General features: G+C 55.8%; 118 protein-coding genes and 3 pseudogenes (2 of these 121 running past the window's edge). 73 read left to right on the forward strand and 48 right to left on the reverse strand.

Features of this window, described 5'->3' with window-relative positions; genetic code table 11:
- On the reverse strand, positions 1-867 hold the 5' portion of the coding sequence (locus V9K95_RS14770) for an alpha/beta fold hydrolase (RefSeq protein WP_336441230.1). 54 nt of this gene lie to the left of the window's left edge; only the first 867 of its 921 coding nucleotides appear in the window; its start codon is at positions 865-867; the stop codon falls past the left edge of the window.
- Between the two features lie 279 nt (positions 868-1146).
- Here V9K95_RS14770 and traI point away from each other — a divergent pair, with 279 nt between their 5' ends.
- The 12 genes from traI (at position 1147) to trbI (ending at position 11390) form a co-directional block, all read left to right on the forward strand.
- Positions 1147-1764 (forward strand): acyl-homoserine-lactone synthase TraI, encoded by a 618-nt coding sequence (gene traI / locus V9K95_RS14775; RefSeq protein WP_336441229.1) that lies wholly within the window; start codon positions 1147-1149, stop codon positions 1762-1764.
- 15 nt (positions 1765-1779) lie between these two features.
- A complete protein-coding gene (trbB, locus tag V9K95_RS14780) occupies positions 1780-2748 on the forward strand; it encodes a P-type conjugative transfer ATPase TrbB (protein ID WP_336441228.1) in 969 nt (322 codons plus the stop codon).
- The gene (locus tag V9K95_RS14785) at positions 2738-3121 is read left to right on the forward strand and encodes a TrbC/VirB2 family protein (RefSeq protein WP_336441227.1); all 384 of its coding nucleotides are present in this window, start codon (positions 2738-2740) and stop codon (positions 3119-3121) included. The genes trbB and V9K95_RS14785 overlap by 11 nt, the downstream gene beginning before the upstream one ends.
- Positions 3114-3413, forward strand: a complete 300-nt coding sequence (locus tag V9K95_RS14790) for a conjugal transfer protein TrbD (protein ID WP_336441226.1) — start codon at positions 3114-3116, stop codon at positions 3411-3413. The genes V9K95_RS14785 and V9K95_RS14790 overlap by 8 nt, the downstream gene beginning before the upstream one ends.
- Positions 3414-3422: 9 nt before the next feature.
- Positions 3423-5876: a conjugal transfer protein TrbE gene (locus tag V9K95_RS14795; RefSeq protein ID WP_336441225.1), complete on the forward strand. Its 2454-nt coding sequence runs from the start codon at positions 3423-3425 to the stop codon at positions 5874-5876.
- Between the two features lie 22 nt (positions 5877-5898).
- Positions 5899-6660: a P-type conjugative transfer protein TrbJ gene (gene trbJ, locus V9K95_RS14800; protein WP_336441224.1), complete on the forward strand. Its 762-nt coding sequence runs from the start codon at positions 5899-5901 to the stop codon at positions 6658-6660.
- Complete coding sequence (gene trbK / locus V9K95_RS14805; protein ID WP_336441223.1) at positions 6657-6857, forward strand: entry exclusion protein TrbK; 201 nt, start codon at positions 6657-6659, stop codon at positions 6855-6857. Before trbJ ends, trbK begins: the two co-directional genes overlap by 4 nt.
- Positions 6851-8050 (forward strand): P-type conjugative transfer protein TrbL, encoded by a 1200-nt coding sequence (trbL, locus tag V9K95_RS14810; RefSeq protein ID WP_336441222.1) that lies wholly within the window; start codon positions 6851-6853, stop codon positions 8048-8050. Before trbK ends, trbL begins: the two co-directional genes overlap by 7 nt.
- Positions 8051-8090: 40 nt before the next feature.
- Positions 8091-8753: a conjugal transfer protein TrbF gene (locus V9K95_RS14815; RefSeq protein ID WP_336441221.1), complete on the forward strand. Its 663-nt coding sequence runs from the start codon at positions 8091-8093 to the stop codon at positions 8751-8753.
- A 77-nt stretch (positions 8754-8830) separates the two neighbouring features.
- Positions 8831-9610 carry a P-type conjugative transfer protein TrbG gene (gene trbG, locus V9K95_RS14820; RefSeq protein WP_442958572.1) on the forward strand — a complete coding sequence of 260 codons (780 nt, stop codon included), beginning with the start codon at positions 8831-8833 and terminating at the stop codon, positions 9608-9610.
- The gene (trbH, locus tag V9K95_RS14825; protein ID WP_336441219.1) at positions 9610-10065 is read left to right on the forward strand and encodes a conjugal transfer protein TrbH; all 456 of its coding nucleotides are present in this window, start codon (positions 9610-9612) and stop codon (positions 10063-10065) included. The genes trbG and trbH overlap by 1 nt, the downstream gene beginning before the upstream one ends.
- 11 nt (positions 10066-10076) lie before the next feature.
- The gene (trbI, locus tag V9K95_RS14830; protein WP_336441218.1) at positions 10077-11390 is read left to right on the forward strand and encodes an IncP-type conjugal transfer protein TrbI; all 1314 of its coding nucleotides are present in this window, start codon (positions 10077-10079) and stop codon (positions 11388-11390) included.
- A 382-nt stretch (positions 11391-11772) separates the two neighbouring features.
- Here trbI and V9K95_RS14835 read toward each other — a convergent pair whose 3' ends face one another.
- The 3 genes from V9K95_RS14835 to V9K95_RS14845 all read right to left on the reverse strand — a co-directional run bounded on the left by V9K95_RS14835 (position 11773) and on the right by V9K95_RS14845 (position 13130).
- Entirely contained in the window at positions 11773-12171 is a 399-nt protein-coding gene (locus tag V9K95_RS14835; RefSeq protein ID WP_336441217.1) for a type II toxin-antitoxin system VapC family toxin, read from the reverse strand.
- On the reverse strand, positions 12168-12419 hold the full coding sequence (locus V9K95_RS14840; RefSeq protein ID WP_307277940.1) for an AbrB/MazE/SpoVT family DNA-binding domain-containing protein: 252 nt from the start codon (positions 12417-12419) through the stop codon (positions 12168-12170). Before V9K95_RS14840 ends, V9K95_RS14835 begins: the two co-directional genes overlap by 4 nt.
- A gap of 504 nt (positions 12420-12923) precedes the next feature.
- On the reverse strand, positions 12924-13130 hold the full coding sequence (locus tag V9K95_RS14845; protein ID WP_336441216.1) for a hypothetical protein: 207 nt from the start codon (positions 13128-13130) through the stop codon (positions 12924-12926).
- Between V9K95_RS14845 and V9K95_RS14850 the strand changes: the two genes are divergently transcribed.
- Positions 13120-13431, forward strand: coding sequence for a DUF736 domain-containing protein (locus tag V9K95_RS14850; protein WP_307277941.1), 312 nt, complete (start codon positions 13120-13122; stop codon positions 13429-13431). The two genes, V9K95_RS14845 and V9K95_RS14850, sit on opposite strands and share 11 nt — an antisense overlap.
- Positions 13432-13851: 420 nt before the next feature.
- On the opposite strand, the gene traG is transcribed toward V9K95_RS14850, so the two are convergent.
- From traG to traC, 3 genes are read right to left on the reverse strand one after another with little or no spacing between them, the layout of a single operon-like run.
- Positions 13852-15765, reverse strand: a complete 1914-nt coding sequence (gene traG, locus V9K95_RS14855; RefSeq protein ID WP_336441215.1) for a Ti-type conjugative transfer system protein TraG — start codon at positions 15763-15765, stop codon at positions 13852-13854.
- Positions 15752-15967, reverse strand: a complete 216-nt coding sequence (gene traD / locus V9K95_RS14860; RefSeq protein ID WP_336441214.1) for a type IV conjugative transfer system coupling protein TraD — start codon at positions 15965-15967, stop codon at positions 15752-15754. The genes traG and traD overlap by 14 nt, the downstream gene beginning before the upstream one ends.
- 4 nt (positions 15968-15971) lie before the next feature.
- Positions 15972-16265, reverse strand: a complete 294-nt coding sequence (gene traC / locus V9K95_RS14865) for a conjugal transfer protein TraC (protein ID WP_336441213.1) — start codon at positions 16263-16265, stop codon at positions 15972-15974.
- A gap of 271 nt (positions 16266-16536) precedes the next feature.
- Here traC and traA point away from each other — a divergent pair, with 271 nt between their 5' ends.
- From traA to V9K95_RS14905, 8 genes are all read left to right on the forward strand, one after another.
- On the forward strand, positions 16537-19836 hold the full coding sequence (gene traA, locus V9K95_RS14870) for a Ti-type conjugative transfer relaxase TraA (protein WP_336441212.1): 3300 nt from the start codon (positions 16537-16539) through the stop codon (positions 19834-19836).
- On the forward strand, positions 19833-20363 hold the full coding sequence (gene traF / locus V9K95_RS14875; RefSeq protein ID WP_336441211.1) for a conjugative transfer signal peptidase TraF: 531 nt from the start codon (positions 19833-19835) through the stop codon (positions 20361-20363). The genes traA and traF overlap by 4 nt, the downstream gene beginning before the upstream one ends.
- 28 nt (positions 20364-20391) lie before the next feature.
- Entirely contained in the window at positions 20392-21519 is a 1128-nt protein-coding gene (locus tag V9K95_RS14880) for a conjugal transfer protein TraB (RefSeq protein ID WP_336441210.1), read from the forward strand.
- A 17-nt stretch (positions 21520-21536) separates the two neighbouring features.
- Positions 21537-22145, forward strand: coding sequence for a TraH family protein (locus tag V9K95_RS14885; protein ID WP_336441209.1), 609 nt, complete (start codon positions 21537-21539; stop codon positions 22143-22145).
- A gap of 190 nt (positions 22146-22335) precedes the next feature.
- On the forward strand, positions 22336-23001 hold the full coding sequence (locus V9K95_RS14890) for a helix-turn-helix transcriptional regulator (RefSeq protein WP_336441208.1): 666 nt from the start codon (positions 22336-22338) through the stop codon (positions 22999-23001).
- A 217-nt stretch (positions 23002-23218) separates the two neighbouring features.
- On the forward strand, positions 23219-24268 hold the full coding sequence (locus tag V9K95_RS14895) for a class I SAM-dependent methyltransferase (protein ID WP_336441207.1): 1050 nt from the start codon (positions 23219-23221) through the stop codon (positions 24266-24268).
- Positions 24269-24299: 31 nt separating this feature from the next.
- Positions 24300-25700 carry a hypothetical protein gene (locus V9K95_RS14900; RefSeq protein WP_336441320.1) on the forward strand — a complete coding sequence of 467 codons (1401 nt, stop codon included), beginning with the start codon at positions 24300-24302 and terminating at the stop codon, positions 25698-25700.
- A 93-nt stretch (positions 25701-25793) separates the two neighbouring features.
- Positions 25794-26327, forward strand: a complete 534-nt coding sequence (locus V9K95_RS14905) for a GNAT family N-acetyltransferase (RefSeq protein ID WP_336441206.1) — start codon at positions 25794-25796, stop codon at positions 26325-26327.
- Positions 26328-26502: 175 nt separating this feature from the next.
- Here V9K95_RS14905 and V9K95_RS14910 read toward each other — a convergent pair whose 3' ends face one another.
- Positions 26503-26733, reverse strand: coding sequence for a hypothetical protein (locus V9K95_RS14910; RefSeq protein WP_336441205.1), 231 nt, complete (start codon positions 26731-26733; stop codon positions 26503-26505).
- Between the two features lie 606 nt (positions 26734-27339).
- On the opposite strand from V9K95_RS14910, the gene V9K95_RS23720 reads away from it, so the two are divergent.
- Together V9K95_RS23720 and V9K95_RS14915 are read left to right on the forward strand one after the other, a co-directional pair.
- Positions 27340-27687, forward strand: coding sequence for a glycoside hydrolase family protein (locus V9K95_RS23720; RefSeq protein WP_442958563.1), 348 nt, complete (start codon positions 27340-27342; stop codon positions 27685-27687).
- Positions 27633-27782 (forward strand): hypothetical protein, encoded by a 150-nt coding sequence (locus V9K95_RS14915; RefSeq protein WP_336441204.1) that lies wholly within the window; start codon positions 27633-27635, stop codon positions 27780-27782. The genes V9K95_RS23720 and V9K95_RS14915 overlap by 55 nt, the downstream gene beginning before the upstream one ends.
- A 295-nt stretch (positions 27783-28077) precedes the next feature.
- Here the strand turns inward: V9K95_RS14915 and V9K95_RS14920 are convergent, their stop codons facing one another.
- The 4 genes from V9K95_RS14920 to V9K95_RS14935 all read right to left on the reverse strand — a co-directional run bounded on the left by V9K95_RS14920 (position 28078) and on the right by V9K95_RS14935 (position 30927).
- Positions 28078-28353 carry a hypothetical protein gene (locus V9K95_RS14920; RefSeq protein ID WP_307277970.1) on the reverse strand — a complete coding sequence of 92 codons (276 nt, stop codon included), beginning with the start codon at positions 28351-28353 and terminating at the stop codon, positions 28078-28080.
- A gap of 167 nt (positions 28354-28520) precedes the next feature.
- A complete protein-coding gene (locus V9K95_RS14925; protein WP_307277973.1) occupies positions 28521-28730 on the reverse strand; it encodes a cold-shock protein in 210 nt (69 codons plus the stop codon).
- 502 nt (positions 28731-29232) lie between these two features.
- Positions 29233-29793, reverse strand: a complete 561-nt coding sequence (locus V9K95_RS14930; RefSeq protein ID WP_336441203.1) for a hypothetical protein — start codon at positions 29791-29793, stop codon at positions 29233-29235.
- Positions 29794-30738: 945 nt separating this feature from the next.
- The gene (locus V9K95_RS14935; RefSeq protein ID WP_336441202.1) at positions 30739-30927 is read right to left on the reverse strand and encodes a hypothetical protein; all 189 of its coding nucleotides are present in this window, start codon (positions 30925-30927) and stop codon (positions 30739-30741) included.
- A gap of 584 nt (positions 30928-31511) precedes the next feature.
- Between V9K95_RS14935 and V9K95_RS14940 the strand changes: the two genes are divergently transcribed.
- The 5 genes from V9K95_RS14940 (at position 31512) to V9K95_RS14960 (ending at position 34346) form a co-directional block, all read left to right on the forward strand.
- Positions 31512-31988: an Hsp20 family protein gene (locus V9K95_RS14940; RefSeq protein WP_336441201.1), complete on the forward strand. Its 477-nt coding sequence runs from the start codon at positions 31512-31514 to the stop codon at positions 31986-31988.
- Positions 31989-32046: 58 nt separating this feature from the next.
- Entirely contained in the window at positions 32047-32343 is a 297-nt protein-coding gene (locus V9K95_RS14945) for a DUF982 domain-containing protein (RefSeq protein WP_336441200.1), read from the forward strand.
- A 666-nt stretch (positions 32344-33009) separates the two neighbouring features.
- Positions 33010-33498 carry a hypothetical protein gene (locus V9K95_RS14950; protein WP_336441199.1) on the forward strand — a complete coding sequence of 163 codons (489 nt, stop codon included), beginning with the start codon at positions 33010-33012 and terminating at the stop codon, positions 33496-33498.
- 182 nt (positions 33499-33680) lie between these two features.
- Positions 33681-34031: a hypothetical protein gene (locus tag V9K95_RS14955; RefSeq protein WP_337345108.1), complete on the forward strand. Its 351-nt coding sequence runs from the start codon at positions 33681-33683 to the stop codon at positions 34029-34031.
- Positions 34032-34118: 87 nt separating this feature from the next.
- On the forward strand, positions 34119-34346 hold the full coding sequence (locus tag V9K95_RS14960; protein WP_336441198.1) for a hypothetical protein: 228 nt from the start codon (positions 34119-34121) through the stop codon (positions 34344-34346).
- On the opposite strand, the gene V9K95_RS14965 is transcribed toward V9K95_RS14960, so the two are convergent.
- The 7 genes from V9K95_RS14965 to V9K95_RS14995 form a co-directional block, all read right to left on the reverse strand.
- Positions 34343-34657, reverse strand: coding sequence for a DUF982 domain-containing protein (locus tag V9K95_RS14965; RefSeq protein ID WP_336441197.1), 315 nt, complete (start codon positions 34655-34657; stop codon positions 34343-34345). The genes V9K95_RS14960 and V9K95_RS14965 overlap by 4 nt on opposite strands.
- Before the next feature lie 40 nt (positions 34658-34697).
- Positions 34698-35273, reverse strand: coding sequence for a hypothetical protein (locus V9K95_RS14970; protein ID WP_336441196.1), 576 nt, complete (start codon positions 35271-35273; stop codon positions 34698-34700).
- Positions 35274-35677: 404 nt separating this feature from the next.
- Positions 35678-36130, reverse strand: coding sequence for a DUF7832 domain-containing protein (locus V9K95_RS14975; protein WP_336441195.1), 453 nt, complete (start codon positions 36128-36130; stop codon positions 35678-35680).
- A 60-nt stretch (positions 36131-36190) separates the two neighbouring features.
- The gene (locus V9K95_RS14980; protein ID WP_336441194.1) at positions 36191-36544 is read right to left on the reverse strand and encodes a hypothetical protein; all 354 of its coding nucleotides are present in this window, start codon (positions 36542-36544) and stop codon (positions 36191-36193) included.
- 11 nt (positions 36545-36555) lie between these two features.
- The gene (locus V9K95_RS14985; RefSeq protein ID WP_336441193.1) at positions 36556-37230 is read right to left on the reverse strand and encodes an SOS response-associated peptidase; all 675 of its coding nucleotides are present in this window, start codon (positions 37228-37230) and stop codon (positions 36556-36558) included.
- 334 nt (positions 37231-37564) lie between these two features.
- Positions 37565-37891 (reverse strand): hypothetical protein, encoded by a 327-nt coding sequence (locus tag V9K95_RS14990; protein WP_336441192.1) that lies wholly within the window; start codon positions 37889-37891, stop codon positions 37565-37567.
- 1 nt (position 37892) lies between these two features.
- A complete protein-coding gene (locus V9K95_RS14995) occupies positions 37893-38084 on the reverse strand; it encodes a hypothetical protein (protein WP_336441191.1) in 192 nt (63 codons plus the stop codon).
- Between the two features lie 137 nt (positions 38085-38221).
- On the opposite strand from V9K95_RS14995, the gene V9K95_RS15000 reads away from it, so the two are divergent.
- A complete protein-coding gene (locus V9K95_RS15000) occupies positions 38222-39553 on the forward strand; it encodes a YaaC family protein (protein WP_336441190.1) in 1332 nt (443 codons plus the stop codon).
- 165 nt (positions 39554-39718) lie between these two features.
- Here V9K95_RS15000 and V9K95_RS15005 read toward each other — a convergent pair whose 3' ends face one another.
- Together V9K95_RS15005 and V9K95_RS15010 are read right to left on the reverse strand one after the other, a co-directional pair.
- Entirely contained in the window at positions 39719-40495 is a 777-nt protein-coding gene (locus V9K95_RS15005) for a hypothetical protein (protein ID WP_336441189.1), read from the reverse strand.
- Between the two features lie 488 nt (positions 40496-40983).
- A complete protein-coding gene (locus V9K95_RS15010) occupies positions 40984-41235 on the reverse strand; it encodes a helix-turn-helix transcriptional regulator (RefSeq protein ID WP_336441319.1) in 252 nt (83 codons plus the stop codon).
- 123 nt (positions 41236-41358) lie between these two features.
- Here V9K95_RS15010 and V9K95_RS15015 point away from each other — a divergent pair, with 123 nt between their 5' ends.
- The 7 genes from V9K95_RS15015 (at position 41359) to pepT (ending at position 50324) form a co-directional block, all read left to right on the forward strand.
- Positions 41359-41937, forward strand: coding sequence for a hypothetical protein (locus V9K95_RS15015; RefSeq protein ID WP_336441188.1), 579 nt, complete (start codon positions 41359-41361; stop codon positions 41935-41937).
- Positions 41938-42229: 292 nt separating this feature from the next.
- Positions 42230-43861 (forward strand): ABC transporter substrate-binding protein, encoded by a 1632-nt coding sequence (locus V9K95_RS15020; protein ID WP_336441187.1) that lies wholly within the window; start codon positions 42230-42232, stop codon positions 43859-43861.
- Between the two features lie 6 nt (positions 43862-43867).
- Entirely contained in the window at positions 43868-44845 is a 978-nt protein-coding gene (locus V9K95_RS15025; protein WP_336441186.1) for an ABC transporter permease, read from the forward strand.
- Between the two features lie 12 nt (positions 44846-44857).
- Complete coding sequence (locus V9K95_RS15030; RefSeq protein ID WP_336441185.1) at positions 44858-45733, forward strand: ABC transporter permease; 876 nt, start codon at positions 44858-44860, stop codon at positions 45731-45733.
- The gene (locus V9K95_RS15035; RefSeq protein ID WP_336441184.1) at positions 45730-47550 is read left to right on the forward strand and encodes an ABC transporter ATP-binding protein; all 1821 of its coding nucleotides are present in this window, start codon (positions 45730-45732) and stop codon (positions 47548-47550) included. The genes V9K95_RS15030 and V9K95_RS15035 overlap by 4 nt, the downstream gene beginning before the upstream one ends.
- A gap of 80 nt (positions 47551-47630) precedes the next feature.
- The gene (locus V9K95_RS15040; RefSeq protein ID WP_336441183.1) at positions 47631-48866 is read left to right on the forward strand and encodes a CapA family protein; all 1236 of its coding nucleotides are present in this window, start codon (positions 47631-47633) and stop codon (positions 48864-48866) included.
- Between the two features lie 162 nt (positions 48867-49028).
- A complete protein-coding gene (gene pepT, locus V9K95_RS15045) occupies positions 49029-50324 on the forward strand; it encodes a peptidase T (protein WP_336441182.1) in 1296 nt (431 codons plus the stop codon).
- 52 nt (positions 50325-50376) lie between these two features.
- On the opposite strand, the gene V9K95_RS15050 is transcribed toward pepT, so the two are convergent.
- Entirely contained in the window at positions 50377-50643 is a 267-nt protein-coding gene (locus V9K95_RS15050; RefSeq protein WP_336441181.1) for a helix-turn-helix domain-containing protein, read from the reverse strand.
- Positions 50644-50940: 297 nt separating this feature from the next.
- Here V9K95_RS15050 and V9K95_RS15055 point away from each other — a divergent pair, with 297 nt between their 5' ends.
- Entirely contained in the window at positions 50941-51357 is a 417-nt protein-coding gene (locus V9K95_RS15055; protein ID WP_336441180.1) for a transcriptional repressor TraM, read from the forward strand.
- Here the strand turns inward: V9K95_RS15055 and V9K95_RS15060 are convergent.
- The gene (locus V9K95_RS15060) at positions 51305-52021 is read right to left on the reverse strand and encodes an autoinducer binding domain-containing protein (RefSeq protein WP_336441179.1); all 717 of its coding nucleotides are present in this window, start codon (positions 52019-52021) and stop codon (positions 51305-51307) included. The genes V9K95_RS15055 and V9K95_RS15060 overlap by 53 nt on opposite strands.
- Before the next feature lie 655 nt (positions 52022-52676).
- Between V9K95_RS15060 and V9K95_RS15065 the strand changes: the two genes are divergently transcribed.
- From V9K95_RS15065 to V9K95_RS15095, 7 genes are all read left to right on the forward strand, one after another.
- Positions 52677-53429 carry a FadR/GntR family transcriptional regulator gene (locus V9K95_RS15065; RefSeq protein WP_307279000.1) on the forward strand — a complete coding sequence of 251 codons (753 nt, stop codon included), beginning with the start codon at positions 52677-52679 and terminating at the stop codon, positions 53427-53429.
- Positions 53430-53488: 59 nt separating this feature from the next.
- Positions 53489-54394, forward strand: coding sequence for a 5-dehydro-4-deoxyglucarate dehydratase (kdgD, locus tag V9K95_RS15070; protein WP_336441178.1), 906 nt, complete (start codon positions 53489-53491; stop codon positions 54392-54394).
- Between the two features lie 73 nt (positions 54395-54467).
- The gene (locus tag V9K95_RS15075) at positions 54468-55976 is read left to right on the forward strand and encodes an ABC transporter substrate-binding protein (RefSeq protein ID WP_336441177.1); all 1509 of its coding nucleotides are present in this window, start codon (positions 54468-54470) and stop codon (positions 55974-55976) included.
- 78 nt (positions 55977-56054) lie between these two features.
- Complete coding sequence (locus V9K95_RS15080) at positions 56055-56969, forward strand: ABC transporter permease (protein ID WP_336441318.1); 915 nt, start codon at positions 56055-56057, stop codon at positions 56967-56969.
- Positions 56970-56994: 25 nt separating this feature from the next.
- The gene (locus tag V9K95_RS15085; RefSeq protein ID WP_442958571.1) at positions 56995-57897 is read left to right on the forward strand and encodes an ABC transporter permease; all 903 of its coding nucleotides are present in this window, start codon (positions 56995-56997) and stop codon (positions 57895-57897) included.
- Positions 57894-59561, forward strand: a complete 1668-nt coding sequence (locus V9K95_RS15090; protein WP_336441175.1) for an ABC transporter ATP-binding protein — start codon at positions 57894-57896, stop codon at positions 59559-59561. Before V9K95_RS15085 ends, V9K95_RS15090 begins: the two co-directional genes overlap by 4 nt.
- Positions 59562-59719: 158 nt before the next feature.
- Entirely contained in the window at positions 59720-60019 is a 300-nt protein-coding gene (locus tag V9K95_RS15095) for an I78 family peptidase inhibitor (protein ID WP_336441174.1), read from the forward strand.
- Positions 60020-60506: 487 nt separating this feature from the next.
- Here V9K95_RS15095 and V9K95_RS15100 read toward each other — a convergent pair whose 3' ends face one another.
- Positions 60507-61397: a LysR family transcriptional regulator gene (locus tag V9K95_RS15100; protein ID WP_336441173.1), complete on the reverse strand. Its 891-nt coding sequence runs from the start codon at positions 61395-61397 to the stop codon at positions 60507-60509.
- 105 nt (positions 61398-61502) lie between these two features.
- Between V9K95_RS15100 and V9K95_RS15105 the strand changes: the two genes are divergently transcribed.
- Positions 61503-62171, forward strand: coding sequence for an NAD(P)-dependent oxidoreductase (locus V9K95_RS15105; RefSeq protein WP_336441172.1), 669 nt, complete (start codon positions 61503-61505; stop codon positions 62169-62171).
- A gap of 456 nt (positions 62172-62627) precedes the next feature.
- Here V9K95_RS15105 and V9K95_RS15110 read toward each other — a convergent pair whose 3' ends face one another.
- Positions 62628-62870 carry a hypothetical protein gene (locus tag V9K95_RS15110; protein ID WP_307278109.1) on the reverse strand — a complete coding sequence of 81 codons (243 nt, stop codon included), beginning with the start codon at positions 62868-62870 and terminating at the stop codon, positions 62628-62630.
- A gap of 445 nt (positions 62871-63315) precedes the next feature.
- On the opposite strand from V9K95_RS15110, the gene V9K95_RS15115 reads away from it, so the two are divergent.
- Complete coding sequence (locus tag V9K95_RS15115; RefSeq protein WP_336441171.1) at positions 63316-63786, forward strand: hypothetical protein; 471 nt, start codon at positions 63316-63318, stop codon at positions 63784-63786.
- A 111-nt stretch (positions 63787-63897) separates the two neighbouring features.
- Here V9K95_RS15115 and V9K95_RS15120 read toward each other — a convergent pair whose 3' ends face one another.
- Positions 63898-64110, reverse strand: a complete 213-nt coding sequence (locus tag V9K95_RS15120) for a hypothetical protein (protein ID WP_336441170.1) — start codon at positions 64108-64110, stop codon at positions 63898-63900.
- Positions 64111-64164: 54 nt separating this feature from the next.
- On the reverse strand, positions 64165-64851 hold the full coding sequence (locus V9K95_RS15125) for a hypothetical protein (protein ID WP_336441169.1): 687 nt from the start codon (positions 64849-64851) through the stop codon (positions 64165-64167).
- 278 nt (positions 64852-65129) lie between these two features.
- On the opposite strand from V9K95_RS15125, the gene V9K95_RS15130 reads away from it, so the two are divergent.
- Positions 65130-65363, forward strand: coding sequence for a hypothetical protein (locus V9K95_RS15130; protein ID WP_336441168.1), 234 nt, complete (start codon positions 65130-65132; stop codon positions 65361-65363).
- A 57-nt stretch (positions 65364-65420) separates the two neighbouring features.
- Here the strand turns inward: V9K95_RS15130 and V9K95_RS15135 are convergent, their stop codons facing one another.
- On the reverse strand, positions 65421-66188 hold the full coding sequence (locus tag V9K95_RS15135; protein ID WP_336441167.1) for a helix-turn-helix domain-containing protein: 768 nt from the start codon (positions 66186-66188) through the stop codon (positions 65421-65423).
- Between the two features lie 181 nt (positions 66189-66369).
- Between V9K95_RS15135 and V9K95_RS15140 the strand changes: the two genes are divergently transcribed.
- Together V9K95_RS15140 and V9K95_RS15145 are read left to right on the forward strand one after the other, a co-directional pair.
- Entirely contained in the window at positions 66370-68625 is a 2256-nt protein-coding gene (locus V9K95_RS15140) for a marine proteobacterial sortase target protein (protein ID WP_336441166.1), read from the forward strand.
- Entirely contained in the window at positions 68622-69233 is a 612-nt protein-coding gene (locus V9K95_RS15145) for a class GN sortase (protein WP_336441165.1), read from the forward strand. The genes V9K95_RS15140 and V9K95_RS15145 overlap by 4 nt, the downstream gene beginning before the upstream one ends.
- Before the next feature lie 475 nt (positions 69234-69708).
- Here V9K95_RS15145 and V9K95_RS15150 read toward each other — a convergent pair whose 3' ends face one another.
- Both V9K95_RS15150 and V9K95_RS15155 read right to left on the reverse strand, forming a co-directional pair.
- Positions 69709-70182: an SRPBCC family protein gene (locus V9K95_RS15150; RefSeq protein WP_336441164.1), complete on the reverse strand. Its 474-nt coding sequence runs from the start codon at positions 70180-70182 to the stop codon at positions 69709-69711.
- Between the two features lie 37 nt (positions 70183-70219).
- Positions 70220-71089 (reverse strand): SDR family oxidoreductase, encoded by an 870-nt coding sequence (locus tag V9K95_RS15155; protein ID WP_336441163.1) that lies wholly within the window; start codon positions 71087-71089, stop codon positions 70220-70222.
- Positions 71090-71194: 105 nt separating this feature from the next.
- Between V9K95_RS15155 and V9K95_RS15160 the strand changes: the two are divergent.
- Positions 71195-71488 (forward strand): annotated as a pseudogene (locus V9K95_RS15160) (LysR family transcriptional regulator); the annotation flags it as partial.
- 44 nt (positions 71489-71532) lie between these two features.
- Here V9K95_RS15160 and V9K95_RS15165 read toward each other — a convergent pair.
- Positions 71533-71976, reverse strand: a pseudogene (locus V9K95_RS15165) (AAC(3)-I family aminoglycoside N-acetyltransferase); the annotation flags it as partial.
- 649 nt (positions 71977-72625) lie between these two features.
- Between V9K95_RS15165 and V9K95_RS23725 the strand changes: the two are divergent.
- On the forward strand, positions 72626-72946 hold the full coding sequence (locus tag V9K95_RS23725) for a GCG_CRPN prefix-to-repeats domain-containing protein (protein WP_442958562.1): 321 nt from the start codon (positions 72626-72628) through the stop codon (positions 72944-72946).
- A 51-nt stretch (positions 72947-72997) separates the two neighbouring features.
- On the opposite strand, the gene V9K95_RS15170 is transcribed toward V9K95_RS23725, so the two are convergent.
- The gene (locus tag V9K95_RS15170) at positions 72998-73285 is read right to left on the reverse strand and encodes a hypothetical protein (RefSeq protein ID WP_336441161.1); all 288 of its coding nucleotides are present in this window, start codon (positions 73283-73285) and stop codon (positions 72998-73000) included.
- A gap of 792 nt (positions 73286-74077) precedes the next feature.
- Here V9K95_RS15170 and V9K95_RS15175 point away from each other — a divergent pair.
- From V9K95_RS15175 to V9K95_RS15185, 4 genes are all read left to right on the forward strand, one after another.
- Complete coding sequence (locus tag V9K95_RS15175; RefSeq protein ID WP_336441160.1) at positions 74078-74260, forward strand: hypothetical protein; 183 nt, start codon at positions 74078-74080, stop codon at positions 74258-74260.
- 410 nt (positions 74261-74670) lie between these two features.
- The gene (locus V9K95_RS23730; protein WP_440809915.1) at positions 74671-74907 is read left to right on the forward strand and encodes a tetratricopeptide repeat protein; all 237 of its coding nucleotides are present in this window, start codon (positions 74671-74673) and stop codon (positions 74905-74907) included.
- 172 nt (positions 74908-75079) lie between these two features.
- Positions 75080-75871 carry an exodeoxyribonuclease III gene (xth, locus tag V9K95_RS15180; RefSeq protein ID WP_336441159.1) on the forward strand — a complete coding sequence of 264 codons (792 nt, stop codon included), beginning with the start codon at positions 75080-75082 and terminating at the stop codon, positions 75869-75871.
- Positions 75872-76732: 861 nt separating this feature from the next.
- Positions 76733-77863, forward strand: a complete 1131-nt coding sequence (locus V9K95_RS15185; RefSeq protein ID WP_336441158.1) for an RHE_PE00001 family protein — start codon at positions 76733-76735, stop codon at positions 77861-77863.
- 216 nt (positions 77864-78079) lie between these two features.
- Here V9K95_RS15185 and V9K95_RS15190 read toward each other — a convergent pair whose 3' ends face one another.
- Positions 78080-78292: a hypothetical protein gene (locus V9K95_RS15190; RefSeq protein WP_336441157.1), complete on the reverse strand. Its 213-nt coding sequence runs from the start codon at positions 78290-78292 to the stop codon at positions 78080-78082.
- A 13-nt stretch (positions 78293-78305) separates the two neighbouring features.
- On the opposite strand from V9K95_RS15190, the gene V9K95_RS15195 reads away from it, so the two are divergent.
- The gene (locus V9K95_RS15195; RefSeq protein WP_336441156.1) at positions 78306-78581 is read left to right on the forward strand and encodes a hypothetical protein; all 276 of its coding nucleotides are present in this window, start codon (positions 78306-78308) and stop codon (positions 78579-78581) included.
- A gap of 27 nt (positions 78582-78608) precedes the next feature.
- The gene (locus V9K95_RS15200; RefSeq protein WP_336441155.1) at positions 78609-78962 is read left to right on the forward strand and encodes a hypothetical protein; all 354 of its coding nucleotides are present in this window, start codon (positions 78609-78611) and stop codon (positions 78960-78962) included.
- A 2-nt stretch (positions 78963-78964) separates the two neighbouring features.
- Here V9K95_RS15200 and V9K95_RS15205 read toward each other — a convergent pair whose 3' ends face one another.
- The 12 genes from V9K95_RS15205 to V9K95_RS15260 form a co-directional block, all read right to left on the reverse strand.
- The gene (locus tag V9K95_RS15205; RefSeq protein WP_336441154.1) at positions 78965-79195 is read right to left on the reverse strand and encodes a hypothetical protein; all 231 of its coding nucleotides are present in this window, start codon (positions 79193-79195) and stop codon (positions 78965-78967) included.
- Positions 79196-79210: 15 nt separating this feature from the next.
- Positions 79211-80350, reverse strand: a complete 1140-nt coding sequence (locus V9K95_RS15210; protein ID WP_336441153.1) for a UvrD-helicase domain-containing protein — start codon at positions 80348-80350, stop codon at positions 79211-79213.
- Entirely contained in the window at positions 80347-81978 is a 1632-nt protein-coding gene (locus V9K95_RS15215; RefSeq protein WP_336441152.1) for an ATP-dependent nuclease, read from the reverse strand. The genes V9K95_RS15210 and V9K95_RS15215 overlap by 4 nt, the downstream gene beginning before the upstream one ends.
- 252 nt (positions 81979-82230) lie before the next feature.
- The gene (locus tag V9K95_RS15220; RefSeq protein ID WP_336441151.1) at positions 82231-83970 is read right to left on the reverse strand and encodes a nuclease-related domain-containing DEAD/DEAH box helicase; all 1740 of its coding nucleotides are present in this window, start codon (positions 83968-83970) and stop codon (positions 82231-82233) included.
- A complete protein-coding gene (locus V9K95_RS15225; RefSeq protein WP_336441150.1) occupies positions 83958-85847 on the reverse strand; it encodes a DUF1998 domain-containing protein in 1890 nt (629 codons plus the stop codon). Before V9K95_RS15225 ends, V9K95_RS15220 begins: the two co-directional genes overlap by 13 nt.
- A gap of 2 nt (positions 85848-85849) precedes the next feature.
- Positions 85850-89113 carry a helicase gene (locus tag V9K95_RS15230; RefSeq protein WP_336441149.1) on the reverse strand — a complete coding sequence of 1088 codons (3264 nt, stop codon included), beginning with the start codon at positions 89111-89113 and terminating at the stop codon, positions 85850-85852.
- Entirely contained in the window at positions 89053-91227 is a 2175-nt protein-coding gene (locus tag V9K95_RS15235; RefSeq protein WP_336441148.1) for a UvrD-helicase domain-containing protein, read from the reverse strand. Before V9K95_RS15235 ends, V9K95_RS15230 begins: the two co-directional genes overlap by 61 nt.
- Positions 91228-91496: 269 nt before the next feature.
- Positions 91497-91949, reverse strand: a complete 453-nt coding sequence (locus tag V9K95_RS15240; protein ID WP_336441147.1) for a very short patch repair endonuclease — start codon at positions 91947-91949, stop codon at positions 91497-91499.
- Complete coding sequence (locus tag V9K95_RS15245; protein ID WP_336441146.1) at positions 91949-93616, reverse strand: DUF2357 domain-containing protein; 1668 nt, start codon at positions 93614-93616, stop codon at positions 91949-91951. The genes V9K95_RS15240 and V9K95_RS15245 overlap by 1 nt, the downstream gene beginning before the upstream one ends.
- Before the next feature lie 4 nt (positions 93617-93620).
- Positions 93621-95318: an McrB family protein gene (locus V9K95_RS15250; RefSeq protein WP_336441145.1), complete on the reverse strand. Its 1698-nt coding sequence runs from the start codon at positions 95316-95318 to the stop codon at positions 93621-93623.
- Positions 95287-96786: a DNA cytosine methyltransferase gene (locus tag V9K95_RS15255; protein ID WP_336441144.1), complete on the reverse strand. Its 1500-nt coding sequence runs from the start codon at positions 96784-96786 to the stop codon at positions 95287-95289. The genes V9K95_RS15250 and V9K95_RS15255 overlap by 32 nt, the downstream gene beginning before the upstream one ends.
- Complete coding sequence (locus V9K95_RS15260) at positions 96783-96989, reverse strand: CopG family transcriptional regulator (protein ID WP_337345109.1); 207 nt, start codon at positions 96987-96989, stop codon at positions 96783-96785. Before V9K95_RS15260 ends, V9K95_RS15255 begins: the two co-directional genes overlap by 4 nt.
- Positions 96990-97549: 560 nt before the next feature.
- On the opposite strand from V9K95_RS15260, the gene V9K95_RS15265 reads away from it, so the two are divergent.
- The 6 genes from V9K95_RS15265 (at position 97550) to V9K95_RS15290 (ending at position 101670) form a co-directional block, all read left to right on the forward strand.
- A complete protein-coding gene (locus tag V9K95_RS15265) occupies positions 97550-98479 on the forward strand; it encodes a hypothetical protein (RefSeq protein ID WP_336441143.1) in 930 nt (309 codons plus the stop codon).
- Entirely contained in the window at positions 98466-99785 is a 1320-nt protein-coding gene (locus V9K95_RS15270; RefSeq protein ID WP_336441142.1) for a hypothetical protein, read from the forward strand. Before V9K95_RS15265 ends, V9K95_RS15270 begins: the two co-directional genes overlap by 14 nt.
- A 96-nt stretch (positions 99786-99881) precedes the next feature.
- Entirely contained in the window at positions 99882-100196 is a 315-nt protein-coding gene (locus V9K95_RS15275; RefSeq protein WP_336441141.1) for a hypothetical protein, read from the forward strand.
- Complete coding sequence (locus tag V9K95_RS15280) at positions 100193-100453, forward strand: hypothetical protein (RefSeq protein ID WP_336441140.1); 261 nt, start codon at positions 100193-100195, stop codon at positions 100451-100453. Before V9K95_RS15275 ends, V9K95_RS15280 begins: the two co-directional genes overlap by 4 nt.
- A 214-nt stretch (positions 100454-100667) precedes the next feature.
- Complete coding sequence (locus V9K95_RS15285) at positions 100668-101174, forward strand: hypothetical protein (RefSeq protein ID WP_336441139.1); 507 nt, start codon at positions 100668-100670, stop codon at positions 101172-101174.
- Positions 101152-101670: a hypothetical protein gene (locus V9K95_RS15290; RefSeq protein WP_336441138.1), complete on the forward strand. Its 519-nt coding sequence runs from the start codon at positions 101152-101154 to the stop codon at positions 101668-101670. Before V9K95_RS15285 ends, V9K95_RS15290 begins: the two co-directional genes overlap by 23 nt.
- Positions 101671-102352: 682 nt before the next feature.
- Here V9K95_RS15290 and V9K95_RS15295 read toward each other — a convergent pair.
- Positions 102353-103129, reverse strand: a complete 777-nt coding sequence (locus V9K95_RS15295) for an alpha/beta fold hydrolase (RefSeq protein ID WP_267227780.1) — start codon at positions 103127-103129, stop codon at positions 102353-102355.
- Between the two features lie 158 nt (positions 103130-103287).
- On the opposite strand from V9K95_RS15295, the gene V9K95_RS15300 reads away from it, so the two are divergent.
- From V9K95_RS15300 to V9K95_RS15310, 3 genes and pseudogenes are all read left to right on the forward strand, one after another.
- Positions 103288-103860, forward strand: a complete 573-nt coding sequence (locus V9K95_RS15300; protein ID WP_267227779.1) for a sigma-70 family RNA polymerase sigma factor — start codon at positions 103288-103290, stop codon at positions 103858-103860.
- Positions 103853-104509 carry a DUF1109 domain-containing protein gene (locus V9K95_RS15305; RefSeq protein WP_336441137.1) on the forward strand — a complete coding sequence of 219 codons (657 nt, stop codon included), beginning with the start codon at positions 103853-103855 and terminating at the stop codon, positions 104507-104509. The genes V9K95_RS15300 and V9K95_RS15305 overlap by 8 nt, the downstream gene beginning before the upstream one ends.
- Before the next feature lie 363 nt (positions 104510-104872).
- Positions 104873-105678 (forward strand): annotated as a pseudogene (locus V9K95_RS15310) (alpha/beta hydrolase).
- 44 nt (positions 105679-105722) lie between these two features.
- Here the strand turns inward: V9K95_RS15310 and V9K95_RS15315 are convergent.
- Positions 105723-106532 (reverse strand): SDR family NAD(P)-dependent oxidoreductase, encoded by an 810-nt coding sequence (locus V9K95_RS15315; protein WP_267227776.1) that lies wholly within the window; start codon positions 106530-106532, stop codon positions 105723-105725.
- A 46-nt stretch (positions 106533-106578) separates the two neighbouring features.
- On the opposite strand from V9K95_RS15315, the gene V9K95_RS15320 reads away from it, so the two are divergent.
- The 5 genes from V9K95_RS15320 (at position 106579) to V9K95_RS15340 (ending at position 110905) form a co-directional block, all read left to right on the forward strand.
- Positions 106579-106959: a winged helix-turn-helix transcriptional regulator gene (locus tag V9K95_RS15320; protein WP_267227775.1), complete on the forward strand. Its 381-nt coding sequence runs from the start codon at positions 106579-106581 to the stop codon at positions 106957-106959.
- 158 nt (positions 106960-107117) lie between these two features.
- Positions 107118-107651 carry a TetR/AcrR family transcriptional regulator gene (locus V9K95_RS15325; protein ID WP_323748361.1) on the forward strand — a complete coding sequence of 178 codons (534 nt, stop codon included), beginning with the start codon at positions 107118-107120 and terminating at the stop codon, positions 107649-107651.
- 80 nt (positions 107652-107731) lie between these two features.
- Positions 107732-109150, forward strand: coding sequence for an MFS transporter (locus V9K95_RS15330; protein ID WP_336441136.1), 1419 nt, complete (start codon positions 107732-107734; stop codon positions 109148-109150).
- 128 nt (positions 109151-109278) lie between these two features.
- Positions 109279-110034 carry an SDR family oxidoreductase gene (locus tag V9K95_RS15335; RefSeq protein WP_267227772.1) on the forward strand — a complete coding sequence of 252 codons (756 nt, stop codon included), beginning with the start codon at positions 109279-109281 and terminating at the stop codon, positions 110032-110034.
- Between the two features lie 181 nt (positions 110035-110215).
- On the forward strand, positions 110216-110905 hold the full coding sequence (locus tag V9K95_RS15340; RefSeq protein WP_267227771.1) for an aspartate/glutamate racemase family protein: 690 nt from the start codon (positions 110216-110218) through the stop codon (positions 110903-110905).
- Positions 110906-110975: 70 nt separating this feature from the next.
- Here the strand turns inward: V9K95_RS15340 and V9K95_RS15345 are convergent, their stop codons facing one another.
- Positions 110976-111902: an AraC family transcriptional regulator N-terminal domain-containing protein gene (locus V9K95_RS15345; RefSeq protein WP_442958570.1), complete on the reverse strand. Its 927-nt coding sequence runs from the start codon at positions 111900-111902 to the stop codon at positions 110976-110978.
- A 76-nt stretch (positions 111903-111978) separates the two neighbouring features.
- Here V9K95_RS15345 and V9K95_RS15350 point away from each other — a divergent pair, with 76 nt between their 5' ends.
- Positions 111979-112806, forward strand: coding sequence for an oxidoreductase (locus V9K95_RS15350; RefSeq protein WP_336441134.1), 828 nt, complete (start codon positions 111979-111981; stop codon positions 112804-112806).
- 55 nt (positions 112807-112861) lie between these two features.
- Positions 112862-112936: the beginning of a TetR/AcrR family transcriptional regulator gene (locus V9K95_RS15355; RefSeq protein WP_336441133.1), read on the forward strand. It continues 516 nt past the right edge of the window; 75 of the gene's 591 nt are visible here — the first part of the coding sequence; the start codon lies at positions 112862-112864; the stop codon falls past the right edge of the window.

The raw sequence follows: 112936 nt of genomic DNA on the forward strand, positions 1-112936 counted from the left end.
ATCCAGGAATGGCATGACTGCCTCCGGCAACTCGGGCGCAAAGAAGATATCGTAATGGGTGCGGTTGGGAATGATAGCGAGCCGGTTTTGTGACATGGTTTCACGCATCCAGCCGGCATCCCTGAGCCCGCCGCCAAGCAATTGGTAAAACTTGATTTCATGTTCGGGCCTGTACATGTCACTGTCGGCAAACACCAGCATTACCGGCATTTTCAATTTGGCAACGTCCTTGGAATAATCATACGGTTTGCGCATGAAATCGCCCATCGCGCCGATGAGGCGTGGAAAGTCCGCCGGCTTCGGGGCCACCGCGGCGTAGCTCTTGTACATTGGTGTATCCTTCATCATGTCGGCCATGTCCGCATTCGTCGCCTGCATCTTGATCATCTCAGGATAGAACCCGTCCTGCGCATAGCCCGCCGAGACCAGAGCAAGGCGGCTGACGACTTCCGGATGCTGTACGGCAAGCCGGAACGCCACGCCGCCCCCGAACGAATAGCCAAGGACGTCTGCCTGGTCGTGTCCGAGTGATTTAAGGATAGTTGCCATATCATCACCCATCGCCTCAAGGCTGATCGGGCGGGCTCCAAGCCCGGTGCGGCCATGTCCCTGAAGATCGACACCAATGACCTGCCGGCCTCTGGTGAGCCGCTCCATGATCGGTTTGAACATGTCGATCGAGCCAAGTCCGCCATGAAGGAGAAGCAGCGGCTTGCCTGCGCCCTCACCGTGAACTTCATAGTAATAGTTGATACCGTCCGCTTGGATATGCCCGCTTTTTGCGGACACAGCCGTCGCTGCATGGACTGCAGATGTGACGCCCAGTGCCAGTGCTGCCACTGCAAACAGGCTCGACAGGATTTTCATGTTCGTCTCCTCGGATTGTTTCAGTTGATGTTGTGAAGACGAACCACGACCCTGAAATCCTACATACCTTTCGGCAATGATCGAAAAAAAGTGTAATCGGCAAGCACGTGCCTGCCTGTGGCTTTGGCCGAAATGCGCATTGTCGCCGGTGCTGCTGGCTCAACCAATGCCGCAATCCCTTCGAACTGATGGCCGGCAGGACTGTAGAATTCTACACTCGAACAGATCTGAAATTCATGGTCGCTTGCCTCCGTTGCCAAACAAAGGAGGTCGTAAAGGATGTTAGCGCTTGCAATACAGGACGCCCGGGACCTGAATTCACGGCGACTCGTCAACGAACTCTTCAAGCTGAGAGCACGTGTTTTTTCGGGACGGCTCGCTTGGAATGTCAACGTTCGTGATCGGCGCGAGACCGACGCCTATGATCTGCTTGACCCTACATATATCCTCGTCATTTCAGATGACGGAATTCTGGCTGGCTGCGCCAGATTGCTTCCCGCAACCGGGCCAACAATGTTGGCGGATATTTTTAAAAAGCTCCTTGCAGCCGGGCGACTGGCGGCTCATCCGGCGATGGTGGAGAGCTCGCGGTTCTGCGTTGATACCTCCCTTGTGCGAAGCAGGACAGCGGGCACGTTGCACGAGGCAACCCTTACCCTGTTTGCAGGCATTATCGAATGGTCGATGGCAAATGGATTTAAAGAGGTCGTCACTGCAACCGACGTCAGATTTGAAAGAATCCTGAAGCGGGCGGGCTGGCCGATGCGTCGCCTCGGCGGGCCGTGCAGGATCGGAGATACGATCGCGGTCGCAGGTTCTCTTGCCGCCGACGCTGCAAGCTTTGACCGGATCCGCCCGGCTGCATATCGCTCGGCAATTGTGGCCAATAGCGAGTAGAATATGGGGGCTGTCATGAACCGGTTGCGCTCCCATCCGCGCCTTATCCGCAAGCTTGAGGAAGCCCTTGGCGACCATCTGTGTGCCGCACTTGGCGATGCAAACGTTGTTGAGATAATGCTCAACCCCGATGGCAAGCTCTTTATCGAACGATTGGGGAACGGCATGACGCCGGCTGGCGAAATGCCACCTTCCACAGCCGAGATCATCATTGGAAGCATCGCACATGCGCTGCAATCGGAAGTTGACCAGAACCGTCCCATCATTTCCGGCGAACTGCCGATTGGCGGGCACAGGTTTGAAGGATTGCTGCCTCCGGTCGTTGCCCGGCCCTCCTTCACGATCCGGCGCCGGACGTCGCGCCTCATCAGGCTCGAGGACTATGTCAGATCAATGGTGATGACGGAACGCCATGCTTCCGCCATCCGCCATGCTATTTCCTCTCGCCTCAACATCGTGATTTCGGGAGGCACCGGATCGGGAAAGACAACTCTTGCCAATGCGGTTCTTGCCGAGATCGTCGAAATCGCTCCGGATGACAGGATTGTCATTCTTGAAGACACGGCGGAGATCCAGTGTGCTGCCGAAAACGCTATTGCCCTGCACACAAGTGACAGGATCGATATGGCGCGACTTCTCAAGAGCACCATGCGCCTGCGCCCGGACCGCATCGTTGTCGGCGAGGTCCGTGACGGTGCGGCCCTCACTCTGCTCAAAGCCTGGAATACGGGGCACCCGGGAGGCGTTACCACAATCCACTCCAATACGGCCCTGTCGGCTTTGCGTCGTCTTGAACAATTGACCGCCGAAATCAGCCCGCAACCCATGCGCGAAGTGATCGGTGAAGCCGTCGATCTGGTGATCTCAATCGAACGTACGCCCAAAGGGCGGCGCATTCTCGACATGGTCCGCGTCGAAGGCTTTACCGGCACTCAATATGAAACCCAAAATCCCCAGATCCAGGAGGAACGTCATGTCGCGTGATTATCGTGTGTTTCTATTCGCCGGAACTTTCGCGGCTGCAATGAGCATTTTTGTTATAGGACCTGTATTTGCCTCTTCCGGTGGAGGCGGGTTGCCATGGGAATCCCCGCTCCAGCAGATCCAGCAATCCATCACCGGACCCGTCGCCGGATTCATCGCGCTGGCTGCGGTCGCCATTGCAGGTGGAATGCTGATCTTTGGCGGTGAACTTAACGACTTCGCACGCAGGCTTTGCTATATCGCCCTTGTCGGAGGTGTCCTTCTCGGCGCGACACAGATTGTCGCCCTGTTCGGTTCGACAGGCGCATCGATCGGCCGGATGGAGGCGCCCGATCAGAAAGCCCTTCCGCAAGGGGAGAAGTCCCATGGCTGAAGTCGGCTCCGGGCTTGAAAGGTCGCCGATCCACCGGGCGCTCTCTCGTCCGAACCTTCTGATGGGAGCCGACCGCGAGCTCGTTCTCCTCACGGCGCTTGCGACGGTGATCCTGATTTTCGTTGTTCTGACGTGGTATGCGGCCCTGTTCGGCGTCGCGTTCTGGCTGATCGCCGTGGGCGCACTGCGGATGATGGCAAAAGCCGATCCCTTAATGCGCAAGGTCTATCTCCGCCACATCGGATACAATGTCCATTACCGGCCGACGTCGACGCCCTGGCACCGACATTGAGGAGCAATGATGGTCGCTCTTTCTCGCTTCCGCCACGCCGGCTCTTCCTTTGCGGACCTTGTTCCTTATGCCGGGCTCGTCGCCAACGGCGTTATTCTGCTCAAGGATGGCTCGCTGATGGCCGGCTGGTATTTCGCCGGACCCGATAGCGAAAGCTCTACGGACGTCGAGCGCAATGACATATCGCGCCAGATCAATGTCATCCTTTCACGCCTGGGTTCGGGCTGGATGATCCAGGTCGAGGCTGTGCGGGTTCCGGCAACCGATTATCCAGGAGACCGGGACTGTTTCTTCCCCGATGCGGTGACCCGCGCGATTGACGCCGAACGTCGTGCGCATTTTGAACGGGAAAGCGGTCACTTCGAAAGCCAGCACGCGCTGATCCTGACATGGCGCCCGCCCGAGCCCCGAAGTTCCGGTCTGACACGCTATCTCTATGCCGATCGTGACACCCGGTCTGCCTCCTACGCCGATCAGGCGTTGGAGGCATTTCAGACCTCGATCCGCGAAATAGAACAATACCTCTCCATCACGATGTCGATCAGGCGGATGGTGACGCAGGAAGTCGGAGAACCACGAGGGAATGTGGTGAAATATGATGAGCTTTTCCAGTTCATCCGCTTTTGCATTACAGGGGAGAACCATCCTGTGCGGTTGCCTGCTGTCCCTATGTATCTCGACTGGTTGGTGACAGCCGAGCTGCAACACGGCATGACACCCATGGTGGATAACCGGTTTGCGGGCGTCGTTGCGATCGATGGTCTGCCGGCAGAAAGCTGGCCAGGCATCCTGAACGCGCTCGACCTCATGCCGCTGACCTATCGCTGGTCTTCCCGATTCATTTTTCTCGATGCCGAAGAGGCCAAGGCAAAACTTGAGCGCACGCGTAAAAAATGGCAGCAGAAGGTTCGCCCATTCTTTGATCAGCTTTTCCAGACACAAAGCAGAGCCGTCGACCGGGATGCGATGCTCATGGTGGCCGAGGCCGAGGACGCAATTGCACAAGCCTCATCCCAGCTTGTAACCTATGGCTATTATACGCCGGTGATCATTCTGTTTGATAAGGACAGTGTCCAGCTCAAAGACAAATGCGAAGCGGTCCGCCGGTTGATTCAGGGGGAAGGGTTCGGAGCGCGCATCGAAACCCTCAATGCGACCGATGCCTTCCTCGGCAGTCTGCCCGGCAACTGGTATGCCAATATCCGCGAACCGCTGATCAACACGCGCAATCTCGCAGATCTCATCCCGCTCAATCAGGTTTGGTCCGGCAGGCCCGTTGCTCCATGCCCATTTTATCCGGCCGGATCCCCGCCATTGATGCAGGTGGCAAGCGGCTCGACGCCGTTCCGGTTTAATCTTCACGTCGATGACGTCGGCCATACGCTCGTTTTTGGGCCGACCGGATCGGGCAAGTCCACGCTGTTGGCTCTGATTGCCTCGCAGTTTCGCCGCTACAAGGACGCTCAGCTCTTTGCATTCGACAAGGGGCGTTCCATGTTGCCATTGACGCTTGCAGTCGGTGGTGACCACTACGAGATTGGCGCAGAGCCGCAAGCGGCGAGAAGCGAGCTTGCTTTCTGTCCGTTGTCCGAGCTCTCGACGGACACGGACCGTGCATGGGCGAGCGAGTGGATCGAGATGCTGGTGACACTGCAGGATGTCCCCATCACTCCCGACTATCGCAACGCCATCTCCCGGCAGATCCAACTGATGGCGCAATCGCGTGGCCGGTCGCTTTCCGACTTCGTCTCCGGTGTGCAGATGCGCGAGATCAAGGACGCATTGCACCACTACACGGTCGACGGTCCGATGGGGCAACTTCTTGACGCGGAAGCGGACGGATTGTCACTGGGTGCTTTTCAGTGTTTTGAGGTTGAGGAATTGATGAATATGGGCGAGCGCAATCTTGTACCGGTCCTGACCTACCTGTTTCGCCGCATTGAGAAACGGCTGACGGGCGAGCCAAGCCTCATTGTCCTTGATGAGGCTTGGCTGATGCTTGGCCATCCGGTCTTCCGGGACAAGATCAGGGAGTGGCTGAAAGTCTTGCGCAAGGCCAATTGTGCGGTGATCCTCGCAACCCAGTCGATCTCGGACGCCGATCGTTCTGGCATCATCGATGTGCTGAAAGAAAGCTGTCCGACCAAGATTTGTCTTCCAAACGGAGCGGCGAGAGAGCCCGGAACACGCGAATTCTACGAAAGGATTGGCTTTAATGATCGCCAGATCGCCATTGTCGCCTCCGCCGTGCCGAAGCGGGAATATTATGTAATCAGTCCCGAAGGGCGCCGGTTATTCGACATGGCTCTTGGACCTCTGGCGCTTTCGTTTGTAGGCGCATCCGGCAAGGAAGATATCAAGCATATCCGTGCCCTTTATGCCGAACATGCGGCCGACTGGCCGCTCCATTGGATCAAGCAGAGGGGGATTGCCGATGCAGCATTGGTGTTACCGAAAGCTTAGGAGAAACCTTTTCGCGACCGCCATGGCCGTGGCAGTGCTTGCGCCGGTCACGTCCGGATTCGCGCGCGCTGGCGGTGTCACCGGACAGGCTACAGAATGGACCCAGCTGGCCAATAATGCGGAGCTGATCAGCCTCGTCGGCAAGTCGGCCGAGCAGGTGAACAATCAGATTACCCAGATCAATCAGCTTGCAGAGCAAATCCAGAACCAGCTCAACATCTACAGGAATCTTTTGCAAAACACCGCCCAGCTGCCGGATCATATATGGGGCCAGGTTGAAAATGATCTGGGCAAGCTTCAAAGCGTTGTCGCGCAGGGGCAGGGCATCGCCTTTTCCATGGGCAATGTCGACGATGTCCTGAAGCAGCGCTTCGCGAGCTTCGCCGACATGAAAAGTAACCTGCCGGACAGCGCGAGCTTTTCCTCGACCTATCAGGACTGGTCAAACGCCAATCGTGACACGATCCTCGGCACACTGAAGGCTGCAAATCTCACCGTTGAGCAGTTTAACAGCGAGGAGAGCACAATGTCATCATTGCGCTCAATGTCCCAAAGCGCTGATGGGCAGATGAAAGCACTGCAGGTCGGCCATCAGATCGCTGCCCAGCAGGTCGCGCAAATGCAAAAGCTGCGCGGGCTGGTTTCACAGCAGATGACCATGATGGGCACGTGGTTTCGATCCGAACAGGCACAAAAGGATCTTGCCCAGGCCCGACGGGAAAAATTCTTCAACGCACCGATCAATGACATCCGCGGCGGCCAGACAATGGAGCCGCGCTGGTGAGCCCGCGCATCCTCGTTATCCTCGTGCTGGCGTGTGTCATCGTTTTCGGAATGGTGTTTCAACCCGACGCGATGACTGAGCCACCGGCGATGATTTCGGAACCGACTGCTGCACAGCGCGAATACCGCGAGCGCTTTTTCGGTGGCGATCCGGACCGTGATGTGCGCGGCGGCCAGGAGATGAAGTCAGGATGGTAGTTTTACGCGCTTCCCGCGCTCAGGAGACAGCGTTCTTCGTCGTCGCGATTTTGCTGTTTGCGAGTGCGCCAGCGCTTGCACAACAGGGTGCGGTGCTGACCACGCTGGAGAACCAGGTCGTGAGTGCCGCCAAGGGATGGGAGACAACGATCATGAATGCAGCGCGCTCCCTGTTCTGGATTCTCGCCGGTATCGAAATCGGCATTGCCGCTATCTGGCTGGCGGTCAGTGCCGCCGCGCTCGATTCATGGTTTGCCGAACTGGTGCGCCGGATCATGTTCATTGGCCTCTTCGCCTTTATCCTCGACGGTGGCTCGGCATTCGCCAAGGCCGTAGTCGACAGCCTGTACCAGATCGGCGCCGGTGGTGGCTCTCCGTCGCCCGCCAATATTTTCGACGCCGGAATCCGCGTTGCGTCGAAGATGTCCGAGCAGGCCAAGTTCGGTCTGTTCGAGGACAATGCGCTGGCCATCGCTGCGGTTTTCGCGATGGTTGTGGTTGTCGTTTCATTTTCCCTGATCGCAGCCATCTTCATTGCCGTCATGGTAGAGATGTATGTCGGGCTCCTGGCAGGAATGATCATGCTCGGGCTTGGCGGCTCCTCCTACACCAAGGATTTCGCCATCCGATACCTGGTTTATGCCTTCTCGGTCGGCATGAAACTGATGGCGTTGGTGATGATCGCCAAGATCGGCTCCGAGACCCTGCTCGGACTGGCTGAGGCGCCAACCGCAACCACCGACCAATTTATTACCACGCTCGCCATCGCCGGCATATCGGTCGTCGTGTTCGTAATTGCGATGTATGTCCCTCCTATCATGCAGGGCGTGGTGCAGGGTGTGTCCGTGACGGGCGGCATGGAGACGATCCGGCACGGCTCGCAGGCGTCGGGTTTTGCCGTCGGTGCGACGGTGGGCGCGACTTCCATGGCCATGGGAGGAGCGAGAATCGGTGCAGCGGCGTATGCCGATGCCCGGTCGACGGGCTCGTCAGTGGCAGGAGCGGCGCTGAAAGGAATGGCAAGCGGGTTCGAGGCAACTGGAGGCGCACTCGCCTCGGCAGCCCGCGATCAGGCGATGGGCGGACGCGGCACCTATGGCACCTCAACGCTCGGGCTTGCCAACGCCAAGCTCGAGGAAGCCAGAAAGTCATCCCTGGCGTCCAAAGACTCATCCGGAAATAAGGGACGCTGATATGAGACGATCGACTGCCCGAAACACGGCGTGGGGGGTGATGGCACCGGGTGAGACCGCAGAAAACCCCTATATGGCCGCACGGCTGGAATGGAATGAGCGCTACGGCTCCTATATCCACGCGGCAAGGACATGGCGGATCGTCGGCATTGCCGGCATGCTGATGGCGGTAATCGGCTTCAGCTATGGGCTTTTCCAAAGCACCCAGGTGAAGCTCGTCCCCTACATCGTCGAGGTCGACAAGCTCGGAACCGCCGCAAGTGCCGGCTTCCCGCAGCAGATCGAATATGCCGACCCGCGTGTGGTGCGGGCCACGCTCGGCGGTTTCGTTTCAAATTTTCGCTCGGTGACTCCCGATGCGATTGTACAAAAGCACTATATCGACCGCACCTATGCGCTGCTCAGAACTTCGGACCCCGCGACCGAGAAGGTGAACAACTGGTTTCGCGGCAATTCTCCCTTTGAAAAGGCCAGGAACGCCACCATAGCGGTTGAAGTCACCAACATCGTAGCGCTGTCAAAACAGTCTTACCAGGTCGACTGGACCGAATATGAACGCGACCGGAAGGGCAAGGAAACTGCGGTTCGGCGGTTTCGAGGCATTGCCACAGTCACCCTCAATCCACCACAAGATGAACGCATCATCCGGCTCAATCCGCTAGGTCTTTACCTGCGTGACTTCGACTGGACGGCGCAGCTGTAAAAGGTATGAAACCAGACATGAACGTCAGCGCAATCTCCGCCAGGGCCGTCCTGATTGCATCCATCACCCTCCTTGTCATGACCACATTCCTTCCGGTCGCTCTGGCTCAGAGCATGAGCGCAAATGAAGCGAAAGGTACAAACATATCCGGCCAATGGCGGGGAAGCCGCGGACTTGTCACGAAAGGGGCGGATGGCAAGGTCATCTTTCTTTTCGGGGAGGTGCAACCATCCGTCGTCTGTTCACCATTGCAGGTGTGCGACATCGAACTTCAGGCCGGCGAGGTGGTCCGTGACGTCCTTGTCGGCGACACAGTGCGCTGGAAGGTTGAACCCGCCACCTCCGGTGCAGCCGGTGGACAGGCGATTCATCTGATCGTTAAACCCTCCGAGCCTGGCCTGATCACGTCCATGGTGGTGACAACATCGCGGCGAACCTATCACATTCAGCTCAAATCGCATGCAAGGCAGTATATGGCACGTGTGGGTTTCGAATATCCCGAAGACGTTTCGGCGAAAGTTTCCGACATCAATGCACAGCTGGAAACCGGCACGATTTCCGGCGCCGGTTTGCCTCCAGAACAATTGAATTTCGGCTATTCGCTTTCCGGAACAGCAAGCTGGCGCCCGGTGCGCGTCTACGGTGACGGATCGAAAACCTATATCCAGTTCCCAAAATCCGTATCAGCCAAGGATGCACCGGTTCTGTTCGTCGTGTCGGGGGGCCAGAACCGCATTGTCAACTACCGCATGAAAGGCGATATGATGATGGTCGACTACAATATTGACCGTGCCGTACTTGTCTCCGGCGTCGGCTGGAAGCAGGAAAAGATCACCATCAAGCGGGGAGGGCGGTGATGCGATTGCATTCACCTGTTCGCGCCATGATGGTTGCCGGGTTTCTTGCCTTTGTTCTTTCAGGGTGTGCATCGGTTGCACCAACGGGATTGATGGCCGGCACCGCGCTGCCTGAAATCTCCGATACTGCCGCAGGCGCGATCGCCGGCGACATGGTCAGTCGTCTTGCCGAACAGGTGGGACCCCGGACCGCTGCCGTTGCCTTGAATCAGGATGATACGCCGTTCGGACGGGCGCTTGAGGCAGCGCTCAAGGGCTGGGGCTATGCGGTTGTCGCCGACCAGAAGACCGGGGATAGAACAAAACTCATCTCGCTTGCCTATGCGGTGGAGCCGTTCGAGGGACAGATGCTTGCACGGCTATCAACGGCGAGCCTGAAGATCAGCCGCGTTTACAGCATAACAAGCGTAGGCGCGACGCCGACAAGCCCGCTTTCGGTTATGCAGAGCAGCTAGGTAGGAGCGTCATGGTGCAATCGCTGCAGCTTGGAGGAACGCAAAACAGCAACCAGGCCACCAGCATGCGGCGCGTCAATCGCCTGCCTGTATTCGTCCTGATTTGTCTGGTTGTCGTTTTTCTCGTCATCATATTCTTTGGTCTTGCGCAACGTGGGCTTTATCCTGGTGACGAACCAGGCATTGATCAGTCTGCGGGACACCCGGCCTCTAGCTATGCCGATCAGTTGAAACAGGGTGTGGCCGACGGCATCATTGGCGAGCCTCAGCCGCCCCCAAACTTCCAGCCCTCTCCCGTGGACACGAAGCCGGACGCATCCGCCAATCCGTTCGGGATGCAGACAAACCATACGGGCGAATACCAAAAGCGGGATAGCGGCCTGGAAGAGGATGAGATGTGGCGGGCACGTCTTCAACGCGAGCAGGACGAACAATATCTGCGCGAACGGCAACGTCAACGCATGGCGCGTCTGCAAGCGAATGCAGCAGCCCATGATGCCCCTCTTGCCCTTGACCCTGGCAAGTTTGCAAGCAGGCCGGGCGATGCGACGGACATGCCCAATACACTCAAATCTTCATACTCCGCATCTCAAGCTTCCGGCTCGGACCTTTATGCCGCAGCGCTGAGAAATGGTCTTGCTGGTCAAAATTTTGACCAGAACGGCCAGGCATCCAAGCAAGACTTCTTCAATTCGGACATCAGGGAACTCGGATATTTGCCGCACCGGGTCGTCCCGCAGCAATCGCCCCATGAACTCAAGCGCGGGTCGGTCATTCCTGCAACGCTGATCAATGGCATTAACAGCGATCTGCCCGGCCGGATCATTGCACAGGTCAGCCAGAACATCTATGACAGCGCAACCGGCCATCGCCTCCTGATCCCGCAAGGAGCCAAGCTGTTTGGCCGGTATGACAGCAAGATCGCGTTCGGGCAAAGACGAGTTCTTGCTATCTGGACGGATATCATTTTCCCGAACGGCTCGACGCTTCAGATAGGCGCCATGGCTGCTGCCGATGTGCAAGGGTATGGCGGCTTCAAGGACAAGGTGAACAACCACTATTTGAGGACGTTTGGTTCGGCTGCCCTCATCGCGATGATCGGAACCGGAATCGACATGGCCATGCCGGAAAGCTCTACGCGTGCGACACAGGATACCGCATCCGACGCAGCCAGGCGAAACTTTGCAGAATCCTTCGGACGTGTCGCCGAGCGCACGATCAACCGAAATCTCGACGTCCAGCCGACGTTGGAAATTCGCCCGGGCTATCAGTTCAACGTCGTTGTCGATCAGGACATGGTTTTCCCGGCGGCATATGGAAAATAGCGTGTCTGATATTTACGAAGCGGGAAACTAATCGACGCGCACGATCACTTCGGTTGGTTGGCGATGAGGTAGCGCTCGGCTTAGCGATGTCAATGACTGTCGGCTACAATGATGAGGAGTGGGGAACAACGTGCATATTCGATCAATGAGTTAGCCCGATAATTCCAGGTTTCAGCCACGTTGCTGGCCAAAACATGCGATTATTGCTACATATCAGGGCCACCTGCGGGCTATTGGCAGAAACTTGCGTTTGGAAAGACGCCGGTAAGAGGCTCTCGACAATCTCCGGCAGACGAAAGGTCACTATCTTACAATGACAAGGGAAACCCAGACAGCCGGGTGCCAAGTTCTGCGACCGTCGTGCTAATAATGCGAGGCGCTGTCAGGACAGGAGCTGCGCCACCTGTCCTTGATCTGTCAGCAGTTCAACTGCCTGTTTATCGAACGACATAAAGGTTTCGCCGCCCAACCAATTGCCCTCATATGCCATGATACCATCCGCGAAATCACCACCAGCTTCGAGAATGGCGAGTCCGGCCTCAACAGCAGGACGATTCATCACAACATTTCCAGCATCCAGCAAATCACGGATCGTCAGGGCTACATCTTCCTTCGGGAGCTTCGCTCCGCGCCGTAGTATCCAAACCAGCTCACACAGGCACGGCAAGGCTACCGCGATAAGGGAAGCCTCTTTGAGAAGATTGCTGGCGGCACGGCCTTGCTTTGCGTCGTCCTGTAAAACAGCGCGCGCGAGTATATTTGTATCAACTGAGATTTTCATTCTTCACCCGCCCAACCAGAGGCGGCAATCTCGTTCATTTCGTCAATCGTCATCGGCTTTCTGACCTTGCCCGCATGCCGACTGATGAAACTATCAATTGTGCCTTTCGGCCGCGCCGCTTTCACCCGAAGCTCACCGCCCGGCAGTTTGTCCAATTCTATCCGTTCGCCGGGCCTAATGCCGAGATGTTGCAGTAAATCCCGCTTTAGCGTGACCTGTCCTTTCATTGTAACCCCTAGTGAAGTCACGACTCTCTCCTTTTTGCTCAGTAGGTCACGTACAGTAATGCAAATTCTCATTACTTGCAAGTGGCATTGTTTAGATGGGTGCAAAGCAATCGCGAGGGCTCAAGAAGGCCTAGCGGCCTTTACGCCATCAGGAAATTCCCCACAGGGACGAATGATTGCTGCGGCAAAGATAAATGGTTGACGGTAGGCCCATCTGATCATGTACACTCGAATGCCAGGTCTTGGTCTGACCATGCCGACTCCATATCTGTCTCCCCCCGTCTGCGCTCATTGGAAGTCCATGTGACCTCGTTCGCTTGCGTCTCTTTTTTGATTGCCAGGCCGGGGCAGGCTGCTTCCGATAACCGGCGGCGACATTGGTGCGGGTCACCGCCATGCCATTTCGCTCGACGTAATCTGGTGACGAGGGACATGCGTCCAGGGTTCCTTCCATTGCAGTCCAGGCCACGTCCTTCGCGGGCTCGATGGGGCATGTCTGATCGGAGACCGGCTTCGCCTCGACCGTTATCCGCAACGGCCATCCGCAGCTTTCTTCCCCTGCGAACTGCGTTCGCATTCCTCGCGAAACAACAAAGCTGCTTCCTGCCGTCCTCCACTGCGTTTCAGCCCCTGCGGGGTGCGGTCCGATCGTCGCCGATCTTTGCGACAGCCATCGAGGCCGCGATGGGCGCGGCCCGAAACAAGCGAAAGGAACAAGACAATGGCTACCATCGGCACCTTCACCTCCACCGAAAACGGCTTTACCGGCTCGGTCCGTACCCTCGCACTAAACGTCAGGGCCCGCATTGCCCGCATTGACAACCCCTCCGACAAGGGCCCGCACTACCGCATCTATGCCGGCAATGTTGAGCTCGGTGCGGCATGGCAGAAGCGCTCCAACGAGAGCGAGCGCGACTACCTCTCGGTCAAACTGGACGACCCGAGCTTTCCCGCTCCAATCTACGCCACTCTGACTGAGGTGGACGGTGAGGCAGCCCTGCACCTCATCTGGTCCCGTCCAAACCGGGATTGAAGCCATCGGTCCAGGGGCTCTGCCAGCGAAGGCGGGGCTCCACCCGGGGTTGCCAGGAAGCACACGGGCATGTGGGCCTGGCATTCGCGCCGGACGCGAGCGATCCGGTCGCAGCGCAATCAATGCCCGGACGGAAACAGGACGGTTTTTACTAACGTCCGGAATTGCACACACGCCTCAGTCACGACTTCCACACGGTGGTAATGCTTGAGGAAATGGCTCGCGCAACCCAACCGGTTGAATGGCAGGGCAAAGCCACGCCCGGTTACTTGTCGCGGTGATCACGATAGCTGCTTTCCTTGTTTAGGCTGGGCGATTGCTCGACCCATCTGCGGATTTTCCAGGGTCGATATCATCCAACGCCTTTTCGCGCCGATCATCCCGTTCCGAAACGAACACAATAGGTTCGTCGCATCGATACTATGTTCTGTAAAAATGGCTTTTTCCGACGACCGATTTCATATCACTGCGCCGGAACCAGATCGCGCGACCGCATCGCAGCGGTGGGTTGCCCGCTGTAAACACGATCTGCTCGTCAGACCGCATTTGCATGATTTCATGCGGCAGGATCAGGCGGCGGACCGAGAGCTGTTTGGATCGCGAGCGTGATGATCCCTGCATCCCGGAGGAACGGTTTGTCTGGTCAACCTCGACCGTGGTATCGCCGCAACGCCTGGAAAGATACTCTGCTGTTTCCGGATCGTTGATCGCCGCAAACGAGATCCAGGAAGCGGACTCGAACCATTTCGAAGTCGCGTCGCGGCCGCCATAGGCCTCACGCATCTGTCCCAGTGATTGGAAGATCAAGATCAAGGTGATGCCGTATTTGCGTCCGGCATCGCGCGCGGTTTCAAGGATGCGCAGATAACCGAGGCGGGCTGCTTCATCAAGCAGGAAGAGTGCTCGGCCGGTCAACTCGCCCTTGCGGTTGTAGACCGCGTTCAAAAACGAGCCGATCACCACCCGGGCAAGCCCGGGATGCGCCTCGAGCACCTTGAGGTCCAGCGTGATGAAGATGTCTGTCTCGCCTGCGGCAATGTCATCGGTCGAAAATGCATTTCCAGATACGAGGGCGGCATAGTTCGGATAGCTGAGCCAGTGTGTCTCCTTGACTGCATTGGCATAGACGCCGCTGAATGTTTCCGGTGTCATGGCGATGAACGGAGCTACATTTTCCTTCACAAAATCCGAATCCGACTGGTCATGAATGCGCGCGAGCCGCTCCCGAAGTTTCGGTTCGGGTTCGGACAGGTTGACGCGGACCTGTCTCAGACTCTGGTCCATCACCTGCAGGTTTCCGGACAGGCAGACGTCGGCGATGAGGGCAATGAGGAGTTGCATCGCGGATGCGCGAAAGAAATCATCACGGGCGGATTCCTGCCGCGCACTGTCTGTCATCACCCAGGTCGCGACGGCAACGATATCCTCTTCTTTCGAATTGCCAAAGCGGCCAATCCAATCGAGCGCGTTGAACCCTGTTTCAGGATTTCCCGGATCAAGCACGATGACATTCCGGCCCGCCTTGCGCCGGTGCTCGACCACCATCGGCGCGACCTCGCCTGACGGATCGAGCACAACGAGACCGCCTCCCCATTTAAGTGCTGTGGGAACGGTGACGGATGTCGTCTTGAACCCTCCCGATCCCGCAAAAACCACGCCATGCGTTGAACCGAATGTGGCATCGAAACAGAGCATCGGCGCCTTGCCACCAGTCCCCCAGGTCTGCGGCGCGTCGGCCCTGAACGCAATATCTGTGACGCTGTCGCGGTCAACGCGGTAACGTTCGCCGACAACAATGCCGCCCGTTTGTGGAAACAGCTTTGCCGCCTGTTTCATGCTCATCCATTGGCTCTCGCCATGGATTGCACGCTTGCCCCTGATGCGGCGCGGCGCGGGTCTGACAAAAGCGGCATTGCCTATCAGCGCAACTCGCAACGCAAATATACCCGCAAGCAGCGTAACGCATGCGCCGATCATGATCGCCGCATCCGCATAGACGAGGACCGATTGACCCTTTGGCACATTATCGGACAGTTCGACCAGGCGGACACTTTCGCGGATCGCAGCAATGACAACCGTCAAGAAACTTGCGCCTGTAACACTCCATCCGGCAGCCTTGATGTTCGCTGCGCCATTGGCGGCAAACAAGGTGAGGGTTCCGATGACGCCAGCCGTAACGTAAGGCACGGCAAGGCCAATACGGCCGAGTATCATGCGCGCCTGATCGGATTTTCCAAATGCGGCCAGCCAATGTTCGATGCCCGCCATTGCGAACATTGACGCTATCATCAGGGATGCGGGCATTGCTGTCAGCAGCAGCCTACGCATTGTCATGGCCGAACGCCTGCGCGCCGATTGCTGTCAGGCGGTCGCGCTCTTTTTCATCGTCAGCAAGACGAATGCCAGCGTCGATCAGAAGACCAAGCAGGAGTGCGCGTTTCTCATAACGCAATCCTGCCTTCACGATCAGGCCCCCGAGTTCGATTTTCTCACGGGTGTCCTGTCTGCGAGCCTCGGATGTCGTCAACCGTTTCATCCGCTCAAGCCTCGCCAGCGCTGTTTTTAATCGCGTCAGACGCGAGCGGCAACGAACCGCTTGCAGCGCTCGATCCCGCCAGTTTTTTCCCTTCGGCCGAGCCGTTCCGGTCCGGGCGAAACCGGGCGGCGAGCTCTTCGAAGGCTCTCAGTAGTTCCGTTTCGTCAATCGCAATATCACCGATCCCTGCCTTGAGTGCGAGGCGGCCGATGCGTTCAGCCTCACGCGTCTCGGCCTGTCGCAACTGGTCCTGAAGGAGGGCGATTTCTTGCCTGATCTTCGCGGATGGTTTCTTCATTGCGGGTCTTCCTTTCAAGATTGCTGCGGAAATTCCTTTTGGGGTTACAAGCTGCTCTCGGCTTGCAAGGATTGCGCAGACAAGCGCAACGCGCATCCCCGTTTATTCTACAGTCGGCAAGGCCGGCACTTTGGTAGATCATCCCCTCCGTTCCAAAGGAGTGGTCCAAGGGCGCAGTAATACGTCGCTGTCGCGACCCTTTGCTGACATGGCCCGGTCAGCCGCTTCCGGACGAACATGATGTCTGTTTTGTCGTCGGAGAAGGTTTGCCTTGGCTATCACCCATTTCACACCCCAGCTGATCGGACGCAGTTCCGGCCGCAGCGCTCTACTGTCGGCCGCCTATCGTCACTGTGCGAAGATGACCTATGAGAGAGAGGCGCGGACGGTCGATTATTCCAACAAGCGCCATCTTGCCCATGAGGAGTTTCTGCTGCCACCCGGTGCGCCTGATTGGGCAAGAGCGCTGGTTGCTGATCGTTCGGTTGCCGCAGCGGCAGAAGCCTTCTGGAACCGGGTCGAAGCTTTCGAGAAGCGCGAGGATGCCCAGTTCGCCAAGGAGTTCATCATCGCGCTGCCGGTGGAGTTGTCGAAGGACGATAACATTGCACTGATGCGCCAGTTCGTGTTCGAACAGGTCCTGTCTCGCGGGCAGATTGCCGACTGGGTCTATCATGACGATCCCGGCAATCCGCACGTTCACCTGATGACGACGCTCAGACCTTTGACCAAGGACGGTTTCGGCGCCAAGAAGATTGCCGTCATCGGTGAGGATGGCCAGCCCGTACGCACAAAACAGGGAAAGATCCGGTACCGGCTTTGGGCCGGTGAAAAGGAGGAGTTCCTGCAGCAGCGAAGTCGCTGGCTTGATCTTCAAAACGAGCATCTGGCGCTGCGTGGTTTCGAATTGCGTGTCGACGGGCGCTCTTATGCCGAACGGGGCATTGAGCTTGTTCCGACCACTCATATCGGCGTTGCGGCCAAGGCAATCCAGCGCAAGGCGCAAACACAGGGATGGCAGCCATCGCTGGAAAGGATCGACCTTCACAATGCATCAAGAAAAGAAAACGCCGCCCGGATCATGCAGCGACCACAGATCGTTGTTGATCTCCTTTCCGATGAAAAGAGCGTCTTTGACGAGCGCGACATTGCAAAGGTCCTGCACCGCTATATTGACGATCCGGTCACCTTCCGCAACGTCATGGCGGCCATTCTTGACAGCACAGAATTGCTCCGCATCGACCGCGATGCCATCGACATTGCCACCGGCGCGCGGATCGCTGCCCGCTATACGACGCGCCAGCTGATCCGGCTGGAAGCGGCAATGGCAAAGCGTGCGATGTGGCTGAGCGAACAAGACAGCCAAGGTGTGCAGGCACAGGATCTTCAAGCGGTCTTGGCGCGCCATCATCGCCTTTCGTCCGAGCAGAGAACGGCGATCGAACATGTCACCGGCGGTGCGCGGATTGCCGCTGTGGTTGGCCGTGCCGGTGCCGGCAAGACCACGATGATGAAAGCTGCCCGCGAAGCCTGGGAAGCCGCCGGTTACCGCGTCGTTGGCGGAGCGCTCGCCGGCAAGGCGGCCGAGGGGCTGGAGAAAGAAGCCGGTATAAAAAGCCGGACTTTGGCGTCATGGCAATTGCGCTGGCGCGAGGGTCGCGGCGCGCTTGATGAACGAAGCGTCTTCGTGCTTGACGAGGCTGGCATGGTGGCATCGAGACAAATGGCCCTCTTTCTTGAAGCGGTGGTCAGGTCCGGCGCCAAACTTGTGCTCGTCGGCGATCCTGAACAGCTCCAGCCGATTGAAGCCGGTGCATCGTTCAGGGCGATCGCCAACCGCATTGGTTACGCGGAGCTCGAGACCATTTATCGGCAACATGAAGACTGGATGCGTACGGCCTCGCTCGCTCTTGCCCGAGGCCGTGTCGCGGAAGCTGTCCATACCTACGAGGGCAAGGGGCGCCTCATCGGCGAAAGTCTGAAAGAGGGTGCCGTGGCGCGGCTCATTGCCGACTGGAATGAAGACTATGATCCGGAAAAGACCACTTTGATCCTCGCCCATCTTCGCCGTGACGTGCGCCAGCTGAACGAGCTCGCCCGCGACAAGCTCGTCGAGCGCAGGATTGTTGGAAAAGGACACGCCTTTGCGACCGGGGAGGGTGTCCGCCACTTCGATATTGGTGACCAGATCGTGTTCCTGAAAAATGACAGCGGGCTCGGTGTCAAGAACGGCATGATCGGCCGTGTCGTTGAGGCGGCACCCGGCCGCATCGTTGCCGGGATCGGAAAGGGGAATGAGCGACGGCAGGTCACGATCGAGCAGCGTCACTACACCATGGTCGACCATGGTTACGCGACGACAATTCACAAGTCTCAAGGGTTGACCGTCGACCGCGTCAAGATACTCGCCTCTCTCTCCCTTGACCGTCACCTCACCTATGTTGCCATGACCCGCCACCGCGAGGATATGGCACTTTATTACGGCACGCTTTCCTTTGCAAAAGCCGGCGGTCTGGTCCCGCTCCTTTCGCGCCGTGCGGGCAAGGAGACGACGCTCGACTACGAACGCCATGAGCTCTACCGGCAGGCGCTGCGCTTTGCCGACAATCGCGGCCTGCAGATTGTCCGTGTTGCCCGCACCTTGCTTCGTGATCACCTCGAATGGACGCTGCGCCAGACACGCAAGGTTGCCGAGCTTGCCCGGCGTCTGCGCAGTGTCGGCGAAAAACTCGGCCTTGTTGAAATCAGCAATACCCCTGCCAGAAAGGAGATCAGGCCCATGCTCGCCGGCATTCCCTTCAATCCTTCTGCCCTGGAGGAAACAGTCGAGCATAGGCTTCTCGCCGATCCCGCCGTCAGGAAACAATGGGACGATGTGTCCGACCGTTTCCGCTATGTCTTTGCCGATCCCGAAACCGCTTTCCGAGCAATGGACTTTCATGCGGTTCTGACCGACGACAAGGTTGCAAGTCAGATGCTCGAGCGCCTTGTCGCTGCTCCCGCCTCCATCGGGCGGCTTGCCGGCAAGACCGGCCTGTTTGCCTCAAGCCTGGACAAACAGGCGCGGCGCGTCGCCGAAGCCAATGTGCCGGCGCTCAAGCGCAGCATTGAAAAATACCTTGATCTCCGTCAGGCGGCGCAGGAGCGGATAGGCAAGCAAGAACAGGCGCTGCGCCAACGCCAATCGATCGACATTCCGGCACTCTCGCCGGCGGCGCACCTTGTGCTCGAACGGCTTGGCGACGCTATCGACCGCAATGATCTGCCGACAGCCTTCGGCCATGCGATCAGCAACCCCGCGATCAAGGCGGAGATCGACATCTTCGGCAAGGCCGTGGCGGAACGGTTCGGCGAGCAAACCCTGTTGATGATTGCAGCGCGCCATGCCTCAGGCAGCCTCTTCGACAAGGCCGCAGAGGGGCTTGCTCCGGCAGAACGCGAGAAGCTTGTAAAAGCATGGCCGCTCATGCGCACCGCCCGCCAGCTTGCCGCCCATGAGCGCACCGCAGAAACGCTGAAAATGATCGAAAGCCTTCGTCAAGCCCAACAGCAGCAGGTGTTGAAGCAATGAGACGGGCGAGCGCCATCGTTACCCTCACCGGCACCGCCCTCGGCTTCCTGGCGGCGGTCGGCATCGCCTGGTTTTGTGAATTTCGGTTCAACCTGACCCCCAGCGAGCCACTCGGATTGTGGCGTATCATCCTGTTGAACCGGCCGGCTAGGAACGGCGACCTGGTCTTCGTTTGCCCGCCTGAGAGCGCATTGTTCCACAAGGCGCTCGAGCGCGGCTATCTCAGGCGCGGACTTTGCCGCGGAGGCCACGCGCCACTGATCAAGAGTGTGGTCGCAACATCGGGCCAGCATATCAAGATCGACACGCACGTTACTGTTGATGGCACTCCTGTGACCAGTTCGGCCGTGCGAAAAAGCGATGGCAATGGCCGTCCGGTCAGTCCCTTTTCAGGCGGTGTCGTTCCACCCGGGTTCATCTTCCTCCACTCACCCTTTGCGAGCTCCTATGATTCACGATATTTTGGGCCGGTTCCGGTCAGTGGCGTGCTTGGTCTTGCTCGGCCGGTCCTTGTCTATAATCCCTGATCGGCAGCACGGCCCCATCCTTGTTACGATGTCAATCACCATCGGAACGGGCGGCTGGAGCGGCTATGTGCTTGCGCTTCCGGCAGTCCTCCTCTTTCCGGCGCTTTGGGCGCATGCGCGATCGCGCTGGATCGCAGCCCTCGTGTCGGCGGGATATTTTCTGGCAGCCACCCGGGGCCTGCCGCAGGGTGTTGCCAATTTCTATGCCACTGATCTGTGGCCTGGATTTCTGCTCTGGATCGGAGCCTCGCTGTCTTTTGTTGCCGTGCATGCTGCACTGTGGACCAGGCATCCAGGAAGAGGAAGGGCGGTGCGGTATTTGATAGCGGCCACGTTGATGGCCGTACCACCCTTGGGGATTGCCGGCTGGGCTCATCCGGTAACTGCCGCGGGCATGGTGTTGCCAGGCTGGGGGTGGTGGGGCCTGGCGATCACTACAGCTGGCCTCGCCATCATGACAACGCGGTGGTGGCCGCACGCCGCTCTTGTATTCGCAGGGTTTTGGCTCTGGTCCGCTGCGACGTGGACACCGGCAGATCAAGCCGCAGGCTGGAAGGGGATTGATCTGCGAGAGGGCAAATCGCTCGGCCGCGATATCGCGCTTGGCCAGCACCGGGAGCTGATCGCATTGGTTCACGTCGCAGCAGGTCATGGCGCTCGCGTTGTCGTGTTGCCTGAGAGCGCACTCGGCTTTTGGACTCCGACCGTCCAAAGACTCTGGCAGGACGGGCTGCGCGGGTCAAAAATCACAGTGTTGGCAGGTGCCGCGGTCGTCGACAAGGCAGGCTACGACAATGTTCTGGTCGCGGTTTCGGATAATGAGGCAGAGATTGTGTACCGCGAACGCATGCCGGTACCGGTTTCAATGTGGCAGCCATGGCTTGGCTGGATGGGGCGGCCCGGCGGCGCCCGCGCTCACTTCTTTGCCAATCCGGTCGCGCAGTTCCAGAACAGGAAAATAGCGCCTCTCGTCTGCTACGAGCAGCTCATCGTCTGGCCCATCATACAGTCGATGCTGCACGTGCCCGACCTTATTGTGGCAACCGGAAATGTCTGGTGGACCTCTGGCACCTCAATCGCTGCCATCCAGCGAACCAGTGCAAGTGCCTGGGCGCGGCTGTTCGCCATTCCCATCGTCGCCGCATTCAACATGTAGAAGGAGGAATTATCGCAATGCTCGACGCAGCCCTTATTCAGCAATGTGCTGATCCGTCGCTTGAAACCTCGCTCGTCCAGCATTTTGTCGCGCGGGCGGGCTCTTCCGATCCGCTTGCCGTGACCGTCCGCTCCGGAAACCGCGTCATTCTCGTTGAAAAACCCGCCACTCCTGATGAGGCAGTGGAACTGATCCGCCGGAACGTTGCCCGCAATATTGTGCGCGTCGGAATTACCCAATATCCGGCGGGTCTTGGCATCGTTGAGGCTGCCCAGATCAAACCCGACCTGGTCGACAGCTGTGCGAATATCCGCATGGGGACGGCTTTGTTTGCCAAGGTCTATCGCATCGTCCTGAAATGGTACGGCGCTCCGGCGAACGAAGCGTTTGAGGATGCCATCATCGCATGGCAGACCGGCTATTTCGAAGGGAATGCGGTTTTTAGAGCGGCCGATCCGGGCGGCAAGGGGCCTGTCCTGCCGGTACAAGAACAGACGGCTGCGGCACCGGAAAAGGATGAAAATGAGCGGCCGCAGCATGAGGCCCGCCCGGGCACAGGGGCCGAAGGCGACCCGAACAGGGCGGCATTGCGCGTCGATCTCTCCGCAATTGGTGGCATCAAATGATGTGCATCCGGTCAGGTTCCGGCGCACCGCGTTTCGTCAACAAGAAATATCTCATCGCCTGCGCCGGATCCTCGACTGGATGGAAACCTGCAATTTCAGTGCACTGTAGAGGAGCATGATGGAAAATCACCAACCGTCGCCGTTGCCATGGTCGTTGGCTGTGTTGCAAAAAGTGGGCAGCAAAAGGGATATGGATCTAGCCCTTGCCAAAATAAGGGACCGTTTCCGGTTTGCTCACCTGACCTTCCTCGTGGTCCGCTCCGCAAACCGGACAGACAGCTACCCCTTCTGTTCCACGACCTATCCAGAGGAATGGACCTCCCTTTATCTGCGCAACAACTATTTCGAGATCGATCCGGTGATCGAGCTCAGCCGCACAGGTTTTCTCATGCTCGATTGGTCAAAGCTTGACCGGCGCTCCTCGGGGGTGAGGGACTTTTTTGCTCAGGCCAATGCATTCAATATCGGAAGGCATGGTGCTACCCTCCCGATCAGAGGACCGGGCGGCGAACGCTCTCTCTTTTCCGCCACATCCAACCTGCCGAGGCTCGAATGGCGGCAATTGGGTATCGCGAGCAATCACAACATCCAGATTCTGTCCCACTACCTGCACGAGAAAGTGCTTTCCCTGACGGAGCTGCGGGAAAGCAGCAACTACCGGACGCTCTCCAGACGCGAGCAGGAGTGTCTTCAACTTCTGGCGCAAGGTCTCGTCCCCAAACGCATTGCTCCCAGATTGCATATTTCGGAAAGTGCCGTGCGCCTTTATCTTGGTTCCGCCAGACGCAAACTCAATGCCGCGACGATCTATCAGGCTATCGGAAGGGCAAGCTTTCTTGAGCTAATCCGGACCTGACCGCCTCTGCATGTGGTCTCTCCCGAATGCCTCCGGCGTGTTTTTTCCAACTGCAATCCGCTCGTCAATCTGTCGAAATCAACAGGTTGCGCTGACGCTTCTCATCCATCAGTTCTACCCGATCACGGATAGCCGCAGGAACCCCTGTAGCGGGCCGGTTTCCAAAGCCTGGACTGGAGCGGCACCTGTCGTTTGGCATGATAGCGAGGATTACGCCATGGTGGACACAAGGACGATAGATGTCTGGCGGAGGGCTCCGCGCATCAATTCGTTTGCCGCCTTCTTTGAAAGAACCGCAAGCGGACTGGACGGGGCTCCGGACCTGGGCAAGCCGGAGCCTGCGATGGACCTGCTTTCGTTCGATCTCGACTGCATGTTATTCTGGGACACGCATCGGCGTTTGTGGGGGCATTTCGACAGCCATTATTTTGCAAGCATTCCCTTTCGCCTGGAAGAGGAATGCCGCCTGGGCGCGGCGATCCTCTTGTTTGGCCAGACGGTATGGGCGCGAAGTGGCCGGCCGGCCACGATCTATACTCTGGGGGCAGGCGCCGGCACACTTGCAAGGGCATTGGCAAAGCTCGGGGACGGGCGTCTGAAAACGCTCAACTGCAGTCCAACAACGGGAAACCGGGTCTGTTTTTTTGCGCAAAGAGGCAGCGACGATGCTCACTTTTACCATGGACCATTCTTCCAATTGGACGATGAACGTTACGAGACAGATCAAACGCTTGAACCGTTCAGGGACGGATATGATGTGTTGCTGGAAGATACGACCTTTCAGATGTATGGCCCGGACCGGGACAACCAGACAGCTTTCATAGCGCCTAGGGTAAAGCCGGGCGGCGTCCTGGTGCAGGTGCAGAAACTGAACCAACCTAACCTTCAGGTCTATCTTGAGCGGGAACGTCAGAAAGACAGGGAGTTCAAGTCGAGGTTTTTTTCTACGGAGCAGATAACGGAAAAGAAGCGCGCTGTTCTGGATACGATGAAAGATCTCCAGGTTGATCTCGAGCGAACACAATCGGCACTTCAACAGCATTTCCGCTACGCCGTCGTCACGTGGAACAGTGGAAATTTCTACACCATCGTCTCCTCCAATTGCCTGGGATCGGTCCGTGATTTCGTCACATCAATGGTAAAGCCGGCGCTGCCGTCAGAGTTTTGCTACGAACAATTGCCGCGCATTTTCGTAAATGATGAAAATGATCCGTTACCCTCGGACTGGACATGGCGCGCACCCTGGCCGATCGGCGGTGAAATGTGAACGGCAGTTTCTCAAGCAAAGGTAGATGGAAATGAGCAGAGAGCTGCGAGATTCGGGTTTCGATAACGCTGTAGAGGAGGTCAGAAGAGCATTGTCTTTTCTTCTGCCCGATCTTGACGGGTTCTGGAGGCGTTCGCTCAAGGATTATGCCTGTGCAGTTTATGACAAAGGTGCCCGCGGCCAATGTCAAGTTCGCGACGAGGCAATGATCAGGCTGCAAAAGTTTGTCGCGCGCATCGCGACAAGGTCAGGAGCCAGTCTAGCCGATGCAGAGCGCGCAAGTGGGCAAATTGCGGCTTTGCCGATCATACAAAGCGGTCCTCACTGTCATTTGCTGATCGAGACGGATGCCTTCTATACGCACCTGTTCAGCGCACTCGGCCTGGTGGCCCACCATTGCTCATGGCATATCTGCTACAGTTCTTCGACGGTGAAGTTCGTAGAAAAATCCAAAAAGGGCCCCGGATGGCTTTCGCTCGGCAGCGAGGCGGTAAATATTTTCGGTCTGTCGCGAAGCCGGATGGATCCTTTCAGTATTTGCGGCTTCAACGGGCGCTATCGATTTACCCTGTCCGGGCAAAAGGGTGAGCCAGCAAATGCTGCTGTCGCTAAGCTTAAAGTTATTTTGCCGGACCGAGACTTTCCGTCAGCAGCCGAGGCGATCAAAGCTGCCAATCAGATTCTGTGGCGCAGATCATTTCCTGCGTCCCTCGGATTGTTGCAATTCGACGATATCGACGTTGCGGACCTCGTGGCGGAACATTTTGAGGATAAAGCATCCTGGCTGTCGGCCAGTTTTGCCGGCGCCGGTCTCTTCGCGAAAAACATACTAGGCGTGTCAAGGCAGCTCAATGTAGGACCATGGGCGGGATGGGTGCGTCAAACAACGGATTTTTTCTGGGGCCTGGAGGGCGGCAGGATATATCCCCTGCGTTTGAACGACGGATTCCTCTCGGGCGGATCCGATACGAGCTTGAAGATAAGGTTTGAACCCGAAAGCATTGCAATCTCATTGCGCCAACGCAAACTGGTGCCCAATCTCCTGGTGACGTTTCTGGTGACGTCCATTCTTCCCGGGGTTCGTGTCCTCGGGGGCTGCCGGCAGGTCATATATTATCCCCTCATGCGCTATCTTGTTGCCACCGCACTCGCGGCTTCAGATGATCGCGATCTGCTTGACGCAATGCGTGCTGACGAGCGTCCGGGCATGTGGGGACACCGCGTCTTGAGGCCACAGGACGGCTGCCCCTTTCTGGAGATCGAGGAAAGCGGCGATGCGTTGGAGGTGGCTGCAAGATATGGCGGCAGACCGCTTGAAGGGGCCTGCGGTAACCTTGCCAGTTTTACCGATGATCCCCTTTGGGCAGAATTGTCCACGCATATCCGCCGGCGTGCAATTCATCCTGCTTCCCCGGAGTGGCAATGGGCATAGTTCTCATGGGTTCCGGCGCGAATGCGACTGGAGGACTCTCGAACACCGTCGCTGACCCGTACCGAAAGGAACCTTCATTTATGGGAGTTGTCCATGGATACAACGGAAATATTGATCAGACGGATTTTCCCTGATGAGATCGAGGTCTTCCGGCGCATCCGCCTCGAAGCCCTTCGTTCCGAACCGGCTTCATTTGCAAGCCGCTTCGAGGATTGGGTCGCACTTTCCCATGAAGAATGGCGTCAACGACTGCATGATCCCGTCTTTGTCGTTTTCAACGCGGACGAACCTGTCGGTATCATGGGTTTATTGCGCCAGCGCCCTGCAAAAATGGCTCATCGCGCCACGCTCGTCATGGTGTATGTGCGGGCAAGTTTCCGCGGTACAGATTTGGCCGTATCGCTTCTGGACGTGGTCATCGATTTTGCAAAAGGAGAGGGGATCTGCCAGCTTGAACTCGCAGTCAGCGCAGAAAATTCCGCGGCGTTGCGCTTCTACAATCGCTACGGATTTATTGAGGTTGGCCGGATTCCCGGCGGGCTGCTGGATCGTGACAGGGAAGTTGATGAGGTCCTTATGGTGCGGCGGTTGAGAGCTGTACAGCCGTGCAACGCTGAGACAGTTTGAAGTGTGTGGTTATCGTGAACGCTGCTGCAGTACTCCCTCGCGTTGCAGATTTAGTGGAGCTGGCAAGCACTGGTGGAAGCACAATCAGTTCGAAATGGCTTGGAGACGGTGTCCGAAGGTCGGGCGGGTAACATGGCAGGATGATATCGGTGCTGAAGGGATAACGGTAGGCGGCTTACAAGCCTCGGAACCGGAATTGTCCTCGAGGAGCGTCAATCGCGATCCGGTACTGTTTGCCCGATGGTACTTCCAGCGTGGTCGATCCCTCCAGTAATGCGGCAGCCAACACTTGGGGCTCGCCGTCAAGATCGCCTTTCGGGAGTGTCTGACCGTTGATGACCTCGAACTGCAACGTCGCGTGAACTTCGTGCCTCGCACCGTCTGCCAAAATTAAAATGTAAGGCATTCCAGGTTTTCCTTTAGGTGGACCCGAGACGCTCTGTTGCAGAAGTCTATCGGGACCGCGTCGAGTGCCCCCGGCAAGAGCGAAACCGGTTCAGCACCAAGGCTGGGCAATTAAGTTCGTCACAAATGACGCTCGAAAGGCGTGGCTAAGCACCATAGGTCACAACGCGCAGGATTGAATTTAGCTACACCGTACCCCAAGCGAGGCCTGATCCCTATGGGACACTTCGGAGTGGCGGCATCAGGCCTCTAGCCGACTTACGATCAGCATTACCAACAATAGCACTTTTCAAAGTTGACCACTACTAACACGATAGCCCGGTGCATGTTCAACCGAACAATGCCGGCCCAGAGCAATCGACACCGCAGCCATAATTACGATGGCCAGAAGATAGGGCCACGTTCGACTGAGATAAGGTTTGTCTTCCGGATCCATGTTCTGTGATCTCTGGGCTGACCATTTCTGCATCACTACATCTGATTCAGCAATAATCAAATTGTTCCTATTCAACTCAGGACATCACCATGAAAACCAATCGGCGGGCGGGAGGCTATTGCTGCGCGTGAAGAAAATGTACTGACCGCATACGTGGCAGTCTGACCATAGGTGTGGGCCATACTTCAGCCGCAGGCCGCCGATCGTCAAGGCGAGTATGAAAATAACCGCTGCCGAGTCCGATGCGTACTTTTCCGCGAACTGGCAATTTTCGAATCCTTTGTGCTAAACGCCGTCAAGCTCGGTATGAACCAGAATGAGCTTGACGTTCTGGTATCGCTTGCCTTCAACATTGGCAGCGGGACATTCTCAAATTTCCACATTGATAAAAAGCTCAATGCGGGAGATCGTGTCGCGCAGCCGATCAGTCCCTTGTCTGGTGCGAGGCAGGCGGGAAGTCCTCAATGGGCTCGTCACCCGCCGAGCAGCGGATCGCAAGCTGTTCCTCACGCTGGGTAGCCGACAAGCCGCCAGCAACTCCGGAGCCTGAAGCACATGCCTCGCTGCGGGTGGCGCTTGTCGCGATCTTCAACGCTGTTTTCAACAAAGCATAATCATGGACATCGCTCTTTTATTCCGATCAGTGAGCGGAAATTATGCAACAGTCGATGCGGGAGGCTAATATAATACATCCATCAAAGAAGGCGATCCCTTGCAGGTATTGCAGAACGCCGACAGGGATGGCAAATGGTTTGAAGTAGCGGTCATATCAGGCTCTGAGGCGGCCTTTACTGTGAAACTTGCAGATAATATTCAAGAGGTGGTGCCTTGGAATTCAGGACATAATCAGGAATCTGGAGGAGTGCGAGACGAAACATTTCCGTATACGCAGGCCAATGATGGATTAACCTATGCACGATCAAACGTGAAAGAAGTCAACAAGGTCGTAACGAAATTGCTGGCTTTTTCTTTCACAAGTGTTTCCGTCCATTGATCGGATCCCCGAAGCATCAAGCCGCTGTAGATGCTGTCCACCGCAGCTTCTTCAATACGTTTGATATGGGATTTGAAGACGGCTTCATCGCCGGTTTTGTAGATATCACGCACGACCATCCGCAAAATCTCCTGCATGGCAATTTGCCAAGCCGTGTTGATCGCCTGCAATTCATTCGCTGGATCTGGCATCGAAAGCTCCGTTGGGCTTAACTGTTTCTGGAATTGCCAGAAGCCTCTTGGCCCCGTTATAAATGCTTTGAAAATAAAAAAGGCCAGACACATGCCTGACCTTCCCATTTAGTTTGCTTTCAACAGTGCCGGTACATCCGTGGTCAAAGGAAAGCAGGTACCAATTTTTAGATCGCCTGTAGATTGCAAGCTGACATTTTGCCGGACTTGTTGTCGCGTTCAAGGTCATATCCGACCTTCTGGCCCTCAACGATCTCACGCAGACCTGCGCGTTCGACAGCGGAAATATGGACAAACGCGTCCGTGCCCCCATTGTCTGGTTGGATGAAGCCGAAGCCTTTAGTGGAATTAAACCATTTAACTGTGCCAGTGGTCATAACGAACCCTTTCATAGCAATTATAGATACCGCAATGCAAAAAAGCACTGTGGATGATGATTTCGATTTTGAAGGGGAAGTTCGTCCAGGGCACGTTGCCATCGTGCAATAACAAAAGTCTGACAAGCAATATCGACAATAGACAAATACGCCCAGAGTCTGGCAATGTCAAATTAACTTTCTCTTCTATCCTCAACTTGAAAAGCTGTGGCTTGCGACCGCTCGCATAACCGAACCCGGTAGCCAGCGCTGCATGACGGAGATTGTGACTCAGCCATTTGGTGGGTCACTATTCCCTTGAAGGGTCTGTCCTGCATGAATTGTTGGACCGGCCTGTTTATCGGTTCCTAATCAACCCGGTCTATCTGACCGTCATGTCTAAACGCGCCAGCGTTCTTGTGTTGACCGCGATACCAGTTGATTTCGCAACGCTCCGCAAGCCCACAGGGCGGCCGGGTGCGACCGCGTTGTGGGTTCTCATGCTGATAACTTCGTTCCTTCGTCATAACAACCGGGCGATGAGCCCCAGCTCACGTGCTTCATCCGAGCTCAGGTAGTAATTTTCCTTGGCTCGCTCATAAAGGGTCTCGGCATCGATCAGACTGCCTTTGGCCAAGTCCTCGAAGCCTTCCCATTCAAGCCGGTGCGCCGTTTCAAGAAGCGCTACCTGCTCTTTGGCAATTTGTATCATTGCACGCATTGGACCGTCGAAGTTCACGGATTTTGTTATACGGCGTTCATGGACCAGGAAGGTTGTATCTTTGGTTGCAAAACGATTAGGGGCAGGGAAAGCACCCATAATAGTCATTCCCGCTGAGTACACGATCGTTTTCCCAATAAAGTAGGCGGCCCTTCCGGAGTCGCGTATGAAGAGCGATATTTCGAGAGCGATACGACGAGCGATGTCGGCATCCCCACCTTCCGTCATTACTTCGAGAACCAGATCTTCATTTGTGAGGCGAATTTGTGCGAGGGCATTGAGTACATCCCACAAGGTACCGCTTGAAATATTGCCAGCTATGCGAATGTTAGGTTGATAGAGCAGGGTAGTGTCCGCGAGCATAATGTTTGTCCTATAGTGGTCAGGGCAACACAGAACACGTCATTTTTGTATAAGTTCCCAAAACTCATATTGCTCACGCAACACGCGGCGTGAATTCAAAGTTATGAGTTTGTGACTGAGCAATCATACCCAACCAAAAGCAGCCGGTTCGACGATGAAGAATTTACGCAATATTGAACTGGCATTGCGTCATGCTTTAAAACGCTTTGGTCGCGATCCAGCCAATCATCCTCGTACGCGAGAGAGGGCATTTATTGCCGATCTTTTTGGTCGGGGTCACCGTGATTTTGAACTACGAGAAAGGCCTGGCTAAAAAGATTGAAGTGGCGCGTCTCCTGAAATCGAGGGTGTCACAACAAACTCTACTTGAAGCCTGTCTCAGTACACAATCGCCAGGTTCTATCTCGGCGAAATTAGAAATTCACCTTGCGCGCGGTAAGGACATTCGTCGCGAGATCGTGACCGTAGAGACGTGGATGATTTGGACAAATCGCTAACCGCTCCATTTATGAGGACATGTTGGTCGGGATGAACACGGGAGGCTAAGGTCCATAGAAGTTCAAGGGCCTGATACTGATGAGCGACTGGTTCCAGGTGCGGCGATAGGTAGTGTGAGTAGAGATACTCTTAAGCGTTTGATGATTCGTCGCACGATTAAGCAACATCTCGATAAGGAAATTCGGTTCGCTGCAGTCAAACATCATCCCACACATTGGTATTTGCTGCTCATTGGCATTGGTTAAAAGCCTTTCCCATTATGTAGAACAACGTTTGGAACAAGGGGCTAATACAAGCATTAAGTCTGGGGTGACTTTTCTACGGTTGCCCGCTTGATAGCAGTCTGTTGGTTTGCCGACTGTCGAAAGCCCCACAGACGAACTGGAGAAAGCTGGACGTTTGGCCATGGCATGATGCCGTGCTCCAAGATAATTCAGCCTCCAAGTATCAGGAAACAGCTAGCAATGAGGCGACCGCTGCTGCGCCGATCAATGCAATTTGAGCAAATTTCTCGGCAACCGCTTTTTGTCCTGCGTTGTGCTGCGTGTCGCCGAAAATTACGATACATGTTGCCGCCAAACCGCTCACTGCCGTTAGTAAAATAGTGGCGAAAAAAACGAGATTGAGAGAAATCATTGTAACCTCCAGTTGATCATTACGACCATTATCGCTCAGTTCTGGGAGGCGTGGATAAGTTTTAGATTATTTGGAAATATCCTGTTTCGGGCATTGTTGACGCAGTTTGGTTCGGCGGCCTCGGCGGAGATGGCCAGAGAGAACGAAAGGCATAGCCGAACTGATTGGCCGTTGACCGGGTTTCAGAAATGGATCCGAAGTGGCAAAATAAATGAAGGGTTCACCTTCGGTTTGGTTGTTACATCGGCCGCGACAGCAGCGTTAAACGGTATCAATATTAGCGTTGAAATGTACGCGATTTGCTTGAACGCTTTGAAGTTCATCTGCTGAGCCCCAAGATGGCAATCATGCCCGCGAATGAATTACTATTCTACATTTCCGCGATTATGCCCTCGTGTGCAACTCTGCGTTAAAATTGTATAAAAAAGGCCAATCGAGTAGTTCCCGAATTTTTTTCCTGAATCCTTGAATTCAATTTGGCCAAAACTAAATCATTTTGCGTCGATCGCATAAGTAGGATCGACACCGCTGGAGGCCTCAACTTCGGCGTCTCAGCGTCATGTTGCTTCAAGGAGGATATGGCAATGACAGCAAATTCTAATTTCGCTCCACTGTTCCGGTCCAGTGTTGGTTTTGACCGGGTGTTCAATCTCCTGGAGAACGCTCAGCGTGCACGGTCGGTCAGCGACTGGCCTCCGTATGATATCGCGAAGACCGGTGAAGATACGTACAGGATCACAGTCGCTGTCGCAGGCTTCTCACAAGACGATCTGGATCTGACGTATCAATCCAATCTCCTCACGATCATCGGGAAGAAAGAAGAGGCGCAACAGTCTGAGTATCTTCACCGAGGCATTGCCGGGCGACCGTTTGAGCACAGGTTCGAGCTCGCCGATCACGTGCGTGTGGTAGGCGCGGGGCTTGAGAATGGTCTGCTTTCAATTGAATTGATCCGAGAGGTCCCGGAAGCCATGAAACCACGCAAGATTTCAATTGGCACGGAAAAAACCGTCTCGGTATCGAAGGAGTTAGAAAAGCCCAAACATCAAGAAGCGGCCTAGCATAAGCAACCGGGGAGGGCGCTAAGAGCCTTCCCCTCATATAAAGGGAACAACTGTCATGATGGAGAAGTATTTCACGAGGCCCGTTTCCATCCTTGTTGGCCTCGGCGTGCCGACAGATATCCACTCTGTTATGGAAGCATACCAGCTGTTGAATGACTGGCCAGCCCATGGCCCGGATACTACGCATAGCCTTGCTTTGAATGCTTGCAAAGGCGTGCTGACAGGTACGATTGAAGCGGAAACAGCTCGTGGACTATTTATAGCTTTCGCGAAAAAGCACGACTTACTCGCACCTGAGATTGGCCCCGTGTTAGGCCATCGGCACGGCGGAGGAAATCTGCGCGTCCTGTAATTGTGCAGCCCGGTGTCCATTGTAGATGCCGGGCTTTCTTTGGTCTGTTCATTTGCAACCATCCCTGCACATTGGTGCGCTTGCGGCAGTCTTCGGACCTCTGATTATTCTCTAATAAAATCCGCAAGCTGCACAATGCTTTCCCGTTCCAAGGAGACCCAAACAGTCGTGTCTCCGCCGGATACCTTCAGAACATGATATGTAGTGCCATCCTTTCTCTGGCGGAGTTGGCAGTCAAGAAATCCTTCACCCAGTGAGGTATCGATCGCCAACTGCTTGATAATCGGATCGCTAACGAGCCCTTTAATAAGTGCAGCAGATTTCGTGATTCTCGAAAACATCATCACACTCCAGTCAACCTTGTTATAGCGAGAGATTATCATGAGATGGACCAAAGGCGAGCCAGAGCCAGAACACCTGACACAATAGGCGTGGTGCACAAAGACCATGGCCCGATCCTCGCAACATGGCAGCCCCATCGTGGCGCCTTCATCGGAGTTAAGCCAACCGGCGATACACCATTATCAAGGTTGCGCCACTCCAACCGGCGGCAACCATTGTTTATCACAAGATGTTTGTAAGTCGTGACTGCAATCCAACGTCTAATAGATTTGTTTAATGTTCTGTTTTAGGCTCACAAAGTCATGAACCGGAGATCGACACCGCATGCGCAGTTCTCTACTTTGCACGTTGTGCAGTCTCTTTTTGACCGTGGAAAGTGCCTTCGCGTTGCCAAAAACTCTGACCGCGACACAACTGGTTGATATTTGCAGTTCATCAACAGTTTCAGACGCGGCGGCAAAAGGTGACCAATTAAGTTGGCAAAGAATGAGCGATGCGGATTTCAATGAATGGCGCACCGGCTTTCTTGCTTACAACGGCGGGTCAGTCGATATCGTTGGATGGCACCACGGACAAGGCGAGCACGTCGTGAGTTTGTCGTTCTGGATTGCGCAGGGGCCCAACAGCCACAAGGCATGCAACTACAGTCCGGGCAGTGATGCCGGTTTGTTGGGTGGGTTGACAGAAATTTTGGGCGCACCGGAGACGGTTGAGGGAATGGCTGGAAACGCTTATTGGAAAACAGAGCTGATGGAAGTGTACTATACACAGGTTGGGGCAAGTACATTGGTAAACATTAGCTATAAAAAATAGCAGAGATTTAGCGATGATCGCGGCATGCTGCTATTGAAAGCTATTCGTGAGGGTTAGTCTCTGCCCCGGTAAATGAATAAGCCAAGGGTAATCAGGCCCAGCACTGCAACAACATAAATCAAGACTTCATCGGTCAAACAATCTCTCCCGTCCGGACAATCGGACAGGTTAGCATAAAAAGAATGGACATGGTCAATCGCCCGTCAATCCTGCCAGTTATCTCCAGCCAAAATAATTCCAGACAACTCGGTCAGGTGCTTCGAAGTTTTCTACTGTGTAATCCTACAGTGCTAACCAACGTAAATATTTTTCGGAACCATACGCCGTTAATTTGGTTCGTTGCCAAACACATGAGCTTGGCAATGAATGATAAAAAGCCCAACAACCACAGGATCTTGGAAAATCTCAGCAGAGATTCGCAACCACCCGCTTTGAAGAAGCCTGCAGACGGAAGTAATCCGCCCATTGCGACGAACGGGAGATTTGCAGAACTGTTGCGAAGGCTTGACGAGGCGGAAGACGAACAGCGTTGATGTGACATGCCCTAAAGGAACCGATCTTCGTGCGCGGGAACTCATTCGCTTAGTCCGCATTGAGTCGGTTTGGTAGGAGTGAGTGCCATGAGTATCGCATCCCCTCGATATAATTACGAAGATGAAACGCAGCGCGAAGCCGAATGCCGCGAGGCAATTAAAGATCGGTTTCTCGACAAGGTTTCTTCGAAAGATTTGTACGCTATCCACCAAGAAGCCATCAAAGCTGGTTGGGGCTTGCCGGAGGTGCAGAGGGCTATTGATGCGCTCGTGCTGGAAAAGGCAAAGGAGTCTGGGGAGGACTTGCCCTGCTAAGCCCTGCGCCGCGCAGGTTTTCGCTTTCCCCAACGTTCCAGCTTGCCAGTTGATACCGGACGGCCTGCCGCCTCGACGTAAATGTCGGCTTCCTTCGCAGCTTCAATGAAAGCCATGCGAGCAACGCCAGGTGACAGCTTGCCATCGTAGCATTCCAGCAGCGCATGCTTGGCGATATCGAGCCTTTCAGTATCCGTGCCCGGCCATTCATTCACAATGAACTCTGCCGCCTGCATTATGGAGGTGATTACCTTCATCTTGCCGAGCTGGCGGGTCGTTACGGTTACTTCTTTGAAGGGTTTATCTTCCATGAGTCGGTGAACGACTCTTGCCGCAAATCGGTTCCAGCGCTCAATCGTCAGTCTCCGGCAAAAGTGGGGGCTTCGGAGGAGCAGAGAGGTTTCGATCGTAGGTAAACCGTTCAATGATGGTTGTGCCCGGCTTCCATTTGGAAAGTGTCTCGTCATCCGCAACACGCGTAAATCGTCTCGTTGCCTCAAAAACGAGGCCAGTTTCAGGGGTGACGTAAAATACTACTTTTGCTTCTCGTGGGCCGCGCCTCCAGTTTGCATTATAAACGTCAACCGTTCGTCCTTCGATGGTTTTGCTGTCCAATTTGGTGCATGATTCAAAAACGGTAAGCGATACATCTAAAGGGACGCGGGGACGTTCCAGCCATATTCCATCACCAAGCTGCCAGTATATGAGCCCATCCTGAAATCGTTCATCCATTAGAAACTTCGACTTTGTTTCGCCTGGCTCTATTTCAGAAAAGGTCACCTGATACCGCCCGGAATTTCGCGTGTTTTCGTAGATAGAAGTCAGTGCGCTGCAATCTGCTTCCGTTGCCTTAGCTTCATTGAATGCAACGAAATGAACCAACAATGCGCCAGAACACCAAACAATCGCCTCAAGTTTCTTTATCAAAAGCTTTCCCCTTATGCTCGCCACAGTACCAACTGATTCCGTAGCGCCCCGAGAAACCAAAGCTGCCCCATTGCTTGCAGTCTTTATGATCGCACCAATGCACGAACAACCCGGCAGGTGCGGACTCCATGTGTGCTGGGTATTCAGGATTGGGCGAGGGCGGTATTTCAGACATCAGAACTTTTTCGATAAGATAGGGTCATATTCCAAGGCAAGTATGACCATGACCAACAGGATTATTCCGACGCAAATTATCCCAAGTTGATAGTAGCCGTTCGGCCAAACCACCTTGGACTCTTGAGATTTATCAGCCCACACCGCCTCAATCTCTTCGTTTTGCTTTTCAGACATCGGGTTTCTTCATTAATTTCGACATATGTATTTTGACCGACTCGGCCAAGGTTTCATGATGGCTTCTTAATCCAAGCCAAACTCACAATGTGCTTGATAGTCTTTGTCCTGCGCCAAATTGAAAAGCGTCTTTTTATAACCGGCGCGAGCTTATCATAGGTATCCCAAGTATCAGGTACCTTGTACATTATGTCTGAGGAAAACGTATTCCCATAATCGGTAAAGTAGGTGTAGGGAGCCTCATAATAGTGTGCTGCAAACTCATTGCCCTCGACAGTCAAATCCTCGTCTATAAACTTCTCATCGCAAGCCGAAATAAACCAATTCCCGGGCGTTATTGTGCGAGTCGTAAGAGCTAAAAGTTCCTCATCGGTATGGATTCCACTTCCTAATCCATTGAGCGTTGCCCAAGCAACAAACATGCCGATGTGCGTTGATGCGGCTGAGGGAGCCAAGGTTAAGGGAAATTCTCCTCCATAATGCCATGAAGCGTCATCGTACTTCATTAGAAATCCATTCGACTACACGCTCCGGAAAAGGCCCGCTTCCCTCGGAAACTACGACAATCATGTGCCATCGCCCTCAAATGCTGTCTCGTTGTAAGCGGGTTCGTTTGCAGCCGCATTAGTATAGAGAACGTGCAACTCACCCTCGGTTTCGTCTGGCACACCCGTGAAAATGTAAATCTCGCCCAGATCAGGATGATTGGCCCGGACAGCCTCAAAAGGAAACTCGGTAGAATCGGCAGATTCCGCGATGGTGATATTCTCTACGATTTCCTCGCCGTTCGAGGCGACATCGAATGAACCTGGCAGTTCCTCGACGTCTGTCATGTTCGCTTCGACTTCTGCCATATAGTCTTCATCGAAATAGCTCTCGAGGCTGTAGGTTTTCCCGCGAAATCTGACTTTCCAAGGCATGACGATCCCTCCTAAAGCAAAAGCGGCTCTTCTTCGATCTTCTTTGGCGGCGCTAGAACAACCAAATCGTTGTCGGGTAGGGGGCGCTGTAGCTGCAGCGCTTCCTCGGCCGGCGCATTCATCCAGATATCAAGCTCTTCGCGGGTCCTGAGAATGACGGGCATTGCCTTAGGATGTATGGGCTTCACAAGCTCATTGGCGTCAGTGGTCAGGAATGCGAAGATATCAGCCTGAACAGGGCCTTCCTTCTTCTTTCGCATACTGAACCAAGGCGTCCAGATGCCAGCAAACCAGAATAGAGGTTGCTCTTCATTGAGGGCAAACCAGTACAGCGGCAGTTTTTTCGTGACCGGATCGCGCACCTGACCATATTCGGAAAAGCTCGTTGCTGGTACGATGCAGCGGCTTTCTGGCCCCAGCCATCGCCTCCAGTGCGGAGACTTCACATTGCGGATATTGGTAACACCATAATCGACTTCGCCCTTGATAAAGGCCGGAGGCGTTGGCATTCCCCAACGCAGCATTGATACCTCCAGCTCGCCGCTTTCATCCTGGCGCGCGACCGGCGCTGGATAGTCCGGATAAATGTCGATGTTGAAATCTGTGATGTTTGTCCGGTTTCCAATCCCATTGAAGAGATTGCGGACCGCATCGAAGCCAGTCGATATTTTATAGAGGTTGCACATACCTGACTTCGCCCCCGTTTGCTTTGCCGGCCGATGGAATTTCAAACTCCACTCGGCCGCTTTTTCTCGATGATAGTTAAACTGTGCATGGGCGCAAGCTGAGCATTAATCCCGCAGTTTGTTCTTGGTGCCGAACATATTGTGTTCCTTATTTCTGCAGCTCCAGACCTGACAGCTCAGCTTCTTCGTCAGCGAGTTTATGCGAACATGCGCGCCGTATTTCCACTGAAGCGAGTCCCGATCCAAACGGCCTATCTGGCCACATTTGTAGCAATAGGCGTAAAGATCGTCCCAAGGTTCGAGGTCACAGAACCGCGTCGTTTCGCGGATGCCTCTAAGTTGTCTTTTCGATATCATAACCCACCAGCATGCGCGTATAGCGCGGCACCCAAGTGCCTTTCCGGCGCTGTTCAGGGGGTATCCACTCCCCCTCAAATGCCTTTAAAAAACACTCGGCATTTCGCTCCTCTGCAAACATATAGATGCTGTAGCGCTCGGGATGTATGTAAATACTCTGATTCAGGCGATACCGGCCAAGCAGTATTGAAAGGAAGTCGACCCTGTCAAAATGCAGCTTCACCTCATCACAATGCAACGCGACCTGAAAAGGATATTCCTTGTCGATCAAAGTGGGTGGCGGTTCGTCTCTGCTTCTAGCCATCTCAATGCCTCGACAGCTTTGGCTTCCAGCCACGGGCATAGCCAAAACCCATTGCAAGCGAAGCATATTCAAGTTCCTTGATCAGGAAGCTGCGCTCGTCCATCAGTTTGGCAATCACTGCCTGTACGTCACCGTCGTGCTCGGCTATAAGTTGCTCGACCTCATCGTCGTGCATCAATTCGGGTTCGTTCATGGCTTTCCCTTTCCTTGAGACAAGCCTGTCCGCTCCCCATGCCAGACAGAGTTTCAGTTCTAAATTGTGTTTTGGAGCAGCCGCAATCTGCTGGGATGTTCCTAAAATGTTCTCATATGACGAAAGAGTCAACACACTTGTGGGCACGATCCCGCCTGAGTTCAACTTTAGTGTTTTTTGTAGCGCGTTATTGTGCGGAGGAAATTGAAACGTTCTTTGTTTTAACAAGGCTTTCTATCGGCCTGTCACGCGGGAGATTTAAGTGGGCTTGCAACGGATCAAGTTTAGAGGAATGGTGCGGCTGTAAGTGGGGGAGCGAATTGGTACACGGTGTAGTCGTCATAAATGGATATTCAGCGCACGACTACGTATGGCGCGGTTTAAGGCAATATCATGATACTGAAGCACTTCTACCTCGCCTCATGCATCACCATAATCTATCTGCCAAACACACTGAGAACGCGAAAAAACAGCTTGAACAACTCTCGTTTTGTCTCACGCAAGCTCAAGAGTTCACCCAGTCAGCCAGATCAACTGGGCCAGCTACAAAATCTCTGCAGGCTTACTATGCCCTGACCGCGCTCGCGAACGTCGAGATTCTTTGGAAGGGCAGTGGAGACGATTGCATTGGCCGCAGGAACGGACGATACAATCGTCATGGATTGCACATTCAAACCGGAAAAGGTCTGGGAGGCGTCACGGTGGTGCCTCAGATTGGTGAAACCGGTGAGGTCGAAGGGTTGTTCGGCCTTTGGAGAAGCAAAAGTCATCACACGCCCCACTACGGCGAAGATAAATACATCTCTGAGACCGGAGCTGCAGAACATTCTATAAGGGTGCTTTCCGGAATTACGCCGCTTTCTGATATCCAATTTCCCAAGAGCGGATTTTCGTTGCTCGACTGCTTTAAACATGTACCTGAAATGTGGGAAATACTGCCGACAATCGGTGAGCAATCACCGATGCTTCGTGCCGAAGTGCAGAACATTCGGCAATTCGATAAAAGTGACAAGTTAGTTTCGATTGAATTGCGAACAACTATTCATCCCTGTGATGATGAACTCTATGAAAAAATGATCGAGCAATTTCAATTCACGCCAAATTCTGTGTCGGATGTTAATTATGTAAAGCTGAGGTCGGGCGGGGCCATACAACAAAGAATGAACACAAGAGACTATTTGCTAAATGCGCCAAGGCTGCCGGATCAGGCTCCCGAAGCGGTTATATTCAGGAAGAATTTATTGTTTTTGGTTGGAGAGGGCAAAGTACTCAATGAATTCGGCTATTATTACGTTGGCCTTTATTTATTGGGTATGGTCACTCGATATCACCCTCAACTCTGGATCTCCGAGTTGAAAAGGAATACCTCACTGTCTCAGCTAGCGGATCAGTTCGTTGATATAGCATTAGTGCGAATGGCACTGCTGGTTTTGTCCCAACTTGATTGTCAGTTGATCGTATATGAATAGTAGGAAATTAGCCTATTATTTGTGCCACAGTCTGCTCCACATTAGTGCGAGGAAACCTCCGAGTTATCCAGTAAATTCGGGGCTTTACCCTATACGGTGAAGCGACCCGTCCGTACCATCAACCAGCTAACGATTACGGTGGTCATCGAGTTATATAAGCCAAGACTATTTCGATGGAACGCCTGTCTTCCAGTATTTGCGACCTTGATCGCGTAGATTTCTGCCCACACGAGTGAGGCAATAGGTCCCCAAACGTTGTAGCGCGAAATACGCCAACGTGAACACTACTGCAGAGCCTGCAAGTACACCGGTCAACCGGGCCATCTGTAGTTCAGGAAAGTTCCTAGTTTCCCCGGATGATGTCTCATAAAGAGTTGGCACGATGTAAAACATGGCGAATGCGACAAAGCAGCCAGCCAATATCCATAATAGCTGTAATTTATCGTGACTTCGCGTCCACGAATATGGTGAAACAAGACCGAGGCTCTTGAATTTCAGTAGGTTAAAATCGTCGAAAGCTGTCGGCCGAAACCAGCCGGACGGAGTTTCGAGCAGCAATTTTGCCTGCAAACGGTTGAGTTGTTTCAGAGTGATTATCATTTCTTCCGCATATACGTCATTGCGGTAAATACCGGCCAATGTAGCCTGCCACAAAGATGCTAAATCATCTTCTTGATCTGGGTCAACGGTCTGCGCCTGTTCCGCCCATTCGACGAGCAGGGCTGCCTGTCTCTCAGTTGGAGAAGGATTTGGGTCTTTCAAATGTTCAATCTCTCGCACTTTGTCCAAATGCGTTCGTGCATTTTGGGCGCGGCTTGCTTCCCGTCCGTCAACCCATGCCTGCGTTTTCTTTCCCAAAAATAGTCCGAGTGTTTTTGCGGATGGTCCAAGGAGATCGCTTATTGGTTTGCTGTTTGCCACCGCCACTGCCGACGTGATCATATTTTCGCTTCCCTCATCGTCAGATGCTTCAGATCGCTTTTCGTTTTTTGCTGGTATGCTTGTGCCTGGCATGCCCGCCCCCCCCTAACCACCTAGTATTACTGTTATGAGCGAATCCCGCCAGAACGCAACTAGGAGTAGGTCCGGGACGAGCGAGGTGTGGCAGCGCGCCAGCTAAGTCATTGATTTGTGTTGATGAAAATTCCTGCCACACCTTATGGCAAGTAACTGAGATCCCTAACGAAATCCCTTCCGGGGGAGGCCTCCATTTTGTAACCGAGCCGTCCGAATGTGTAGGTGTCATGCCATCTCCCGTATCATTAAGGCACCTAAACTAGATAAAGGCGAGCAGCTTGCGATGTTGTTGCTAATCGGCGGATGGGGCCTCGCATAGAAAATTAGCGATTGCCTGTGACATTAGCTACCGTTTCAAGCTAGCTGCAGTCACATTGGTTCTCGTTGAGCGGATCGCTCCATTGTAAAACGGCTTACGATTGGTCATTGTTCTTGAAGCGCACGCCAGCGCCTCCACCATTTTCCGGGATAAATTCAATTCCAGCATTTTCAAGGGCAATCTGAATCAGTTTTAGGTTTGCTGTCGTAATTGAGGGCAATCCATCGTCCTCTTCTGCACGTCGTATCGTAGAGACACCTACACTAGCTGAATCTGCTAGTCTTTTAGCGGTCCATCGAACTAAAGCTCTTGCCGCACGGATTTGCGCTCCCGTTATTTTTCTCATGATTGTCATTTTCTGGTTGAACTTTTCTAGTTCATATGGCACTTAAACACTCATAACGGCTGCACCCAGTGTTCGAGCACTGGATGCAGCCTAACCACTACCAAGCTGTAAGGAGCTCGGATCATGGCTGATTCCGACAATAGCAGAACTTTGCCTCCGGTCACGCGGAGAGATTTCCATTCGGTGCTGGCGGCGTCTTTACCCACATATCCGCACCTTGCTGCCGGGATTACCGCACCGGCAGAGGCTTGCGATGACGATCCGGCGGTCATGACGTGGCGCGAATGGTGCGCTGCACGGCTGGACGCAAGTAAATCGTGCCGGCGCCAGCAGAAGCTTGAAGCGAAACTCATCTCAATGGCCGGCTCGCCGCAGAGTGCAGTCGATGCCTGGAAGGCTAGCGATGAGAAGCTAGGGTACAGCAGAGCCCTCGACCGGGAGCGGAAGGCATTTATCGCCGAGAACAGAGTTGCAGAAATCCTGTGGTACACACCGGCCCAAACAATCATGGGCGCAACTGCCAAGTTGCACGCCATCGTCGACAAGTGGCAGCCTGATGCTGCCTGCGACGAATATCCCTGGCCGCAAATCCGCGCTGTCATTGCCGACCTTTTGAAGATCGACGCGCAAATGTCGCTTCAGAGAAACGGGCGTGATCAGGTGTCGCCGCCGGGAAGGCGAAGGGTGGCCGGGGGTGGTTAGCATGTCCCCCGCGGCCGGCAACGGTCACTCCGTCCGGCGGAGCGAAACGTATGGGTTTCTTCATCGTCATAGCCCTTTCAACCCGGTCAATGCGGGCGCCTTCTTCAGTTTTCGAATGACGCATTGTCCGTCTTCACAAAGGGAGTGATTCCGTACTGAAGCGTATTCATCTACAGAGAATACTCTTCAAAAATATCAAAGCAACGGCCCGGTATCGCGCCGACATGTGGTGGAAGCCCTTCCGCCGCAGTGGGCCAACTGCGTTCAGAATCTAAAAAAGAGGGAACTTATAATGAAATCAGGAAACCCGTTTCGTTCATGTCTTTTGTCGGCCCTGCTGATTGTGATCCTGTCGTTGATCAGTTTTTCCGGGGCGGCACGGGCACAGGAAGGACTTCGGATCGCGACATCGTACAAGTTGATGACGCTTGATCCGCATTACGCCAACCTCAACGAGAATACCTCGCTGCTCTCCCATATTTACGAGCGGCTTGTCTATCAGGACGAGCATCTTGACCTGAAGCCTGGCCTTGCCGTTTCCTGGCGTGCGACGTCCGAAACGCGGTGGCAGTTCAAGCTGCGGGACAATGTGCGCTTTCATGACGGATCGCCGTTTACGGCGGACGATGTCGTGTACACGATCGAACGCATCCGGGACTTTGTGAAGTCGCCGAGTGGCGGCTTTCGCTCCTATGTCAGCGCAATCAAGTCGGTGTCAGTGCCCGATCCCCTGACTGTCGTCATCGATACCAACGGCAGCGTTCCCAACCTGCCGCTGTCATTTTCTTCCATCTTCATCATGCACCGGCCGGGGCAGGGGTTTCAGACGACGGAGGAACTCAATGCCGGCGGCGCTTCCTCAGGCGCGGGCGCTCCCGTCGGTACGGGCGCACCCGTCGGCACGGGGCCATACAGGTTCGCAAGCTGGAGTTCCGGGGAGATGCTCAAGCTTGACAGAAACAATGACTACTGGGGCGACAGGCCTGTCTGGCCAGAAGTCACGTTCAGGATTATTGAAAGCCCCGCTGCCCGGGTTGCTGCCCTGACCACCGGCGATGTTGATGTTGCCGACGCCATTCCGGCCCGCGATGTGGCATCCTTGAAACAGCGCGGCGCCAGAATTGCGAGCGTCGGTGCAGCCCGCATCAATTTCCTCCAGTTCGATGTGGAAAGAAACACACTCCCCGGCGTGACAGGCAAAACGGGAGTTGAGATACCCAATCCCTTCAGGAAACCCTTGGTGCGGCGTGCGCTTGCCATGGCGACGGACCGGGGTGTTCTGGTTGACAAGATTCTTGCCGGTTACGGCACCGCTGCAGCACAGGTTTTTCCGAACGGGCTTCCCGGCACCTCCGCCAATCTGAAGCCCGAAGCTCCAGATTATGACAAGGCCAAAGCCCTTTTGGCTGAAGCCGGCTTTCCCGACGGTTTCAGCGTTGTTCTGGCAGGTCCGGCGGGCCGTTATCCGGGTGACGGCGAGAGCATCCAGGCAATCGCCCAAAGCTGGGCCCGTATCGGGGTGGCCGTCCGGCCCGCTGCCTCTCCCTTTTCTGTTTTCAATACCAAGCGTGCCGCCGGCGATTATGGGCTCTGGTATGGTGGCACCTCCGGCGAGGCGGTCGATGTCATCCTTCACGCACTCCTTGCATCACCAAGTCCGCAGACCGGCAGCGGTGCCTTGAATTTCGGGCATTATCGTAACCCGGCTTTTGACCAGATGCTGGCAAAGGCGCAAAGCACTCCGGAAGGCCCCGCGCGCAACAAGGCCCTTGCCGAGGCGACGGATCTGGTGATGGCCGACCAACCCATCATCCCGCTCTATCACTTCCACCATATTGTCGGTTACGGCAAGCGGGTTGCCTCCTATGCGATGCATCCCCGCGGCTGGACGACCGCCATGCAGACATCTGCCGTGACGGAGTAAGCGATCATGGCCCTCATTTCAGCTGCCCTGGGAAGGTTGTCGCAAGCCATCCTTCTTCTCTTCGCCATGTCGTTGATCGGCTTCCTTGGCATTCACAGTGTCGGCAACCCGGTCTTCAACATCGTCAACATCGAAACGGCGACGCCCGAGGATATCCGCAATGCCACGATCGCGCTTGGACTGGATCAACCGATCTGGCACCAATACGGCGTGTTCATCGGCAATGTGGTACGGGGGAATTTCGGGACCTCGTATATCTATCATATGCCGGCCTTCGCACTTGTCATCAGCAAGCTGCCCGCAACACTCGAGCTTGCCTGCGTCGCAATGCTCGTTGCAGCACCCATCGGCATTGGTCTTGGGCTTCTCGCCGGCAGGCAAAGCGGAACAGCTTTTGACCGGATTGTTCTCAAATCCAGTGTATTTGCCTTGAGTATTCCGTCTTTCTGGCTCGCCATGATGCTGATCCTTGGCGGCGCTGTCCTGACCGGATGGTTTCCGTCCGGCGGCAGAGGCGCGACGCTTAGTTTGCTCGGGCAGGAATGGAGTATCCTCACCCGCAACGGGGTCTGGCACATTGTCCTTCCCGCTTTGGCTCTTGCCATACCCAATATCGCACTGATCGCGCGGCTTTCGCGCTCGGGCACGATTGAAGTTGAAAGTCTCGACTTCACCCGGTTTTGCCGTGCCAAGGGACTTTCCTCAAGGCGGATACTGCTTCGCCATACCCTTCCGAACATCAGCGTGCCGATTGTGACGATCATCGGCCTGCAGTTCGGCGGCATGCTGGCATTTGCGGTCGTGGTGGAATCGATTTTCGCGTGGCCGGGTATCGGCAAACTCCTGATCGACTCCATCCAGCTCCTCGATCGGCCGGTGGTGATGGCGACGCTGACGTTCATTTCGGTGATTTTCGTCGCGCTCAATGCCTTTGTCGATCTCTTTCATGCCGTGCTCGATCCGCGCGTGCGCCTGTCCTCATAAAGGTGAAGTCCCATGAAAACCGAAATCCTTCCGGCCCTGAAAAAGCCCCGCTATCGTGAGGTCCTGACCATCCCCATGATCGTGCTAGCAGCCTATATCGTGCTTGCACTTGCCGCACCCGTTACCGCGCCGCAAAACCCCTATGATCCGCTGCAGATCTATGGATGGGAAGCCTCGTCTGCTCCGGGCACGCCCGGCACCGGCGGCTATCTCTATCTGCTGGGAACGGACGGGCTGGGACGAGACATCCTCAGCACCATAGTTTATGGCTTGCGCATCAGCCTGGTGGTTTCGGTCACAAGCGCTGCGATTGCCGCCCTGATCGGACTGACAGCCGGCGTCAGCGCTGCCTGGTTCGGCAGCTGGGTCGATATCGCCATCATGCGACTGGTCGATCTTCAACTCAGCCTTCCGACCATTCTGGTCGCCCTGGTCGCCATTGTCACGCTCGGCCCCGGGATCGACAGGATCATCCTGGCCCTGATCATCGCGCAATGGGCAACCTATGCCAGACTGGCGCGCAGCGTCGCATTGAGCGAGACGAACAAGTCCTACATGGATGCCGCCCGCCTCATGCGGCTGCCAATGTCCAGGATTATCTTTCGCCACCTTTTGCCCAACAGCATTGCACCGGCAGTGACCTTGATCCCCATCGAGATCGGTCATGCAGTCGCGCTTGAAGCGACACTGTCCTTTCTTGGCCTCGGCGTTCCGATCGACAAGCCTTCGCTCGGCTCGGCCGTCGCAAACGGGTTCCAGTACCTTTTGACCGGACAATACTGGACCAGCCTCTTTCCCGGTCTCGCGCTGTTCGGCCTGATCGCAAGCATCAACCTCGTCGGCGAAGAGGTCCGGCGCCGTCTTGATCCAAGGAGCCGCCCGCTATGACATTTGAGAGCCGAACAGCACCTCTTCTTCAGGTGAAGAACCTTAATCTGCGCTATTCTTCTGCGCCCGGACCGGTGACGATCCTGCAGGATGTGAGTTTCGAACTGGGGCGCGGCGAAATCGTCGGCATCATCGGCGAGTCGGGTGCCGGAAAGTCGACCCTCGGCAACGCCATTCTCGGTCTGCTTGCTCCCGGGTTCCAGCGGGTGTCGGGATCGATCGAACTGGATGGCAGGCCAATCAATGCCATGCAAGTGAAGGGCGACACCATGGCAGGAGATGGCGATGCCATCAGAGGCCGCAGGATATCCGCCATCTTCCAGGACCACACTGCCTCACTCGATCCCTTGATGAGCGTCGGCGCACAGGTGCAGGAAACGATCCTGGCAATCAACGCTTCTGTTTCGAGAATGGAGGCACGCGCCCGGGCTATCGAGCTCATGGCCCGGGTCGGCATTCCGGAGCCTGAGCGCAGATACGGCAATTATCCGCATCAGTTCTCCGGCGGGCAAAGACAGCGCGCTGTCATCGCCATCGCACTGGCGGGATCTGCCGACATCATCATCGCCGACGAGCCGACCTCGGCACTCGATGCCACAGTTCAAAAGCAGATATTGAAACTCCTGCGAACTCTCGTCGATGACACCGGTATTTCCATCGTCCTCGTCACCCATGACATGGGCGTGGTGTCCGAGATCACCGACCGGGTGCTCGTCATGAGAAAGGGCAGGGTGGTCGAACAGAATCGCACTTCGGTCATTCTTGATGCACCCGCAAATGACTACACGCGTTCTCTGCTTGCCGCAGTTCCGCGATTGCGGATCTCGGCGGCTGCCGGCAAGGGCAAAGTGCATGGCAAGGCAACTATTTCGACGCGCACAGGCAACGATACCACTTCGACGAATGCAGGCGTAGGCCAAGAGAATGGCCGCAAGGCCAGCTCGACGGATGCCAGCGAGGGCGAGGTGAATAGCAGCAAAACCGGCTGGGCGGATGCAGGCGCGGGCCCAGAGAATGGCAACACCATGCTTCTCGTGGCAAAGGGTGTTTCCAAAACCTTCGCTCGCCAAGGGTTCGCGTGGGGCCGGTGCCGCAACAAGGCAAGTTTCGCATTACGCAATGTCAGTATTGAGCTGCCGCGTGGCGCGATCACCGGCATTGTCGGCGAGAGCGGAAGCGGCAAGACGACGATCGGCCGGATCATCGCCGGCCTCGATACGGCGCCGGCAGGGACGGTCACGATCGGCAAAGACGCATTCGATGTTTCGAAACGAGGCGGTCGCAACGGCCTTCTTGGCCGGGTTCAGATGATTTTCCAGGACCCTGCGGTGTCGCTCAATCCGAGGATGAGTGCCGGCGAGACATTGCGCGAGGCCATTCGCTTCGGTGCACGCCCCGGTCCCGAAGACGAGCCCGCCGACGCTGCAACCATGATGGACCGGCTCGGTCTGGCCCGCAGCTTGCTTTCCCGTTATCCCCATCAGCTCTCGGGCGGCCAGAAGCAGCGCATCTGTATTGCGCGGGCGCTGCTGGCACGCCCGCAGATCATCATCGCGGACGAGCCGACCTCGGCGCTTGACGTGTCCGTACAGGCCGAAATCATCGAGCTTTTGAAGGACACCATAACAGCGCAGCACATGACGATGGTCTTTATCTCCCATGATCTTGCCGTCGTGCAGCAGCTGTGCAGCTGCGTCTACATCTTCAAGGACGGGCAGGTTGTGGACTCCGGATCCTCCGACTTCGTCTTCACACACTCCACACATCCCTACACACGTACCCTCATCGACGCCCGCCCCGCCCGGTTCACCTGTTGAGGGACAAGGAAACATGCATCGACAGAACGTTCCCACACCTGCGTTGCGGATATCAAAACAACACTCCACGAAGGTAACTCATGAATGACAGGTTCACATTGGCCGTTACAGGCCAGTCGCTTATAAAACACGATATTCGCAGTCTCGGCACCCCGGCATTTGATGAGGTCCAGCAACTGCTGCATCACGCAGATCTTTCATTCACCAATTTCGAGGGGACGATCCTTGGAAGCCATGGCGGCTGGCCCTTGAAAGGGTCATTCTTCGGCTGCAGCGACGCCGTCGTTCTCGATGCTTTGCAGGCAACCGGTTTCGGCGGGCTTTCGCTTTCCAACAATCACGCTTTCGACCTTGGCCCGTCCGGTGTGCTTTCAACCCTCGAAGAAGTGGAGAAGCGCGGCTTTCTCCATGCCGGCCTCGGACGCAACCAGAGCGAGGCGTCGCGGGCAGGAAGGGCGACGATCCGGGGAAGATCTGTTGCCATCGTCGCGATGGATGGCGGACCAGGTCCAGATTTCATGTATGCAGCCAATGCCGGCAAAAATCGACCGGAAAGGCCCGGTGTCAACAGGCTTGGTCTGTCACAGATCATCGAGCTCGATCACAAAGCCTTTGACCAGATGCGGGTCGTCAGGGAAAAAGTCGGCTATACGGCGATCGACCTTACCAATGACAGTCAGCCTGATGATCCACCCTTTGTAGACCCGCATGAGGAGATCGGACTTGGCCGTGCAATCTTCAAACGGGCGCCAAGGTGTGGCAGGAGCGTTAAAATCGATGAAGACGATCTGGCCCGCAACCTTGCGGCAATAAAGGCCGCTGCAAGCGATGGATGCCTTGTCATGGCCTATCTGCACCATCATCACTGGGCCTCAAACTGGTATCAGGTTCCGGACTGGGTCGGCGCCGTTGCCAGACAATGTATTGATGCGGGCGCCGCCATGTTCGTCAGCCATGGCGCGCCCGTGCTGCAACCGGTGGAAATCTATCGCCAGCGCCCGATTTTCTACAGCCTTGGCAATTTCATCTTCCATGTCAGGTCGCAAACGTCGGCGTGGCATGCACCCGAGGTCTGGGAGAGTGTTGTTGGCCTGTGCGCTTACGGAGACGACAACACGCTGATCGACATCCGATTTTATCCCATTGTGATCGGCGGAGAAGACAGCCTTGGCGGTCACTCACTCGAGGGCCGATTGGTTCCTCACCTTGCGACGGGAGCAAACGCGACACGAATCCTGCAGCGGTTCAAACGCCAATCGGCAGATAGGGGCGCCGAGATCAACCTTGCTGACGGGATCGGCATCCTGCGCGTCTGAGCAGGGCGCGATAGCAGTCTGCCTGAAAGGATCAATCGTAAGCTGCCTGAACAGACCTTGAGATTTCCATAGGCTGGCAAGGAGAGGGACAAGAGAACCACGGATGCCCGAAGACAACTGCCTGCCAAACATCATCCCGATCACACCAGCAGAGAGAATTAAATGCCCCCCACCCGACAAACAACAGGCATCCGCGACGAACTTGTCAGCCGCTTCTTCCGGTATGTAGCGATAGAAAGCCAGAGCAATGCTGCTTCACTCGATCTGCCATCGTCTCCGGGCCAGCTTGAACTGGCCAGACTGCTTGCCCGTGAGATGCGTGACCTCGGCATTGAGGAGGTCATCGTCGACGAGCATGCGATCGTCACAGGGGTGAAACGCGGCAACTGCCCGGCCGCACCGCCTGTCGGCTTCATCGCCCACCTCGATACCGTCGATGTCGGTCTTTCACCACGCATCCGCCCGCAGATCAAGCGTTTCGAAGGATCGGACCTTTGTCTCAATCCCGGGCAGGATATCTGGTTGCGTGTCGCGGAACATCCAGAAATTCTCGCCTGGAAGGATGAGGACATTATTGTCAGCGATGGTACAAGCGTCCTTGGTGCCGATAACAAGGCAGCCATCGCGGTTCTTATGACCCTGGTGGCACGGCTGGAGCCTTCAAAGCGCCACGGAGACATTTTTGTCGCCTTTGTTCCCGATGAAGAAATCGGATTGCGCGGTGCGAGAGCGCTCGATCTTGATCGATTCCGGTGCGATTTCGCCTACACCATTGATTGCTGCGCGCTCGGCGAAGTGGTCGTCGAGAATTTCAATGCCGCATCAGCCGATATTGTCTTTACCGGTGTCACCGCGCATCCAATGTCGGCAAAAGGCGTTCTCGTCAATCCGCTGCTGATGGCTCTCGATTTCATCTCTCATTTTGATCGCAACGAAACACCTGAATGCACACAAGGCCGCGAAGGCTATTACTGGTTCAACGATATCGTCGCCAATGAACAAGAAGCGCACCTGAAAGTCATGATCCGTGATTTTGACAAGCAAGAATTCGAGCGGCGCAAACGGCGCATCGTGAATGTCGCCGACCTGGTGAGATCGCAACACCCCACCGGAACGGTGCGTTGCCAGGTGGCCGACACCTACCACAACATCGCTGATCACCTGCGTGCAGACCCTCGCCCGGCACAATTGCTCTTTCGCGCACTTGAAAATCTCGGGATTGAAAAAAAGCTTGTACCGATGCGCGGAGGAACCGACGGGGCGGCGCTGTCAGCCCGTGGTCTGCCAACCCCCAACTTTTTCACCGGCGCCTGTAATTTCCATTCGCGCTTCGAATTTCTGCCCGTTCCAGCGTTCGAACAGTCCTATAAGACCGCTCTCATGCTGTGTACCCTCGCAGCAGAAGAGGGTAGCGGACACTCGGTCTCCAAAGCGTTGATAGGCGAGGTTCATGATTAAGCACGATGATCGGAGTTTGTCTGAACCAGCGGTGAGTTTACACGCGTTGCAATCATACATCGGAGGATGGATTGAATTCCGATTTGGCTGTCTTGCTGGCAGCGGAACAGTGCCTCGAAACGAGGAGCTCGAATGTTTCCACCTCAAGGATTTTTGCGATGCCGTCCACCATATCGATGGTCGGGCTGTAAACGCATCTTTCCAGGGAACTGATGTAGGTGCGATGGATGTTTGCACGGTGCGCGAGTTCCTCTTGCGAAAGCCCCCTGGCGTGTCGCAGCGTCCTGAGATTGAGCGCAAAGATCTCTCGAATATCCATGATCCGGAGTCATGCGCGTTGCAGTGCATTCAGCTACAGAGTATACTCTGCAATCGGTATCGCCCGCCGCTGCGTGGGCCTCGTCTTCGCAAATGGCAAACTCGTTCAATGGTTGAGCACGAAGTCCTAATGGGGAATCGACACCGATGGACGGAAACGAGAGACCTGGAAACCTGCGAACTCGGCACATCATACTGACGCGATCATGTTGAAGATCATGAGTGACGCTGTATGCATTGAAGTGTTACATATGTTTGGTACACGATTCAGAGGTTCCGTTCATCCAGCTTCCGTACAATGTTGCTGGCCAAACAAATCAAGATCAAAACTGGCGAGATACGCGTGAAACCAAAATCCAATAATCAAACAAGTAACAATTTTGACCGCACAAGCCTTACATCAATGAGCAAGGTTGAATTGGAGCTCTGCGTTATCGACGCCATTCGCGAACATCGGCGCCTGTTGGAGTCCGATCAGATCATCTATGAAGAATGGGAAAGAGCCAGGGCAAACCCCCAGGTACCCACGGAGCAGATAGAAGGACTTGCTGCAGAATGTCTTTCGCGTCAGGAAAGAACCGCTGCTCAACAAAATCACTTGTCCGAACTCCTCGATCTGTTGGGATATCTACCGAAGGTGCCGGAGGAGGGGCCTGAAGAAGTCAATCGGGTTCAAGAATACCCATGTCTTTCGCAAGCGCGATTGCGTGATTGAGATTAGTCGCTTCAAGCTTTGCGCGCACATTATCGAGATAATATTGAACCGTACGATGCCGCTTGTTTGTCAGTTCGGCAATGTCCGGCATATATTTGCCTTCCGCCGACCATTTGAGACAGACGAGTTCCATTGGTGAGAGCAGAAGCTTCGGCATACTGAGGGGACGCTGCGCCACTGTGCGCCAGCGATGGTGGATATAGAGCACCGCCCGTTCTGCCCTCCTCGGGTCGCCGAGAATGGTTGCATCGCATTGCGGCTGAGAGGAAGCGAAGGTGAGCATGAGGGTGGAACCGTAGCTGCCTTCAACTGGAATTGTAATGCCAGATCGAATATCAAACATGAGCGCCTGGGAGCGAAACTGTTTTTCTTCCCTCGACAGATCGCCGCGAGGCCAGGCGTCTGCTGACCATGCAAAGGGTTTCATGTGCCGCTTGGCTGTCGTTACAACCGGATCGATACGGGAATATCGATTTGTAAAATAAATTGACTGCCATTCTGCAGGATAGGAATTGAAAGTCTTGATTTCTGTTCCGGCCGTTTGAAGATAGGCGAAACGCTCGAACCCGCACGCAATCGTGAAACTCTTCATTGCGCTTTCAAGCATGCGTTCGTCGAGAGCAACATCGAGCGTGTCAATGAGCGATTGAAGTTGTCCGTCCAAACCTAGGGTCTCCTTTTGGCATTACAGATCTTTGGCGCCAGCCGGGAACAAATCGAGTGCTGATAGTAAAGATAATCGAAGCGCCCCGGGTTAATCAAGCCGCTCCAGGTTGCGATTTGATACCTCCTTCACAAAAATTGTGGGTATGGCGCGCGCATACAAAGGTTCGGATATTCCAGGTTTAAGGTGCGACTGATCAAGTAAACCCGGCGACATGGGGGCGGCAGGCCGGCTTTCTCGTTTTCGGCTTCCACTACCCGTTCTCGGGCCTTCTCGATACTCAAGAACGGGTCCGGCTATGCCTTAGCCCTCTCAGTTTTAATTCGTTGACGCATGGAGCCCCCCACCAAAGACATCGCACGTACACTCCGATCAGGTTTCTCGCGATGCAGTTTATGCCTCCGGTTGCAGCGATCGGTTTCGGGCACCACCCCTGCTGCCGCTGACGCAAATGACGCCGTGAAGTTGGTCGCTCCGGCCAGTTTACTGGCTTGCATTAGCATACAGCACGAGAGGTGCAACGCACGCGTCGACAGAGATTGAATATTTCCCCGGCTCCCCCTGTACCAACATCGACCATTCCCATAAGATGAAATCACAAGGAACGGGTCGAGGTCATATGATGACTGAAGTAAAATCGGATATACGCGGGCAGATGCTGAACATGAAGCGAAGCGGCGGGCGCCCTTCCTTGTCCTTTCAGGTCGCCGATGCGATACGGGGACAAATCGAGGCCGGCTACTATGCCCCCGGTGACAAATTGCCGACCGAGCCGGCGCTGATTGAGAAATTCGGTTTCAGCCGGACAGTGATACGCGAGGCGATCGCGGCGCTGCGCGCCGACGGCCTGGTGGAATCCCGGCATGGGTCGGGCGTGTTCGTGATCGGGCCGCGCCAGAGTGATCCGGGCCTGCGTCTGTTCACAGAGGAAACAAGTAAGATTTCCGACATTATCGAGGAGCTGGAACTTCGTATCGGTATCGAGGTGGAGGCTGCTGCGCTCGCCGCAGTGCGCAGTTCTCCGGCGCAGGAGGCCGAGATTCAATCGCAGGTCAACATCTTTGCGGGACTTGTCGCAGAAGGCAGGCCAACGGATGAAGCCGACTTCCAGTTCCATATGGCGATTGCAGCGGCTACGAACAACGCACGGTTCCGCACATTTCTGGAGCACATCGGCCGGCGCATGATCCCGCGCGTGAAGTTTCGCACCGTTATGGGCGGCGTCGATCCTTTGCCCAGCAGGGACGGACCTATCCTTGACGAGCATCGCAAAATCGCCGAGGCAATCATGGCGCGAGATCCGGATCGGGCACGGGAGGCCATGCGCCGCCATCTCGTTACAGGCATCAAGCGCTATCGTTCGCTCACGCCATGGCAAAATGAACAAAAAGAAGATGAGTCTGGTTGACTCATCTTAAAAGTCATCATATGACTTCCTGCAGAATGCATCTGTTGGGAGGAAATAGAGTGTCGCCTGAAGAAATTAAGTCGCGAGTCGGTTCAGGGCTTTTGTCTTTCCCCGTCACACACTTCACATCGGACTACCACCTCAATCTGGACAGTTACCAACGGCACGTTGAATGGCTGTCAGGTTTTGAAGCTGCTGCCCTGTTTGCCGCCGGAGGGACCGGTGAGTTTTTCTCGCTTTCACCGGCCGAGGTCGGACAGGTCACGCGTGCAGCAAAGGAAGCTTCAGGCGAGGTTCCGATCATCGCCGGGTGCGGCTATGGCATGTCACTTGCCCATGAGACGGCCAGGATCGTCGAAGGCGCAGGCGCAGACGGGATTCTCCTCCTGCCACACTATCTGACTGAAGCGCCGCAGGAGGGCATCTTCGCGCATGTCAAAGCAGTCTGCGATGCAACCGGCCTTGGCGTCATTCTATACAACCGCGCCAATTCGGTGGCCAATGCCGATACGGTGGCGCGCCTGGCAGATGCCTGTCCCAACCTGATCGGGTTCAAGGACGGAACCGGCAAAGTGGACCTGGTGCGTCATGTCACGGCCAAGCTGGGTGACCGGCTCTGCTATATTGGCGGCATGCCGACCCATGAGCTCTTCGCAGAAGGTTTCAACGGGGTCGGCGTAACGACCTATTCCTCCGCGGTTTTCAATTTCGTCCCGAAACTCGCACAGCGCTTTTATCGCGCGATGCGCGCGGGCGACAGGGCCGTCATGGAAGAGATACTTCGCAGTTTCTTTTTTCCTTTTGCAGCCTTGCGCGACCGCAAGGCCGGGTACCCGGTTTCCATCATCAAGGCCGGCGTCGATCTCGTCGGCTATGGACCCGGTCCCGTACGCCCGCCGCTGATCGACCTCGATGGCGAGGAACGGGAAATACTGCGCCAACTGATTGCCGCCGCGGGCGGCTGACCGGCAAGTTCGGTCGGCGCCCGGAGACGGCCCCGATCCTGATATCGTCATCGTTTCATCTGGGAGGAATGTAATGAAAAGGACATCTATTCGCATCATCGCAGGAGCACTGGCAATTGCCGGCTGGACCGGCCCTGCCGCGGCGCAAAATGGCGCTCAGATCAATATCGTTCTGCCTGAACAACCGGCAAATCTCGAACCATGCGGCACCATTATCACCAATGTTGGCCAGATCTTGAGCCGTAATGTTGTCGAGCCGCTGACCATCATCGATCCGGTCAGCGGTCAGCCGGTCGCCAGTCTGGCAACACAATGGACGCAGGTCGATCCCAATACGTGGAGATTCAAGCTGCGCGAGGGCGTGACGTTTCAGGACGGCGCCCCCTTCAACGCCCGGGCCGTCAAGTTTTCCATCGAACGGATGACCAGCGGCAAGGTCACGTGCAGCAATATTGCCAAGTTTGGCGACGCCAGGCTTACCGTCACCGCAATCGATGACCTGACCGTTGAAATCAAGTCTGACACGCCTCAGCCCATCTTGCCGACCCTGCTCAGCGTGATCATGGTTGTCTCTCCAAACACACCGGCGGACAAGGCGGTAAACGACCCCGTCGGTACCGGTCCTTTCAAGCTCTCCAGCTTTACGTCCCAGACCGTCGTACTGGAGTCATTTGACGGCTACTGGGGCAAGAAACCGGCCATTGCCAAAGCAAGCTATGTCTGGCGTCCCGAATCGTCCATCCGTGCGGCGATGGTTCAGACGGGCGAGGCCGATCTGACACCGTCCATCGCGATCCAGGATGCAACAAATCCGGATACCGATTTCGCCTATCTGAACTCCGAGACCACGGCGATCCGCATTGATGCAGGCTTCGCCCCGCTTGATGACGTTCGTATCCGCAAGGCGCTCAACCTGGCCATCGACTGGGAAGGCCTGTCCCAGCTCTTCGGCAAGGATGCGCAGCGCGCCTCGCAAATGGTCGTCAAGGGTATCAATGGTCACAATGACGCCCTGGCGGCCTGGACCTTCGATGCAGCAAAGGCCCGCGAGCTGATTGCCGAAGCCAGGGCAGCCGGTGTTCCGGTCGATACCGAAATCGAGCTGATCGGGCGCAACGGCATCTATCCGAACGGCTCGGAAGCCATGGAAGCAATGATGGCGATGTGGCAGGATGTCGGACTGAATGTGAAACTGACAATGCTCGATGTGAATGACTGGTTGCGTTATCTGCAAAAGCCCTTCCCGGAAGGGCGCGGCCCCAATCTCCTGCAGATGATGCACGACAACAACAAGGGCGACGCTGCTTTCACGATTCCGATTTTCTATACCTCGGTCGGCAGCTATTCGACCATGAACAATCCAGAGCTCGACAAGGATGTGGCAGATGCTATGGCTGCGACGGGTGAGGACCGGACAGCAAGGTTCAAGGCAATCTTTTCCAAGGTTCACGACAACCTGGCTGTCGATATCCCGATGTTCCACATGATCGGTTACACCAGGGTGGGAACAAGGCTGGACTGGAAGCCGGACATCACCACCAACAGTGAAATACCGCTTGCCAATATCGGCCTGAGGAACTGACCCATTCCGATGCCGGGACCATGCGGGCGCGGTTTTCGCGCTCGTTCCCACTCCAGATGAATCCAGAGGCTTCGTATGATGTTAGGCTATATGGGCAGGCGCGCCTATCACAGCACCATTTCAGTAATTGGGCTTCTGACGCTTGTCTTCTTCCTCACGCGTTTGACCGGCGATCCGTCGGCGCTCTATCTCCCTCTGGACTCAAGCATTGAGGCGCGCGAGGCGTTTGCACGCCTCAATGGCCTCGACCAGCCCATCCATACACAATTCCTCCACTATCTGCGCAACCTCCTTTCTTTGGATTTCGGACAATCCCTGCGCCAGAACCGCTCGGCCATAGAGGTGGCACTGGAGGCGTTCCCGGCTACCTTGAAACTCGCAATCCTTGCCATGACGCTCTCTACGCTTCTTGCCGTGATTGTTGGTGCGCTGGCCGCGGCGCGCCCTGGAAGCCTGTTCGACCGCGTTGCCGGACTGGTTTCGCTCACCGGCGCCAGCATGCCCGATTTCTGGATTGCGATTGTCGGGATTCTCGTTTTTTCCGTTGGCCTTGGTATGCTGCCGACCTCCGGTACCGGTACGGCCCTGCACTGGATCATGCCGATCATCGTGCTCATGCTTCGCCCGTTCGGTCTTCTGGTCCAGGTGGTGCGCGGCACAATGATCTCGGCACTTGCTGCCCCCTATATTAAAACGGCTCACGCAAAGGGGATGAAGCGACGGCGCATCATCTTTGGACACGCATTGCGCAATTCCCTGCTGCCCGTCATTACCGTTGCCGGCGATCTTGCCACCGGTCTCATTAACGGCGCGGTGGTTGTCGAGACGATTTTCGGCTGGCCCGGCATCGGCAAACTGATGATCGACTCGATCATTCAGCGCGATTTTGCTGTGGTGCAGTCGACAATCCTGGTCACTGCCATTGCCATCTTTATCGTCAATATCGCGATCGACCTTCTCTACGTCGCTCTCGATCCGCGCATTCGCTACTGAGGAGCTCGATATGGCCGACGTGACGATGCCGCTGCCGAAACTGCCTGGAAATCTGCGTCAGCTGGCAATTTACCTCAGGCGCGACAAGCTTGCACTGTGCGCAGCGCTCTTCCTGATCCTGCTGATTGCCTGCGTGGCCCTCGGACCCCTGCTTGTCGGCGAATCGGCAAGCAGACTGGGCCTGAGGCAGCGCAATTTACCGCCCTTTTCGCTCGATCATGGATTCATCTATTTTCTCGGTGCAGATACGCTTGGCCGGCCGATACTGGCGCGTTTGATCGTGGGTTCACAGAACACGCTTGGAATCGCGGCTGCTGCCGTGTTCTTCTCGATGTCTGTCGGCGGCGCGCTGGGCCTTGTTGCCGGTTATTCGGAACGCTGGTACTGCCATGCCATACTCCGTCTGGCGGACGTCATTATGAGTTTTCCCTCATTGCTGCTTGCGCTGATCGTTCTTTATACGCTCGGCCCCAGCATGATGAACCTTGTTATCGTTCTGGCGATCACGCGCATGCCCATTTTCATACGAACCGCGCGGGCAGAAGTGCTCGAACTGCGCGAGCGCATGTTTGTGAGTGCTGCCTTGTCCATGGGCGCAAGCTCCCGGCGCATCCTGTTTCGGCATATCGCGCCTCTGGTTCTCCCGACGCTGGTCACGATCGCGGCCATCGATTTTGCAACAGTGATCCTGGCTGAATCCTCATTAAGTTTCCTCGGTCTTGGCATTCAACCTCCGGACTTCACCTGGGGCGCGATGGTGGCCAACGGACGCGGTTATCTGGCCTCGGCATGGTGGATCGCCTTCTGGCCAGGCCTTGCAATCCTCCTGACGACCCTTTCCCTGAACATTCTCGCCAGCTGGGCCCGGACTGTTGCCGATCCTCTTCAACGCTGGCGTCTGCAATCGCTGCGAAAGGCTCCCCGATGACCGGTACGGGCAAACCCATTCTCCGGATCGAAAATCTGACAGTGGACTTCCTGTCCGAGGGTGACCCGGTACGGGCTGTCGACGATGTTTCTTTCCATGTCTGTCCGGGTGAAACGCTGGTTATTCTCGGGGAGAGCGGATCGGGCAAGAGCGTGAGTACCGGAACAGCCATGGGGCTGATCGACTGCCCGCCCGGCGATATTGTCAGCGGTTCGCTGGTGTTTGACGGTATCGATCTTTCCAATCTTGACGAGGAAGAGCGGCGTGCGTTGAACGGCCGGCGCATCGCCATGATCTTTCAGGATCCGCTGGCCTATCTCAACCCGGTCTATACGGTCGGCCGGCAGATCGCAGAAGTATTCGAGAGCCACAGCGAACATGGGCGCGGATCGGTGCGCGACAAGGTTGTGCAACTCATGCAGCGGGTTGGCATCCCTGAACCTGAAAAGCGCATTGACCATTACCCGCATCAATTCTCCGGCGGTCAGCGCCAGCGCGTGATGATTGCCATGGCAATTGCGCTTAAACCGGATATTCTGATCGCCGACGAACCGACGACCGCGCTCGACGTCAGCGTCCAGGCGCAAATCCTCGACTTGCTGCGCGATCTTCAGCGCGAAACCGGCATGGCCCTGATCATGATCACCCATGATCTTGAGGTTGCGGCAGCCATGGCGGATCGTATCATCGTCATGAATGGCGGCAAGGTTGTGGAAAGCGGCAAGGCCGAGGAGGTCTTTACCAGTCCGGGCCACGCCTATACACGCCGCCTGATGGCGGCGGTGCCACAACGGGACCCCGGAAGGCAGCGCGCGCCCACCGCGGTCAAGGGCGACGTTCTTTTACAGGTCGAGAACCTCAGCAAGCACTATATGTTGACCTCGGGCCTCTTCATGCCCAAGCGGGAGTTCAGGGCGGTGGATGATGTCAGCTTTGTCCTGCGCCGGGGCCAAACGGTTGGAATTGTCGGCGAATCCGGGTCGGGAAAATCCAGCATCGCGCGCATGCTCTTGCGACTGAACGATCCGACGTCGGGCAGGGCCCTGTTTGCGGGCGAGGATATATTCCAGCTCGAGGGCAAGGCACTCAACGGGTTTCGCAGGCGGGTCCAGATGGTGTTCCAGGATCCCTTCGGCTCGATGAATCCGCGGATGAATGTGCGGGCAATTATTTGCGAGCCGCTGGTGATCCACCCGGATATCCTGCCGCGTTCGCGCTGGAATGATCGGGTGGTTGAGTTGCTGCAGCTTGTCGGATTGAAAGCGGAGCACGCCGACCGTCATCCTCACCAGTTTTCAGGCGGCCAGAGGCAACGCATTGCTATCGCAAGAGCGCTCGCCAGCGATCCGGAGCTGATCGTCTGTGACGAGGCAGTATCCGCTCTTGATGTCTCCATCCAGATGCAGGTGATCGAGCTGTTGAGCGAGCTGAAACAGCGGCTCGGCCTTTCCTACCTCTTCATCACCCATGATCTACCGATCGTGCGCGAGTTTGCGGACCGCGTGATCGTAATGCAGCAAGGAAAGGTCGTGGAAGAAGACGATACGGAGGATTTGTTCGCCTCCCCTCGGCATCCCTATACGCAAGCACTGCTGAGTGCGGTACCCAAACCGAGATGGATGGCCGGTCGATCCGCAAGCGAGGTGACAGGCACAAGCCGATGAAACGTTCTCGAGCATTCTAGATTATCTTGAAAAGGCCACACAGCTGCTGGCATGGTAATGTCAGCCAGACTAAAGCAAAAATCCACAATGACAGCGGATTCGTGAGGCATGGATCCGCCCGCGATCGAGTTTGGATAAATACATCGAGGTCAGATCACATGTCGAGAGCAAACCGGACCATCTCCATCTTTCTCATCGGGCTCTTACCAGCGCTTGCATCGTGCAACGACAAATCCGTATCGCTTCAACCGGCTCAAGGTCTGTGTAGTGCCGATGCCGCCCGGAAACTGGTCGGGCAGCCCAAGCCGACAGACGCAGAAGCAATGCGTCTGTCAAATTCAAAGCTTGTGCGGCAGATAGAGCCGGGCCAGATGGTCACCCATGACTACAGGCAAGAACGGGTTACGATCGAAACGGATCCAGCATCCGGCCGCGTTGTTGGAGCGACTTGCGGCTAGGTAAAATCAGGAATTGTTCCTCCAGAACAACGCAACCCTTGTAAAACTGCATGAAATAGTCGGCGGTTCGCCTCCGATCAAGGCGTTCGACGTTATCAGCCACTCAGTGCCAATCCTGCTGTTTATGGTATCAGTTTGACCATCTTTTCATTTCCCGATGATCAACAGATTTGGCCGGAGATCCGCGTTTAGCCGGGCCTGACGAACGCTTTTGTCGTTGCAGCAGTCTCGCCAGGATCTGCGTGGCGTGCTGCTTTCTCACTCGCCTCGTACGCGACTTGATGCTGATTAACAGAAGCGTTCGGAAGACAACTCGAGCGCATTTTACCGCTGGTCAAGAGATTACACGTGCCTACGGACGCTTCACGGCCGCTGGTTCAACCTTCATTTGTGGGCTGTCAATCTTTCGAGCAGGCTGCGGAGAGCTGGGCGGCCCACAATCAAGCTCTCCTATCTGTTTCCCGAAGGTATGCAGGGCATGGCTGTCCTATCTTCCGATATAGGACGCCAGTTCATCTGGCGTCCCATTGGGAAACGCTTGTTTCAGAAAATCCAGGAAGGCGGAGACCCGAGCGCTCAGCAGTCGCCGCGAGGGGTAGAGCGCCCAAAGCGCGATATCGGATCCCTTGATATCTCCCCAATGGGTCAGGCTGCCGTCATTCAGATCGTGGGTCACCAGCGAAATCGGCAGACGGGCCGCACCGACACCGGCGCGAACGGCGTCCCGGACCATGATCAGCGACGACAAGACAAGGACCGGCTCGATCTTTATCTGCGTGGGTCCTTTTGGGGTCGTGACATTCCAAGTCTGCCGGTCGGCGGAACCGCGGACGACTCCCGGAGCTGCATTGTCTCGCGCGGGACGAGGCAAATCAGGTCTTGCGACGACAACCAGACGATCATGAAGGAAGGCGCGACCAACGAGGCTTTCATCCGGATTAGGATTGACGCGGATAACCAGATCATAGCCTTCCTCGATCATATCGACTGCACGATCCTCCGTGGTGACTTCAAGCTTCACGTCCGGGTATTTGAGGGCAAATCCCGCGGCGATCTTGCCCATGGCGGTCTGCGAAAGAAGAAGTGGCGCGCTTACCCTCAACCGGCCGCGCGGTTTCTCCGCCCCTGAGACAATGGCGGATGCCGTCTCGTCGATCTCTATGAGAAGCGCCGCTGTCCGTTCGTGAAGGGTGCGTCCTTCCTCGGTGAGTTTCAGGTTGCGGGCGCCGCGCTCGAAGAGCCGGAGCTCAAGCGCAGCCTCCAGCTCCGTTACCCGCCGCGACAGCGTCGCCTTCGGACGATTGGAGGCTCTCGCTGCTTTACCAAAGCCCCCGTGACGGGCCACGAGATTGAAATCCGCAAGTGCGACGAGATCCATGAGTGTTCCAACTGTGAGACAGAGTGGCCAGATTGGGAGTCTATTGGACGCACCATGAACCGTGCATATTCGGGGTGTCAAGCAAATCCAACACGGAGACATCCAATGACAACGTCCGCTACTCAGTCAAATCTGGCCGCTTCCCCGAAAATCGTCATCCTGGGTGCCACCGGCCCGACAGGTCGCCATATCGTAGCCCAGGCTGTGGCCCGCGGCTATGACGTCACCGTCCTGGTCCGTTCGCCAGAGAAGGCAGCTGAACTCAAGGGCGCCAATATTGTCGTTGGCGATGCCCGCGACGAAAAGGCCCTTCGCCAGACCATCAAAGGCCGCGATGCGGTGATCAGCGCCCTTGGTACGCCAGCGAGCCCTTTTCGTGAAGTCACGCTTCTGTCCACCGCGACCCGCGCGCTCGTCAATGCCATGAAGGCAGAGCAGGTCTCACGGCTTATCGCGGTTACCGGGCTTGGCGCCGGCGACAGCAAGGGACATGGCGGCTTTCTCTTCGATAACCTGATCTATCCTTTGCTTTTGCGGAAGGTCTACGCTGACAAGAACCGCCAGGAGGCAATCGTAAAGGGCAGCGATCTCGATTGGACCATTGTCCGTCCTTCGATCCTGAACAACAAACAGGAGCACAAACCGGTCCGAGCTCTGACCGATCTCAGCGACGTACATGGCGGTACGATCTCGCGTAAAGACGTTGCCACCTTCCTGCTCGATCAAATCACCTCGAGCACATGGCTCAAGAAAACGCCGTTCATCACATGGTAACCGCGAGATCCAAATTGACGCCAAGATCTCCACTGCGGCCCGATACGAAGCTGAGTTTCATGAACTCAAGGGCTTGGAAGGCCAAAGGAACGCCTGCACCAGGAACGTGATGGATCAGTTGAGGGTGCCCTGAGACATCCTTTAATTGATGCCAAAGCAGACAAGGAGAAGCCTGTGTCTGATCAACGCGGTGGGCGATAGCGCAGTGGCCATCGTATGTTTGGCGACAAGCCCCATGTCTCCTGGAGACAAAAAGTTTTCAATATACTTTGAAGGGTAGTGGATTTAGGAATGCCTGGCGCCATGGTGAGCTCAACGGGGAGCGCGGTCGGATGGCGCTTCGGCAAACGGGGCCAAGAACGTCGGGAAGATGGTAAAAGTTCCGACAATCAAAAGCCAATGGACACGCGTCATTTATAAGGCTTGGTTGTCTTCACCACATTCCTCATTGACCTATCAGATATTTTTACGTTTTCGTAACCGGCCGAGCTCCGTTTCTACTGAGCGTAGTGTATTGGCCCCAAGAGCCAGTCCCATCCTATCGGCCACTTCGACTATGGCGGACAGGATTTCATCCCGGTCCCAACCGGCCTCTTGGGCATCACCGATGATGTTGATTATTTCATCTTCGACAGCACGTTGACACTCTGCAAAACGCTCGGGGTGGCGGCGGTCGATGCGTGGTCGCATTATGGACATGCTTTCCCTCCAGGAGCCGATTTGGCTTGTTTGAGCGATGATATTCGATCCTGAGTTGCGCACGCAAGCAGTGCGCCAACTCAGCAAAAGCCGACGACTGCTAATGTCTGAGCCTGTGACAACAATGTCATCAAATCAGGGATATCACGTCAGTGCTTGAGCGAACATGCCTCACGGGCTTCAGCTGCGGCGCTACGTGGGCAGTGTCCACGCAGCGTTTTCATTCGAAACGTTATTTGGACCGATTACGAATAAGAGAGCTTGCTGTACTCACACGAAGTCAAATCTCTTTGCCAACGTTGTAAGCTGTCCGCGGACATATCTTTAGTCGCTGAATATCGTCATTTTACCCTGCGCCGTGACTGGCCTTGCGCAGCTATTCAAGCTCGTTGAATGTACCCTCCATGGAGCTATCGGCGAGTCAGTTAATGCGGAGGTTATGGGCTTGAGGAATCAGAAGCGGTTCATCATGCATCCAGACGATGAAAAGGATTTTGAACAGGAGGTGCTCGCAGAAGAGGGTGTCGTATTGGTTGATGGGCCGATCTGGACATCCGATTCGCCAGCCAAATTGAACTCACTTGATCGGATAGGAAACTACTGCATCATTTGGTCCACGCTGGATCGTCCATCCCTGAGTGCGCAGTACAAGGGAGGTGAATGGCATTGCGATTCAGAGATGGCGACCATTCAGTTTCTCCGGAGCAGGATACATGGCGATCTACTTACCGAGGGTTCGCTTTCCATCAGCACTGACCCGGCTACACAGACCGAGGCGAGGCGGATAGAGAAACGTTTTCACTCCTATTTCATGCACATGAAATCCAACTATCGGAACTCTGCTGTTTGCTGGTACAGCTTAACTCCGTTTTTGCCGGCGGCGCCGGGGCCGCTCGGCAAATCCAGGCATGCCTGATTCCAATGTTTGGGTTGGTCCTCACGCCCTCCGTTGGTTGAGGGCCGACAAGCATCGCCGCGTTAGGCAACACTCGAGCTTCGGTGCTTATGCAGTTCTTGGCGAGGACGTTCAGAGGCTTATTTCGGGTAGTTTGCCCACACCAGACCTCTCGTAGCTCTGCGGCACGGTGTTTTGCACTTCGCTGGAGTGGTTGAGCCAATATGCGCGACGGCTAAAACCGAAGAAATTGCCTATGCCGATCAGTCCATGAACCAGCCGGGCAAGGATCGGCAAAGCCACAGCGTGGGAAAGCCCTGGCTGTCCCTTGCGGCAACGGTTCACTGCAGGCCTGCGACGTCAGGCGCAAAAATTATCGCGCACTTCCAAAAACCACTTCTAGCTATCCTGTTCGCTGATCAATTTATGGCGATGGGTTATCCATTGACCAATATATATGAGCAGTGCACACCCGATGGGCGAGCCCACTTCGTTCACGACTGTACCCAAAGTTTTCGGGAGCGTAAGAGCTGTCCCCATTGTTAAAGAAGACGAATAAGTCAGAAAGGCAATTGCTCCACCAAATACAACGCCGATCAATACCCCTGATCCGATGTATCGGTCGATTTTTAGAGAATCTTGCTGGACAAGCTTCGCCAAAAGCCAACCCAATATCCCGTATTCAATTGCGCGAAGAATACTGATTGTCGCCAGGGAAAGTACTGCCGGCTGATCCGCTACCTTCAATATTCCATTCATGGTTTTCTGCGCTGATTTCGCGAAGGCAACTGCAATCGGCGCTGATGCCAGTGCGATGAGTCCCGCCACGGACGCGCGAGCTTTGCTCAGGAATACGCCGATGCTGACACCTGTGCAGACGAAGAATGACCATGTGACGCCTTGAGCCAAATCAGAGATAAACAAAACACCCGCAGGGGCGCTGCCTCCGGCTAGTTTGGCGGCAAGTATAAACCCTTGCATGACAAACCCCAACAGGACTGAGAGCAATGCAACTGTCCCAATTTGGCGCAGAGCATCATCGCCGATTGTGCGCGTTGGTTCGGGTTCCAAACGATCTTGTGCCAAGGTCATCCTCCCCAAAATTCACCTGAGCGCAGAATAACACGAAAATCAAACCAGCACAGGCTCTCCTATTGCTTCAGTCGCCTCGGCAAACTGTCCTGGTCCGATGGTTCCCGTGAACAAGATTCCAGGGAAGCACCCACCAGGTTTTTCAGTTCCTCTCGCAAAGCAGGCAATTTGGCCGCTAGGCCTCACACGACGCTTTGCAGCCAAAAGGAAGAATTCGTTTCGGCCTTGCAACATTAATGCTAAGCGGGTGGGCTGTAGTTTAAGGAAGCGTTATGAAGAAATTGTTTCTCGTTTTTTTGACGATTATTATTGCGGTGATGGCTCTTGCTGGCTCTCGCTGGTATCGCTACGTCAGCAACACGGACAGCCCTTACGATGAAATTGGCATCACCCTCAACAATGCCGCGCCAGACCCAATCAATAGATGGGGATGTGCCATGCTTGAAACCCGTTTTGCCAAGTCCGTACCACCATATGGTTGCGTTGGCGAAAACGCCACGCAGTGAAAGTAAAGACGATGGTTTCTCGGTTGGTTCAGCTTTTTAATTATCCCGTACAACCGATCATTGCGCTACTACGCCAGGCAAAAACATGGCGAACGGTTCTTCCACAGCGCGCTTGAGAAAAGCGGCATAAGGTGCGAAACCTGCTTGATCAGGACCTATTCGGCCCATCGGAGCCTCGGCCAGCGCCTTCATTGGAATATAGACTATCGGGGCAGCCACGGGTGTGAGTTGTGCGCCGCGACCGGCCTGCAACGTGGTAAGTATTCCGTACAGTTCACCGGTAATGGAAGGTCGGGACACAATGATCAATCTCTGCTGACCGGATGTGTTGGTAGAGAGATAAATATGGCCGGAAAGATTGGGGATTGCCACTGTACCCTGTTGGGTGAAAGCAGCGTCTAACCTGTCTTTTTCATTGAACCGGAGATTGGAAGAGGCGTTGCTCCAATGAATCTCGGTGCAATAGGCAAAGATCGCCTGCCTGTCGCCGAACGATGGGCGGATCGTCAGATAAAGACCTTCTATCCACGCCACCGATGCCCGTGAGTATGCCCCCAATTGCTCATCTGCCTGGCCATTTGAAACGGGAGACGAAACATTCTGCATGTCTGCAGCCCGCAGGCGCATGGCAAGCGCCTCTTCCAATCGTATCGTCGTTGCCAGCGTAAACGGTCGGTGGCCTGATAGGGCCTTTTCCAGCGTTGAAAGGCTTATCTTCGCAAGATCGGCCAGATGCTGCCTAGAGATTCTGCGACGCGCCAATTCTTCACGAATTCGCGCGGCAACAGCCAGGTTCTGTTTTTCGGAAAGTTCGTCGCTATCCATTCACCTGCCCGAATATGTAAGGGTCCGCACATTCCGTCACATATCCACACATCGTGGCATCCGGCAAGGCTGGAGATGGCGCATGGGTGCGGAACATCACGGAAGCTTACGCTGGCGGCAAAATGGCACGTGGATGAAATGGGGAAAGCTTCCCGACGGGAGCATCAACAGGAGCTTTCCGATGAACCCTTTAACACTCAACCGCAAAAAAAGATCAATACCCCGCTGGGTGGGGCACAGTTGCCGAGCAATTGGCCTGATCAACCTTCTCGTTCTGCCATTGATTGCGCTTGCTGCGACCCTGTTTTCTGCAATTCCTTCGCGTGCAGAAGTTTCTTCTTCTCGAACACAACAAATGACGCTTGATGACGTAAAATCCGGTTCGTTGCTGTTGCAGGGCACCGCGCCAGGCCACTATGTGGCAGCCACCCGCGTGGCGACTGATGTTGACATCGTTGTCAGCGGCCCGACGGCTCGCACTCGCATCACCCAGATATTCACAAACCCTTCCAATGACTGGGTCGAGGCTGTCTATGCATATCCTCTGCCGGAGGACAGTGCAGTCCACGGGCTTAAGATGGTCGTCGGCAAACGCGTTATCATAGGAGAAATCAAGGAGCGGCTGGAGGCGAAAGCCATCTACGAGAATGCAAAGGCAGTTGGTCAGAAAGCCAGCCTGGTGGAAGCGGCGCGACCTAATCTTTTTGCCAACTCGCTCGCCAATATCGGACCGCACGAACAGGTCGTCGTACAGATCGATCTACAGGAGCCTGTCCGCCTTTCCGACGATGTATTTTCCCTTCGCGTGCCGCTGGTTGTTGCACCTCGCTATAATCCCGCCCCAGTGACGCAATCAGCGGATGTCTCCGTCAACGGCAACGATTGGAGTGTTGTGGCTGATCCCGTTCCTGACCGCGAAAAGATTACATCTCCTGTGCTCGATCGCCGTATCAACGCACCAGTAAATCCGGTGAGTATCAAGGTTCGTCTACAGGCGGGATTTAACCTTGACGAAGTCAAGAGCCATTTCCATTCTGTAAAGACGGAAACCATCGATGCCCAGACGCGGCTTATCACTCTCCTTGACGGCACCCATGCCGATAGAGATTTTGAACTGACCTGGAAGCCGAAGGAAAGCAAGGTTCCCGCAGTTGGACTTTTCCGGGAACATGTCGGCGACGAAGATTATGCCATTGCATACGTAACACCTCCCGCCATCCAGCAGCAGAAAGATGCACGTCCCCGCGAGATTGTCTTCGTCATCGACAATTCCGGCTCCATGGGCGGACCTTCCATGGATCAAGCCAAGGCCAGCCTGGATTATGCATTGAGCCGTTTAAAACCCGCCGATCAATTTAACATCATCCGTTTTGATGACACAATGAACCTTCTTTTTGTTGACACCGTCAAAGCCGATGCCAGGAACGTTTCCGTGGCTCGTGAATTTGTTGGCAGCCTTCAGGCATCCGGCGGTACGGAAATGCTTGAGCCGTTACGGGCGGCGTTGAATGACGCCCGTCCGGCTGATCAGTCTTTTATTCGCCAGATTGTTTTCCTCACCGATGGTGCTGTTGGCAATGAGCAGCAACTCCTGGATACAATTGCCGCAAAACGCGGTCGCTCACGGGTTTTCATGGTCGGCATCGGCTCGGCTCCGAACAGCTACCTGATGAACCGCGCTGCTGAGCTCGGTCGTGGCAGTTTTACATTCATTGGTTCGGGCGAACAGGTCAATGACCGTATGCGTGATCTGTTCGTTAAACTGGAAAACCCTGTCGTAACCAACCTTGTTGCAACATTCTCGTCCGGCAATGAGGACATGACACCATCCCAATTGCCTGATCTTTATCAGGGCGAGCCTTTGGTCATCGCAGCAAAGCTTGGCTCACTTTCAGGAGTTCTTACTGTAAAGGGAACGATTGGAAGGCAGCCTTGGGAGGTGACGGTTCCAGTAGCCAATGCTGCGACTGGTGAAGGCCTGTCTAAGCTCTGGGCGCGTCGCAGGATTTCCGATGCGGAAGTCGAGAATACGCTTGGCATCTCTGGCATCGACGAAACCAACAAGCGCATTCTCAAGCTGGCTCTTGACCATGGTCTCGTAACCCGTCTTACCAGCCTGGTTGCGGTCGACAAGACACCGTCACGCACTCAAGACCAGCCTTTGACACACTCTGACGTTCCGCTGAATCTTCCGGCGGGCTGGGATTTCGACAAGGTCTTCGGGGAGCACGCGGACCGCAAAGCTGATATCGATATACAAAATATCAAGCAGATCGCTTTGAACAGAGCGTCCGAGGTGGCCGGAGACTTGCAAGGACAGCTACCTCTGCCTCAAACTGCAACCGATGCTGAACTACGCATGCTCAGCGGCCTTCTGCTTCTCCTGGCCAGTGCCGGTCTGTTGCTCAACCGTAAATCCGGGAGCAAGTCATCATGATCGCGACGCCAGAAACACCCAAGGGCTGGGCGGTCTTGCGCCCGGCCTTTCGGCTCGTAACTATGATGGCTGCTCTTACCGGTTTCCTGCTTTTCGGCCAGGGCATTTGGGTGCATGCGAAGGCTGAGCTCGCGCAGATACTCCTGGAACGCGCATTTGCCGAAACGCTCGCAACTGGCAAGACTGTAAAACCTTGGTCCTGGGCTGACACATGGCCTGTTGCCCGCATAGAGGTTCCCCGCCTGGCTGAGAGCGCCATCGTACTGCATGGTGCAAGTGGTCAAGCCCTGGCTTTTGGCCCCGGTCATCTCGAACGAAGCGCTGAGCCCGGCGGCGATGGCACGACAGTCTATGCCGCACATCGCGATACACATTTTGCGTTCCTGAAGAATGTGGGTATCGGCGATGACATCATGGCCACAGGAAAGGATGCCCAAGCCTTCCACTACCGGGTGACGGAAACGGCAATCGTTCGGTGGGATCAATCCGGGGTCAACGCCGAGGCACTCGGCAAAAATCTCGTGCTTGCTACCTGCTGGCCATTCGACAGCATCACGTCCGGTCCAATGCGCTATCTCGTGAAGGCGACGCTTGTTCCGGGAAATTGAAAAGTGGCTCTTCAGCTACCCGATCGACTGGACGACGCAAATCCCACGTGTCTGCAAAAGGGTCTACGACCAGCATTTTGAAGGAGTTATCCCAAAGATAATTATCAATCATCGGAACGCTAATCCTTGCGCCTGTGCGATAGCTTGGGTCGATGGATTTGACCCGAAGCATTTCACCAAGATGCAAGACCATCTGGACGGGCGTATCTTGGAAAGGCGACCCGATATGCCAACAATGGTGAAATCTACTGCATCGCGTCAATTGGCTTTCTCATTGTTCTCGAAGAATGTGACTACGAGACTGGGAATCCTTCCAAAGAAATATCCATAACGGTCTGGACGAACTTTATTGTAATAAGGTTCCCCTTGAGTAACGATGCCGGGCTTGCCGGATAATCAAGAGGTGCAAGCTCTGCACAAATGGCAGAGCGCCGAGATGTCTCACGACGCCTTGCCGCGGTGTTGACGCGGGCCGTCAGAGGCTACCCTCCGCAAGCAGCTCTCGTGTCCGTTTCAGGGTCGATAGCAGGGCCGATTTGTATCCCTTTTCGCTGTCGAATTGCCTCTGTTCCGCCTGTTCTTCCGGACCATTCGGAACTTTGCCGCGCAGGCCGATGTAGCAGTAGAATTTCAGCTGCAGGGCCCCTGTTTCATCTTCGAAGATTTCGTTGATGATCGCGCCCTCACATGGACCAGTGGCTTGGAAGAAGGTGACTTTGCTATGGGGTTCAAGGGTGATGATCTCCCTGATGTCGAAGTGAGCGATGGTGGCTTCGCGCACGAAATGCGTCGCACTTTCCTCGATGACATCACAGCGGGTGCAGAGGCCAGCCGGGAGAAAGAGGCGCGCATCGCGTGCCTTCAGTTCTAGGCCCTTCCAGACTTGCTCGCGGGTCAGCTTTGTTTCGCCTTCGGGATTTACGGGGATGGTAGCGGTTGAATAGATCATGACGATGTTCCTTGTTTGGAAACGGTAGACGGCAGCCTCAGGCAGAGGGAGCAGTATCCTTGGCGAAGTCGCGATAGGAGCGGAGCGGGCGGCCGAGAAGTGTTATCAGGCGCTCGACGTCGCCGCCCTCGGGCAGCATGCCGTCGGTCAGGAAGCGCTCGCCCATCATGCGCATGTCGTAGGCCATCCACGGCGGCATGAACTGCTTCAGGCTCTGCTCGAAGACTACAGTGTCACCGCCTGCATAATTGATCTGGAGGCCAAGAACGTCGGACCAGATGGCGGCGATATCCGTTCCTGTGAGGGTGTCAGGACCGACAAGATTGATGCGATTGGTCGGAAGCACTTGAGGAGCCTGTTCGCGACGCTGCAGTTCAATTGCTGCAATCTCCGCGATATCGCGGACATCGATCATGGCGAGACCCTTGTCACCGACGGGCATCGGGTAGATGCCATAGTCCGTGATGACGTCTCTGATTGTCAGATCGTTCTGGATGAAGTAGGCCGGGCGCAGGATAGTGGCATTCATGCCCATCTGCTCGATCATCCGCTCCACGCCGAACTTGCCGGCAAAATGCGGGACGTTGACGTAGATGTCGGAGTGAATAACCGACAGGTAGACGATTCGCTCAACGCCGGCCGAGCGGGCAACATTGAGCGCGATCAAGGCTTGGGTGAATTCATCGGATACCACGGCGTTCAGCAGGAAGAGCGTTGAGACGCCTTCGAAGGCCCTCCGAAGCGAGTCGACATCGAGGAAGTCGCCTTTGGCGACGGCAACTTCGGCCGGGAAGTTTGCTTTCGAGGGATCACGGACGAGAGCGCGAACGTCTGCGCCACGATCGACAAGGTGCTGAATGACTTGGCTGCCGATATTGCCGGTGGCGCCGGTCACGAGGATAGTCATGGGATTTTCTCCGGGGTTGATATTGCTTGACACCCCGAATATGGACGGATCAATATCGATCCAATAGATCGATAATCTAGACACTCCGTCTCACTGTTAGAACAGATAACGGATCTCGTCGCGCTTGCTGACTTCAACCTTGTTGCCCGCCACGGCGGCTTCGGCAAAGCCGCACGAGCCACCGGGCGGCCGAAGGCAACCCCGTCACGCCGGGTGGCGGAACTGGAGGCTGCCCTTGATCTCAGGCTGTTCGAGTGCGGCGCGCGCAATCTTAAACTTACCGAGGAAGGACGTGCTCTTTTTGAGCAGACAGCCGCGCTCCTGACGGAGCTCTACGAAACAGCCAGCGCCATGGCCTCGGATGCGGAAAAGCCGCGTGGCAGGTTGCGGATCAGCGCACGTATTGCATGCTTTTGATCTCCCACCGCGTTAAGTTCAACACGGATGTCGAAGTGCATGACATCTTCACGGCTGCCCATCTTGGTATAGAGAGTCACTGCCGGATCATCTCCGTAGTCCGCCTGCACATAGATCACCCAGGCACCGCGGTCACGGGAGATCCTGCGAAGCTGCTCAATGAGAGAAGTTGCTACGCCCCTATGGCGGTGTTTTTCATCGACAGCCAGGTCATAGATATAGATCTCCCGGCGCTGGCGTTCAAATTTCTGGAGCTCATAGGCGACCAAGCCACCGATGACGTGGTTATCTTGTATGCAGACCAGAACGATGACGTGTTCCATCGACAGCAGATTTGAAATGTAGGCCGAAGTCGGTGGTTCGCCTGCGTAGGTAGCCGGATCACCGAAAGCCCGAGCAAACACGACGTTCATCTCGCGAAATGGGATTTCGTCGTTCGGTCCTAACCTTCGGATGTTCATTGACTGCATGGTCGTGCCCTTTAGCCTGTCAAGGGAGTTAGTTTGCTCCGTCGAGTCAATGCCCACGAGATAGAGCGGGATAAGTTGTGATTGTATAAGGGGCGTGCGCGCATGCAAATTGTTGCACCTTGCACCGAAACACTTGCCGGGCACATGGGATAATCTTCACGGCTTGCCGCCAGGAAGGTTTGCGGCCTAACGCCCTCGACTGATCGAACCTGACTTCTAACGAAACTCCAAAAGCCGAACGGCCGATGCAGAAGTTGCAGACGGGATTGCGTGAAAAAAATCGACAAGACGGCTCGTTCTGTTGTCCGTGCCAGCGATTCGATAAGCAAATCCCAACGAGAGCAATCACAAGTAAAGGTTCGTCACCCAGTTATTATCATACCGTCCGTTCAGTATAGGCCATGTAATAAACATAAATGTTCTTTTAGCCTTCGGGACGCAAGTTGAATAAACTTCATAGCATGTCGCCGTTTAAACCAATTGCCTAAGCTCTGCTCCGCATACAGGCGAAGTGGTCTGTCTCGTCTGGATCGTGACCAGAAGATCGTTGCCCTGATCCGATCTGCCACAACCAATCTCATTCACCTTCTATTCATCTTGGCGATTTATTTTCTAAGGCACGGGGGTCCATTAGAATGAGGATTCTGCGATGTCACTTAGATCAGGGTTTTATGCGCTAATTCTTGCGCTGGGTTTCTTCTCATTTGCTCCTCCGGCGGGAGCTGCACCATTATCGTATAATGGTAGCCCCGAAATTTCCAGGCCAGTTGAAGCTGTTGGCTGGCGTTGTGGCCGCGGCTGGCGGATGAACAGGTATGGCGATTGTGTTCCCAATCGTCGGGCATCAGTTTGTGGTCGGGGATGGCGACTAAACCGATACGGTGAATGTGTCAGGGTAAGGCCGGTTGCTCGCGTGTGCGCACGTGGTTACCACCTGACGCCGCGTGGCTTGTGCGTGAGGAACTGGTAGAAATCCAAATTCCGGACGCCGGTGCACGAGCGGCAGTCTTCGGGCTGCCGCTCAATCTTTCGGCCTGCTTTGGCCCTGTAGTGCCTGAACGAACTGCGTCAAAGAATGGATTGAATCTGTCGTAGGAACAAGACGATCAAAATCCTCGGCTATTTTGGCGCACAGGTCTGGTGTCAGCTTCCTCAGATTTGAAGTGACCAAATTGAAGTCTGGAGTTCCGCGGCTGGCAATTGAACGAAGGATAATAAAGGTCTCGACTTCGCCGTCGTCACGCTCGACAAATAACGCCAGCGAACCGCCATCGGCTGCTGCAGCGCTGTCATTTATTTTCTTGAACATTGCACTATTCTCATTTCGGTTCTGAATGAATCCATCTGTAACTTGGAAGTTTTTGCGCAGTACGTTATCGGCACCTTTGCAGTGCCGATAACTCATGGCTTCGTAGAATGCACGGGCTCGTTGCCCGGTAGGAGACGAATCGACTCCCGCCTTTTGACCCAGTCAACGGTGCATGACCTGAATATTGTGACGGTCCAATCGACAAACTGGATATTTCAGGTTCGCATTGACTCCCTACCTCAATTGTCAGACAGTCAATTGTCGTCAGGCATTTATGACCACTGACGCTCGAGAGTGCTTTGAGCTTTCGCCTGGCGCAGCTCGTTATGTGCATTTAAGTAGATTTTCGCATAGCCATGTCCCACCTGATGAGTGGGACATAATGCAAACCATTCGTTGCGAAGCATTTCAAATTTTTCGTCAACAGCCACACACTCCATGATACGCCAAGACTTGCTCACAAGGGCTCTCAAAGGGCCGTAGAGACAGAGATCAGTATCAAACATGTTATCATTGAGCCACGGCCACATCCGGTTTGCATAAGCATAGTGACACAGCCAGTATTTATTCAATTTGAGGAGGATGCGATGAAGTACATTCCAATTCCTAAAAGGACGACGCGCCGGGAAAGCGAAACCAGCTCCGGAAAACTAATCGCCTCGAGCACGAACGTGAGGGCCGCTCACGGTCTTGAACCTATACCGTCGACGGATTGGACCGAATTGTCCAATATACTCAGACGTTCGGGCGGCGGTTTTTCGCACACTCGCAAGCCTGCGGGCTGATTTCGATATGGCGGCACAACATGTCAAAGAGATCGATGAAGCAATAAACGAACTTATTGCTGCTCGTCGGCTGGAAATTATCCAGATTGCTCAAAATGGTGCAAATCCTGGACCGATTAAAAACCTGATGGAAATTCAAATGGCTATTGATTCATTGCTGAGAGCTAGAAAGCATGAGCAATCTCTTTAGCCCGTTAAACATAAGGCTGGTATAACGAAGACAAACAGATAGTCCAAACCAAGCCAACATCGCATTGGAAGGGCCGAGGTCCCGGCAAGGTTGGAGAGACTTACACCGTCGATCACCCGATGGAGGCGTTTAAGCTAAACAAGGATGTTGCCCAACAGTTGATTATTAAATTTAATGGCGACTGTGAGCGCATCAACGACTCGGTCAATGCTCGAAGGCCACGCAGATAATTCCTCCGTATGGCTCGCAACATGTCGGCATCAATTTACCCGACGGTAGACAGTCAACTGATGTTGTGGAAAACCTGAGAGCGAGGAAAGGCCTGAGCATCAAGACAACATCGACATCACCGCGGCTGTAATAGCCAGGAAGCCGGGTCGGGCAATGCCGATGCGCACATTCTGAGGGGATTGTTAAAAAGAGGACGGCGCGGCTGTGATGTTAATCCAACAGAAGCGGTTAGATTGTACCGCGAGGCGGCAGATCAAGGTCATGCCGGGGCGCAATATCGACTGGGTCAAATGAGCGAGTATGGTATAGGCTGTGGGAAAATCGGTAATAGGAACCACTGTAGCAATGGGCTGGCAAATCGCCTCTCCATCTCGAAGAACAAGGGTTTGGTGTGCACAGGCAACGGGAGATCATGATGTCAAAGCGCAAGCTCATCCACATTGGAACCGACAAACACGGTGAGCGGAAAAATGAAGAGAGCCCGTTCACTTTGTCTGTCAATGTTGGTCAATTCCCATCCTCCGACCAGTACAAGGTAAAAAACGACGCCACCCCTGGCTCGCGTAACCAGAACGATCATAGATCCACGTGAAAATCGCCACCTACAATGTCAACGGAGTGAACGGCCGTCTTGATGTCCTTCTCCGTTGGCTCGGGGAGGCGGAGCCGGACGTTGTTGTTCTTCAGGAGCTGAAAGCGCTGGACGCCAGATTTCCCGCCAAGGCTATCGAGGCTTCGGGCTATGGCGCGGTTTGGCACGGTCAAAAATCCTGGAACGGCGTCGCCATTCTTGCCCGGGGAAAACAGCCGCACCTTACGCGAAAAGATCTCCCTGGAGAGCCCGAGGATGAGCAGAGCCGGTTTATCGAGGCCATCGTTGACGGTATTGTGATTGGCGGCCTTTATCTTCCCAATGGCAATCCTTATCCCGGCCCGAAATTCGACTACAAGCTCCGCTGGTTCCGGCGTTTGCATGACTATGCCGCGGAGCTCCTGGAACTTGAGGTTCCGGTCGTGCTGGTGGGCGACTACAATGTCATGCCCACGGAACTGGACGTCTATAAACCGGAGCGCTGGAAGGACGACGCCCTGTTTCGCAAAGAAGTTCGGGAGGCCTACCAAAACTTGATCAATCAGGGCTGGACTGATGCGCTGCGGCAGATGCATCCGGGAGAACGGATCTATACGTTCTGGGACTATTTCCGCAACGCCTATGGACGCGACGCGGGCCTGAGACTCGACCATTTCCTCCTCAGTGCCGATCTTGCAGGACGATTGGCAAAGGCCGAAGTCGACAAACACGTGCGCGGCTGGGCCCATAGCAGCGATCACGCGCCGGTGTGGATTGAGCTAACTGACAAGATCAAGCGGAGAAAATGAAATGTTGACCAGCAAACGATTTCCGCAGCGGTCTGAAAAACCTGTTAGATCGAGCTGCGGCTTCGGATCTAGGCATCCATTGCCCCTGGAACCAAATATGAGGACTTGACTGTGTGCGCTCTGCAATTGCGCTTTGCTAAATTGGCCGATTATGAACAGCTAACTCGCACCCGTCGCTAGATGGTTGTGGCACAAGCACGCATTCGTGTACCGGATGTGCATGGTATTCATCGCGGCGAACGACTTGAGGCTGTCACAAAGGCCAAACGGCTTCGTAATTGGGTGACTTTGATCGAGAACCTGTACGGAAACAGAGTTCTCCCATTTGGCTCCAAGAAGCTTACGCTGCTGGCGTAATCGTTGAGCGTGCTCGAGCGCATGAACCTGGTTTTGTTGAAATCGCTATTGCGGCTACCGCGGATGCCAACGGCCTGACGGTGTTAACCGCTAACGAAAAGCATTTTGGACCGATGGGGGTAAAATGGTGGAATCCGTTGAAGGAATTGCCGCTTTCTTCATAAAGATTGCAGTCCCTGTAAAGCCTACGTGAATCTAGTCGCGCGCCCGGAACGTGGACCTAGCTCAAAAATCTCATTATCGAATGGATCTGTACAAAATAGAAAGTCCTGGGAAAACGGTCGTTTGAAAATGCCGATAATAGGCAAATGAGCATGCCTGCGATCGTAGCGATGTCCGAAAAGCAAGGGAATACGGGCGTTTCAAGCGGCGATAGATGCGTATGTCTTGGCTGTATACGCTATCGATAAGGGTTAGTTATCGATGGTTATATCTCCAACCCACGGAACTAGGTAGTGACGGACGCAAACTATCCACTGGTGTCCGTTTAGCAAATCATTTACCATGATTTCAATGGCTTATGATCTTGAAAAATTGCCCATCCAGACTCTGCTGCGGCCGCTTTCCGACGCGGGTTCGGCGTTGACCCGTCTCGATGAGCGCATTGCCCGTTCGGCCGTGGGCGAGGGCTGGATCGAACGCTCGCATTTCGCCGACGCATGCGCCTCGCTGTGGATCGACGGCGAGCTGGTCCACCTCGAGGACCTCGTTCTTCACGACGCCACGCGCGATATTCGCACGCCGACCCACGAACTGACAATCGCCCGCGATGTTTTGAAAACCCGCCGCCGCATCGCCGCACAGACTCCCGGCTGGGCCCTGTCGCCGGACGGTCTCCGCAACCTACGAGGCCAGGCGGCGGAGGCATCTGGCGGCATCGCGGGTGAGAGCGAGACGGCCCAGGCTGCCCACCAAGTCTCCGGAGGAGGGAAGGAGGACGACGTCGAAGATGTAAACCCACTTGACGCCGAATTCGCTGCCATTGATGCGCTGCTCGCCAGATCCGACGCAGCAATCGAGAATGCAAAACGGCCCGGCCGCGCCGGTGCCTTGGAAAAGGATCCGCTTGTTTACGATCTCGACTGGGACGAGGACGAGCGGCTGGATGAATGGCGCGGCGTGTTGCGGCAGATGCAAGACCTGCCACCGGTGCTGCAGGCGGTGCTCGCCCTTGACGCCTGGAACGAACTGTCCGTTCTGCAGCATGCGCCCTGGCTTGGTCGGCTTCTGGCAGCGTCGATCCTGCGTGATGCTGGGCTGACGACGGCAGCGCATCTGGCTGCCTTCAATGTCGGCTTCAAAACTATCCCCGTCGATCGCCGCCGCCATCGCGATTCCGAAACTAGGCTGTTGGCCATGCTTGCCGGTATCATCGCCGCCGCAGAGCTCGGCCTGAAGGGGCACGACCGGCTGGCTCTCGCGCGGAAAATGATGGAGCGGCGGCTGGTCGGGAAGCGCACCTCGTCAAAACTCCCAGAGCTGATCGAGCTGGTGATCTCGCGTCCGCTGGTGTCGGCCGGGATGATCGCGAAGGAACTCGCCGTCACACAGCGGGCGGCGCTTCGGATCGTGGAGGAGCTGGGGTTGCGCGAGATGACGGGGAGGGGGCGGTTTCGGGCATGGGGGGTGCTCTGATCCACCGCAGCGTATATTCGTCGGAGGTGGAGAACTCTTGAGATGTGAATACAAGCGGTCGCCCTTAGAACACTCGAAAAAATTCAGCGAGATGAGCAATTTGATACTCTTCGTCGCAACGCAAACAAGGCAGGTGGACCCGTGCCGGCTACGAGTTAGGGTGACAACCTGTGCACCGACGGTGCTATGATGATCCGCTCCGCCAATTGCTATGGATCATCGAAACGGAGGGGCGGACATATGGCAAAGACCGATATCGGACTGCGGCAGGCGCACAGGATTGCCAACATGCCGGCCGACAAGCGCGCGGCGTTCATCGCCGAGGGCCTGCCCATCCTGCTGGAAAGCGCATGCGGCCTCTATGCCGCGTCGCAGAAGGTCTCGGACATGCCCCGTGAGGCCGGGCCATGCGGAAGAGGAAGCGGCCAAGATCCTCATCCTCATGGACATCGTCCGCTGCCCCAAAAAGCGCGTCGCCGGCAGGATCGGGACGTTGATGAGCCGGTACTATGACCATCTTGCGCGGCTTCTCTATGCAGAAGCTTGCCAATGGCGGCCGGTCGATCTGAAGGAATTGCGCAAGATCATCGACCAGCGGCGCGTGACGCACTACCTTGAAGACGGCATGGGCGAGTTCATCGCGCCGAACGATCTCATCTACCAGCGCGAAACCCGCCTCTATGCCGACATCGAAGGCCTTTATGACGGCACCCTGTAGTGGGTCGCACCTGGTGGTTACACCAGCGTGTTCGATTTCAAGCCGAGTGCGCTGGTCGTCGCCGAAGCACTGTCCGCGGTTGGTGCCTCCAGCATCAATGGAATCAACGCCGTGTCCGCGGTCTGGGACGACGTGGATTTTCAGGATGACACGAAGTCCGATGAAAGCGACCGGCTCATTCAGGCCATGCTCGAGCGGCTGATCGAAGAGAAGTTGGTCACGGAAGCCGCCAGTGACGACCATGTCGGTCAACTATTCAACCGCTGGCAAATGCCGCTCTACGCGCTGGATATGAAGTCCAAGGTGGTGGAGCGCCCGGCACTGGAGGAGGAGCAGGAACGCATGCTCTGGGCGGAGATTGGCGTCACCAACGAATATTGAGCCTACCGCTTGAGTGGGCCCATCGCGGCATAGGTTCCAGGAAATTCGCTTTCCAGCAGTGTCTCTTTCATATCGTTGAGTTCCTGCAGCTTGCGTACCGTCTCCTTGCTGATCGTTGAGAGGCTATGGGCGATCACGATGCCAAGCATCGCTGGGCCGCCGCTATATCGACCTGTATCGCGATGGCGTGGCGGTGTTTCGCGAGCGGCATAAGGACGGAGATCCGGGAACATGTTCCGAAGATTTCCCTATTCGAAAACGGTAAATCCGGTAATAGCCTCACCATCGGTGGGGTCGTAGACCACTGCCACCGCATGCCTAGCGCGGGTGAGACCGACGTAGAGTTTTGCGCGGGTCTCGGCCTTCAACGCCGATTGGGCATTCTTCAGCCAGTCCATCATTTCTTTGGTGGGATAGATAATGACGCGGTCGAAACCGAGGCCCTTGGACCGTCCGAAGGTTAGCGCCGGTAGATCGGCAGATGCGATCTTGACGGTAGAACTCCATCGAAGCTGCACCGGTCGTCTCGTCTCAAGATAGCGGGGCAGATCCCTACGCCGGACGATGTAAAGACCCGCATCATCAGGGACCGGTTGCCTGCAGTCGGGGCATGTACATGCCGTCGCAGACACTAATTTTGGATATAGCCTGGACGACAGTTCGCAGATAGCCGAGCTATTGCGATGCGATATCACGAGGCTGGTCACATCGATATCGCATGCGACTTTTCGGCGAAGTTCTGTCTGAATAAAGTCAGCAATGCTGCCATCCCTATACTTTTTGAGACGAGCCTCCAGATGGGTGACATAGGTGACCTGTCGGGGATCACCTACCATGACGATGTTGGCAGGGCTCTTGAAAAGCGCCGTTAGAATGTCGAGGTCGTGGCCCGCAAGGTCCTGTACCTCATCCACGAAAATAGAGGGATAGATACCGGAAAGCCGGTCGATGACAGCACCGTCGGATGCTTCGTTGCACCGCATCACCAGCCTCGACAATTTGTCTGAATAGACGCGATTTCGGCGGTCGAAGTAGCAGTGCCTGAAATCCTCTTCGCCCCAATACATGGGACGGCCTTGCCGGTCGCGCCTGCGAAATCCCGATCTCTGCGAAACCAGAAGCATGCCGGCAACATCCCAATCGAACAGCTTGCCTTGAAAGGGCTTGATGCCGTGCTCGATCAGCAGACTGAACCAAGTCTGGATATGCACGTTGCCCGGAACCGAGCCATGGATTTCGAAAAATTTGCGCCGGATCTCTTCTTCGTTCGATTCCGTGTAGGTGGTGATGAGGACTCGTTTTTGTTCAACCGCAAGCGCCTGCCTGACGAGGTAGGTGGTCTTGCCCGAACCTGCCGCAGCTATGACAAGCTTGTTTGGCCCGATCATTTGGCGATCGCATCCAGAATGTATTTCGGGTAGTCGATTTTTGTCTTCGACGAAAAGACGGCCAGCGCACACTCGGTCTTGTTGTTCTTCATGTATCGATGAAGGTCATCGAGCTTATGCTTGGTACCGAACAGCGTGTTGAAGGTCTCAACGCTATTGAATTTGACCAGTTTCGGCTCGAGGGTGTTGTAGTTGAAGGGCTTGCCGCCAAGAACCAGTTCGCCCTTATCCACCACGGGGTCATAGCAGACTTTGATATAATCGACGTCCTTGTATTTGGCATACTTCTTTTCAAGCGCAGCGATATCGCCGTCATTGTCGGTCGCGACCACGACGGGGATTTTCAGCGCCACCGCCAGTTCGAGAAAACGCAGGAACGAAAGCCCGACCGAGATGACATCGATCTCGTCGTCGATCGGCAGTTTTCCCCCGTTGGCATCCATGTAAGCCCGTTGGACGACCAGTTCATCCGCATCGCCCTCTACAAGGATCGACTTCTGCGACAGCACAAGACGCAGGGTGTCGTAACCAGGCAACTTATGGAAGAAGTCGCTCGCGGCCAGATCCTTGATCCGAGTGACCTTCGCTTCCCGCAACAGTATCAGATGGTCCAGTCCGAGTTTGTTCGCGACGAAGCTGCTATGCGTGGTGATGATGACCTGCTTGCCGCTCTTGTCGGTGCTGATATCGCTGATGAGCTGGTTGAGCTTCGAGTGCGACAGGTGGTTTTCCGGCTCCTCGATCAGCAGTACGGTCGCTTCGCGGTTCTTCCTGCTGCTCAGCGCGAGGCGCGTCTTGACGATGCACTGCTCGCCCTTGCCGATATAGTGGAAAGGGACATCCTCGATATACGTCATGAGGCTGTTTTCCCAGGCATTGTGGGAAGACATATCGACCGAAATGCTGACCTTTTTTCGGCTGATCTTCGCCGCTTCCGCCAACTTTTCATTGATGGCGCCGACATTGCGATCGGCCTTAAAGGCGTCTTTCAGCTTGCGATGGGCCTGGGATATCGCAACACGTTCCTTGTCGTCCAGAAACTCCTTGATGATGCGGGAGATGTACATATCCGAACCGCTCTGCACACGTGTGCTCGTAGAATCAATGAGGGCCGACTTGACAGGAATGGTGCGGACCATCGCCGGTTGGCGGGAGAATTCCGACCATTGCACCTGATAGAATTCCAAGGGTATCGAGTTGATCTCCTGGTTCTTCAGCAGCTCGGAATAGGCACCGTCATATTTCTTATCGAACTCGATTGAGAAGAGGAGGCCGCGAGCCTTGTCGTTCTTCTCGGAATTCCCGTTTCCCCGCAGGTCTTCCAACGCATCGCCATCCCCGCCCAGAAACAGCTCGATCTGGATCTCCGGCGGATCGAGAGGTTTTTTCACAGCGATGCTGTCCAGATAGGCCCGCTCGGCCCTCCTGTTAAAAAGATAGGGAGATAGTTCGTTGCGCAGGTATTTCCCGTTCAGCATACCCGTCAGGCATAGATGGATCGCTTCGAGCAGCGTGGATTTTCCAGCCTCGTTGTTGCCGACAATAATGTTGACGCCGTGATTGAAATCGACCTCGAACCATTCTTCAAAGCATTTGAAATTCTTGATTTTGACTTTTTCGATATACATCGCTCACCCCACGTCCTGCGAAGCAACCATAGCTTGTTCGGTAAAAAACGGCGAGCAGGAATGAGCGAAGGATGTGCATTGATAGCGACCAGGCTGTCGTCAAAACCTGTTCGCTCCGGTGCGCCAAAGAGCGGGATCGCTCTCGCGCCGCTGGCCAGCACGGCGTGCTGAACTTGCACAGATTTAGTCCGCTTATCACGCCAGTAGCAGTCCGAATTCTCCGACAGATCTCAGGGTTAGAATTTGCAAGAGTCAGGTTCGGCGGGATTCCAATCGCCTACCAAACGCCTCTCCCTGTCTGTCGTACGCCCGGCGGGCGGACGTGGGCAAAAGCACGTGGAGCAGTCCCCTCGCACGCGAAAGTCCGGCATAGTGGAGCATGGCCCATTGTTCGTCACCGGTTTCCGCCATGTCGATCGCAATCACGACCTGCCGTTCCAGCCCCTTGAATGAGTGCATCGTCGTAAACAGCAAAGATCCGGCGCGCAGTGCAGCTTTGTCCGCGGGACCGACGAGTCGACGGCCCGCTATTTCGCGCTGCCCCGCGAGGAGTGAGTTCTCATGGCGGCGGGTCGAGAGGATAGCGATGTCGCTGGCCGGGACATCCCGGGCGATGAGATCGCGAATGATGGCTTCTAATTGCGCGATTCCATCTTTCGCATCAGCATGGTAGTGAACCTGGCACTGTGGTCCGTCCGGGGCACCGACTACGGCCAGGTCAATCCCTGAGATGATCGAAGCCTGCACGGCTACCTGTCGCGTGTTCCGGCAATTCTCGAACAGATCATCGAAAGCGGGTGCTCCTTCGCTCAACCTCTGCTCCACCATTTCCTGGGTCTCGACGCTGTAAATGTTCTGAAGCGGGTCCAGGAAAAGGTGCCACTGGCCTCGCCTCAACCCGTCACGAACCAGCAGATCCATAACGTCAAGATGCTCCGGGGTGAGAAGGTCCTGAGCCTCGTCCACTATCAGGACGTCCCATAGCTCAGGAGCGTGTTCGCAAAGCGCTTCCGCCGCCAGTTCGGGGAACCGCTTCGGGAAGAACTCGTGGTGGTCAGAGTCCTCCTTCTCAAGTTGTGGTAGGAGACCGGCGGCTGCGATTAGTTCGTGGTAAAGGGCGTGTATATGGCGGACCTCCAGCTTCGCGCCACTATCATCGACTGCGAGCCCCTCGCCCACGTGAGCGGCCAATAGCTGATTGAAGCAGAGCATTAATACGCGCTTGCCATTCGCGGCGAGCTGTCGCGATCGTTCCAGCGCGATAACCGACTTGCCTGTACCGGCCGCTCCACGCACGACCGTCCGCGGATTGGCCGCTAGGCGGCGCGATGCCCGAATCTGCTCATTAGACAGATAGATCAGCCGCGCGTCGACTCCGGTGAGATACCCGCCCAGGCTCAGTGCAGTTTCAAGATCCGGCCTTAATATCTGCCTCGCGAGAAGGATCTCGTCCGGTCTAAGGCCGCGATAGGTCCTACCACGCTTTTCGAGACAGACATCATACCAGTATCGCTGGATCGCGGAGATGAAGTGGGCAAGGGTATCGCGGAATTTCCGCTTGTCGAGTAGAACCTCCGGAATGATTTCCGCGCCGGTCGTAGTGAAGGTCGTGTAGGGCATTACTACGCCGAAACCAAAAAGCACATCCCTGAATGAGCCGGCTGCGCCGTGAAGACGGTCTCTCACTGCGTTCATGGCGCCCGACGCCTGTGACCACGGGCTTTCCTTCTTTGTGTAGCTTTTGAAGTCGCCTGAGAAAGTCCAGACGCCGTCGGTACAGGAGACCTTTCCTCCTTTCACCTCGATCGCAAAGACGCCGAGGTGTGAAAGGATTATCATGTCCGCTTCGCCCCAGATCTTTTTCTCGTGACCCGGCAATCCCAGCGAATGGAGCACAACCCAGTCGGCCGGCAGTTCGCGACCCAGCCGCTCATATACGAGCCGCTCGCTGTTAGGACAACGCTCAGGAACATCGGGGATCAAGACTGCCATTCGGCCTCCGGCACGAGATTGCCAAAAAAGCCTGCAAACGACTGATCCGCGTCACCGACCAGAACAGCGCGATCGAGTTCGCGGTTGAAACGTTCACAGGCGGTTTCAGGAAGAAGGAGGCAGCAGTGACAGGCCGCACCGCTAATCCGGTCGCCTGACTGCGAGGGATCCGTCTCCAGGCACACCGGATCACTGCCACACCATCCGGCATTGGCAAGCGTTCTGAGTACGATCGGTTGAAGCAAGTCGGGGGCGCTCAGGCGAACAAGCCCTCCAAGACTGCCTTCGGAGTCCGGCGAACCGGTGTAGATCAGGACGCCATTCATCGTCCTCCCGGTGTCGGAAACAAATAGCCGTTCGCGCAATGCAGAGGCCGAGTAGCCGCACTCGACCGAAATCTGTCGAATGAAAGCGTGAGCGAAAGAGTGGACCAGCAGCAGACGCGGGGTGATCGTGTAGTCTCGCTCATAGCCGCGCTCTTCGGCAATCTGCATGCTCCGAGTCTCGAGGATGGCGATGCGGGCGGCTAGGCCGGGATTGTCGTCGATCCACTTATCGACGGTTTCCGTCCTGAAGCGCAGAAAGATGCCTTCACCTCTGATCTCGGCGCCGGGCAGCCAGGTCCTTTCAGTCTTCGAGAGTGGGGAAACCTTGCCTTCCGCAATCGCTTGTCGCACGCGCTCCGGACTCACCGGATGCGGCTCAATCCGGGAGAACCCTGCAAGGGCACGCACCTCGCGAAGCCGGGACGTTGCCCCGACCAGATCGAACCAGTGTGAGAGCGCTGGAGGCGGGTCGAATACCTCGTTCTGGAACTGCGGCACAACCCCGCCGACGATGGGGTCGTCGCGGTCCTGCGACAGCGCATCATACTCTTGCTCACGCGCGACTTTTTCGGTCAGAGGAGGGCCGCCTACTTCAATCGACCGCAGCCGTCGGTATGCGGCCAGCAACTGATCTACGGGTACGCCGTAGGTCTGCGACACACCTGTCAGCACTGACGGAAGTGCCGCCTCAGGCACTCCATCCAGATACATCCGGGATTGCTCGACGATCTGCGTCAACGCCTCTGATGCAGGAGGTATGGACAGCGCTGAGCCAACTACACCAAAGTGCACGTTAGAGGCACCGCGCAGCAATGCGCGGACCTGCTCCCGGCAGTCAGCCTGACGATCATGTAACCAGGGCCTGAAGCCATCGCACGTCCATCCAGTCAGCGCATCAGCACCAAAGGCTGTTCCGAGCGATTGCATGGTTTTCCGTTCGGGGGTGCTGCAAGCCTCGCAGACCACAAAGAGGTCTGCGAGCGATGCAGACTCACCGCGCGAGCCCAACCGCAGCAGGGGACGCTGGCAAATGCCTCCCTCACAACCACGATGCGCCCACCATTCCCAAGGGAAGTCGCTGAGGTGACCCCGACGGCAAGCTACGACAAAGCGGACGGGGTTCGTGAAGACTTTGCCATCATGGGCCGTGCAGCGAAGTCGGGCCCCATCGTCGGCCAGTTCGAAGGGAGTGCTCTCCTTTCCTATAATATGGCACTTCGGGCATTCATGCCATTCGGGGAATCTGACGGCAGGTGCTGCGCTGCGAGCGCGGATTTGTGTTGTTCCAGCAATTTGCTCCTTCACAGGACCCATGCGGAAGTGGCTGACGCCAAGCATCGACTGCAGCCGTTCCTCGCCGATCCTAAGCGATGGAAGCGAGTTGATCCGCTCCCAATCCTCCAGTCCCATCGGCATGAACGAGCCCTTCTCCAGGTCGATGATCGCCCCAATGCCGAAGGAAGAGACAAGCTGGGATCGGCGAACCGTCCCGATCGGTTCCACCGCATCAGTCGGTTCGGACGCAGGGGCGTTCCGGAAACGTCTTGCCATATTCAGTTCCTCTTGGTGATCGATTTTAAGGCAAAGGCTGTCGAGGGCTCAACCTCACGCATGGAATTCGGGGTTGCCCAGGCCAGGGAGCCCGGTTGTCCTCCCTCCTCAGCCGACAGCATCAGATGAGGCTTGGTCTTCCCGAATGGCGCGGACCGTTTCCAGTAGAGCAGGTCAGTTCCGGAAGCTCGAGCGCTTTGGCTTCTCGACGCCCACTCCTCGACAATAGCATCGATGTCCTCTGCGGCGTCTTCTCCCTCAATTCCGTCGGAAGCCGAAACCGCACGTTGGCGGATGGTGGCAATGAGCCGTCTCACTTCCTTGTCCTGGGGGTCGAATGCAACGGCGTCCTTGTCGTCCTCCATACCATCGGTGAGGTGCCGGACGGCGGCCGCGATTACAGCATGAAGTGCTTTGTCTCGCGCCCGGGGAGCCCAAGGAGTGACACTGGTTGCCTCGACGCTTCGGTATAATGCGCTGTGATAGGTGAGGAAGTGCTCGAAGTGAGAGACGTCCCGGGGACGCCCGAAATTATAGAGCGTCATCACAAGACCGTCGAGGCCCCGTCCCACTCGGCTGCTCGCCTGAATGTATTCTGCGGTCGACTTTGGCTGTCCGTTCACCAGCATCAGACCGAGCCGGGACACATCGACCCCTACGGAAATCATGTTTGACGCCAGGACCGTATCACGCGGCTGGGGTTCAAATGGATCGCTACCATCTGTAAGCGGATTTCCAAGTTGCGCGAGGAAATCGGGGAGGTCGCGGGATGATACCCGGCTGCTCAGCTCGATTGCATCTGTCTCCAGGACGCGCCTACGACCTCCGAGGCGGCTCGCGAGAAAAGAAATTTGGCGCGGAATGTCGTCCTGCAAAAGCACGTGTGCGCCTCCGAGTTCACGAAGGCTGTTGAAGTAAAGGACCGCTGTCCAGTAGGGATCAGCGAGCGTGGGATCAGTTCCAGTATTGACCAGATCACCGATGCCCTGAAGAAGCGCCGCGGCGGCTGCTTGAAGGGCAAACTTCGGGCTTCGGCCGGCAGAGCACAAGCCAACATATAGCCGGTCTGGTCCGTGGTCGTCCCGGACCGCGAAGAAAGAGTCCGATGCCTCGAAGCCGGAAGGTGGGAACTGCAGCACTTGACGATCGAATAATGCCCGGACCTGGCGTCCGGCCTGTCCGATCGTAGCCGTTGAACCGATCACCTTGGGACGGAAACCATCATAGGTGCAGAGCAGGTCCACGACAGTCTCATACAGACCAGCCATCGAGCCAAGCGGTCCGGAAATCAAATGCAATTCGTCCTGAATAATCAGTCCGGGTCGGAGCCCTCCATCAAGGCCAAAAAGTACCCGCAGGTCGCTTCGTCGGGGAAGCTGAGCAAACTTGTCGATTGTGCCTATCAGGAGGCTGGGCGGCGCGTCGTAGATGAAGTCGTCCACGGTTATCACTGGCAGTGGCGCGCCGTAGGTCACACAGTCTTCGTTGGAGCAGCGGATATCTATGCCAGCCTCGTCTGGAGCCCGTTGGTAACAATCGGCGCCAAGCCTGTTACCGCAGACCGGGCACTCTAGCAGTTGTCGGGGGGTAGACTTCGGCTTCTGACCGTCGTGTTCAAGATCGAGCGCTTCCATTGCTATGCTACCCCTGTTTGGAGTGGCATCCCCACCGACATAGAGACCGAGGGAGATCGGCGCTTCGCCGAGATCGTCTCGTTCAATCCGGATGGCTTCGCATGCGCAAATTAATGCCGCCGCGCGTTGGAACTGCTGCACGGTCAGGAGTCGGAGGGTATACCGCATAAGCACATCGACGCCGCCTTCGGAGCGTCGATCTGCGTCAGTGAGGCGGCGGTGAAGGATCTGGAAGGCCGTCAAGCCCAGATACGCTTCGGTTTTCCCGCCGCCGGTTGGAAACCAGAGCAGATCGACGTGATCGCGGTCCGGATCCCTCGGATCAACCAGACCCGGTAAGACCATAAGGATGTATGCGAGCTGGAAAGGCCTCCAGGTAAGCGGCCCTGCGCGTTCGCCCTTGGCCGGGAAACGAGACTGCCTGTCCATTGCCGCGTTAGCTAACGTGAAGGCGTTCCAAGCGTGGACGTCATGGGCCAGCATATGGACACCTGCTTCTATGCGCCTTAGTGCCGCTCTGCAGAGGTCCAAGTTCCGCTCAGCCGCGATCCGGAGGTCGCCAGAGAAGCTGTCGACTCGGGAAGCCAACTCCTCGCGGATCCATGCTTTGTATAGGCCCGCAAAACCGCTAAGAACGTCCAAGACCTCGTTGCGGTCCCCGCATTCAGCTAGCCACTGAGCAGATAGCGCCTGCGGGTTTCTGCTAAGAAATTCTATCAGCATTCCATGCCCAGATGCGTTCATTCCTTTCACGGTTGCGATTGGCATCCATGCCGTTTCCAGCCAGCTTGTCCGCTGATCGGAATTCGGCTCCCAGATCACCGCCACACCGTGTCCGACCGCGTATTCAAGCACATCGCGGTAGAGAAGCGCGGCGGAACGGGCGTCATCGTCTGCACCGGCGGGCAACGAAGTCGGTCGCGGACGGATTGCCCCTATACCATCGCGCGTAAACGATTGAATCTTTAGGCCAGTTTGGAGAAGGCAGAATTCGTCCCTCAGACGATCTTCTGTCGGCTGCGCTCTGTTGATCAGGGTGATGGTCAGGACCTGCCGGCCTCCAGAGAGGCGGCGGCGAATATGGAGGTTGACGGACGGGTCGCGAACAGGAGTGCCGTCCGGCCCGGTGAAGTCGTGAACGCGCCAGGTGCCGGCATCGCCGGGCTGAATCTCATAGAAATAATTAAGCTGCTGCCTTGACCACATCCGGCGACGTCTCTTGCCCCCTTCGGCAGGCTCACGGTAGATCGGCTTGTATCGCGCCGTCGACGCAGTCGACACGATTACAGTAGCGTTCTCGTCGGCGGCGAACGTGAGGCCGATCGAACAGGCGCGAACGGCTCGATAGCCCGGCACACCGCCATCGGTCTCACCGTCGATGTCGTTCGGCGCACCATCGTCCTGGTCGTCTTCGATCGCGTCGAGCGTTGCGCCTTCAGGCCACAGTATGCCGGTGAGGTAGGTGTCGACGGGTGCCGAAGCGATCTCTTCGTCTGATTGGAGAGGTCCGAGGAGCAGAGCTTCTGTAATGCCCAGCAGATCTCTGCGAACCGGGCGGTGATCGGAGCGGGTCACTTCTTCTCCTTCCATGTTTGGAAATCCCCGGTGCCGAACAGGCCCACGCCAAGCCACAGCCCACTGGTTTTCTCAGGCTCACTGAGTCTGACGGCGCCATCGGAGGTGACGGTTCCCACTGACGATATTCGGAGGTTCATAATGATCCGCGGCAGCTGAAAACCTCGCTTGTGCAGAACGCTCAGTAGATCGAGCGAAAGCTGATTAGCCGTTCGGCCGACTAACCGGCCAGGCTTCGTACCCTCCTGGATGCGGATGTGCCACACGGCTTTGCCATCCGCATGTTGCTTGCAAAGCATGACCTTCTGGCCCGCGAGCGCTCCGGCATTGGAGAGTAGAAACGCCTGTAGATCCTCGACGCCAGCTGGTCCACCCAAGAGAGCCGGGTCGGCGAAGCCAATGGGATCGACATCCCCGCGCAGCCCCATTTCCATGTTGATCCAGTTCCTCTGCCGTGAGCACAGGCGGCGGCGGCCGCCGGCGAAGTCCCAATGCACCGGTGCCTGGAGAATCTGGTCAGCGCTTGCGCGGTCGAGAGACTTGGCGGCCCGCGTCACGGCGACGTAGGCGATGCTGGCGCGCTCACCTTGCGTTTCGTCATTCGCGTTGTCGGCGTCTTCCTCGTCACCGGCACCCGAAGGTTCAAGAAGTGTGACGGCGTCGAACTCCATGCCCTTTGATTGATGGACGGTGGTGACAATCACACCATCCTCGGCGAGCGGCTGGTCATCCGGGAACGCATCCGGCCACGCCAAACGTTCGCGAAGCTGGCCCACGTCGATGGCGGTCGCATCTTTGGCCACTCCGCTTGCCTGTGCCAATCGACCCCAGGCGACCTCTTCATCCGGCATACCCAACCGGAGGCAAGCCTCTTCGCCCCACAGTTTCGTCAGGAGTGCATGAATCCTCGCAAACTGAGTGCGCGGCAGGGAAGTGCTACGCAGCTTCCTTAGCAAGCCGCCAATCCACGCCGGTGGCAACATTGTGTGGCTGCCGGCGTGCAACCTCAAGGGAATCGCGCTAGGCTCGGGGTCCTGGCCGTATAGGGCACGGAGCACCCTAAGCGCCTCTCCGTTGGTTTGGGTCAATATGGCCCGGCTACCACCGGTGGCCGCCTCGAGCAGGCCGCGTCCAAGGGGCTGCGAAGGTTCTGGCAGCGCAGCCACGGCCGCAAGCATGTGACGCAGCTTCTCCTTCTCCGACAAGCCACTTACGAGCACACTGCGCAGTTCGGCCGACATGTGCGCGAGGGGCGGATCGGCACGAAAGTTGCGCGCCAGCCTCTTTTCGACGAGTTGACCCCCGTAAGTCGCCGAAACCTGCTGCCAATATTCCTGAGGTGACGGAAATGGCGCTCCGTCCTCGCGAACCCCGCGCGCAAAACCAAAGATAGCCTGTGCTGGATCGCCCAGGATGGTGAACCCACATCCGGTATGGTCCCGTGGAGCCAGAAGCGACAGGAGAGTGAGGACGAGATCTCCACGGACCCCGGGAAGGTCCTGAAACTCGTCCACAATGAGGTGCCGTCGATCACCCATGAAGCGACGAATGTCGTCGCGCCGCGGGCCAGCAGCCAACTCAGTCAGCGCGGCGATGTTAGAATCGTGGTTTCGCGTCAGCAGGATGCGTGGTGCTTCTCCAAGCAGTCTCAGCATCCGAAAGGCCCATGAATCGAATGTGCGCACAGAAAGATGGCGCAATTCCTCCAAGACGCGCGGATCGGTCTCACCGATCCTGCCAAGGCGGCTGGTCAGGGTTCTGACCGCGCTTCGAGAGAAGCTGAGAACCAGGATCTGAGCGGGCGACAGTTCGTTGCGGATAAGGCTGGCGAGCCGACGTGCGGCAAGTTCAGTCTTGCCCATACCGGGTCCCGCTTCCACGATCATCCGGGCGGCCGCCGGCGCGTTGATGACTCCCTGACGCGTATCGGTATCATCCGGCTGCTCGATCAGCAGCGTTCGGCTCGCCGCTCCCGCCCCCGCCGTCGAAATAGGGGCTTCGGCTCGCGGTGTGTCGAGTGATGGCTGGTCGAGGTCGATATGCCCGTCGACGAGGCGCCAAATTTTGCGGCGGTAGACAACCGCCGGCACGCCGGCCGTCTCTCGCAACGGCCGGTCTATTGTATCAACAATCTGCCCTGCCTGACGAACGGCAACACGAACCGTACTCATCTGCCCCCCGTGTGCAAGCTACCCCATCAAACGTAGTTGAAACGGCCATAACCTGTGATTTGAAGTCACAGCCCCACACTTCCTAAAAAGTGCATCTCTCCCGTAGACATAAAGCAACCCAAGTTGAAAAACTGCAAGCTCCACACAACCTACTGAGATAGATTCTCGCAGAAAAGCTGTCCCGTCGGTATTCGCTAAGCGAGGTGAGGTAAATTATGGATACTTTACAGGCGATGGCGTTGTTTGTCTTAAGCCCCTAGCAGAAATGCTTATTTGGCCCCGATGCTAGAAAGCTGGCTTTTTGGTTCTCGCAAAAAAGTCTCGCAAAAAGTAATGACCTCGCTAAGCGGCCTCCGCTTCACTCCCTTCATGGAACACTCCCAAACCGTGAGGACACTCCACCCGGCGTCTGACAGAGCTCGGTTAGTCCGTCGGTCACGTTCACGATTTGCTGAAATTTTCTCCGCCCAGAATTCCTGACGCGAGGCGGGCATCTTGAACAGATGACAGTCGTGGCCGTGCCAGAAGCATCCGTTGACCTGAATGACGGCTCTGTATTTTGGGAAAACGATATCCGGGCGGCCGGGGAGACTAGTCACGTTCACTCTGAAGCGGTAACCTCTTGCGTGTAGCCCAGTGCGGATCAGCAATTCAGGTTTTGTGTCCCGCCCACGGATGCGGCTCATGTTCAGACGGCGTTGTTCCTTGGTCAGAACATCCATTATGCAGGTTCCTCTGAGGTGGCGTCGGCGATGATCAGTCGGAGGGCTGAGGCCAGATCTGACATAGCCATGCCTGGTTTCAGAGTCATTGCTCCGAAGCGGAAACCGGACCGGTACTGCGGATGAAACAACCTGCCAGGCATAGGGGTGGAGCGGTAAGTACTACCGACAACTGGCATTTCAGGCGTGAGTAGATAGGCAGCGCTGACAATTGCTTTGACATCTCCTGCTTCGGCCTCCTGCACCAGCGCGTCGCGATAGGTGTGGATTGAGGTCAAGGCATCGTTCAACCCGTCAGCGACCCTGTATTTAGCATCGAGAACGATCATCCTGCCCCGCTCGCCGCCAGCCGCCGCGGTTCGAGCAGCAACGATGTCTGGCGTCATGGTGCGGCTGTAAGATCCGCGCCGATCCGGCTCAAGCCAGAATTCGCGATACTGTTTCTGGAAACAGAGCTGCCAGCTGTCGCCAACGGAGACGGAAACAGCGCCGGCTGCAACCGTAAGGCCTCCTGACGCATCGCGGATGAAGAGATCCTGAACTGCGACGCTTTCGTCCCCGAATTCCAGCGTCGCGGCCCGCACGAGCCGCAGAAAACACCAGAGTTCGTAAAGCTCGAAGGTTCGCGCCAGCGGCAGGTTCAGGAAGTCACCGAAGATTGCGGCGATGCCGAGATTCATGTCCTGCCAGAGGCGATAAAAGCGGCGATAGGACGGGTCGTTACGAAAGAGAGCCGAAAGTGTCAGACGAGGAGGAGCGTCTTCAGCCTCAACGAACGGTGCAGACGTCCCGAGCTTGCTAAGCCGTCCCGCAAGGCGCCTGCAGCGCCTTGCCCAGGCGCTCGCTTCCCTGCCGACCTCGGTGTCGCGATCGCGGCTACCTTTGTGCAGTTGGTCGGCCGCTACTGTCAGCCATGCCGTCCAGGCGCGAAGACAGGCGGCCATCTGCCGATGTTCCGGAAGATCAAGAGAACTCTGGCGCTGGCGGATTCGGATCTGAGCTGGAAGAAAGCCTTTCAGCGCAGCGGGCAGGCGCGTCGTATCCGTCGTCTCTCTCAGAACCGGTCCGGATTGGAAGGAGCGCAGGATTTCGGGGCCGCTTGCCCGCGTGGCCTGATAGTGCGCGACATTCCTATCCCGCGCCTTTAGGATCCGCCTCGGACTGCGTGCTATCGCAGCGACGACTATCTCCAGTTCCTCGATGCGCGAGCGAAGGAATTCCAGCCTTGCTATTGCCGGTGGGCGGGCGCCGTTCCCCCTCGCGATACCCTTTCTGAAACTGCTCAGTGAAAAAAGGGCGAACGTATCGTCAAGGATTTCGCGAACCATCGCATCGAAATCGTCTCGCGTCAGCTTGCGCAGATCAGGATCGGTGGTGATTTCGAAGCGGCGAGGTGAGCGGCCTGAAAGACGAAGCTCAGCTTCCACCAACCCGGCCTGGAATCCCGGCGGCCATCGCCACCGCGCGGAACCGGGTGTCGGAGCACGCAAAGCCTCCAGCCTCACGTCGTCAATCAGGAGATCCGCTGTATCCGCGTGCTCAGCTCCGGTGAGTTCAAAGAGGTAGGAGCCGGTTTCGTGAATCGAACCCGCCGGTATGGCCTCGGGATCCGGCCAGACGCGCCATTCAGCGCCGGTTTTCTCGTCTCTTATGAGCAGGGCTTCCATCTGGCTACCTGTTCGCCTGGAAGGCCCCGTACTCGTCTAGATCTGAAAGAAGCTTCGTCAGGAAGTTCTGAGAGCGCGGAAGTCCTGCAAGAGCTTTTGTCAGTCCCGCCAGCATCGGGCGCTGACGCTCACCGCCACGCAGTTTGACCAGAATTTTCTGAACCATCAGATCGTCGATAACCGAGTTCGGAGCCGGGTTCAGGTGCTTTTCTGCGAAGGTATGGTAGCGCACGACTTCTTCAGCAACGCGATAGCCGAAGCCCAATCCGTGCGCGGCAAGGATTGTCCTCGCCTGACCAAGCACCTCCTCGCAGGCCGCTCGCGCGTCGGTCAGAGAGGGTTCGCGTTTCATAAGGGCGTCAAAAAAGCCCGGGAGATCAACGCTGGACATGTCGATCACGATTGCCCGGTCCAGTACTTTGTCGCTGACAGAATTGGTTGTTTCATCGACGTTGATCGTGCCGGCGATGTAGAGGTTCGACGGGAGCTCGAGCGCCGCAGGAACCGGCGTGCCATTTGAGCCTTCCAGCGGCACGCCGCTGGAATGAAGGCGTATTTTTTCGCCACTTTCCATCGCAGAGAGGACGTCAGAAAGATAGTATTCGACTCGGGCCAGATTCATTTCGTCAAGGACGACGAATACCGGTGAATCCCTATGCGCAGTCGCCAGCAGGACTGCCTCAAGGAACGGGGGGATTATGTATCGGTTCGATAGCACATCGTAATAGCCGGTCAGCCCCGTCGGATCCGTCCACTCCGGCCTGACCGGGCAAATGAACAGGAAGGGATCGCGGCTCTCCTTGCCGGATAGTCCGTGGACGGCATGGGCATATTGGATAGCCAGGCGGGTTTTCCCTGTGCCCGACAACCCGGACAGGATGACAAAATGCTTGGAGGAGAGGAAATTCATGGCGCCGTGGAAGCGCGAGATTTCTCCATCGGGATAGTGGCCACCCGCTGCGGCGATTGCGTCTTCGATCTCCTTGAGAGACAGACTTGCCGGCATGCGTTGCATGTCGGCGCTGACGGCGTCCATGTCAGCCCACACGCGTAACTCGTGGATTTTCTCGCGTCCGATCAGGTTGCCCAGATACCCGATCAGTTCGCGAGCCATCAGGCCCCTGCTGGCAGATGCTGCTGGCGGCCATATGGCAAAGACAATCCGATCAATTGCGACAGGCTTGCTGATCGTTGAGAGATCAGCGGGCATTGTATCCCAATAGCCTTTATTGCGAAGATAAAGACGCCCGTCGCTGGCAATGTAGCCTTTCACATTCTTGTTGTTGTCAGTGTAATCCAGAGTGTCTGGGGCGGTGGCAGCGACCGGCTCTTCGTTTGCGATGCTCTCCTCGACAGGCTCGTCCTCATCGGCAGCGCTTTTCTGCCCGGAGTTCCTCGGCTTCGAGCTGCCTGAGCCACGCATCTCTTCAAGCCGGGCTTCGAGGACTGGAAGATCGTTCTTCACGAAGATCGTGAAATAGATCTCGTCTTCCGGCGGGAAGCGCAGCAAACAATGGACCGCTATCTGGTCATATGCCGCGCTGTAGGATGCGAGATTGATGTTGAAGGCAAAGAGTGCCCCGCCGATAATTTTGGCGCTGTTCGAGACACCAAACGCGTCTGCTACGCGCGTCCATTTCGTCATGCCTGGAAAGGCCTGAACTGCGTCCTTATACTGCTGCTGCCGCTCTCGGATATCCATCAAGGCTCTCTTTCTGGCTCGGACACAACGTCTCCATGATCCGCGCAGCAAGTGCTCTTGCCATCAGGGGAGGTACGGCATTTCCAATCTGCTTGAAGCTCGGGTTCATAGTACCGCTGAAGACAAAGCCGTCCGGGAACGACTGCAATCTGGCGGCTTCACGCACCGAAATCGTACGTGCCTGTTCGCTGTCATAATGAATATGGCTGTAGCTGTCCTTGCCCAGATGAGCCATCAGGGTTCTGGCCGGCTGATCGCTCCACATCTTGCGCCACTTGTTCGGAAACTTCGACGCGTCATAGGGTGGAACGATCGCGTCCCTCAGGCTCTCATATTCGGGAGATCCCTCGGCGATTTGTTTCCCGGCCTTTTTGAGATCAGCCAGTTTTTCATTGAACATGTTCATCGCGTGCTGCCATGCCTGCGGATATTGATCGCCGGGGTTAAGACGAGCAAACAGAGGGTAGTCTCTGGGCAGATAACGGATGACGTGGTCGCGCAGCCCGTCTTGCGGCGCTTCAAAGCCCGGCCAGGACCTCATCAGCTTCGCGTATGCCGATATCTTCTGCCGCCGGTCGTACGGGATTGTCTCATCCATGCGGCGCGCGCCACGCCGCAGTTCTCCTGAGGCGAGTTTGCTGCGGGCATCGATGCGCGGAAGATCTCCGATCGCTTGTTCGACGGTGACTGCCGCGGGCAGAGATGGGACTGCAGAGGGGGGTTCGAGATAGTCATGGGCTGACGAAAGGTGGCCGTTGAGCACCTTGAGCGCAACTGCTCGAGATCCCTGATAACCCGGAGGAAGGACCAGCCAGTTTGTTGGTTCAGGAAAAGAAATCTTCTCGGAGACTTCGCGACGGTAGGCAATCAGGAACATACGTTCGCGCATCTGCGGTACGCCATAGAACGCCGCGTTCAGCAGGGTATAGCCGCAGACGTATCCTTTGTCCTCGAGGACCTCGCAGATCTCCTCGGCGATGTTCTGGCCCCCATGGTTCAGCACATCCGGAACGTTTTCCACCACGACGACCAACGGTTTAAACGCATCGACGTAACGCAGATATTCCTGATACAGACGCGCACGCGGGTCGTGACGAAAAGCCTGCGGGTGAGCATCAATCTCACGAAGTTTCGGGCGGCCGACACGTGCGAAGGCCTGACATGGCGGGCCGCCAACGAGAATGTCGAACGCATCCTGGACCGGTCCCAGACCGAGCTCTGCAACGAGATCGTCAGGGTGTGTATTGATGATGTCGCGCGCTTTGCTGTGACGCGCGTCACCCCCGTGGAAGTTCAGACCATGGGAACGCGCTGCGTCCGGATCGAACTCAATGGCAGCACGAACTGAAAAGCCGATCGAATGAAAGCCGAGTGAAAGGCCGCCGCATCCGGCAAAGAGGTCCAGAAGTCGCGGTTTGCCGCCAGCCTGTAGTCGGGCGATTTTCTGACGAATCGTTTCCGCGCTCATCTCATATCCTCTTTCGATCTCGGAAGGCGCAGCGGGAGGTTCGTCTCTTCACCGTGCTCCGCAAGAAACTGCATGACCGCCGCACGGATAACCCACGCGGCGGAAACATCACTGGCATCCGCGAGCAACTGGATGCGGTTATGGACCGCTTCCGGAAGCATTACGGACGTTCTGACGGTTTTCTTATGAGCTGGAGCTTGCATGAATCATACCGGGTGCAGAGTTCACCGAAGCTATGCCAAAGTGGTGCAAATTGCATCATCATGCCTCTTATTTCCTGTGGACTGAAACCAAACGGAACATATAGGGAACAATATCCGGCTTCGCAACAAAATATGGATTTCTAAGTAGTAGGTCGACAGATCAACCTCGACGTGCATTTAACTAATTGGTCAAACGTCTCATGATACTGGTCCTTCTGATGGGGTCAGGCCGAGTGATGAGCCTGTGAGGGGTCAAGAAACATATGAAGCTCAAGGTTTTGGACAGGTTCAATGAGGGAGATGCCACATGTTTGCTTTGCAAAGCATCACTCGCGGATTATGTGAATGGACTACCGGAAAATTTTCGCGAATTTTACATTCAACGCGGCATCGTTACGAACCGGTTCCTCGACAATCTTTGGGATACGCTATCGGCGCAGCGTCACATACCGCCGATTGTCCTGGTTGGAGGCGAGATTCCACCTGATCTATCCAGCAAGGAAGAATTCGATCTTCCTGCAAATTTCAAGGTCCTTGACGGACTGCAGCGCAGCCACCGTTTGAAGGAAATTTGGGACACTGTAGACTTCATTGAGAAAGAATTCGAAGATAACTCCTCGCTGAGCGTACCTCAATTGGCCCGTCAGCAAGCCAATAATCTTCGAAAGAAAGGCATCAATCCGCAAATCTTTCAGAAAGCGCTTGGAGCGCACCGCGGTGGCAATGGGCGGGAATTCCTTTTCGAACGTAATACCATCTGGTTGGAGGTATGGTTTGGGCTCTCAGATGCTGCCCAGATTCAGAAAATGCTCGTGCTCAATGCGGGCCACAAATCCGTCAACATAAAGCACCAGATCGAATTAATTTTTTGGAGCCGGTTCGAGAAGCTGCAAGCCGAGCTGGCGCCTGGTATGGTTTTCCGCGAAAAGGACAAATCTTCCATAAGCTACAGCAAGGGACGTCAGCCAGGTGAATATCACTTCGCACACCTGATCTCCGCATTCGTTTCGTTGCTCGATGGAGCTCTCGTCACAACTAACGCGGAATATTCTGCCGACCAAGCGTTTCCAGGGGAGAGAGAGTCGGATGAGACCCTGCTGGACGTAGATGACCAAGTTCTGCGAGCGTTTGCCCATACCATTGCCGCACTTGATCATAGTCTTCGAACGGACGTCGGCGTCCGCTGGCTAGGTAGAGAGGTCGTTCTTGTCGGCATATTCGGAGCCATCGGAGCGCTCGCTGAAGGAGGAGCCGGAGGCAAGGTCGAGGCGCTTCGAGATTTTGAGGGAAAAATACCCCAATTCATTGCAACCCTCAACCTCGAGGAGTTTGAGCGATGGCGCAATAATCTCGAGTTGTCGAAGGTCAACATCGGAAACGTAAATAAGCGCGAAGTGTTCAGCGCGACCCTGGAGTTTCTCAAGGGGAGGAATGACGGTCTCATCCAGTGGGGAAAAATCGGGGAGGGCGCCGCCAATGACGCTCCGTGAAAATATTATCGAAATAATCTCTGACGCCTTGACGGCAGACGAAACGATACTGCCGAACGATATTCTGGATGCCAACAACAACATCATCTTCGCCGCATCGGAACTCGCGTCCCGGGCCACCGATTTATTCCTGGAGGAAGACGATGACTACGCTGAACAGGTCAAGTCTTTCCTGGACGGCCTTCCCCCGCAGCTCCCCCTCGCGTCTATCTTTCCGAAGGCAGTGAACCTTCCAATTTTCCTGGACTTAGCCAACCTTATCGACTTGGATGCGTTAGACGACCCGGCGCCCGCCGAAATCAATCAACTCAATATCAGCGAAGTCACAGACTTGGAGGCCTTCGCACATGACGATCGGCGGATCCAGTTATACATCTATGAAAGACCTAATCATCTCACGGAATCCTTTGCATTTATCGACCTGACACAGAGCAGCCCGGTCACTGCCCATACCGTCCCGAGAGTGATGACGGCCTGCGCAACGCTCTTGGTCGGCCAACATGCCGGCGACATGAGTGGGAGGCGATGGATAATCTCCTCGATGAATGACGGAGCTCGACGGCAATCCTATGTGAAATATCACCTCCTCTTGAATGGATATCGCCTTACAAATGCGATCATCGCCCCCGACTCAACTGCGCTCGTAGGAATCTCAGAGACGTTGACGACCGTTAACGAATACAGTCAATTCTCAGAACCATTCGAGATCCTGGGTGAGATCAACGGCCGAACGACGGTGCTGGATACGATATTGAGCAGCTATCACGTCCTCGAAAATTATATGATACGAGCACAGATAGCCAAAGTCGCTAACGGCAACGTCGGTACATTTTTCGGCATACGCCACTTTAAGCAGATGGAGCTTGCGGTCGAGAAGAAGGAGCTGGATCACCTTACTCAACTGTTCAGGACTTCCTGGGACATCGTTATCGGCGGCCTGACACTCGCCGATTTCGTTGACACTAAGTTCACGGGCCTGTTTCAGCGTGTGGATTTCTTGGAGCAGCCGTTCCAGGAGTTCATGCGGCGTCTGACGGTTAAGAAGCGAAATGAGGTGTTGCACGTCAACAACGCGGGCGAGCTCCGGACGGCGCTCCCCAAAATCATCTACCAAGTCCGGTGCTCAATCGTGCACAACAAGGAGACTGAGTTCCATCTTTCGAATAGGGAGCTCCTCAACCCCGTCGTGCTGATGACACTCACCGATCTGTGCCTGCCCTGTATGCAAAGGCTCGCGTTCGGTCTACCTGCAGCTCAGGCACCGAATCCTTTGCGGTATGATCGACCTGCGCTGCAGCTCTACTGAAGGAAACAGGCGCTCCAACCAGGGTTATTGCGCCTGCTCTGGTTGTCGGGGCACAGGACTTTGCATGGTAAGCGGTTGGGTCTTAAGGAAAGTAATTTGTCAGATATCTTGAATTACAGAATTCCTGCGAGACTACGCGAGATGCAGGCGTTTATTGATCTTGGTCCAGCGCTGGAACATGTGGGGTCACTTAGAGTGGTGACGTCCAGCCTTGAAATCCGCATCTCTGACCAGCGCTTCTTGACGCATTCGCTGGCGGATGCTGCTGTTCTCGTGTCTCGCGGGTTACTTTTTTTCTCGGCATCACCGCATCGGGTGGAACCCTCCAGGCAGTCCAGCCAGCGCGATATCACGCTGACGACCTACAGATGGCGGATCTGGGGCTCTCGTCGCTTGCAGTATCGCAAGTGACGAAAATCTGGCCGGGGATCTCCCCAGTTCGCGCGGAGTCACTTCTTGCGCTCTGTATCGTGGCGGGCAACAAGGTTTCCGCCCATCTAACCAAAGAAACTGCAACCAGCTTGAATGCATCGTTTTCAGAGTTGGCCGAAGCGTTCAATCTTGTCATTAATATTGTCAATCGTGAAGTTTATGATGCCCTCGGCCTGCCGCGGATTGAGTTTGTCGCAGGTTCGATGCACGGTGCGAATAATCAAACGGTACTGTGAGTGCGGCTTTTTTCGCTGCGTATAGTCCAGCGGCTTGACGGCTCAAGCGCAGCTCATGTTAAAACAGCCCTGGGGTAGGTTCTGCAATGCCGAAAGATTTCCTCGCTAACCGCCAGAACGTTGTCGCGGTCGACCGCGACCAGTTGAATGCCAAGCTCCAGGCGATTGCTGATCAGTTCGACGAAGGCTGGCTGAACGCTGTGGGGGGCACCCCTTGCAAAAGTTGTGGCGCCGGCAGGATGCGCTATCCACCAATGAGCTTTTGAATTTTGGGGACGCGGTCGAGCGTTTTCGGCGCGACTCTCCAGCTTGGCTTCGGGGTCAGGTGCGCAACATCAAAATTGGTGATGAAGGCCAATCCGCAGGAGCTCTCTTCGAGATTGTCGCGCTCAACCTGTTTCGACAGGATTCCTGCCGGGTCGAGCCGGCGCGGGGTGCCATGCCAGGCTTTGACGGAACACTCATCCTGTCAGACGGAACCCGAATATTTGTTTCCATAAAAAACCACGGGATGTCCACGCCCGAGCGAGAGTTTCACTTACAGGCAAAAGCGTTGGATGACGACTTTCAGTCTCAGCTTCGAGAGACAAACTTTAATGACCTGGAAGTCACCGTGCTGGCGGCTACCCCAATGAGCACTCGCCTGTTTTCCGATTTGAATTCTGACATCGCAAACTGCCTGTCGAAGCTCTCGTCGAATGAAACACCCGCCAGATGTTAAAAGGCACATATCGGGCGACGGTGATCTAACACAACTGACTGATGATCGTATTAAGTCAAACAGAATTTTCAAGCGACTATACCCGCTGCTGAAAGACGGAGTCCTCGAATTACTCAGTGCAAAATTGCGCTGGTCAAACGAACCAGTCGAGATCGTCCCCCAAAGCGTGCACGGTAATTTGCGAATTGAGGACCTAGGTGGCACAATTCGTATAAGGGATGCACTCCACACACGTGTTAGGGAAGAATATACCCGCGTCGTGTACCCCTATTCCAGCGAAGAGCCGGCGCTCTCCGAAGAGGGCGGAAGGTTGGGTTTATGGGTGATGCAGCAAGCCCTGACAGAATTTGATCCAAGTGATATGCGTATTATCGACGCTCTTCGTCGGACATTTTTCTCTCCGCAAACGACTCCACTGCTAGGAAACGAAGAGGCGGTTTTCCGTGAAAACTACAGGTTGCTGATCCGCGACTGGGAGCGTCTAAAGCATGAATGAGAGGTCGCGGACTTCCATCGACAGAAGGAACCGCAGGATCCGCACATTAGCTGATCGCCGAACGGTGTTCTCAGTGATCCCAGTCTACCTTTCTATAGCTGCGGTGAATCTTGATAAGAAGCAAAGCAGTCGATTTGCCACCAAGTCACGTTTCACCGGTAAAGGCAGCGACAGCTCCTCGATTTGTCGACTAGACGATGAAACGGCCGAAATTAGGAGCACGAAGCAGTAGTGTTCGTTAGCCGCTTTCATTCCTGTTCTTGCGAAATCATATAGCTGTACATGCCAAAACAGGGCTTTTAATCGGGATTGTAGACATTCGGGCTACAATTAAAAATGCCCGAAAATCGCCTATTATCGGCATTTTCAAAGGAAGGGTTGCTGATCACTTTCCTGTTTGTACGCAGCAGTAATCTATAGGTCAGCGGTTCAGTTCCATTCAAGAGCTAGATTTCTTGAGAGATGAATCTGAACAACCTGGCAAACATATATTCACTGGCTAACAACTCGTAGAAAGAACGACACCCCCAGTCTTGGCTGTCGTCCTCTCTCGATTGCCCTGCTCGCCTAGTTGCCTGGAAACCGTCCGCTTTGCAAAAAGGTCACTTGACGATTAGCGCAGGCTTAGGGGAGGTCACGCAGCGATGTCTGACTGTCTCGCTCGCGGATCGGGCTAGGCTTTCTAGCCTGCAGCTTCCAGGATAAGCTCCGCGACCTCGTCCGGGTGCGAGATCAGCGAGAGATGGCTGGCTTTTAATTCGATTGCCTTTGCGTCCATGCGTTTGGCGAGAAAGCGCTGCAGGTCCGGGTTGATCGTGCGGTCTTCGCTCGACACCGCATAATAGCTAGGCTTGTGGCGCCAAGCGGCTTCGGTAACTTTGCCTGAGAGTAGCGCCTTCCGGAACGGATACTGTGTTGCGTAAAGCACTTCCGCACGAGCCCTTGGGATATCGCCGGCGAAGTCCTCAAGGAACGCCCTCTTGGTTAGCCTGCCTTCCTCGCCGTCGAAAACAATACCAGCAGATGCGGGAGGTGTAGGATAAGTCTTAGCCAATGCGGCGAAGTCCTCATTCGCATCTGGGGCACGGGCTGCGATATATACGACAGCGGACACATTTGGATGCATACCTGCCTGCGTTACGACCATTCCGCCGAACGAGTGCCCGACAAGGACGGTTGGGCCGTCCTGCCGCGCCAGCACGCGCTCGGCAGCCGCAATCGACTCGGGTAGGGTGGTCAGAGGGTTCTGGACCGACGTGATGTTCAGACCTTTGGGCTGTAGCCTGGATATAACCTCGCTCCAGCAGGAGCCATCGGCGAAAAGCCCATGGACGAAGACGATGTTGCGGGCATTTGGTGGGCGGGCAATCGCTGGTGCGGCCATGCCGTTGGTTGAAACCAGCTTTGCCGCCGCACCAACAAGCAATGCAGTTGAAAATCTGCGTCTATTCATGATCATCTTGGACTCCTTTCGTGATAAAGCACATGCTTCGATGGAGTCTTTCGATGCCGAGTCCTCGATCTTACATCGTCACGGTTATGTGATCATTGGGCAAAATCGGAAGATTTTCGAAATGCCACGTAATAACAGGTCTCGTCCAACGAAGTTACAAATGCATGGATACACGGGAAGACAGATGGGCGAAAGCGATGCGGGCCGAACGTATTGGAGATAGTGCTGCCTATGAAGCCTTTCTTCGGGACTTCGCCTCTTCGGTGCGCAGGATCGTCGAAGCGCATCTGCGGCGCATGCGCTTCAGTCTCGCAGAGGTAGAGGATGTCGTCCAGGAGGTGTTGATCGCCGTTCACTCCCGTCGCCATCAATGGGATACGCAGAGGGCTCTGCTTCCCTGGCTGAATGCAATTGCGCGCTACAAGATCATTGATGCAAGCCGGCGCCTAGGACGGGATGCACGCGTGCGCATTGATCTGACCGAGGAGGAATGGGCTGGCATCTTTTCTTCGGAGGCGTTCGATCCGGAGCGCAATCCGGCAGATGTAGAGAAACTCATTTCTGCCTTGCCTCGTGGCGAACAGGCTGCTGTCCGCGCCATCGGTCTTCAGGGCGCATCGACCAAAGAGGCGGCAGAACGGCTCGGATCAAGTGAAGGGGCGGTGCGGGTCGCGTTCCATCGCTCCTTAAAGAAACTGATGGTTGCCGCGCGGAGAAAAGGCTTCGACCATGAATGACACCCAACGGCTGACGGGGCGGACCGACGATCTGATCAAGGGATTGGCAACGCAGGCAGGAAAACGATCGTCGGCAACACCCAGTCTCTCCATTGTCCTTGCCGCTGCCATGGTCTTTTCGATCCTGGCGGCAACTGGCGTGGTTCTGCTGATTGCCGGGGCGCGTTCAGATCTCGCGCGGATCTTGCCGACCTGGACGTTCCAGTTCAAAGTCATCGGCATGGCCTTTATCGCAGCTGGCGCGTTTCAGCTCGCTAGGACCGTGGTACGACCGGGCCGGGCGCTTCGTGCGTTGCTGTGTCTTGCTCCAGGCGTGGCGTTCCTGCTTGCCGGAGCATTGCTCGACCGGAGCGGCTTTCCATTGCTTGGGGTTCACACTTATTCGGTGTCAAGTTGTGCAGGCATCATCATTATGGCTTCCATTCCTGCGTTGGCTGCTTTTCTTGCTGCCATGCGGGCAGGAACGCCTACGCGGCTTGGCCGAGCAGGCGCTGTCGCGGGTTTGCTCGCAGGTTCCGTCGGTGCCCTTGCCTATACGATCGCTTGTCTCAACGATGGCGCTGCCTTCGTCGCAATATGGTATTCGGTTGCTATCGCGTTCGTGACTGCGTTGGGAGCGGCTACTGGCCCAAGATTGTTGAGGTGGTAGCTGGCTGAGGTCGGCAATGGATGCAACGTCCCCCACACATTTCTGGGATGCGGCAAAGAAGGAGCCGCGGACACCGGCATCAATTCCATGCGATGTCGTCGCGTGCAGATCATCGTAATTTGATAAGCCAGACCGATATTCCGAGGTAGGGATAAAGATGTCGATTTTCGACCAATGACAGAGCAAGAAAAAATGAGCAATTTCACACGCAGCGTAACCATACCTGCACGAACAATTTATCCCCCACAATCCATTAGCGTAGAAGCCCAGGCGTCGCTGTCACGCCTGGTAGACGAGGACGGCAGCCCGATCAACGCGCGGTATGAAATGCCGTCCCCAGAGGATTTTTCAGGCTGGATGATGATGAAAGCCGCAGTAGATGCACACTACGCCGCCGCGGCTAAAGATCTTGCCGGGAGTTTGAAGTCCACAGTCGAGACAATTGTAGTCGAACAAGCAACGATCCATGTCGCGAGGCCGCACGGATCATTTCATGAGCGTAGCGCACTCATCGACCTGCATGGCGGCGCAGGAGGCGGTGAGGCCTGTCGCGTCAGTGCGCGACACCAAGCTCACCAGCATGCCGTTCGATGCTACGGTGTCGATTACCGGATGCCGCCTGAGCATCCCTATCCGGCCGCTCTTGATGACTGCTTGGCCACGTACCGTCATGTATTGAACGGTCATCCCCCGACAAGGTGGTCATCATGGGGAGATCGGCAGGCGGCAATCTCGCGACTGCTATGCTGCTGCGAGCGAGAGATGAAGGCATGCCAATGCCCGGCAGACTAGTCCTGCTCTCTCCACAGTTTGACCTCACCGAATCGGGCGACAGTTTCCAAACCAACCAGATGCTTGATCTGGTTCTGCCTCGCCCGCTTAGATCAAGCAACCTGCTCTACGCTGGTGGTGCAGATCTTTCCAATCCCTATCTATCGCCACTCTTTGGCGATCTGCGGGGCTTCCCGCCGACATTTCTGCAGACCGGCACGCGTGACCTGTTCCTATCGAACACGGTGAGGATGCATCGAGCCTTGCGAAAAGCTGGCGTGGAAACCGAATTGCACGTCTTCGAAGCTATGCCCCATGGTGGCTTCATGGGTGGGACGCCGGATGACCAGGAACTCGAAGCGGAGATCGACCGGTTCGTCATGACAAGCTGGAAATGATGCGAGCACCCAGACAGGTTTGGCGCAGCTCCTCTGTTGCCCAGCTACGTCCCTGGCCACATTCCTCCGTCAAGTCGAATGTTCGCCCCTGTGATATAGCCGGCACGAGGGCTTGAGAGAAAAGCAATCGCATCAGCAATCTCCTCGAGGGTTCCGACCCTTCCAACGGGCACCTGAGCAAACAACGGCAGGATTTCTCTCTCAATGTCATTCCAGGGGGCGTCAATGGCCATACCCATCGCAATTGCTTTCTTACGGAATGCGGTATCCAAACTGATGCTATGCACCGTTCCAGGCGAAACGGTGTTTGCGGTGATGCCGTGTGCAGCAACGTCTTTTGCGAGCGACGCCGTCATCGCGATCATGGCTGCTTTGGCGGCAGAGTAGTCCGGTCGACTTGCAGGCGGCATCAGGGCCGCCAGGCTTGAGATGTTTATGATCCGACCCCACCGCGACGCTTTCATTGCGGGCAGAGCGAGCGAGACGATCCTCACAGATGCGAGCACGTTCCTGTCATAGACAGCGGCCCACGTTTCAGAGTTTGTCGAGGTCCAATCCTCCGCCGGGGCAGATCCGCCGGCATTGTTGACCAGGATGTCGATTGAGCCTGCTGCAGCCTTTGAATCACGAACCAGACGATCGACCTGATCCGGCACAGTTAGATCGCCGAATACCGCGAACGCTTGCCCTCCAGAGGATATGATGTCATGCGCGACTTCCTCTGTTTTCATTCTGTCGCGACCATGGACAAGAACGGTTGCCCCTTCCTTTGCGAGGCCTCTGGCCACGCCCTCGCCAATCCCCTTACTGCTTCCCGTGACCAGCGCAACCTTGTTTTGGAGTTGTAAGTCCACGATATCTCATCCGTGTTGTCGTCTCCTGCAGATATGAGGTTCGTTGATGAAACAGGCAATTACGCACTTTAAAGTGCCTGTCGAGGACAGGGCGACATGCCTCGGAGCCGACGGATCTGTCTCTCATGTCAGCAGGGTGCTTCGGATGATTACAGGACGTTGGAAACTGCCGATCCTTTTCCGATTGTTTGCCGAACCATCATTGCGAGCATCGCAGTTCATGAGAGACATACCTGGGATATCCCAGAAGATGCTAACGCAACATCTCAGGGAACTGGAAAATGACGGCCTCATAATCCGACACGACTTTCAAGAGCAGCCTCCTCGAGTCGAATACTCGCTGAGTTCAGCAGGCCGCGGGCTTATGCCGATTTTGATGGCGGTCAGGGAATTCTCTCGGGCCTATCCTGTCGATCGGCGTCGCTAACTAAGTTGGGTGCCGACGCTTGGCGCGTCATCCCGAAAATATCGCTTGCATTATAGACCGAATGGTTCCATATAGCGTTCATGGTCAAGCGTACTCAAATATCCGCGTCCGTTGGTCGCCCTAGAGAATTTGAACTCGATGAAGCAGTTCGAAAAGCAATGCACGTATTTTGGGATCGTGGATATCACGATGCATCCCTTCCCGACTTGCTTGAGGGTATGAAACTTTCCAGAGGCAGCTTTTATAAGGCTTTCGTCGACAAGAGAGGCGTCTATCTGCGCGCCCTCGACGCTTACATTGAGGACGCTGTTCGCTCGGTCGGTGAAACGCTGCATTCCAATCCGTCGCCCAAAGCCGCGATTTTAGAAGCTTTTTCTCAACAAGTGGATCAAGCATCGGGAAAGGAAGGTTTGCGTGGATGCTTTGTCGTCTTTGCAGCCGTCGAGATGCTTCCAGAGGATGAAGAGGTCGCTCCACGTATTTCCCGGCTGTTCAGGCGGCTGCAAGATCTTTATGCGGCGGCGATAATAAGAGCGCAGGCCTTGGGCGAAATCGATCCCGAGCTTGATGAACGAACGCTTGCCAGGTTCCTCGTGTGTCAGATTCAGGGCATGCGGGTTCTTGCCAAAGCAGGAGCGGATCGCGCTGAGACGAGGGCCATGGTCAAACTGGCGCTAAAGGCGCTTGGCTGACTTCTATTTGGAACCAATAGGTTCCAAATTTTTAACATTGCAAACCTTCGATCGATTTTTTGGTCGATGTGGAGACACTTATGAGAGACACAAGCAATCCCGATGACAAACTCGATCCACGTCGATGGATTGCACTGGTCATCCTTTTGACCGGCGCATTTTTGCCACCGCTTGACTTCTTCATCGTCAATGTGGCGCTGCCCTCGATCCGGGTGGATTTCAGGGCCTCTGCGTCAACGATGCAGCTGATTATCTCTGGTTACGCCACCACCTATGCTGTGATGCTGATCACTGGGGGCAGGCTTGGAGATCTCTATGGTCGACGAAATGTCTTTCTGGCTGGAATGGTCGGGTTTGCAGTCGCATCTGCTTTGTGCGGGTTTTCCTGGTCTCCAGCCGCGTTGATCGCCGGCCGTGTCCTTCAGGGGCTTGCCGCGGCCATCATGGCACCGCAGGCGCTGGCGTCGATCAATGCAATTTTTCCAGACCACGAGAAATCAAAGGCACTCAGCTTTTACGCCCTGACATTTGGTGTTGCATCGATGGCTGGCCTGTTTCTCGGTGGAGCGCTAATCGCACTGAATATCTTCGGTCTCGGATGGAGGGCCATTTTCCTGATCAACCTCCCGGTGATTGCGATCGCTGCGCCGCTGGCCTCCTTCATGTTGCGCGAAACCCGCTCGGAACACCCAACCAATCTGGATTTGGGCGGAGCCTTGCTGATAGCGCTTGCACTTTTTGCCCTGATCGCGCCGCTTATCGAGGGCCGGGAGCGGGGGTGGCCAATCTGGTTGCTTCTGATGCTCTGTGCTTCACCACTGCTTTTCGTCTTGTTCTGGCGGCATGAGCGAAACGTCGAGACAGCGGGCGGAAATCCTATCCTTGAACCAAGCCTGCTGAACGTCTCGGGGTTGAAGCGCGGGTTGACAGCTGCCTTCTTCTTCTACTCTCTGGCGGCATTCTGGCTCGTATTCTCGGTTTATCAACAGAGCGGCCTTGGCCGCACGCCCTTTGAAGCCGGGCTCGCCATCCTGCCTGCCGCAGCCGGTTTTGTCCTTGGCCCCTTTGCAAGCGAGCGCGTCCTCCGCTTCTTTGGAAGATACTCCGTTGCCATTGGCATGGGGCTGCAAGCAGGCGGCCTGTTTGCAACGGCCGCCCTTATCTCAAGTGATCATGCCCAGTTCCTCTCTCTAGCGCTCTTTCTCATTGGAGCGGGGCAGGGGATCGCGCTTCCAAACCTTTTGAAAAGCGTCGTGCAGCGCGTCGCCAGACCGCAATCGGGACTGGCCTCCGGTCTCGTCAACTCCACATTTCAGATTGGCGGCGCATTCGCGGTTGCACTCATTGGCGGGTTGTTCTTCTTGAATTTGGGGTCTGCAACCGATGCCAGATCCATCGGCCGGGCATATAGCCTGGCAGCAATCGCAATCGCACTCTGTCTTCTCGTCGCAGGATGGCTTTCCGCTGGCCTTCCGTCGAACAAGGCGGTGCGCCGATGAGCACGCGCATTGACGAGCTCAATGACTAACGCTGCATTGACGGCTTGATCATTCCCGCCTCCACGTCGGTCCCCACCAGAGGACCATTCCTCACAGCTTGAAACAGAACTATTTCGGAGTAAACCGCCATGAACAACATCCATGATCTTCCTCTTTCGGGTAAGAGCGCGCTTGTTACCGGTGCAGCACGCGGGATCGGCGCGGCCATCGCGCTGAAGCTGGCTAAAGATGGTGCCGACGTTGCGATCACCTATGAGAAGTCGGCCGAAAAAGCCGAAGCTCTCGCCGCCGAGATCAGAACTATGGGCCGCAAAGCTGTGGCCATTCAGGCCGATGCAGCAAGCACAGCCGCCGCTACGGCTACCGTCGAGCGGACCGTCGCTGAACTTGGCGGCCTCGACATTCTGGTTAACAATGCCGGCGTCCTCTTCGCAGGAGATTTCGCGGTACAGCCACTGGAGGAAATAGATCTGCAACTGAGCGTCAATGTTCGTGGCGTGTTTCTGATCACCCAGGCAGCGCTGAAACACATCCCGAATGGCGGCCGTATCATCAGCACCGGAAGCAATGCAGGCCTGGCGGTGCCATTTGCAGGAATCGCGGTTTATGCGGCGACCAAATCAGCGCTGGAAAGCTTCACGCGCGGCCTGGCGCGTGAACTGGGTCCGAGGGAGATTACCGTCAATCTGGTCCGACCGGGGCCAATCGACACTGAGATGAACCCTGCCGACGGTGATCTCGCGCCTGCCATCCTGCCAAAACTGTCGATCGCCCGGTACGGCAGAACCAGAGAAGTGGCAGAGGCCGTTGCGTTCCTCGCTGGTCCAGGTGCTGCCTATATCACCGGCTCGGGTATTCTTGTCGATGGCGGCATAAGCGCCTGAGCATTGGCGCGAGGGGGCGGACCGTACGCCTCGAGCACCGCGTTCTATTCAACGGCACCGAAAAAAGGTGCAGAAACATGGAGTATAAACGCCTTAGAACCGCCAGCCTTCGGATTTGGCGCCTCTGCGCTGGATGCATACTTTTGGGCGAACCTGGAACAGATGGAACCGGAGAAAGCATTTGAAGACCATCGGCATACTTGGCGGAATGTCCGCCGCCTCGACGCAGATTTATTACCGTGAACTCTGCCGGCTCACCCGCGAGACCCTGGGAGGACTTCATTCTCCTGAGCTTCTCATACGATCCGTCGACTTTGATGAAATCGAAACGTTGCAGGTGTCTTCCAATTGGGACGCGGCGGCAGATATCCTGAATGAGAAAGCCATTGCTTTGGAGCGTGGAGGCGCCGAGCTCCTCATCCTGGCGACGAACACCATGCACAAGGTGGCGGGCAGGATTCTGGCCGGGGTGTCGATCCCGTTCGTACACATCGCAGACGCCACGGCGACGGCGATCCTCGACGGCGGCTTTCGCAAGCCGGGCCTGATGGCGACCGCCTTCACGATGGAGCAGAACTTCTATACCGACCGTCTGACTGCTAGGGGACTGTTGCCGATAATTCCTGAAGCGGGAGATCGAGCGGAGACCCACCGCATCATCTACGACGAGCTGTGTCGCGATGTCGTAACCAAGGAAAGCCGTTTGAGGTACGAATTGATTGCGCAGCGACTGATCGATCGAGGCTGCGACTGTCTTATCCTTGGTTGCACGGAGGTGGGCATGCTGTTGAACCAGGATAATGTCGCCGTCCCTGTCTTCGATACGACCCTCATTCACTGTGAAGCGGCTCTTAGGGCGGCGCTGGATTGATGTGCTGCCGGTTGCGGCTCGGCGGTTATCTCGTATGAGGCGCCCTGGGTTCAGGTCTTGGCAAATGGGGTTAAACCTGTTCTCCAAGGTGCTGTTGGACCCACTTCACCTCTTCCGATGCGGTACGTCCGAAATGCCGTTTGAATTCGCGGCTGAACTGAGCGGGACTGACATAACCGACCGATGCAGCCACGGCAGCAATGGTCCCGCTCTGGCGCGCGATCATCAGTCTCGCCTCGTGGAGTCGCATCGCCTTCACGTATTGCATCGGACTTGAGCCGGTCAGGTTTTTGAAATGAACGTGATACGAAGGGACGCTCATGCCCACGCTTTTGGCAAGATCCGCGACAGTGATGTCAGAACCATAGTTCTCGCGCAGCCACGCTACGCTTTCGACCAGTTTTCCGGACGTCCCCTTTCGCTGAAGGGCCGCGATCATCGCGTCGCCTTGCGGGCCGACCATGACGCGGTAGTGCAATTCGCGCAGGATGGAGCTTCCGATCACAGCGACCTCGGCCGGACTTTGGAGCGCCTCGACCAGGCGCAGAAGCACGTCCTGGATGCTGCGGTCCATCCTGCTGGAGAATAGCCCCTTCGGCGTGGCGCTCGGAGAACCTGCATGTTGTTCGACCTGCATGGCGATTTCTGCCGCCACCTGCATGTCGAACTCGAGATAGATCGCCAGCAACGGTCTCTGCTGACTGGCTTTGGAAGTCATCCTGAAGGGAACGGGTACCGAAACGGCAAGATAGTGATCCTCATCGTAAAGGTAGGCTTCCCCATCCAAGATGCCGTGCTTGCTTCCCTGTAATACGAAGACTGCCCCTGGCTTATAGAGAACCGGCACGTCGTTGAGGACTGCTTCAGTGCGCAGGATACGGACACAACCGATCGCCGTCTGATTGTAGCCGAGACGGGGAGCAAGTTGCCCGGCCAGGGCGACAAGCCGGTCATGGCCAACGGACGGTTCTTCATAAATCATAGGATTTGGCAAAATATCGAGAGGATTCGCAATCGAGATAAGAGAACCATCAGATTATCTGTCATCTTGCATAAATCAAGGAGTTTCGAAAATGTCGAGCAAAACGTTTTTTATAACGGGTGTGAGTTCGGGTTTCGGGTTGGCGATCGCCACTGCCGCTATTGACGCCGGTCACAAGGTTATCGGCACCATCCGCTCTGAGGCCTCGCGCAAAGCCTTGGCGGACACTCTTCCGACGCTACCCCCGGTTCTTTGCGATGTCACCGAATTCGACCGAATCCCGGACGTCGTCCGACAAGTCGAGGACGAACACGGGCCGGTCGATGTGCTGATCAACAATGCCGGGTACGGTCATGAGGGCGTTCTTGAGGAATCGCCAATCGAAGAGATGCGCCGTCAGTTCGACGTGAACGTGTTCGGCGCCGTCGCCGTGGCCAAGGCGTTTCTTCCGAGGTTCCGCGAGCGCCGCCGGGGCTTTGTCGTCAATGTCACGTCGATGGGCGGGATGATCACCATGCCCGGCATCGCCTATTACTGCGGCAGCAAGTTCGCGTTGCAGGGTATTTCAGAGGTCATGCGTTCGGAAATGGCTCCGTTCGGTGTTCGTGTGACAACCCTTTGCCCCGGCTCATTTCGGACGGACTGGGCAGGCCGTTCCATGGTCCGCACAGAGCGTTCCATTGCTGACTATGATACCCTGTTTGATCCGATTCGCGAGGCGCGTCAGGCAGTGAGCGGCAAGCAGCTTGGAAATCCGCAAAAGCTCGCCGACGCGGTGCTGACCCTCATCGAATCTGACAATCCCCCGCCGCAACTTCTCCTTGGCAGCGATGCGCTTAAACATGTAACGGCGCGGATCGAACGCCTGACCCAGGAAATCGAAGCTTGGAAGGGCGTGACTGTCTCCACGGACGGCTGACGCAAACCCAAAATTTGTTGTTGACGATCTGCCTACTAGAAGGTAGACAGGCTGCATGAGCAATCTTTCGACCACCTCGGACGACATTCTGGCGTCCACCCGAAACCTTCTGATAAGCGGCGGCTACAAT

This window comes from Phyllobacterium sp. CCNWLW183 (genome assembly GCF_037203775.1).
Lineage (GTDB): Bacteria > Pseudomonadota > Alphaproteobacteria > Rhizobiales > Rhizobiaceae > Phyllobacterium > Phyllobacterium ifriqiyense.

Excerpts from the sequence above, each read along its gene's own strand:
- traI (WP_336441229.1), top strand. The coding sequence starts at position 1,147 with ATGTTAGCGCTTGCAATACAGGACGCCCGGGACCTGAATTCACGGCGA.
- trbB (WP_336441228.1), top strand. The coding sequence starts at position 1,780 with ATGAACCGGTTGCGCTCCCATCCGCGCCTTATCCGCAAGCTTGAGGAA.
- V9K95_RS14785 (WP_336441227.1), top strand. The coding sequence starts at position 2,738 with ATGTCGCGTGATTATCGTGTGTTTCTATTCGCCGGAACTTTCGCGGCT.
- V9K95_RS14790 (WP_336441226.1), top strand. The coding sequence starts at position 3,114 with ATGGCTGAAGTCGGCTCCGGGCTTGAAAGGTCGCCGATCCACCGGGCG.
- V9K95_RS14795 (WP_336441225.1), top strand. The coding sequence starts at position 3,423 with ATGGTCGCTCTTTCTCGCTTCCGCCACGCCGGCTCTTCCTTTGCGGAC.
- trbJ (WP_336441224.1), top strand. The coding sequence starts at position 5,899 with ATGGCCGTGGCAGTGCTTGCGCCGGTCACGTCCGGATTCGCGCGCGCT.
- trbL (WP_336441222.1), top strand. The coding sequence starts at position 6,851 with ATGGTAGTTTTACGCGCTTCCCGCGCTCAGGAGACAGCGTTCTTCGTC.
- V9K95_RS14815 (WP_336441221.1), top strand. The coding sequence starts at position 8,091 with ATGGCACCGGGTGAGACCGCAGAAAACCCCTATATGGCCGCACGGCTG.
- trbG (WP_442958572.1), top strand. The coding sequence starts at position 8,831 with ATGACCACATTCCTTCCGGTCGCTCTGGCTCAGAGCATGAGCGCAAAT.
- trbH (WP_336441219.1), top strand. The coding sequence starts at position 9,610 with ATGCGATTGCATTCACCTGTTCGCGCCATGATGGTTGCCGGGTTTCTT.
- trbI (WP_336441218.1), top strand. The coding sequence starts at position 10,077 with ATGGTGCAATCGCTGCAGCTTGGAGGAACGCAAAACAGCAACCAGGCC.
- V9K95_RS14835 (WP_336441217.1), bottom strand. The coding sequence starts at position 12,171 with ATGAAAATCTCAGTTGATACAAATATACTCGCGCGCGCTGTTTTACAG.
- V9K95_RS14850 (WP_307277941.1), top strand. The coding sequence starts at position 13,120 with ATGGCTACCATCGGCACCTTCACCTCCACCGAAAACGGCTTTACCGGC.
- V9K95_RS14845 (WP_336441216.1), bottom strand. The coding sequence starts at position 13,130 with ATGGTAGCCATTGTCTTGTTCCTTTCGCTTGTTTCGGGCCGCGCCCAT.
- traG (WP_336441215.1), bottom strand. The coding sequence starts at position 15,765 with ATGACAATGCGTAGGCTGCTGCTGACAGCAATGCCCGCATCCCTGATG.
- traD (WP_336441214.1), bottom strand. The coding sequence starts at position 15,967 with ATGAAACGGTTGACGACATCCGAGGCTCGCAGACAGGACACCCGTGAG.
- traC (WP_336441213.1), bottom strand. The coding sequence starts at position 16,265 with ATGAAGAAACCATCCGCGAAGATCAGGCAAGAAATCGCCCTCCTTCAG.
- traF (WP_336441211.1), top strand. The coding sequence starts at position 19,833 with ATGAGACGGGCGAGCGCCATCGTTACCCTCACCGGCACCGCCCTCGGC.
- V9K95_RS14880 (WP_336441210.1), top strand. The coding sequence starts at position 20,392 with ATGTCAATCACCATCGGAACGGGCGGCTGGAGCGGCTATGTGCTTGCG.
- V9K95_RS14885 (WP_336441209.1), top strand. The coding sequence starts at position 21,537 with ATGCTCGACGCAGCCCTTATTCAGCAATGTGCTGATCCGTCGCTTGAA.
- V9K95_RS14890 (WP_336441208.1), top strand. The coding sequence starts at position 22,336 with ATGGATCTAGCCCTTGCCAAAATAAGGGACCGTTTCCGGTTTGCTCAC.
- V9K95_RS14895 (WP_336441207.1), top strand. The coding sequence starts at position 23,219 with ATGGTGGACACAAGGACGATAGATGTCTGGCGGAGGGCTCCGCGCATC.
- V9K95_RS14900 (WP_336441320.1), top strand. The coding sequence starts at position 24,300 with ATGAGCAGAGAGCTGCGAGATTCGGGTTTCGATAACGCTGTAGAGGAG.
- V9K95_RS14905 (WP_336441206.1), top strand. The coding sequence starts at position 25,794 with ATGGATACAACGGAAATATTGATCAGACGGATTTTCCCTGATGAGATC.
- V9K95_RS14910 (WP_336441205.1), bottom strand. The coding sequence starts at position 26,733 with ATGCCTTACATTTTAATTTTGGCAGACGGTGCGAGGCACGAAGTTCAC.
- V9K95_RS14915 (WP_336441204.1), top strand. The coding sequence starts at position 27,633 with ATGGGCTCGTCACCCGCCGAGCAGCGGATCGCAAGCTGTTCCTCACGC.
- V9K95_RS14920 (WP_307277970.1), bottom strand. The coding sequence starts at position 28,353 with ATGCCAGATCCAGCGAATGAATTGCAGGCGATCAACACGGCTTGGCAA.
- V9K95_RS14925 (WP_307277973.1), bottom strand. The coding sequence starts at position 28,730 with ATGACCACTGGCACAGTTAAATGGTTTAATTCCACTAAAGGCTTCGGC.
- V9K95_RS14930 (WP_336441203.1), bottom strand. The coding sequence starts at position 29,793 with ATGCTCGCGGACACTACCCTGCTCTATCAACCTAACATTCGCATAGCT.
- V9K95_RS14935 (WP_336441202.1), bottom strand. The coding sequence starts at position 30,927 with ATGATTTCTCTCAATCTCGTTTTTTTCGCCACTATTTTACTAACGGCA.
- V9K95_RS14940 (WP_336441201.1), top strand. The coding sequence starts at position 31,512 with ATGACAGCAAATTCTAATTTCGCTCCACTGTTCCGGTCCAGTGTTGGT.
- V9K95_RS14945 (WP_336441200.1), top strand. The coding sequence starts at position 32,047 with ATGATGGAGAAGTATTTCACGAGGCCCGTTTCCATCCTTGTTGGCCTC.
- V9K95_RS14950 (WP_336441199.1), top strand. The coding sequence starts at position 33,010 with ATGCGCAGTTCTCTACTTTGCACGTTGTGCAGTCTCTTTTTGACCGTG.
- V9K95_RS14955 (WP_337345108.1), top strand. The coding sequence starts at position 33,681 with ATGGACATGGTCAATCGCCCGTCAATCCTGCCAGTTATCTCCAGCCAA.
- V9K95_RS14960 (WP_336441198.1), top strand. The coding sequence starts at position 34,119 with ATGAGTATCGCATCCCCTCGATATAATTACGAAGATGAAACGCAGCGC.
- V9K95_RS14965 (WP_336441197.1), bottom strand. The coding sequence starts at position 34,657 with ATGGAAGATAAACCCTTCAAAGAAGTAACCGTAACGACCCGCCAGCTC.
- V9K95_RS14975 (WP_336441195.1), bottom strand. The coding sequence starts at position 36,130 with ATGAAGTACGATGACGCTTCATGGCATTATGGAGGAGAATTTCCCTTA.
- V9K95_RS14980 (WP_336441194.1), bottom strand. The coding sequence starts at position 36,544 with ATGCCTTGGAAAGTCAGATTTCGCGGGAAAACCTACAGCCTCGAGAGC.
- V9K95_RS14985 (WP_336441193.1), bottom strand. The coding sequence starts at position 37,230 with ATGTGCAACCTCTATAAAATATCGACTGGCTTCGATGCGGTCCGCAAT.
- V9K95_RS14990 (WP_336441192.1), bottom strand. The coding sequence starts at position 37,891 with ATGGCTAGAAGCAGAGACGAACCGCCACCCACTTTGATCGACAAGGAA.
- V9K95_RS14995 (WP_336441191.1), bottom strand. The coding sequence starts at position 38,084 with ATGAACGAACCCGAATTGATGCACGACGATGAGGTCGAGCAACTTATA.
- V9K95_RS15005 (WP_336441189.1), bottom strand. The coding sequence starts at position 40,495 with ATGATCACGTCGGCAGTGGCGGTGGCAAACAGCAAACCAATAAGCGAT.
- V9K95_RS15010 (WP_336441319.1), bottom strand. The coding sequence starts at position 41,235 with ATGAGAAAAATAACGGGAGCGCAAATCCGTGCGGCAAGAGCTTTAGTT.
- V9K95_RS15015 (WP_336441188.1), top strand. The coding sequence starts at position 41,359 with ATGGCTGATTCCGACAATAGCAGAACTTTGCCTCCGGTCACGCGGAGA.
- V9K95_RS15020 (WP_336441187.1), top strand. The coding sequence starts at position 42,230 with ATGAAATCAGGAAACCCGTTTCGTTCATGTCTTTTGTCGGCCCTGCTG.
- V9K95_RS15025 (WP_336441186.1), top strand. The coding sequence starts at position 43,868 with ATGGCCCTCATTTCAGCTGCCCTGGGAAGGTTGTCGCAAGCCATCCTT.
- V9K95_RS15030 (WP_336441185.1), top strand. The coding sequence starts at position 44,858 with ATGAAAACCGAAATCCTTCCGGCCCTGAAAAAGCCCCGCTATCGTGAG.
- V9K95_RS15035 (WP_336441184.1), top strand. The coding sequence starts at position 45,730 with ATGACATTTGAGAGCCGAACAGCACCTCTTCTTCAGGTGAAGAACCTT.
- V9K95_RS15040 (WP_336441183.1), top strand. The coding sequence starts at position 47,631 with ATGAATGACAGGTTCACATTGGCCGTTACAGGCCAGTCGCTTATAAAA.
- pepT (WP_336441182.1), top strand. The coding sequence starts at position 49,029 with ATGCCCCCCACCCGACAAACAACAGGCATCCGCGACGAACTTGTCAGC.
- V9K95_RS15050 (WP_336441181.1), bottom strand. The coding sequence starts at position 50,643 with ATGGATATTCGAGAGATCTTTGCGCTCAATCTCAGGACGCTGCGACAC.
- V9K95_RS15055 (WP_336441180.1), top strand. The coding sequence starts at position 50,941 with ATGTTGCTGGCCAAACAAATCAAGATCAAAACTGGCGAGATACGCGTG.
- V9K95_RS15065 (WP_307279000.1), top strand. The coding sequence starts at position 52,677 with ATGCTGAACATGAAGCGAAGCGGCGGGCGCCCTTCCTTGTCCTTTCAG.
- V9K95_RS15075 (WP_336441177.1), top strand. The coding sequence starts at position 54,468 with ATGAAAAGGACATCTATTCGCATCATCGCAGGAGCACTGGCAATTGCC.
- V9K95_RS15080 (WP_336441318.1), top strand. The coding sequence starts at position 56,055 with ATGTTAGGCTATATGGGCAGGCGCGCCTATCACAGCACCATTTCAGTA.
- V9K95_RS15085 (WP_442958571.1), top strand. The coding sequence starts at position 56,995 with ATGCCGCTGCCGAAACTGCCTGGAAATCTGCGTCAGCTGGCAATTTAC.
- V9K95_RS15090 (WP_336441175.1), top strand. The coding sequence starts at position 57,894 with ATGACCGGTACGGGCAAACCCATTCTCCGGATCGAAAATCTGACAGTG.
- V9K95_RS15095 (WP_336441174.1), top strand. The coding sequence starts at position 59,720 with ATGTCGAGAGCAAACCGGACCATCTCCATCTTTCTCATCGGGCTCTTA.
- V9K95_RS15100 (WP_336441173.1), bottom strand. The coding sequence starts at position 61,397 with ATGGATCTCGTCGCACTTGCGGATTTCAATCTCGTGGCCCGTCACGGG.
- V9K95_RS15105 (WP_336441172.1), top strand. The coding sequence starts at position 61,503 with ATGACAACGTCCGCTACTCAGTCAAATCTGGCCGCTTCCCCGAAAATC.
- V9K95_RS15110 (WP_307278109.1), bottom strand. The coding sequence starts at position 62,870 with ATGTCCATAATGCGACCACGCATCGACCGCCGCCACCCCGAGCGTTTT.
- V9K95_RS15130 (WP_336441168.1), top strand. The coding sequence starts at position 65,130 with ATGAAGAAATTGTTTCTCGTTTTTTTGACGATTATTATTGCGGTGATG.
- V9K95_RS15135 (WP_336441167.1), bottom strand. The coding sequence starts at position 66,188 with ATGGATAGCGACGAACTTTCCGAAAAACAGAACCTGGCTGTTGCCGCG.
- V9K95_RS15140 (WP_336441166.1), top strand. The coding sequence starts at position 66,370 with ATGAACCCTTTAACACTCAACCGCAAAAAAAGATCAATACCCCGCTGG.
- V9K95_RS15145 (WP_336441165.1), top strand. The coding sequence starts at position 68,622 with ATGATCGCGACGCCAGAAACACCCAAGGGCTGGGCGGTCTTGCGCCCG.
- V9K95_RS15150 (WP_336441164.1), bottom strand. The coding sequence starts at position 70,182 with ATGATCTATTCAACCGCTACCATCCCCGTAAATCCCGAAGGCGAAACA.
- V9K95_RS15155 (WP_336441163.1), bottom strand. The coding sequence starts at position 71,089 with ATGACTATCCTCGTGACCGGCGCCACCGGCAATATCGGCAGCCAAGTC.
- V9K95_RS23725 (WP_442958562.1), top strand. The coding sequence starts at position 72,626 with ATGTCACTTAGATCAGGGTTTTATGCGCTAATTCTTGCGCTGGGTTTC.
- V9K95_RS15170 (WP_336441161.1), bottom strand. The coding sequence starts at position 73,285 with ATGTTCAAGAAAATAAATGACAGCGCTGCAGCAGCCGATGGCGGTTCG.
- V9K95_RS15175 (WP_336441160.1), top strand. The coding sequence starts at position 74,078 with ATGGCGGCACAACATGTCAAAGAGATCGATGAAGCAATAAACGAACTT.
- V9K95_RS15185 (WP_336441158.1), top strand. The coding sequence starts at position 76,733 with ATGATTTCAATGGCTTATGATCTTGAAAAATTGCCCATCCAGACTCTG.
- V9K95_RS15195 (WP_336441156.1), top strand. The coding sequence starts at position 78,306 with ATGGACATCGTCCGCTGCCCCAAAAAGCGCGTCGCCGGCAGGATCGGG.
- V9K95_RS15205 (WP_336441154.1), bottom strand. The coding sequence starts at position 79,195 with ATGTTCCCGGATCTCCGTCCTTATGCCGCTCGCGAAACACCGCCACGC.
- V9K95_RS15210 (WP_336441153.1), bottom strand. The coding sequence starts at position 80,350 with ATGATCGGGCCAAACAAGCTTGTCATAGCTGCGGCAGGTTCGGGCAAG.
- V9K95_RS15215 (WP_336441152.1), bottom strand. The coding sequence starts at position 81,978 with ATGTATATCGAAAAAGTCAAAATCAAGAATTTCAAATGCTTTGAAGAA.
- V9K95_RS15220 (WP_336441151.1), bottom strand. The coding sequence starts at position 83,970 with ATGGCAGTCTTGATCCCCGATGTTCCTGAGCGTTGTCCTAACAGCGAG.
- V9K95_RS15225 (WP_336441150.1), bottom strand. The coding sequence starts at position 85,847 with ATGGCAAGACGTTTCCGGAACGCCCCTGCGTCCGAACCGACTGATGCG.
- V9K95_RS15235 (WP_336441148.1), bottom strand. The coding sequence starts at position 91,227 with ATGAGTACGGTTCGTGTTGCCGTTCGTCAGGCAGGGCAGATTGTTGAT.
- V9K95_RS15240 (WP_336441147.1), bottom strand. The coding sequence starts at position 91,949 with ATGGATGTTCTGACCAAGGAACAACGCCGTCTGAACATGAGCCGCATC.
- V9K95_RS15245 (WP_336441146.1), bottom strand. The coding sequence starts at position 93,616 with ATGGAAGCCCTGCTCATAAGAGACGAGAAAACCGGCGCTGAATGGCGC.
- V9K95_RS15250 (WP_336441145.1), bottom strand. The coding sequence starts at position 95,318 with ATGGATATCCGAGAGCGGCAGCAGCAGTATAAGGACGCAGTTCAGGCC.
- V9K95_RS15255 (WP_336441144.1), bottom strand. The coding sequence starts at position 96,786 with ATGAGCGCGGAAACGATTCGTCAGAAAATCGCCCGACTACAGGCTGGC.
- V9K95_RS15260 (WP_337345109.1), bottom strand. The coding sequence starts at position 96,989 with ATGCAAGCTCCAGCTCATAAGAAAACCGTCAGAACGTCCGTAATGCTT.
- V9K95_RS15270 (WP_336441142.1), top strand. The coding sequence starts at position 98,466 with ATGACGCTCCGTGAAAATATTATCGAAATAATCTCTGACGCCTTGACG.
- V9K95_RS15290 (WP_336441138.1), top strand. The coding sequence starts at position 101,152 with ATGAAACACCCGCCAGATGTTAAAAGGCACATATCGGGCGACGGTGAT.
- V9K95_RS15295 (WP_267227780.1), bottom strand. The coding sequence starts at position 103,129 with ATGATCATGAATAGACGCAGATTTTCAACTGCATTGCTTGTTGGTGCG.
- V9K95_RS15300 (WP_267227779.1), top strand. The coding sequence starts at position 103,288 with ATGGATACACGGGAAGACAGATGGGCGAAAGCGATGCGGGCCGAACGT.
- V9K95_RS15305 (WP_336441137.1), top strand. The coding sequence starts at position 103,853 with ATGAATGACACCCAACGGCTGACGGGGCGGACCGACGATCTGATCAAG.
- V9K95_RS15320 (WP_267227775.1), top strand. The coding sequence starts at position 106,579 with ATGAAACAGGCAATTACGCACTTTAAAGTGCCTGTCGAGGACAGGGCG.
- V9K95_RS15325 (WP_323748361.1), top strand. The coding sequence starts at position 107,118 with ATGCACGTATTTTGGGATCGTGGATATCACGATGCATCCCTTCCCGAC.
- V9K95_RS15330 (WP_336441136.1), top strand. The coding sequence starts at position 107,732 with ATGAGAGACACAAGCAATCCCGATGACAAACTCGATCCACGTCGATGG.
- V9K95_RS15335 (WP_267227772.1), top strand. The coding sequence starts at position 109,279 with ATGAACAACATCCATGATCTTCCTCTTTCGGGTAAGAGCGCGCTTGTT.
- V9K95_RS15350 (WP_336441134.1), top strand. The coding sequence starts at position 111,979 with ATGTCGAGCAAAACGTTTTTTATAACGGGTGTGAGTTCGGGTTTCGGG.